Annotated in this window: 104 protein-coding genes, 2 pseudogenes and 1 other annotated feature (1 of these 107 only partly in view); of the genes and pseudogenes, 61 read left to right on the top strand and 45 right to left on the bottom strand. The window is 42.3% G+C overall.

What is annotated here, in order from left to right; translation table 11 throughout:
• Positions 1-886 carry the 3' portion of a general secretion pathway protein GspB gene (locus MSG37_RS02500; RefSeq protein WP_248468973.1) on the top strand. The gene continues 122 nt to the left of window position 1, outside the view, so the window shows 886 of its 1008 coding nt (coding positions 123-1008); the start codon falls outside the window, past its left edge; the stop codon is at positions 884-886.
• A gap of 85 nt (positions 887-971) precedes the next feature.
• Here MSG37_RS02500 and nhaD read toward each other — a convergent pair whose 3' ends face one another.
• The 3 genes from nhaD to MSG37_RS02485 form a co-directional block, all read right to left on the bottom strand.
• On the bottom strand, positions 972-2219 hold the full coding sequence (nhaD, locus tag MSG37_RS02495) for a sodium:proton antiporter NhaD (protein ID WP_248468972.1): 1248 nt from the start codon (positions 2217-2219) through the stop codon (positions 972-974).
• A 440-nt stretch (positions 2220-2659) separates the two neighbouring features.
• Entirely contained in the window at positions 2660-3949 is a 1290-nt protein-coding gene (gene hemL, locus MSG37_RS02490) for a glutamate-1-semialdehyde 2,1-aminomutase (protein ID WP_248468971.1), read from the bottom strand.
• Between the two features lie 26 nt (positions 3950-3975).
• Positions 3976-4995, bottom strand: a complete 1020-nt coding sequence (locus MSG37_RS02485) for an aspartate carbamoyltransferase (RefSeq protein ID WP_248468970.1) — start codon at positions 4993-4995, stop codon at positions 3976-3978.
• A 283-nt stretch (positions 4996-5278) separates the two neighbouring features.
• On the opposite strand from MSG37_RS02485, the gene lgt reads away from it, so the two are divergent.
• Positions 5279-6070, top strand: coding sequence for a prolipoprotein diacylglyceryl transferase (gene lgt, locus MSG37_RS02480; protein WP_248468969.1), 792 nt, complete (start codon positions 5279-5281; stop codon positions 6068-6070).
• Positions 6071-6159: 89 nt separating this feature from the next.
• Here the strand turns inward: lgt and MSG37_RS02475 are convergent, their stop codons facing one another.
• From MSG37_RS02475 to MSG37_RS02450, 6 genes are all read right to left on the bottom strand, one after another.
• Positions 6160-7251 carry a glucosaminidase domain-containing protein gene (locus MSG37_RS02475; RefSeq protein WP_248468968.1) on the bottom strand — a complete coding sequence of 364 codons (1092 nt, stop codon included), beginning with the start codon at positions 7249-7251 and terminating at the stop codon, positions 6160-6162.
• 195 nt (positions 7252-7446) lie between these two features.
• Complete coding sequence (locus tag MSG37_RS02470) at positions 7447-7857, bottom strand: cytochrome c (protein WP_248468967.1); 411 nt, start codon at positions 7855-7857, stop codon at positions 7447-7449.
• A gap of 1 nt (position 7858) precedes the next feature.
• Entirely contained in the window at positions 7859-8191 is a 333-nt protein-coding gene (locus tag MSG37_RS02465) for a cytochrome C (protein WP_248469141.1), read from the bottom strand.
• A gap of 56 nt (positions 8192-8247) precedes the next feature.
• On the bottom strand, positions 8248-9474 hold the full coding sequence (locus tag MSG37_RS02460) for a molybdopterin-dependent oxidoreductase (protein ID WP_248468966.1): 1227 nt from the start codon (positions 9472-9474) through the stop codon (positions 8248-8250).
• A complete protein-coding gene (locus tag MSG37_RS02455; RefSeq protein WP_248468965.1) occupies positions 9474-9794 on the bottom strand; it encodes a c-type cytochrome in 321 nt (106 codons plus the stop codon). The genes MSG37_RS02460 and MSG37_RS02455 overlap by 1 nt, the downstream gene beginning before the upstream one ends.
• A gap of 623 nt (positions 9795-10417) precedes the next feature.
• Positions 10418-12139 carry a chloride channel protein gene (locus MSG37_RS02450; RefSeq protein ID WP_248469140.1) on the bottom strand — a complete coding sequence of 574 codons (1722 nt, stop codon included), beginning with the start codon at positions 12137-12139 and terminating at the stop codon, positions 10418-10420.
• Between the two features lie 59 nt (positions 12140-12198).
• Here MSG37_RS02450 and MSG37_RS02445 point away from each other — a divergent pair, with 59 nt between their 5' ends.
• Complete coding sequence (locus tag MSG37_RS02445; protein WP_248468964.1) at positions 12199-13002, top strand: DUF6776 family protein; 804 nt, start codon at positions 12199-12201, stop codon at positions 13000-13002.
• Entirely contained in the window at positions 12995-13345 is a 351-nt protein-coding gene (gene erpA, locus MSG37_RS02440; RefSeq protein ID WP_202288449.1) for an iron-sulfur cluster insertion protein ErpA, read from the top strand. Before MSG37_RS02445 ends, erpA begins: the two co-directional genes overlap by 8 nt.
• 88 nt (positions 13346-13433) lie before the next feature.
• On the opposite strand, the gene MSG37_RS02435 is transcribed toward erpA, so the two are convergent.
• From MSG37_RS02435 to MSG37_RS02410, 6 genes are all read right to left on the bottom strand, one after another.
• Complete coding sequence (locus MSG37_RS02435) at positions 13434-13934, bottom strand: hypothetical protein (protein ID WP_248468963.1); 501 nt, start codon at positions 13932-13934, stop codon at positions 13434-13436.
• Between the two features lie 86 nt (positions 13935-14020).
• Positions 14021-14401: a DUF2750 domain-containing protein gene (locus MSG37_RS02430; protein ID WP_248468962.1), complete on the bottom strand. Its 381-nt coding sequence runs from the start codon at positions 14399-14401 to the stop codon at positions 14021-14023.
• 136 nt (positions 14402-14537) lie between these two features.
• Positions 14538-15233, bottom strand: a complete 696-nt coding sequence (gene aqpZ / locus MSG37_RS02425) for an aquaporin Z (RefSeq protein WP_248468961.1) — start codon at positions 15231-15233, stop codon at positions 14538-14540.
• A gap of 214 nt (positions 15234-15447) precedes the next feature.
• A complete protein-coding gene (locus MSG37_RS02420; RefSeq protein WP_248468960.1) occupies positions 15448-16929 on the bottom strand; it encodes an alkaline phosphatase in 1482 nt (493 codons plus the stop codon).
• A 159-nt stretch (positions 16930-17088) separates the two neighbouring features.
• Complete coding sequence (locus MSG37_RS02415; protein WP_248468959.1) at positions 17089-19596, bottom strand: prolyl oligopeptidase family serine peptidase; 2508 nt, start codon at positions 19594-19596, stop codon at positions 17089-17091.
• Positions 19597-19684: 88 nt separating this feature from the next.
• Complete coding sequence (locus tag MSG37_RS02410; RefSeq protein WP_248468958.1) at positions 19685-22456, bottom strand: TonB-dependent receptor; 2772 nt, start codon at positions 22454-22456, stop codon at positions 19685-19687.
• Positions 22457-22873: 417 nt separating this feature from the next.
• Between MSG37_RS02410 and MSG37_RS02405 the strand changes: the two genes are divergently transcribed.
• A complete protein-coding gene (locus tag MSG37_RS02405) occupies positions 22874-25024 on the top strand; it encodes a winged helix-turn-helix domain-containing protein (protein WP_248468957.1) in 2151 nt (716 codons plus the stop codon).
• 78 nt (positions 25025-25102) lie between these two features.
• Here the strand turns inward: MSG37_RS02405 and MSG37_RS02400 are convergent, their stop codons facing one another.
• Both MSG37_RS02400 and MSG37_RS02395 read right to left on the bottom strand, forming a co-directional pair.
• Positions 25103-26212: an anhydro-N-acetylmuramic acid kinase gene (locus tag MSG37_RS02400; protein WP_248468956.1), complete on the bottom strand. Its 1110-nt coding sequence runs from the start codon at positions 26210-26212 to the stop codon at positions 25103-25105.
• Between the two features lie 69 nt (positions 26213-26281).
• The gene (locus MSG37_RS02395) at positions 26282-27691 is read right to left on the bottom strand and encodes a peptidoglycan DD-metalloendopeptidase family protein (protein ID WP_248468955.1); all 1410 of its coding nucleotides are present in this window, start codon (positions 27689-27691) and stop codon (positions 26282-26284) included.
• A gap of 127 nt (positions 27692-27818) precedes the next feature.
• On the opposite strand from MSG37_RS02395, the gene tyrS reads away from it, so the two are divergent.
• Positions 27819-29015, top strand: coding sequence for a tyrosine--tRNA ligase (gene tyrS / locus MSG37_RS02390; protein ID WP_248468954.1), 1197 nt, complete (start codon positions 27819-27821; stop codon positions 29013-29015).
• A gap of 55 nt (positions 29016-29070) precedes the next feature.
• Here tyrS and MSG37_RS02385 read toward each other — a convergent pair whose 3' ends face one another.
• The 6 genes from MSG37_RS02385 to MSG37_RS02360 all read right to left on the bottom strand — a co-directional run bounded on the left by MSG37_RS02385 (position 29071) and on the right by MSG37_RS02360 (position 33103).
• Positions 29071-29481, bottom strand: coding sequence for a hypothetical protein (locus MSG37_RS02385; protein ID WP_248468953.1), 411 nt, complete (start codon positions 29479-29481; stop codon positions 29071-29073).
• Positions 29482-29601: 120 nt separating this feature from the next.
• A complete protein-coding gene (locus MSG37_RS02380; protein ID WP_248468952.1) occupies positions 29602-30081 on the bottom strand; it encodes an ester cyclase in 480 nt (159 codons plus the stop codon).
• Entirely contained in the window at positions 30081-30704 is a 624-nt protein-coding gene (locus MSG37_RS02375; RefSeq protein WP_248468951.1) for a trimeric intracellular cation channel family protein, read from the bottom strand. Before MSG37_RS02375 ends, MSG37_RS02380 begins: the two co-directional genes overlap by 1 nt.
• Positions 30701-31078: a DUF2721 domain-containing protein gene (locus MSG37_RS02370; protein ID WP_248469139.1), complete on the bottom strand. Its 378-nt coding sequence runs from the start codon at positions 31076-31078 to the stop codon at positions 30701-30703. Before MSG37_RS02370 ends, MSG37_RS02375 begins: the two co-directional genes overlap by 4 nt.
• Before the next feature lie 298 nt (positions 31079-31376).
• Positions 31377-32357 (bottom strand): cobalamin biosynthesis protein, encoded by a 981-nt coding sequence (locus tag MSG37_RS02365; RefSeq protein ID WP_248468950.1) that lies wholly within the window; start codon positions 32355-32357, stop codon positions 31377-31379.
• A 53-nt stretch (positions 32358-32410) separates the two neighbouring features.
• The gene (locus MSG37_RS02360; RefSeq protein ID WP_248468949.1) at positions 32411-33103 is read right to left on the bottom strand and encodes a 5'-methylthioadenosine/adenosylhomocysteine nucleosidase; all 693 of its coding nucleotides are present in this window, start codon (positions 33101-33103) and stop codon (positions 32411-32413) included.
• 308 nt (positions 33104-33411) lie between these two features.
• Between MSG37_RS02360 and MSG37_RS02355 the strand changes: the two genes are divergently transcribed.
• The 6 genes from MSG37_RS02355 to sodX all read left to right on the top strand — a co-directional run bounded on the left by MSG37_RS02355 (position 33412) and on the right by sodX (position 36287).
• Positions 33412-33813 carry a VOC family protein gene (locus MSG37_RS02355; RefSeq protein WP_248468948.1) on the top strand — a complete coding sequence of 134 codons (402 nt, stop codon included), beginning with the start codon at positions 33412-33414 and terminating at the stop codon, positions 33811-33813.
• Positions 33814-33847: 34 nt separating this feature from the next.
• A complete protein-coding gene (locus tag MSG37_RS02350) occupies positions 33848-34333 on the top strand; it encodes a GNAT family N-acetyltransferase (protein WP_248468947.1) in 486 nt (161 codons plus the stop codon).
• Between the two features lie 350 nt (positions 34334-34683).
• Positions 34684-35112: a DUF2753 family protein gene (locus tag MSG37_RS02345; protein ID WP_248468946.1), complete on the top strand. Its 429-nt coding sequence runs from the start codon at positions 34684-34686 to the stop codon at positions 35110-35112.
• Between the two features lie 108 nt (positions 35113-35220).
• Positions 35221-35478, top strand: coding sequence for a hypothetical protein (locus MSG37_RS02340; protein WP_248468945.1), 258 nt, complete (start codon positions 35221-35223; stop codon positions 35476-35478).
• 8 nt (positions 35479-35486) lie between these two features.
• Positions 35487-35990 carry a superoxide dismutase, Ni gene (sodN, locus tag MSG37_RS02335; RefSeq protein WP_248468944.1) on the top strand — a complete coding sequence of 168 codons (504 nt, stop codon included), beginning with the start codon at positions 35487-35489 and terminating at the stop codon, positions 35988-35990.
• A 9-nt stretch (positions 35991-35999) separates the two neighbouring features.
• A complete protein-coding gene (gene sodX / locus MSG37_RS02330) occupies positions 36000-36287 on the top strand; it encodes a nickel-type superoxide dismutase maturation protease (protein WP_282446544.1) in 288 nt (95 codons plus the stop codon).
• A gap of 317 nt (positions 36288-36604) precedes the next feature.
• Here the strand turns inward: sodX and MSG37_RS02325 are convergent, their stop codons facing one another.
• A complete protein-coding gene (locus MSG37_RS02325) occupies positions 36605-38014 on the bottom strand; it encodes an FAD-dependent oxidoreductase (protein WP_248468943.1) in 1410 nt (469 codons plus the stop codon).
• Positions 38015-38020: 6 nt separating this feature from the next.
• Entirely contained in the window at positions 38021-42469 is a 4449-nt protein-coding gene (gene gltB, locus MSG37_RS02320; RefSeq protein WP_248468942.1) for a glutamate synthase large subunit, read from the bottom strand.
• A 507-nt stretch (positions 42470-42976) separates the two neighbouring features.
• Here gltB and MSG37_RS02315 point away from each other — a divergent pair.
• The 3 genes from MSG37_RS02315 to oxyR all read left to right on the top strand — a co-directional run bounded on the left by MSG37_RS02315 (position 42977) and on the right by oxyR (position 45607).
• Entirely contained in the window at positions 42977-43894 is a 918-nt protein-coding gene (locus MSG37_RS02315; protein WP_248468941.1) for a TIGR01212 family radical SAM protein, read from the top strand.
• Between the two features lie 210 nt (positions 43895-44104).
• A complete protein-coding gene (locus tag MSG37_RS02310; RefSeq protein ID WP_248468940.1) occupies positions 44105-44470 on the top strand; it encodes an Hpt domain-containing protein in 366 nt (121 codons plus the stop codon).
• Between the two features lie 222 nt (positions 44471-44692).
• A complete protein-coding gene (gene oxyR / locus MSG37_RS02305) occupies positions 44693-45607 on the top strand; it encodes a hydrogen peroxide-inducible genes activator (protein WP_248468939.1) in 915 nt (304 codons plus the stop codon).
• A gap of 37 nt (positions 45608-45644) precedes the next feature.
• Here oxyR and MSG37_RS02300 read toward each other — a convergent pair whose 3' ends face one another.
• Together MSG37_RS02300 and mutH are read right to left on the bottom strand one after the other, a co-directional pair.
• Complete coding sequence (locus tag MSG37_RS02300) at positions 45645-46721, bottom strand: adenylate/guanylate cyclase domain-containing protein (RefSeq protein WP_248468938.1); 1077 nt, start codon at positions 46719-46721, stop codon at positions 45645-45647.
• Positions 46722-46846: 125 nt separating this feature from the next.
• Positions 46847-47518 carry a DNA mismatch repair endonuclease MutH gene (gene mutH, locus MSG37_RS02295; protein WP_248468937.1) on the bottom strand — a complete coding sequence of 224 codons (672 nt, stop codon included), beginning with the start codon at positions 47516-47518 and terminating at the stop codon, positions 46847-46849.
• A 703-nt stretch (positions 47519-48221) separates the two neighbouring features.
• Between mutH and rppH the strand changes: the two genes are divergently transcribed.
• The 8 genes and pseudogenes from rppH to MSG37_RS02255 all read left to right on the top strand — a co-directional run bounded on the left by rppH (position 48222) and on the right by MSG37_RS02255 (position 59136).
• Complete coding sequence (gene rppH, locus MSG37_RS02290) at positions 48222-48743, top strand: RNA pyrophosphohydrolase (RefSeq protein ID WP_248468936.1); 522 nt, start codon at positions 48222-48224, stop codon at positions 48741-48743.
• 18 nt (positions 48744-48761) lie between these two features.
• Positions 48762-50996, top strand: coding sequence for a phosphoenolpyruvate--protein phosphotransferase (gene ptsP, locus MSG37_RS02285; protein WP_248468935.1), 2235 nt, complete (start codon positions 48762-48764; stop codon positions 50994-50996).
• Positions 50997-51166: 170 nt separating this feature from the next.
• The gene (locus MSG37_RS02280; protein ID WP_248468934.1) at positions 51167-51967 is read left to right on the top strand and encodes a sulfite exporter TauE/SafE family protein; all 801 of its coding nucleotides are present in this window, start codon (positions 51167-51169) and stop codon (positions 51965-51967) included.
• A gap of 81 nt (positions 51968-52048) precedes the next feature.
• Positions 52049-52606 (top strand): annotated as a pseudogene (locus MSG37_RS02275) (thymidylate synthase); the annotation flags it as partial.
• Positions 52607-52752: 146 nt separating this feature from the next.
• The gene (locus MSG37_RS02270) at positions 52753-54009 is read left to right on the top strand and encodes a tyrosine-type recombinase/integrase (protein WP_248468933.1); all 1257 of its coding nucleotides are present in this window, start codon (positions 52753-52755) and stop codon (positions 54007-54009) included.
• Complete coding sequence (locus MSG37_RS02265) at positions 54006-56573, top strand: site-specific integrase (RefSeq protein ID WP_248468932.1); 2568 nt, start codon at positions 54006-54008, stop codon at positions 56571-56573. Before MSG37_RS02270 ends, MSG37_RS02265 begins: the two co-directional genes overlap by 4 nt.
• Positions 56574-56575: 2 nt before the next feature.
• The gene (locus MSG37_RS02260; protein ID WP_248468931.1) at positions 56576-58639 is read left to right on the top strand and encodes a hypothetical protein; all 2064 of its coding nucleotides are present in this window, start codon (positions 56576-56578) and stop codon (positions 58637-58639) included.
• Positions 58639-59136, top strand: coding sequence for a hypothetical protein (locus MSG37_RS02255; RefSeq protein WP_248468930.1), 498 nt, complete (start codon positions 58639-58641; stop codon positions 59134-59136). Before MSG37_RS02260 ends, MSG37_RS02255 begins: the two co-directional genes overlap by 1 nt.
• A 12-nt stretch (positions 59137-59148) precedes the next feature.
• Here MSG37_RS02255 and MSG37_RS02250 read toward each other — a convergent pair whose 3' ends face one another.
• The 7 genes from MSG37_RS02250 to MSG37_RS02220 form a co-directional block, all read right to left on the bottom strand.
• Complete coding sequence (locus MSG37_RS02250) at positions 59149-60009, bottom strand: thymidylate synthase (RefSeq protein ID WP_248468929.1); 861 nt, start codon at positions 60007-60009, stop codon at positions 59149-59151.
• Between the two features lie 283 nt (positions 60010-60292).
• On the bottom strand, positions 60293-60520 hold the full coding sequence (locus MSG37_RS02245) for a hypothetical protein (protein ID WP_248468928.1): 228 nt from the start codon (positions 60518-60520) through the stop codon (positions 60293-60295).
• Positions 60510-61529 (bottom strand): GAF domain-containing protein, encoded by a 1020-nt coding sequence (locus MSG37_RS02240; protein ID WP_248468927.1) that lies wholly within the window; start codon positions 61527-61529, stop codon positions 60510-60512. The genes MSG37_RS02245 and MSG37_RS02240 overlap by 11 nt, the downstream gene beginning before the upstream one ends.
• Before the next feature lie 372 nt (positions 61530-61901).
• Positions 61902-63332: a hypothetical protein gene (locus tag MSG37_RS02235; RefSeq protein ID WP_248468926.1), complete on the bottom strand. Its 1431-nt coding sequence runs from the start codon at positions 63330-63332 to the stop codon at positions 61902-61904.
• 199 nt (positions 63333-63531) lie between these two features.
• Positions 63532-63957 carry a hypothetical protein gene (locus MSG37_RS02230; RefSeq protein ID WP_248468925.1) on the bottom strand — a complete coding sequence of 142 codons (426 nt, stop codon included), beginning with the start codon at positions 63955-63957 and terminating at the stop codon, positions 63532-63534.
• A gap of 119 nt (positions 63958-64076) precedes the next feature.
• Entirely contained in the window at positions 64077-64250 is a 174-nt protein-coding gene (locus tag MSG37_RS02225; protein WP_169731095.1) for a hypothetical protein, read from the bottom strand.
• Positions 64251-64259: 9 nt separating this feature from the next.
• Positions 64260-64856: a tyrosine-type recombinase/integrase gene (locus MSG37_RS02220; RefSeq protein WP_220756972.1), complete on the bottom strand. Its 597-nt coding sequence runs from the start codon at positions 64854-64856 to the stop codon at positions 64260-64262.
• Between the two features lie 121 nt (positions 64857-64977).
• Here MSG37_RS02220 and MSG37_RS02215 point away from each other — a divergent pair, with 121 nt between their 5' ends.
• From MSG37_RS02215 to MSG37_RS02200, 4 genes are read left to right on the top strand one after another with little or no spacing between them, the layout of a single operon-like run.
• Positions 64978-66681, top strand: coding sequence for a class I SAM-dependent DNA methyltransferase (locus MSG37_RS02215; protein WP_248468924.1), 1704 nt, complete (start codon positions 64978-64980; stop codon positions 66679-66681).
• Entirely contained in the window at positions 66671-67999 is a 1329-nt protein-coding gene (locus tag MSG37_RS02210; RefSeq protein WP_248468923.1) for a restriction endonuclease subunit S, read from the top strand. The genes MSG37_RS02215 and MSG37_RS02210 overlap by 11 nt, the downstream gene beginning before the upstream one ends.
• 2 nt (positions 68000-68001) lie before the next feature.
• Positions 68002-69300 (top strand): FRG domain-containing protein, encoded by a 1299-nt coding sequence (locus MSG37_RS02205; protein ID WP_248468922.1) that lies wholly within the window; start codon positions 68002-68004, stop codon positions 69298-69300.
• Complete coding sequence (locus MSG37_RS02200) at positions 69297-72554, top strand: type I restriction endonuclease subunit R (protein ID WP_248468921.1); 3258 nt, start codon at positions 69297-69299, stop codon at positions 72552-72554. The genes MSG37_RS02205 and MSG37_RS02200 overlap by 4 nt, the downstream gene beginning before the upstream one ends.
• A gap of 47 nt (positions 72555-72601) precedes the next feature.
• On the opposite strand, the gene MSG37_RS02195 is transcribed toward MSG37_RS02200, so the two are convergent.
• Positions 72602-73828: a chromosome partitioning protein ParB gene (locus tag MSG37_RS02195; protein ID WP_248468920.1), complete on the bottom strand. Its 1227-nt coding sequence runs from the start codon at positions 73826-73828 to the stop codon at positions 72602-72604.
• A gap of 161 nt (positions 73829-73989) precedes the next feature.
• On the opposite strand from MSG37_RS02195, the gene MSG37_RS02190 reads away from it, so the two are divergent.
• The 7 genes and pseudogenes from MSG37_RS02190 (at position 73990) to MSG37_RS02160 (ending at position 79616) form a co-directional block, all read left to right on the top strand.
• Positions 73990-75168 (top strand): hypothetical protein, encoded by a 1179-nt coding sequence (locus MSG37_RS02190; RefSeq protein ID WP_248468919.1) that lies wholly within the window; start codon positions 73990-73992, stop codon positions 75166-75168.
• 294 nt (positions 75169-75462) lie between these two features.
• Positions 75463-75759 (top strand): annotated as a pseudogene (locus MSG37_RS02185) (thymidylate synthase); the annotation flags it as partial.
• 492 nt (positions 75760-76251) lie between these two features.
• Positions 76252-77427, top strand: a complete 1176-nt coding sequence (nhaA, locus tag MSG37_RS02180) for a Na+/H+ antiporter NhaA (RefSeq protein WP_248468918.1) — start codon at positions 76252-76254, stop codon at positions 77425-77427.
• A complete protein-coding gene (locus MSG37_RS02175) occupies positions 77424-77807 on the top strand; it encodes a hypothetical protein (protein ID WP_248468917.1) in 384 nt (127 codons plus the stop codon). The genes nhaA and MSG37_RS02175 overlap by 4 nt, the downstream gene beginning before the upstream one ends.
• 70 nt (positions 77808-77877) lie before the next feature.
• The gene (nhaR, locus tag MSG37_RS02170) at positions 77878-78786 is read left to right on the top strand and encodes a transcriptional activator NhaR (protein ID WP_248468916.1); all 909 of its coding nucleotides are present in this window, start codon (positions 77878-77880) and stop codon (positions 78784-78786) included.
• A gap of 187 nt (positions 78787-78973) precedes the next feature.
• Positions 78974-79213 carry a succinate dehydrogenase assembly factor 2 gene (locus MSG37_RS02165; protein WP_248469137.1) on the top strand — a complete coding sequence of 80 codons (240 nt, stop codon included), beginning with the start codon at positions 78974-78976 and terminating at the stop codon, positions 79211-79213.
• Complete coding sequence (locus tag MSG37_RS02160) at positions 79194-79616, top strand: protein YgfX (protein ID WP_248468915.1); 423 nt, start codon at positions 79194-79196, stop codon at positions 79614-79616. The genes MSG37_RS02165 and MSG37_RS02160 overlap by 20 nt, the downstream gene beginning before the upstream one ends.
• A 13-nt stretch (positions 79617-79629) precedes the next feature.
• On the opposite strand, the gene nadB is transcribed toward MSG37_RS02160, so the two are convergent.
• The gene (nadB, locus tag MSG37_RS02155) at positions 79630-81240 is read right to left on the bottom strand and encodes an L-aspartate oxidase (protein ID WP_248468914.1); all 1611 of its coding nucleotides are present in this window, start codon (positions 81238-81240) and stop codon (positions 79630-79632) included.
• A gap of 219 nt (positions 81241-81459) precedes the next feature.
• Here nadB and rpoE point away from each other — a divergent pair, with 219 nt between their 5' ends.
• From rpoE to acpS, 11 genes are all read left to right on the top strand, one after another.
• Entirely contained in the window at positions 81460-82038 is a 579-nt protein-coding gene (gene rpoE / locus MSG37_RS02150; protein ID WP_248468913.1) for an RNA polymerase sigma factor RpoE, read from the top strand.
• 25 nt (positions 82039-82063) lie between these two features.
• Positions 82064-82669 (top strand): RseA family anti-sigma factor, encoded by a 606-nt coding sequence (locus MSG37_RS02145; RefSeq protein WP_248468912.1) that lies wholly within the window; start codon positions 82064-82066, stop codon positions 82667-82669.
• Between the two features lie 12 nt (positions 82670-82681).
• Positions 82682-83614 (top strand): MucB/RseB C-terminal domain-containing protein, encoded by a 933-nt coding sequence (locus MSG37_RS02140; RefSeq protein ID WP_248468911.1) that lies wholly within the window; start codon positions 82682-82684, stop codon positions 83612-83614.
• A gap of 12 nt (positions 83615-83626) precedes the next feature.
• Positions 83627-84091, top strand: a complete 465-nt coding sequence (locus MSG37_RS02135; protein ID WP_248468910.1) for a SoxR reducing system RseC family protein — start codon at positions 83627-83629, stop codon at positions 84089-84091.
• Between the two features lie 130 nt (positions 84092-84221).
• Entirely contained in the window at positions 84222-86012 is a 1791-nt protein-coding gene (gene lepA, locus MSG37_RS02130) for a translation elongation factor 4 (protein WP_248468909.1), read from the top strand.
• Between the two features lie 138 nt (positions 86013-86150).
• Positions 86151-87068, top strand: coding sequence for a signal peptidase I (lepB, locus tag MSG37_RS02125; protein WP_248468908.1), 918 nt, complete (start codon positions 86151-86153; stop codon positions 87066-87068).
• 2 nt (positions 87069-87070) lie between these two features.
• Positions 87071-87748: a ribonuclease III gene (gene rnc / locus MSG37_RS02120; protein ID WP_248468907.1), complete on the top strand. Its 678-nt coding sequence runs from the start codon at positions 87071-87073 to the stop codon at positions 87746-87748.
• Positions 87745-88737 (top strand): GTPase Era, encoded by a 993-nt coding sequence (gene era / locus MSG37_RS02115; RefSeq protein ID WP_248468906.1) that lies wholly within the window; start codon positions 87745-87747, stop codon positions 88735-88737. The genes rnc and era overlap by 4 nt, the downstream gene beginning before the upstream one ends.
• A gap of 82 nt (positions 88738-88819) precedes the next feature.
• The gene (gene recO, locus MSG37_RS02110; RefSeq protein ID WP_248468905.1) at positions 88820-89509 is read left to right on the top strand and encodes a DNA repair protein RecO; all 690 of its coding nucleotides are present in this window, start codon (positions 88820-88822) and stop codon (positions 89507-89509) included.
• 111 nt (positions 89510-89620) lie between these two features.
• Entirely contained in the window at positions 89621-90358 is a 738-nt protein-coding gene (gene pdxJ / locus MSG37_RS02105; RefSeq protein ID WP_248468904.1) for a pyridoxine 5'-phosphate synthase, read from the top strand.
• Positions 90359-90443: 85 nt separating this feature from the next.
• Positions 90444-90839 carry a holo-ACP synthase gene (gene acpS, locus MSG37_RS02100; protein WP_248468903.1) on the top strand — a complete coding sequence of 132 codons (396 nt, stop codon included), beginning with the start codon at positions 90444-90446 and terminating at the stop codon, positions 90837-90839.
• A 112-nt stretch (positions 90840-90951) separates the two neighbouring features.
• Here acpS and MSG37_RS02095 read toward each other — a convergent pair whose 3' ends face one another.
• Together MSG37_RS02095 and MSG37_RS02090 are read right to left on the bottom strand one after the other, a co-directional pair.
• Entirely contained in the window at positions 90952-91476 is a 525-nt protein-coding gene (locus MSG37_RS02095) for a GNAT family N-acetyltransferase (protein WP_248468902.1), read from the bottom strand.
• A 132-nt stretch (positions 91477-91608) separates the two neighbouring features.
• Complete coding sequence (locus tag MSG37_RS02090; protein ID WP_248468901.1) at positions 91609-92550, bottom strand: Dyp-type peroxidase; 942 nt, start codon at positions 92548-92550, stop codon at positions 91609-91611.
• Positions 92551-92939: 389 nt separating this feature from the next.
• Here MSG37_RS02090 and MSG37_RS02085 point away from each other — a divergent pair, with 389 nt between their 5' ends.
• Together MSG37_RS02085 and MSG37_RS02080 are read left to right on the top strand one after the other, a co-directional pair.
• Entirely contained in the window at positions 92940-93998 is a 1059-nt protein-coding gene (locus MSG37_RS02085) for a hypothetical protein (RefSeq protein WP_248468900.1), read from the top strand.
• Positions 93999-94282: 284 nt separating this feature from the next.
• Complete coding sequence (locus MSG37_RS02080; RefSeq protein ID WP_248468899.1) at positions 94283-94822, top strand: Mpo1-like protein; 540 nt, start codon at positions 94283-94285, stop codon at positions 94820-94822.
• Between the two features lie 67 nt (positions 94823-94889).
• Here MSG37_RS02080 and MSG37_RS02075 read toward each other — a convergent pair whose 3' ends face one another.
• Entirely contained in the window at positions 94890-96170 is a 1281-nt protein-coding gene (locus tag MSG37_RS02075; protein ID WP_248468898.1) for a CNNM domain-containing protein, read from the bottom strand.
• A gap of 142 nt (positions 96171-96312) precedes the next feature.
• Positions 96313-97101 (bottom strand): cytochrome c biogenesis protein CcsA, encoded by a 789-nt coding sequence (ccsA, locus tag MSG37_RS02070; protein WP_248468897.1) that lies wholly within the window; start codon positions 97099-97101, stop codon positions 96313-96315.
• 386 nt (positions 97102-97487) lie between these two features.
• On the opposite strand from ccsA, the gene ffh reads away from it, so the two are divergent.
• The 11 genes from ffh (at position 97488) to MSG37_RS02015 (ending at position 108769) form a co-directional block, all read left to right on the top strand.
• A complete protein-coding gene (gene ffh, locus MSG37_RS02065; protein WP_248468896.1) occupies positions 97488-98861 on the top strand; it encodes a signal recognition particle protein in 1374 nt (457 codons plus the stop codon).
• Between the two features lie 217 nt (positions 98862-99078).
• On the top strand, positions 99079-99330 hold the full coding sequence (rpsP, locus tag MSG37_RS02060; protein WP_012154307.1) for a 30S ribosomal protein S16: 252 nt from the start codon (positions 99079-99081) through the stop codon (positions 99328-99330).
• 20 nt (positions 99331-99350) lie between these two features.
• Positions 99351-99881 carry a ribosome maturation factor RimM gene (gene rimM, locus MSG37_RS02055; protein WP_248468895.1) on the top strand — a complete coding sequence of 177 codons (531 nt, stop codon included), beginning with the start codon at positions 99351-99353 and terminating at the stop codon, positions 99879-99881.
• A gap of 15 nt (positions 99882-99896) precedes the next feature.
• A complete protein-coding gene (gene trmD / locus MSG37_RS02050) occupies positions 99897-100643 on the top strand; it encodes a tRNA (guanosine(37)-N1)-methyltransferase TrmD (RefSeq protein WP_248468894.1) in 747 nt (248 codons plus the stop codon).
• A gap of 36 nt (positions 100644-100679) precedes the next feature.
• Positions 100680-101033 carry a 50S ribosomal protein L19 gene (rplS, locus tag MSG37_RS02045; protein ID WP_012276214.1) on the top strand — a complete coding sequence of 118 codons (354 nt, stop codon included), beginning with the start codon at positions 100680-100682 and terminating at the stop codon, positions 101031-101033.
• 305 nt (positions 101034-101338) lie between these two features.
• Positions 101339-102430 (top strand): 3-deoxy-7-phosphoheptulonate synthase, encoded by a 1092-nt coding sequence (locus tag MSG37_RS02040; RefSeq protein ID WP_248468893.1) that lies wholly within the window; start codon positions 101339-101341, stop codon positions 102428-102430.
• 14 nt (positions 102431-102444) lie between these two features.
• Complete coding sequence (tyrA, locus tag MSG37_RS02035; protein WP_248468892.1) at positions 102445-103584, top strand: bifunctional chorismate mutase/prephenate dehydrogenase; 1140 nt, start codon at positions 102445-102447, stop codon at positions 103582-103584.
• Between the two features lie 394 nt (positions 103585-103978).
• On the top strand, positions 103979-105643 hold the full coding sequence (gene hcp, locus MSG37_RS02030) for a hydroxylamine reductase (RefSeq protein WP_248468891.1): 1665 nt from the start codon (positions 103979-103981) through the stop codon (positions 105641-105643).
• Positions 105644-105747: 104 nt separating this feature from the next.
• Positions 105748-106872: a hybrid-cluster NAD(P)-dependent oxidoreductase gene (locus MSG37_RS02025; protein ID WP_248468890.1), complete on the top strand. Its 1125-nt coding sequence runs from the start codon at positions 105748-105750 to the stop codon at positions 106870-106872.
• Between the two features lie 186 nt (positions 106873-107058).
• Positions 107059-107445 carry a hypothetical protein gene (locus MSG37_RS02020; protein ID WP_248468889.1) on the top strand — a complete coding sequence of 129 codons (387 nt, stop codon included), beginning with the start codon at positions 107059-107061 and terminating at the stop codon, positions 107443-107445.
• Between the two features lie 37 nt (positions 107446-107482).
• Positions 107483-108769 (top strand): sodium:proton antiporter, encoded by a 1287-nt coding sequence (locus tag MSG37_RS02015; RefSeq protein WP_248468888.1) that lies wholly within the window; start codon positions 107483-107485, stop codon positions 108767-108769.
• A 25-nt stretch (positions 108770-108794) separates the two neighbouring features.
• Here the strand turns inward: MSG37_RS02015 and MSG37_RS02010 are convergent, their stop codons facing one another.
• On the bottom strand, positions 108795-110768 hold the full coding sequence (locus tag MSG37_RS02010) for a chorismate mutase (RefSeq protein ID WP_248468887.1): 1974 nt from the start codon (positions 110766-110768) through the stop codon (positions 108795-108797).
• A gap of 151 nt (positions 110769-110919) precedes the next feature.
• Positions 110920-111038: a sequence feature (Phe leader region), on the bottom strand.
• Here MSG37_RS02010 and MSG37_RS02005 point away from each other — a divergent pair.
• A complete protein-coding gene (locus MSG37_RS02005; RefSeq protein ID WP_248468886.1) occupies positions 110936-111145 on the top strand; it encodes a hypothetical protein in 210 nt (69 codons plus the stop codon). It overlaps the preceding feature by 103 nt.
• 14 nt (positions 111146-111159) lie before the next feature.
• Here MSG37_RS02005 and raiA read toward each other — a convergent pair whose 3' ends face one another.
• Entirely contained in the window at positions 111160-111522 is a 363-nt protein-coding gene (gene raiA / locus MSG37_RS02000; protein WP_248468885.1) for a ribosome-associated translation inhibitor RaiA, read from the bottom strand.
• Positions 111523-111832: 310 nt separating this feature from the next.
• Between raiA and MSG37_RS01995 the strand changes: the two genes are divergently transcribed.
• Positions 111833-112525: a cytochrome b/b6 domain-containing protein gene (locus MSG37_RS01995; protein WP_248468884.1), complete on the top strand. Its 693-nt coding sequence runs from the start codon at positions 111833-111835 to the stop codon at positions 112523-112525.
• A 66-nt stretch (positions 112526-112591) separates the two neighbouring features.
• On the opposite strand, the gene MSG37_RS01990 is transcribed toward MSG37_RS01995, so the two are convergent.
• Positions 112592-113053, bottom strand: coding sequence for a cytochrome c (locus tag MSG37_RS01990; protein ID WP_248468883.1), 462 nt, complete (start codon positions 113051-113053; stop codon positions 112592-112594).
• Between the two features lie 227 nt (positions 113054-113280).
• On the opposite strand from MSG37_RS01990, the gene trpR reads away from it, so the two are divergent.
• A complete protein-coding gene (gene trpR / locus MSG37_RS01985; RefSeq protein WP_248468882.1) occupies positions 113281-113559 on the top strand; it encodes a trp operon repressor in 279 nt (92 codons plus the stop codon).
• 55 nt (positions 113560-113614) lie between these two features.
• Here trpR and MSG37_RS01980 read toward each other — a convergent pair whose 3' ends face one another.
• Both MSG37_RS01980 and slyD read right to left on the bottom strand, forming a co-directional pair.
• Entirely contained in the window at positions 113615-113992 is a 378-nt protein-coding gene (locus MSG37_RS01980; RefSeq protein ID WP_248468881.1) for a hypothetical protein, read from the bottom strand.
• A 189-nt stretch (positions 113993-114181) separates the two neighbouring features.
• Positions 114182-114844, bottom strand: coding sequence for a peptidylprolyl isomerase (gene slyD / locus MSG37_RS01975; protein WP_248468880.1), 663 nt, complete (start codon positions 114842-114844; stop codon positions 114182-114184).
• Positions 114845-115343: the final 499 nt, after the last annotated feature.

The raw sequence follows: 115343 nt of genomic DNA, 5'->3' as shown, positions 1-115343 counted from the left end.
GGCGCTGATTATTTATGGTCTGTCGTTGCTGTTTATGGTGTTAGCAGCTTGGTTATTAAGCCTTGCGCTTTATCCTAGCGATAAAAACACTACAAATAACAAGCAGACTCAAGCGTCGATAAGCACAGCGGCTGACAGTGCACAAAAGCGTGAGCAAACAATTAGCTCAGCGCAACCTACTGATGAAGTTCGTTTGGCTGGTAAAGTGGCATTGCCAATGGCGCAAACTCTAACGCCACAAGCCCATAATCAAAGGAGATTGATTGGGAATGATAACCAAGCACCAGTCAGCTCAAATGATTCATTGAGAAATGCTTTATTGGCTGCAGAAGCCTCGGTTACGAGTGCTGAAAATACAGATACCAACGGTAACGATAGTTCAGTGAGCAACTCAATGTCTGAGGATGGTGCAAGCGAGCCTATCATTCTTGGGGCAAACAGTAACAAACGAGGCGATGAGTTACTTGAGTCACTTAAATATCAAGTAGAGCATGCCGCTAATGATGTTGGGTTAAAGGCCACTGAGCCTAGTGACAATAATAATTTATTGGCAGCATTTGAAGCTGCACTAAAAGAAGTTGAGCGAGAGAAGGCGGTTGAAACTCCGGTAACAGAGGCAAAGCTTGACCCCATTCCTACAACGCCAAAGTCTGATGACATTCCTAAATATGGTCAATTGCCTGCCGGATTGCAGCTACAGGTGCCAGAGTTCAACATCAATGCTCATGTTTATTCAAGTGTGGCTGATAACCGTTGGTTAAATGTTGATGGCGCAGAGCTGCAAGAGGGCGATAGTATTCAAGGTAAACTGACTATTGTTGAAATAAGACCAAGAGATGTGGTGTTAGCGATTCAAGGTACTGAGTTTAAAGTGCCTGCAATCTAGACAGATACGTATAAGCGGTATGCAGCATTAACTAAAAGGCCTAACTCACGTTAGGCCTTTTGTGTTTTAGGGTTTTTAGTGTCGCTTAATTATATAAGTAATATGCTAAAAACAGGGTTAAGCCATAGCCAACGCTGTAGCAAAGGCTGAGCGCTGGTACATATTTAAGGTAACTGACAAAAGTTAGCTCTTTTACCTTACTCATAGCAATAATACCTGCAGCAGAACCAATCACTAATAAAGAACCGCCAACACCTACCGCATAAGTGAGCCCTAACCATTCAGGCGTGTTGAGTATAGGTTCAGCTTTTAACAATGCAGCAGTGAGCGGCACGTTATCTAATAGCGCAGAGCCAATACCTGCAACAAAGTTAGAGATATTTGGATCGTATTGGGCATAAACTTGAGCAAGCAAATCAAGGGTGCCAATTTCTTTCAGCATACCGACTAACAGTAAAATACCTAAGAAAAATAGTAATGTGTCGTACTCAACTTGGCGAATATACTCAAGAATTTGCAGCTCCTCTTTATCACTTCTAGTTGTGTGCCCGACTAAAAACATCACTGAAAGGCCGGTTAAAAAGGTTAAAACCGGTGGAATACCAAATAGGATATTGAGCGCCATTGTCATGACAATAGTGGTAAAGAAGATCACCGCAATGAGTATATCAACTGACCGTACTTGCTTAGTGATAGGGCTGGTACTGACTTCACCTTCTGCTTTAAGCGAAAATAATACTGCTAATAACATGACGCTGATGGCAGCTGGCACAAATAGCATGAGCAATTCTGACATACCGACATGACCGCCTAGGAAAATCATTAAGGTGGTCACATCACCGGTAATCAAAGCGACGCCGCCAGAGTTAACGGCAAAGATAATCAGTACGGCCATGCGCCTACGTATGTGCTTATCGAGTTTAAAGGTTGTGAGTAAGCCAAGAGAAACTAAGGTTGCAGTGACATTGTCACAAATGGCCGACAAGACCAGCGAAAACATCGCGACTTGTATCATCAACATACGTACAGATACGCGCTGGGGAAACAGCTTTTGCACCAAGATTTGAATCATGCCCTTGGCATTAAGATAGGCGACAAAGGTCATTGTCGACATTAAGAATAGCCAAAGAGTAGCAATTTCTAACAGGTTTTCATTAAGTTGATGTTCAACTATTTTCTCATGACTTGGATCGCCAGCTGCCATAAACAAGGCTATCCAAGAGATACAGCCAAAAAACAAGGTGGTTTTTGCTTTATTAAGGTGGGTGATCTCTTCAAACACAATACTTAACAGAGCCAGTACCGCGAGTGAAATTAAAAATGCGTACAACATAGGGCTACTCACATTGGTGATGTTATGACGTACCTAAACTTATGCTGGGTCGCCAATTTAAGTTTATTTTAAGGTTGAGCGGCGAGATCAAACCACAGTGATGCTGTGATAACAACTGTTAACTAAGTCTGGTTTTGTGATTAAGTGTGATCCAAGGCTGCTTCGGGGTGTGTTCTACGGAGTTTTAAACTTAAATAGTTCGCTTTGTTAGTTGTTAATTTCACCATGGTTAAGCTATTGCTAATTTTATAGCACTTACTAACGAAATGAGTATAAAACGGAAAATAATTAAGGGAGAAAGCTTCTGTTGCAGTTGTTTGGCGAAATTATACCGACAGGTGTAACGCTTTTGAGTGCAGCGGATATAAAAAAGGAACACTAATAAGTGTTCCTTTGATGTTTTTAGCTATTAGGTTTTTAAGCTATCAACCTCAACCTAATTAAGCTTTAGCAAGCTTAGCAAATACGCGATCAGCAGCTGCAAGTGTTGCTTCTAACTCTTCTTCACCGTGAGCAAGTGATAAGAAACCTGCTTCATAAGCGCTAGGAGCTAGGTAAACACCTTCATCTAGCATTAGGTGGTAGAACTCAGCAAATAGTGCAGTGTCACACTTAGTCACTTGAGCAAAGTTGGTTACAGTTTCTTCGCTGGTGAAGAAGAAACCGAACATGCCACCAACGTAGTTGATTGCCATTGGAATGCCGTGCTTGTTAGCAGCAGCTTTAAAGCCTTCAGCAATATACTGTGTCTTAGCTGCTAGTTGCTCGTAAACGCCTTCTTCACACAATGCTTCCATCTGTGCAAGACCAGCAGACATCGCAATTGGGTTACCTGATAGTGTACCAGCTTGGTAAACAGGGCCTGTTGGTGCGATAAACTGCATGACATCTTTACGACCACCGAAAGCACCGACTGGCATACCGCCACCGATAACTTTACCTAGGGTAGTTAGATCTGGTGTTACGCCGTAGTGACCTTGTGCACCGCTCTTAGATACGCGGAAACCTGTCATTACTTCGTCGATAATCATCAGTGCGCCATACTGATCACAGATAGCGCGTAGACCTTGTAAGAAACCGTCGATTGGCGGAATACAGTTCATGTTGCCTGCAACAGGCTCGATGATGATACAAGAGATCTCTTCTGGGTACTGCTCGAAGATAGTCTTAACAGATTCTAAATCGTTGTAAGTTGCAGTTAGCGTGTGCTTAGCAAAATCTTCAGGAATACCTGGAGAGCTTGGCTGACCAAGTGTTAGTGCACCAGAACCTGCTTTTACTAGTAAACAGTCAGCGTGGCCGTGGTAACAGCCTTCAAACTTAAGGATTTTGTCACGATTAGTGAAACCACGTGCTAGACGAATAGCACTCATTGTTGCTTCAGTACCTGAACTCACCATACGAACCTGCTCCATTGAAGGAACCATTTCGATAACTTTTTCAGCCATAGTGACTTCAAGTTCAGTTGGTGCGCCAAAAGATAGGCCATTTTCAACTGCTTTTAATACCGCTTCACGAATTTTAGGGTGGTTGTGACCTAAAATCATTGGGCCCCAAGAACCTACGTAGTCGATATACTTTTTGCCATCAGCGTCAAAAATATAAGCGCCATCTGCTTTTTCAATAAAGCGTGGCGATCCACCTACACCAGAAAATGCACGTACTGGAGAGTTAACGCCACCTGGGATGGTCTTTTTAGCTTGTTCAAATAGTTCGTCAGAACGAGTCATTTTTAATCCTTAAATTTGTAGCCGACTTAACAATCAGCTTTTCGAGAATACCAGTTAACAGGGCGTTCGTACTGCTCAAGTTGAGCATCAACGCCTAATGTTAGTGCAAACAGTGCCATGCGGATCAGCAAGCCGTTATCAGCCTGTCTAAAGATAGCTAGATTTGGATGATCGTTAAGATCATTATCCAATTCATTTGCTTGCTCACGAGAGTCTCGTGGCAGCGGGTGCATGATCACAGTGTTTGACTTGCAATGCTGTGTATAAATTCTTTGGTTTAAACGGAACTTACCACGGTATTTGTTCGCTTCTTCTTGAGAAGGGAAGCGTTCTTCTTGAATACGCGTCAGATAGAGTATATCAGCGCGATCTAAATTGCCTTCAAGTTGGTCTGTTATTGTGATCTTATGGCCAGCATTTTCAATGTCACTGATCACAGAGTCAGGCATTGCTAGCTCTTTTGGTGATACGAGTGTGAAGCTGACATCTTTATACATGCATAACAGACGCGAAAGAGAGTGAACTGTACGACCAAATTTCAAATCACCGACCATGGCGATGTTCATGCCGCTAATGTCACGACCGCCTGCAGCCAGCTCTTTTTGAATGGTAAACAGGTCTAAAAGTGCCTGAGTAGGATGCTCGTTAGCACCATCACCGCCATTGATAACCGGTACGCGGCTGCCTTTAGCAAACTCACTTACAGAGAAAGAATCAGGGTGGCGCATGGCGATTACGTCAGAGTAGCTAGAAAGTACGCGAGCGGTATCGTATAGCGATTCGCCTTTTGATAGCGACGAAGATGCCATACCTACAGTTTCATTTACTCTACCGCCAAGTAGATTAAATGCACTGGCAAAGCTGACGCGGGTACGGGTGCTAGGCTCGAAAAACAGGTTGCCTAAAACTGCGCCATCTAAAACTGTGGTGCGTTTTTGTCTTAAAGCATAAGGGGTCATGCGGGTAGCAACAGAAAAAACTTTTTCAACGGCTTCCAAATCTAATTGGTTTACCGAAAGGATATGCGAACCTTGAAACTGAGTCATCAGCCTATATTTCCAATTTCTGAGGGGCGTTAATAGCAAAGCTATTGCCCGAATTTATGTAGGGTGGCTGAGGCGGCACTATAGCAGAATCTAATGGGCAGATAAATAATACAAGCACAGAACATTGGATTAAATCATGCAGATTTTAGACTTATATGCGTAGGCAGAAACATTCTGTTGCTGCTAATTTTGCGAAAACCTTGCCAAAGAGTGTGTTGACGGGTAAAACTGCGCATGACTTATCATATTTTCGATACAGAACAATACATTTGGAAGGCTTAGTTTGGACCATTTTATTTGGAATATCGATCCCGTAGCGATTAGCGTTATGGGGTTAACTGTACACTGGTACGGGATCTTATTTGCGCTGGCAATCGCCTCTGGTTTTCAAGTAATGAAGCGCATTTATATTAAAGAAAGCTTACCGGTTGAATCATTAGACAACCTGTTAATGTATTGCGTTGTGGGTATTATTGTTGGCGCGCGTTTAGCCCATTGCTTGTTTTATGATCCAGCTTACTATCTAAGTAACCCAATAAAAATCTTAGCTATTTGGGAAGGCGGCTTAGCCAGTCACGGCGGTGGTTTGGGGGCGATTTTGGCGCTATATTATTATCAGCGTCAGGTGAAACTGCCTTTCTTGTTCTTACTGGATCGTTTAGCGATTGCCACGGCTATTTTTGGCTTCTTTGTGCGCATGGCTAATTTTGTCAATTCAGAAATTCTTGGCTTACCTAGCAATGTGCCTTGGGCGATTGTGTTTGAGCGTGTCGATATGCTGCCACGCCATCCTGCGCAGCTATATGAAGCCATTGCTTACTTGTCGATTTTTGCCTTGTTGTGGGCTATTTATAAACTCACAGATATGAAGCAAAAGCACGGCGCCATTTTTGGTTTATTCCTAGTGCTGGTGTTTAGTTCTCGCTTCTTAATTGAAATGGTGAAAGTGAAGCAAGCGGTTTACGCTGATACGTGGACGTTTAGCGCTGGCCAATTACTTAGCATTCCATTCTTAGTAGTGGGTGTGGTATTGCTTATTTTGCCTTATGTAAGAAAAGCCAAAGCCAAAGTTTAAGCTTAACTAAATTCAGCTGTGCTAAATAAAAGCCGTAAACTTAATGTTTACGGCTTTTTTGTTTTTAATGTGGCTGGTAAAACTAATTGTCAGTCAGGTCTAGGGATTAAATGCAGTGGCGCTGCATCACTTAAATAAGCTTCATCGACCTGATCTAGCTTGTTATAGCTAATCATCTGCCGTATGCCATCAATATAGGCTTGACCGCGTTCTGAGTATTTATCTAAGGTGCCCGCGAGCTCCATGCCTGTTATTGGTTTATTTTCTGCACGTAGTTTTGCGCGTAACTCTCGAAGTTTTTTATAGGCATTATTAGTATTAAGGTTAAGCATATAGCCCTCAACAGAGGCCAGCGGCGTGTCAAAACGGGCTAAACCATAGTTGCCTAACTCTTTGCGTTGCTGCTTGGGGATCATGCCTTTGCCGCTAAAGTCCCACTGACCAAAAAATGCATTGCCCTCAACGGTAAAGCGTGACGTTGCCCAACCACTTTCTTCAGCGGCTTGAGCCAGTACCAAAGATGGCGGCATGATATCAACTTCTTCTAATAGTGCTTGGCGTTGTTGCTCTGTTAGCGTTGTATTGTCGTCTTTGGTAATTTTGTATTTAAAGGCAATTTTTTGCAGAATAGCATCGTTTAATGGCGCTTCGGCGATAAGTTTACGCTCTAACAAAATGTTCTCATTGGCTACTAGAATGAGCGGCGCGAGTAAGCGGAAAAACACCATTTTCTTTTGCTGTACAGGGATTTGGTTTGAGGCCTTTTGCCAGCGTTCGCTCACCGATTCAAAGGTGAGGCGAGGCACTTCTCGGTTACCCTCTTGCCAGCTTTTAGTATTGTAATTGAGAGAATCAAATAGCGTCATTAGCTCGTCGAGAGAGTTGACGCGAATATCTTTGGCTGCTTTGGTTGGGCGCTCGTCCGACACCTTAGTAAAGCTGTTTTGTGTGGCATCTGAACCTGTTGGGGTCGCAAGATCTTTAGCTGCTACTTTTTCGTTATTACTATTACTGCTTTGTTTCGTTGTGGTTTTATCTTGTTCGCTATCAGACTGCTGTTGCTCATTGTAGACGACTCTATTACCGCCACTTTCTGGGTTAAATTGGGAATTAGCGGCATATAAGATGAGCGTTAAGCTAAGCGCTGCAAGGGCTATTAGCGTCTGGGGCTTTTTAAGCATAAACCGTCCTGAAATTTAGCGTATCTTGTTTAAACTTAGCTTAATTTATGCGGTTCTTCATTAACTGTTTGATTTAAGTGTGTTGGCTTTAGTGATGTAGAAAATAAAAAGCCCAAATGCATATTGGCATTTAGGCTTTTATGAATGGCTGAATAAACAAATGCTTTGCCTGTTTAATGGCTTATTACTTGTCTATTATTTGCTTAAATCTGACGCAGTTTGCGTTGAGTAGTAGTAAGCAACATCTTTCATTTCTTTCTCAGATAGCATTCCCGCTTGGGCTTGCATCAGTGGATCGCTGCGGTCACCACGCTTAAACTCAACCAACTGCTTGAATAGGTAAGCAGCTTTTTGGCCTTTAATATCAGGGTAAGTCTTCATCATGCCTAGCATGGCATCACCATGACAAGCGATACAGCGCTGGTTAGCCAGGGCTTCACCTTTACTCGCATCAGCTTGATAGTTTAGTGCGCTAGCTTCAAGTTTTAATCCTTGTACTGCGAGTGTATCTTTAAAAGATGTGTCTGCATTGGCAATACTTACGCTAACAGAAGTTGCCCAGATCAAGCTGACTGCTAAGACTTGTTTAATTAAACTATTAGGCATCTTAACCTTCCTCACCTGGTGTTGGCATTGGCGGCATTTGCTCGCTATCCAAAGGCTTACGTCTAAAGATCTTCATGTCGATACCGGTCTCATTATAATAAGTTGATAGGTAATCAAGCACTGGATCCCAAGTGTCAGACAAGTCCCACAGGCCTTGGGTGTCAACCATCCATTGAATCGTATCGCGCCAAACTTCGCGGTTACCCTTGTTTTGCGGAATAATCAATGAAGTATGACAAGCATTACATTGGTAGTTCACCATCTCCCAACCTGGTGCCATAATCAGGCCTGACTCAGGATCGACTGGGTAGCTCTTGGCTGCATCAGCAGCCATAACAGGTGAAAGGCAACTTAAGGCAAGCAAGCCTGCCGTAAATAGAGTCTTTGTCATTATACGACCCTTACTGCCACTCGGTGACAGCCATTAAATAGGTAACCTTTCGGGTTCCATTGTGGTTGAACCATTGGCTGGGTATCGCCTTTGGTGTCTGTGGCGCGCGCCCAAATCTCATAGTAACCAGCCTGTGGCAACTTAAGGTCGACTTTCCACTGCTGCCAAGCTGTTGGGTTTACAGGCTTAGTGAGTGACGCAGTTTGCCAAGTGGTACCGTAGTCGTAACTGACTTCAACTTTGGCTACATCGCGCATACCAGCCCATGCATGACCGCTTACTGAAAGCGTTTTGCCCAACTTCATTTCGCTACCGGTTTGTGGCGAAGTGATAAGTGACTTAACAATCATCTCTTCGATAATCTTAAAGTCTTTATTTGCGACTTTCTCACCAGGTGCCACAGGGAATTTTGGTACCTGGTAAGCTGGTGCTTCCATCTTCTTACCGTCATGTACGCGGTCACGAACGCCCATACCTGTTGCACATTTTTGTGACACAGAGCCAGGACGGCCACCAAATACGATACGCAGCGGGTAACCGTGCATGTATGGAATGTCTTCGCCGTTCATGCCCCAAGCAATCATGCCGTTTTCATTCATGGCTGCATCGATTGGCACACCGCGCGAAATTGCTGCGCCTTTACCACTAATGTGCTTATCTGCACCATAGTGAGCAGTGTAAACCGCATCGCTCTTCACGCCACAGTCAGCCAGTACGTCTTTAATCAATACGCCGGTCCATTCTGCGCAGAATACCGCAGTGTTACTCCACTGGTTACCCTTAGCATTTGGGTAGAAGTTTTCACGGCTGTTACCACCACATTCAAGCACTAGCTGCTGGGTGTGGGTTTTGAATTTCTTTTTCAGTTCAGCAATGGTGTAGGTTTTTGGGGTTTCAATTGACTCACCGTCAACAGTGAACTCCCAAGTGTCAGGATCGATTTTGTCGAACTCTGGCATTTGTCCGTTCCAACGGATAAAAGCGACATCTGCTGGGGTCTTAACTGGCGCAAGTAAATGCTCTGGTGGGAAGGCGTTCAGTGGGCTTGAGTTTAATACTTTAAAGTGACTTGGTAAGTCATCAACGTTTTTCCATTTAACTGCTGATACGTCCATTGGTTCAATACCGTCTGGGCGGTTTGATGCAAAGGCCCAGTTAAGCGGCAGCATGGCTGTTACAGAGGTCGCCGCAGCGCCCTTTAAAAATTTACGTCTATCGATAGCCATTAGTCTTGCTCCTTCCCAGTATTGAAATAAACAGCCATTGCTTGCATTTGCTCTTGTGTTAGCAATTTAGCAACTTTACTCATCGTTTGGTCTTGGCGTTTATCTGCTTTAAAGTTTTTTAGTTGTCCAACCATGTACTGCACGTTTTGCCCCTTCAAATTAGGGATTGAGTCGAATTCATTGCTCCCATCAACTCCATGACATGCGATACACATGTTGAGCAGCTTTTGATAGTCCTCTGCGAATGCTTGGTTGCTAAACCCAACCATTGATGCAGATATCACGACTAGTGCTGCTATTTTATTTTTTAATACACTCATTAGGTGCCCTTATCGGGTAATGTTATTTACGTTTGGCCAGTAGCGACTTCCAAAGAAATCGCCTTATCTGTGCATAGAGCTTGATAGTGCGTTTATCAAGTCACGACCCTGCAACGTTTTTTTATCAAGGCCAACAGATGCATCTTTTCGTTTTGTCGCAAAAGAAGGCGATTGAGTTCGTAAAACTACAGAAAAGTGTGACCGTTAGCCTGTAAAAAGTTCTAAAAAGTTGTGAAACATTCTAATTTTTAGGAGGGTTCTTGCGGTTCTAGCGGTTAATGAACTAATTATTGGTGTTGATGGATTTGTGGTGTGTTTGTTGTTTAATTATTGGGCTAGGGTATTGAATATGCTGGATTTACGTTGAGTTGATATGTTTAGCTGATAATTTAGGCGCTATGTTTATTTGTCAGCCACCTGTCTTGTTAAGCTTTTGCAGTGGTAAGCTGGTGGACTAAGTCACCTTGATTTTAATAATATGTTTAATCATGGCTTTTTTTAAAGTAAATACACTGAGTATTAACAACCAAAACCAGAAGTTAAATCATGCCTGAGCTGATCTTCATTTCAAAAATACTCGTGTCGATTTTTGCCGTGCTGGCTTATACCAATTAGCAATATTTTTATACTTGGCCTGAACGGATCTCTTTCTGCAGCGTCATCCAGTTAATCACTCCTACGATATTTTCAGGTGATTGCTGATAGATATACACCTCGCCGCGGCGTTCTTTGGCTAGCAATAGGTACACTTCGTTTAAGGTTGCCGTATCAGCTAGCCCTTGCACAGGGTGCCTTGTAAGTGTGCTGTCTTCATCGCGGGTTTGTAATTGCAGTTGCAACATTTCAATTTCACCACTACCGTTACGCACCAACACTGAACGTCCTTCTGCGCGTTTAAGTACTTCTAACAGTAGCTCGTCGTTATCATTAACAATTACAAAGCGCTTATCCATAAGGTGGCGAACACCGACCTTTTGTAGACCAAGATTCACAGGAGCGACTTTATAGCCTAAGCCCATAATTTCTAGTTGCTTGAAGAAAATCGACTTAGTTTTAAAACCTTGGTGGGAAATCAAAAATGCCGGGATGACCACAAACATTGAGGGCAGGATGATAGAGGCGTTATTGGTGAGTTCGATTAACGCCACAAGAGCCGCGAGAGGCGCACTTAAGCAAACACCCATCATCCCAGTCATGCCTATGATGGTATAAAGACCGATATAGGGCGCGATACTTGGAAAAAATATTGCGCTGATCAAAGCCAATATGGTGCCGAGTAATGCGCCAATGCCATATAGTGGGCCGATTAATCCGCCGGGGATCCCAAGGCCGATGGCTGCAATTGTGGCAATTACTTTGCCAATTAAGATGGCGAATAAAAATAAAATACTCGGATGCTGATTGATGGTTTCTGCAATGGCAAGCTCACCACTACCAATCGCTTGTGGCAACACTAAGCCGACTAAAGTTGTAACCGCTCCTGCTAATAGCAGCCGGTTAAGTAGAGGCCACTTTTGGCCAATTTCAGTCACTTTAAGCAAACTAGTGTTAAAGAAAGCGGCAACACAGCCCAGTATTACTCCAAAAATAGCCAGTAGCGGATATTGGCTTAGCGGAATGACTTCAGCGCCAATTTGCTCAAATTCGTGCACATCACCGAAGACCATCTGACTGGTTAAGGCACCGCAAATAGCGGAGAGCATAATAGGGAAGAAATAATGGATCTTGTATTCGCGTAGCACGACTTCAAAAACAAAGATAACAGCTGCAAGTGGAGCGTTAAAAATGGCTGCGATACCTGCAGCTATACCACTGGCACACATTACTCGCACGCTATTATCTGGCAAGCGAAATTTCTCGGCTAATACACTGGCGCTGACTGCGCCTAAATGAATCGCTGGACCTTCTCGACCTACGGAGAAGTTGGTCGCCAGAGCAAACAAGGCTTGAAAGAATTGACCGGGAGCAGATTGCAGTGGGATTTTGCCGTAATGCAGCTTCATTCTGTGGATCACATAAGCGATACCCATACGTTTATAGCGCTGAGATCCCATTTTTGCGACACCCCAGATTAAAAATGAACCTAAAAGCGGTAATAATACTCGCCAGTCATCGATGATATCCGTAAAATTCAGCTCTTGGGTTTTGGTGAAGGTGTCGCACCAAACCAGAAGTAGTCGGAAAAGAAGAATGACACCAGATGCAAATAGCGCAAACAGCAGCGCAAGCAAACACAACTGCACACTCACCTTAGACTGCGAAAGTATGTCTTTAAGGTCACTGTGAAAGTACTTTTGAAATTGCGCTCGCTTGTTAACAATTGCTTGGTGCACAGAAATTTCCAAAATTTTGTTTGTCACGTTGGTAGACAATGTGAGCTTTTTTATTAAGGGACTGTTACTTAATGTCAAATTATCATCGTTGGGTCGATCGCATGCAAGTGGTTGAACGACAAATTAGACCCTCAAGTGTGTATTTATTGTTTTTAGTCCTGGTAGCGTTTGTTTTAGGTGGTTTAAGTTACGATTTTGCAAAGCAACATTATTTACCGAAAGCGGCAGTTAAAGTTGATAAATCTGAACAATATATTGCGCAATTACAGGAACAAGCACAGACGTTAGCGGCGCGTAATATTGAACTTGCGGTTGAGCGTGAAGCTAACGACAACATGCAAGCTATGTTTGTTGAACAAAATGCTAAGAATAATGAGTTAGCACGAGAGCTGGCTTTTTATCGTAGTGTAATGGCACCAGAAAATAGTGCTGATGGTGTGGCGATTAATGGCCTAGAGCTTACACCAAGTATTGAGCCGCGCCAGTATCGCATCAAGTTAGTACTGACTCAGTTAGAGAAGCGTAAGCGGTCACTAGCAGGGCGCGGTGAAATTACATTAGTGGGTTTGCAAGACGGTAAAACCGTTAACCTTAAACTGGCAGATTTGACAGACGACTCGTTTAAATTCAAATTTAGGTATTTTCAGATCTTAGATGGCGAATTTACATTGCCAGAAGGCTTTAGCTTATCTAGAGTGAAGGCCAAAGTGATTGTTCCTGCCAGCCGTTGGACCAAAGGCTCACAAACCGAACAGGAATATAGCGCACAAGATTTACTTGTGGATGAAAAAGAGCAGGGCATATTACTTGAACAAAATGGTCAGGTATTAGATAATTCTGCACAGCAAACAGATGTAAGAGGTAGTAATGACTGAACAAGCTGAAGATGCTTTGCCAATCCGTTTTACTGATGCGGCGGCTTCAAAAGTAAAAACCTTGCTCGATGAGGAAGAAAATGACGCACTTAAGCTACGTGTATACGTAACAGGTGGCGGTTGCTCAGGTTTCCAATATGGCTTTACGTTCGATGAGAAAGTAAACGAAGGCGACTTCACGGTAGAGAAGCAAGGTGTTCAGTTGGTCGTTGACCCAATGAGCTTACAATACCTTGTTGGCGGTGAAGTTGATTATACGTCAGGCCTTGAAGGTTCGCGTTTCTTTGTTAAGAACCCTAATGCAACAACTACCTGTGGTTGTGGTGCAAGTTTCTCTGTTTAATTGATATTGATTAAACACTAAAAAAGCCGTCTTATGACGGCTTTTTTGTATCTGCAGTTTGGCTCGCCGTTACAGCAAGCATATTAAGTTAGCGCATGATATTAAGGTTTATTGCGCGGCTAAAGTAGCGGCTCACCTTTGGGGTAAAGGCTATCCAAACTTGCAGCAATGATATGATGATAAGTACACCGAACACAAACCAATCGGGTAGTTGCATGCTAAAACTGCCAATGGCATAACTAGATGGTTCAGAAGGCACCATGTTATCTGGATCTTGCAGCATTATAGGCAATGCACTGGCTATGGCTAACTGCAGTGAGGTATATACTCTTAGCATTAACAAGCCTGCTTTTTGTTTACCGATAATTGCTAGCACCATAAACAGGGTTAAGATACAAAATAGCACGCCTTGTTTAGCCATTAAGCCACTAATAGAAATCACCACTAAAAAGATGAGCAAGGCGATAAGGCGCTTGGGCATGTTAATTTTTTCAGTTGGGGTTTCTGCGGTGCTATTAGAGGTTTGAGTATCGTGGGAGCTATTGCTAGTTGCAGACTTTTCGGGGATTACAGGCTTTTCACTATCCACTTTTTTATTCTCTTTGTAGTTTTATTAGCAGATAAAAAGACCAAGATGGCAAGCGAATATGGCCTGCCATCAAAGGGTCTTAATAATTAGTGGCGCTTTTTAGGCGCTAGACGCTCTTCTAGCTCATAAGGTGGGATCACTACACCTAGATCATCTTGTACTGGGAATACTGCAACGAATAAATCGTCATCTTGCATGCCTGGAACCCAACGCTCTAACCATTCATCAACAGGAATCGCTAAAGTTTGGCAATCAGCCCAGTCGTCAACAGCCCATGAAGCAGCAGCCTCTTCAGTTGGCCACATTGGAATACAATCTTCCTCTTCAGTGGTCAACATAACACAACCGTCTAAATCCTGTAATGACCACAATGTTTTGTGTTCTTTCACTTGCTCAACTAGGTAGTCGTAACGAGCTTCTGGCGTCATTTCAGTAACTTGCTTAAGTGTTTTGCTTTTGTTGCTCATGGTTTACATCTCTTAATAGTAAATGAGGCGAGCCTTGAAACAAGCAAAGCGCGCCGATTGAGACGGATAATAACATCTAGGTGACTATTGAAAAAGAAAACAGAGCTTAATTAAGCTCTGTTATTTTGATTATGACTTATTCTTTAGCATCAAATATTTTGTAAATGCCGCCGGCGATAATGGCACCGATTATGGGCGCAACCCAAAATAGCCAGAGTTGCGAGGTTGCCCAATCTCCTACAAAAAGAGCTGGGCCTGTACTGCGGGCTGGATTGACCGATGTATTAGTCACTGGAATGCTAATTAAGTGGATAAGGGTTAAGCCAAGGCCAATAGCAATTGGCGCAAAACCTTTAGGTGCCCGTGAGTCGGTTGCACCAAGAATGATGATTAAGAAAAACATCGTCATTACGATTTCACAAATTAGCGCCGCAGTTAAGCTGTAGCCCCCTGGCGAGTGATCACCATAGCCGTTGGATGCAAACCCTGCTGATAAACTAAAGCCATCTTGGCCTGAGGCAATAAGGTATAAAATACCTGCACCAGCAATACCTCCCGCAACTTGAGCAATAATGTATGGCAATAACTCTGATGCCGGAAAACGTCCTCCGGCCCAGAGGCCAATAGACACGGCTGGATTTAAATGACAGCCGGAAATATGGCCAATAGCGAATGCCATCGTCAGTACAGTTAAACCAAATGCGAAAGCAACTCCGAGTAAGCCGATGCCGACTTCGGGAAATGCTGCAGCCAAGACGGCGCTACCACAACCACCTAATACTAGCCAAAGTGTGCCGATAAACTCGGCAGTCATTTTTTGCGTCATATTCATATAACAGTTCCTTGTGCTTTAAATTAGCGGCTTAGTTATTGTTGCGCGCTAACATTAAAATAAGACATTGTTACTTCTTTTGTAGCTAGATAAGTCGTTAGCTAAATATACTCCAAACTCAATGTATTGCTAAATAAGTAGCTGTTTAAGTTAATCGTTACTTGCACTGTTAGTAAAGTGAACTTTTAGTTTACTGCCTTTATCGTTACTCGGATTAGAACGATGAAGTTTGCTTATAGCGCTCGTCTTGTACCATCTGAATCAAGGTTGCCGCGATTTCGGTATTGTCTTTATGCCCTCTAAAGTACAGTGCACCTTTGCCGTAGGCGTAAACGGGTACGTCGATTGCGTCATGCCCTCCGGTTGTCCATCCAGTATAGGTCAATTTATCAATAGCTTGCTTTAGATCGTCGGTGATGTGTTGCTCTGCTTTATGCTGAGTGAGACGTGAATTTAATTTCCAACGCAAACTATCGAGTTTTTTATCTTCGATATCGATACTGATATGTGGGCGTAAAAAAGTGCTAAATGTATTTAAATCATTGAGTACATCAGGTGTGTTAATAATCAGTTTGGCGATGCTGCGAGGTAAGCTGTGTACCTGATGCAGTAATTGGCCTTGCCATTGATATGTGCCATCTCTGCCAAGGGTTAGACCGCCTGTTGAATGGTCGGCCGTTGCAACTAATAGCGTATCAGGGTGGGCATCGACATAACGCTTGGCGAGTTCAAGTGTTTTGGCAAAGTCGTGCATTTCGGTCATGGCGCAGGTGATATCGTTACTGTGGCCGCACCAATCAATTTGACTTGCTTCAACCAAAGCAATAAACGGCGCATCTTGTTTGCTTAATAGATCTAGCGCTTTAGCTGTCATTGTTGTCAGCCTTAAAGGATCATCGCTTCTTATGGCCGCAGGTAAGCCTTTAGGGGCAAATAAGCCCAAAGCAGGTAGGCTGCTGATACTATTTAGGTCTGTTAGTTGATCGACATACTGGTAACCAAACTCTTGGAACTCAAGGGTTAAATCTCTATCTTCTCTGACAAAGTATTGCGTACCGCCGCCTAACATCAGATCTGCTATGGGGCGTTGGTGTACTAGATTGCTTATATAGCTATCGGCAATTTGGTCGTAATTACGGCGGCTTTCATTGTGGGCTAAAAAGCTTGCAGGAGTGGCGTGGTTAATTTGTGATGTCACTACAATGGCAGTGGTTTTTCCTTGTGCTTTGGCTATTTCAAAAATCGTTGGCAGTGCGCCATGTTGATGATCAACCGCTATGGCGCCATTATAGCTTTTATAACTGGTCGCCAATGCCGTCGCCGCCGCGGCTGAATCGGTGACATAAGTGTCATCATCAGGGTAAGTGCTCGACATACCTACGAGCAGTTGATCGAAAATGGTTTTCTCTACTCTGTTAGTTTGTGGGTTATCACTGTAATAGCGGTATGCGGTAGTGTAGGCTGGCCCCATACCATCACCAATTAAATAGATGATATTTTTAGGCAAATACTCAGCAGCTATTACAGGAGAAAATGGGTCTGTAGCAGTTTGGATATGCACTTGTGAGTCGGTGAGCGAACTAACGTCTTGGTTTTTCGCGATGGCAATATTTGCCAATAAGCCTGAAATAAGGCCCCATGAAAATAGTGCTGAACAAACAGCCTTCATTGGAAAATAACTCGCTGAGTTTGTCATAGGTCTAGACTCCTATTTCTATTAATTGTTATTAGGCATTGCAATCGCCACTGTTTATTGAGCACTTTGATAAGTAGCTGTGGCCCCGGCTCTATGTGGGGTTTTCAAGTTGGTGAGGAAAAGTGGCGACTTGAATTAAGTCGCCACTTTTTAGTGCTATTAATGAAACGTCACTTGAGCTTCATTTAGACCAGGTTGGCCAAAGGCGCTATCGCTTTTACCCAATGTTGGCTGTTTAAGGTGTTGTTCAAGCCAGCTTTCTTGCTCCCAGAGCATATGCATAATCGACTCTTTAGCCTTGTAGCTGTGGCTTTCATAGGGGAATGTTACTAGGCGAGCTTGCCCACCTAAACCACGTATTGCTTTAAACAATCTAGCCGATTGCATTGGGTAGGTTCCTGAGTTCGAGTCCATTTCGCCGTGCATCAGCAGTAAAGGCTCGTCGATTTTATCAGCATGAGTAAATGGCGATATTTGCTGGTACAGACTTGGCGCCTCCCAGTAATTGCGTTTTTCATGCTGGAATCCAAAAGGAGTCAGTGAGCGGTTATAGGCGCCACTACGGGCAATGCCTGCAGCAAAAAGATCGGAATGCGCAAGTAGATTCGCCACCATAAATGCACCGTATGAGTGGCCGCCGATAGCAATTCGCTCTCTATCGGCAACGCCCATATCCACTAGGGTGTCGATGGCAGCACTGGCGTTGGCAACGAGTTGATCTCTAAAGCTATCATTAGGTTTTTCGTTACCCTCACCAACAATCGGCATCGCGACTTTATCAAAAATAGCGTAGCCGTTAGCCACAAATGGAACTGGGCCCTTAGTACTAATATTTTGATATTGGTTGGCTGAATAGTTTACTTGGCTAGCAACCTCTGCATTTTTGTATTCTCGTGGGTAAGCCCACATAAGAACAGGTAAACGGCCATCACTTTTTTTATAACCAGCAGGCAAATATAAGATCCCAGATAAAGGCAGGCCATCTTTACGGGTGTAGTTAACCAACTGCCTTGTCATCCCCTTGTAGGCATTGAGATTTTGTTTGTTCTCATACAAGTTACGCTCTTGGCCTGACTCGGTATTAACCATGACTAATTGAGGCGGCGTATCTGCGGTTTGTCTGCTGATAATTACGGTTAATGGCTTAAGATTAACTATGTACTTAATGCTTTCGAGCTGCTCGTTCGGTGATGACCATAATGTCTGACTCTTGTTAACCAAAGCGGTATTTTTACTAATAGGCAAGGCTTTTAGAAAAGGTTTGAGTCCTTGCGGTGATGCACCTAAGCCATAGTGTAAAAATGCATTGTTATGTTGCTTTACGACTCGCCCTAGCTGTTGGCCATTGACCTTGGCTGGTTGACGATATAAACGGCCCGGGTCTTTATAGGTGTCGCGAATTGCTTTTTGATACCAAAGTGAGAGTTGCTGGTTACTCTTTTCAGTTGTATCTAATAAGCTAACACGCATCTGTTTTTTATCAGATTGGCGTTCGGTTATCACTGCAGTATTCTGCTCTGCCCATTGAATGCTTCTTATCCGCCAAGGCGTTTTTGTCAGTGGCGTTGGCTGTTGATTAAAAGGGGCATTAAGTTGTAATAGCTGATCTCTGTAGGCAACTTTTAGGCGACTATCACCTTTATCTAGTGCTTGTACAAACGCTAAAGTGCTAGGTTTATCTGCGCGCCAGTGGATCATTCGCGGACCTTTTCTTACCGAGTCACTCCCAGGGGCGCGATACTCACTACTCTCAAGGCTGGCGAGGTTTTTTAGCTTAGTTCCATCGCTACTAAATAGCTCAACGCTTTGAGCAAAATCATAGTATTTAACCATGTAAGAAAATGGCGGATTTACGCGTTTGACTAATAAGTATTTATCATCTGGCGATAAGCTATAGCTGATATTAATGGCTGGTTGGCCAATAGCGCTAACATTACCATCTAAATTGATGAAGCTCAGTTGGCTGGTGGTAAGGGCGGAAAACTCAGCTTCATCTTGCGCGTTTTGTAACAGATCTTGGTAGGTGCGACGCGGCGCTTTTTTACCTGATGTTTGACTGATATTGGGACTAAAGATTAATTGAGTTTTTGGTTCGATATTTGTTGTTAGCGCGAGGTTGGTAAATATACCTTGGCTATCATTACTCCAGATATATTTAAGCCCTAATGTGGCGTTCAATCGGCTTGGGTTGAGCTTTGTAGTTTGATTCTTTTCGATGTCGTAAATATAAAGGTCAGCGCTATTTTTATTCAAGCCTATATAGCTCAAATAGCGGCTATTGGGCGAAAAGCTAACACTTGCAACCTGCATCCCTTTGCGTAGAGGTACATTGATATTTGCCGCAGCTGCGCCATGCAAATTAACTAACTCGATGCTTAAATAGGTATATTTAATTCGGCTTGGTGTGAGAGACTCAGTCGATACTCTAAGGCCGGCTAACTTACGCTCGTTGCTTGCTAAGTTCTCAATCGTTAAGTGGCTTCTGGGAGTTAGTACTGCGAGCCATTGCTTATCTTGTGATAAGCGAGTGCTAACATTTTTTGTTTGCTCAACGACATTTTGCAGTGGTTGGCTAGGTAATTGATAGGTGCTGCTTATTGCATTGCTAGTTAATAGCGGGCTGCAAATAGCTATCAGGGCAAACTTTAAGAGCGAGCTTCGAGACATTCTTATCTCCTGACATAGAGCTAACTGTAAAAAAAGCGCCCAGAGATGGGCGCTAAGCTTCTGGTGCTGATTGGAGGTTTACACCAGATTAGAACTTTTGTGAGTAGCCAATAAAGAAACTACGACCAGTATTTGAATAGCTACTGTTATCATCTTCATAGAAAGGCCAGTCATTGTGCTTGTCGTTACGAACGTCATATAAAGGTGGCATTTCATCGGTTAGGTTTTTAACACCTGCGGTGAATTTACCATCCCAAGGTGCATAATAGGCCAAGGTAATGTTGACTACTTGATATGCATCTAGTGTGTCGGTGTAATCATCTTCTTCATACTCGTCACCATTACTATCTATTAAAGTAAAGGTATCTGTGCCTTTTGCTTCTCCGGTGTAGAAGTAAGCTACAGTTGCGCGGAAATCTTGATAGCTCCAGCTTAGGCTGGCGTTACCTTTCCACTTGGGGAAGTAATCGGTTTCAGTCTGTTCTTCAATTTTGCTATCAACACGCTCTTGGTACTCTTTCTTGATTAAGTACGAAGCGGCAACTTTAAACTTAAAATCTCCTACTGCAGTTTCTGGGAACTGATAGTTAAAGCTAGTATCGATACCTTCAGAGGCTTCATAAGCGCTGTTGATAGGGCCTTTACGCATACAGGCAATATTTTCAATGTCATCATCATCAAGTTCAGTTAGGTAGCCGACAATGTCCATTTCATCGCAGTTATTGTAGTTGCCAGTTTGCTTGTACTTAGCTTCATCATCTAACATTTCGTCAGTAGAAATAGTTTTAACTGCACCTTCAAGTTCGATGTTCCACCAGTCAACAGAGATATCTGCATTATCAGTAATGTTTGCCACAAAACCTAAGTTCCAGAACTCGCCTTTTTCTTCCTCAAGGTTGATGTTGCCAGAGCTTATACTGCTGTAATTATCTTCATACACTTCATCAGGGATGGTTGGATGTGGATATGAAGTTGAACCGTATGCTCGAGTCAGGCCAGCATATAAGCGGTGCATATCTGGGGCTCTAAAGCTCTTTCCCCAGTTAGCTCTTATCATCACTTCTTCAATAGGGCGGTATGAAAGACCCACTTGTGGTGTAGTTGCACCATCAACATTTGAGTCATCTAAATACTGGTCGTAACGTAGTGCTGCAGATAAATCTAATGATTTAACGCCAGTCATATTGGCTAGAATAGGCACTTGGATTTCACCAGCAACGGCAACGCGGTCACGATCTCCTTTACCACCAGTGCCACCCATACCGATTAAACCACCACTCATTGTTACTTCATCTAAGGTGTCTTCATAGCTTTCACGCGCCCATTCGGCAGTAGTCGCGAAACCAGCAGTACCTGCTGGTAGTTCCATTAAATCACCGGTGAATACCGCTTGGAATTGATGCATACTCGAATCTGAATTCTTGGTTGAATCAGCGATAAGCATATCAGCTTGTTCTGCTGTCATTTGGCGATTTGGATACCACTTAGAAGGATCGGCATCATTTGGATCAAAGGTGACAATATCAAGTAGGGCATCAGCTTTAACCATGTGATGGTTTTGCTTCTCGTACTTGTTGTAGCTGCTTGACCAAGATAGATCTAATTCATAATCACCTATGGTGCCATCTGCGCCAAATGAGATAGCCGCTTTAGTATTTTGGGTATCATAAGTACGTGGTCCTGGATACTCTTCCATTCTGCGAGCCAGGTAGAAGCGGTTGTCATCTTCAAATTCGTATTTGTCGTAACTTAGTGCGCCGGTAGCTTCATCTTGGTAAATACTCCTACCAAAGCCTTTTTCATCTTTATATTTAGTCGACTCTTTGTAAGAAGCGTTGATCATACCGTAGATCTGCCAGTCATCATTCAAATCATAGGTTGAGTTAAGCACTAGGTTTACCCGGTCGTAAGCCGATTTTAGGCCACGGTCAGCATACTTATCATAGTAACAACCGTATTTATAATCTGGTCGATATATGCCTTTATCTCCAAATAGGTCGTTACATTGTTGCTCATCTAAGTTGACGTATTTTTCGTCGTGATAAACCTTGCTGTAATCGGTAATTCTTGAAGACCAACTTGAAGGCGAAGCATCACCATAAGGGCCCGCGCCCCAGGTAAGTTCTCCATCTTCATTTTCATAGTAAGAAGGGCTATACAGATCATCACGTTGGTAAGTTTGGATCGATTCAACTTTCTTGTATTCAAGCATTAATAAGGTTTGGCTTCGATCGGTATTAAAACCTTGTAGGTAAGACAGGTCTAGCTGCTCACCACCGCCTTGAGTTGGGTCGGTATACTTGGCAGCAACTTTAGCGCCATCATACCGCTGCTTTAAGATAATGTTGACTACACCACCAACAGCATCTGAACCGTAAATGGCTGAGGCGCCACCAGTAAGAATTTCAATGCGGTCTACAGCAGCTGTTGGAATATCTGATACGTCGACAAAGTTTGAAGTGCCGCCTGCTGCGCTAGGGAATGACGCTTGACGACGGCCGTTTATTAAAACCAAGGTGCGGTTAGCGCCCATACCACGTAGGTTTACTGAGCTGGCACTATCAGTGAAACCATCGCTCTCACCATTGAGTGAGCCACCGGTATTAGCAACTGATGACTGCAGTACTTCTGAAATAGAACTTAGGCCACTATTGGCAATATCATCGGCGGTAATAACGGTAACTGGTGCGACACCTTCAAAGTCGGCGCGCTTAATGCGTGAGCCGGTAACTTCGATTTTTTCTATTTCTTCTTTGGCATTTGATTTGTCTGCTGCTTCTGCCGCAAACAAAGTTGTGGGGGTCAGCGCCGCCATGCTGATGGCTAAGCTTATCGCTGAAAGGTTCATGTTAGGTTTCATTTGATTACTGTCCTTTTTTATAATTTTGTTTACGCTTAATCTTGTTTGCGCACGACATCTTCAGATTTAAGCGGATCATTCCAGGGGCAGAAACTGTCGATTTTCCAAATACAATGCAGCTGGTTGTCAACTGAGGTTAGTTGTAAGTAGTTTGTTATTTTCAAGCAGTGCGCGCAGGGTCGTTTATATGTTGTTTATTTGTCTATTTAATATCTATTGTTTTAATTATCATTCTGTTAGTGTATGTTTTTAACTGTTGAAAAAGCCTTTATCTATGTTGAATAGATGTAATTGTTGAGTGTTTTATAAGAGCGGATGACTAAGTTACAAAGAAATACTGGCGTAATTTAGCTAAGTAGTTGCTTGATGCATGACGCTAATTACTCAGTGAGCGTTGCTGTGAAAAGTGGAGTTTCAATGGTAGAAATTAGGAAAGAAGCGGTGTTTCGGCTAGGGCTTTGTGAAGTCAATCCGAGCGATAATAGCTTGAACTTTTATCAGGTTGACGATGAAAATTGTGCCGCCAAAAAGGTTTCTATTCAGCCTAAATTCATTGAGGTTCTCAGTTACCTAGCACGGCAATATCCAAATGTGGTGACTCGCGAAGAGTTGATAGAAAACATTTGGGAGGGCAATAGCTATGTAGGCAGCAAGGCGCTCACAAATGCAATATGGCACCTACGTAAACAGCTTAATAGAGGAAACGATAGCGAGCAGGCTATCGAGACCGTGCGGAAAATGGGTTATCGTTTGCTGATAGAGCCGCAATTCAATCAAGCTGATTTAGTTGATGATCTTGATCTGTTTCAACAGGCCGAACTTAAAATTTCAAGCTTAACTGCACTTAACCGCAAGCTGCAATTAGGTGGGGTAATTGCCTTACTTGTAGTGGTCGCTGCGTGGGGTTATCACTTATATCAAGACAGTATTCGTTATGTACCAACGCTGAAACAAAATCTAACAACGGCTGCGGGATCAGAGCTTTATCCGGCAGTTTCGCCTGATGGCCGTTGGTTAGTTTATGGCAGCCGTGGTAGTAACCGTTATTCAAGCCTTTACCTTAAAGATCTACAAAACCCTAGCGAAACACCTAAGCGTTTAACTTCAACCAAAAGCTCAGAAATAAGAGCTATTTGGAGCCCTGATGGTGGCAGTCTTTATTACGGCTCTGAGCATCGCAGTGAAAATAGATGCTATTTAACTAAGCTAAATTTAGCGAGTAATGAAGCCAGCCGTTTAGCTGAGTGTTATAGCTATAGCTCAGCAATTGATATCGCCCCTGATAGTAGTCGCTTAGTGTATATCTGGGACGGTTCAGAGGGCGCTGGTTCAGGTCTTTATGAGTTATCACTCGAGCAAGAAAATCCCACGCCTAAACGCCTTTCTTGCGTTGAGGGTTGTAGTTATCGCGATAGAGATGTCGCCTTTAGTCCCGATGGTGAGTGGCTCGCTATTGCACGGCGGTTCGGTAATATTTCTGAAGATATTTTCATTGTGCATGTGGATACTGGCGAAGAGAGACGTTTAACCTCCGGCCTTGAGGATATACGTGGTCTTAGTTGGCACCAAGATAGTGAGCGGCTGATATTTAGCACCGAAAACTCAGGTGTACGTAATGGCTATATTGTTGGTATCGATGATGTTCAAATAATGCCATTAGAAGTCGAGGGCATGAGTTATCCGCGCTCTATCCCTAATAGCGACGAGCTGGTTTACTCAAATTATATGCGCGATTACAGTGTCGCTTCATTTGCGCTTGAGCAGTCTATTCCTACTGCGACCTTTCCGTTATTACAAGTTGAGTACAGTTATCGAAACCCTGATTACTCTGAACAGACTCAGCGAATAGTTTATGTATCTAATGAAACGGGTTTTAATGAGATTTGGAGTAGTGATATAGAAGGCAAGCAGCGCCGCCAGCATACAGATTTAAAGCGCCGTGTGGCCTATCCTAGCTGGTCTCATGACGGTACCAAAGTCGCTTTTCTCGCTCCAGACGATAAAAATGAAGGCAATAAGATTCATGTGCTGGATATGAAAACGGCCAATATAAGTATTTTGGCGACGCCTTATTTAGACCATAACCGTCCAAGCTGGGGTTGGAACGATGAAATGGTTTTAGCGCGCAGCCAAGACGGTATAACTGAGTTTTACCTTGATAACCGTTTACCTAAAGTGATTAGCCCAATTAATATGCGCTTAGGTAAGATGATTAGCCAAGATAAGTTAGTGTTTACTCAGCTTGGAAGAGGTGGCTTATGGGTATTGTCGTTATCTCAGCCAGAGCAGGTGAAAGAGCTGATAAGTGATAGCCACTTTGGCGAAGGGTACAATTGGGCGACTAACGATAAGGGCGTGTATTTTAGGCAAAATCGCCAAGGTTATCAGTTGATTAATTTTTGGCGTTTTAATACCGGCTTGATTACGCCTATTTTGAAACTTCCTTCAGGCAGTATTCCGCGTTCTGGCGCAATGACCTATATTGCTAATCGCAACAGTTTGCTGATGACTTTATCGCAAAACTATAAACGTGATGTGATAAAGCTCCAACACAAGCTGCTGTATTAGAATGCTTGTGCTAGAGCTTTGGTGCTCGAGCTTCTGTACTCGAACTACTGTTTTAGTGTTGACACAGCATAAGCTGCTTTAGTTAGCCGGGTAGAATGAGCCGAGCACTGCTTCTCTAGATGCTCCGGTTACTGCTGGTAGGTTGCCAGGCAAGCCTAAGTGATGACGCATTGCTAGCCAAGCAAATGCAATGCCTTCAACCCATTGTGGATCCATGCCAAGCTCAGAGGTGGTCACCACTTTATAATTTGGCAGCAGCTTGCGTAGTCTATGCATGAGTTCTTTGTTGTATGCGCCACCGCCACAAACGTACATTTCGCCATTGTCTGCTAGCTTAAGTGCATCATTGGCAATACTATAGCAAGTCAAATCCAACAAAGTTGACTGAATATCCGCTTCATTGAGGTAACCGTATTCTGATAATTGCTGCTCAGCCCAAGCTTGGTTAAATAGTTCTCGGCCAGTGCTTTTAGGCGCTGCGAGGACAAAGTATGGGTGTGATAATAAGTGCCTAAGCATTTTTTGATCTGTTGTGCCCGATTTTGCCCATTCACCATCTTTATCAAACGCTTGCCCTAGTTGATGCTGGATCCATGCATCACTTAAGCCGTTACCGGGTCCTGTATCAAAACCGGTTACTGCGTCACTGTTGCCCGGTAGATAAGTGATATTGGCTATTCCGCCAATGTTTAAGATGATCCGTTGATGGTTTGGGTTGGCAAAAACATGTTGATGAAACGCGGGTACCAAAGGTGCACCTTGGCCGCCAAGAGCAACATCTTTGCGTCTAAAGTCGGCAATTACGTTGATCCCGGTTTCTACCGCTATGGTATTCGGGTCACCAATTTGCAGAGTAAAGCCCATCTCAAGGTTTGGCATATGACGCACTGTTTGGCCGTGGCTGCCAATAGCGATGACCTGAGATTTATCGACATTAGCCTTAGCAAGTAATGCATTAGTCGCCTTACCAAATAATATGCCCATGCTTCTATCTAAATGACCTAGGCGATTAATTTCATCGTTACCCGGCAGACAAAGCTTTTGTAGGCTTGAAAGTAATGCTTTAGGTAATGCCTCTGTATGAGATCCAATAAGTGTAGGTGTATCACCGTCAAAGCTGACTAATACGGCATCAACACCATCCATGCTGGTGCCAGACATCAAGCCAACGTAATAACTGTTTTGCATAGTATCAGACCTATTAAGTGAGTCTTGTCATGGATAAAAGATGAGTCAGATTAGCCAAAGCTAGCAGCGCTAATGCGCTGCAATTTGTACCTGCTTGTGGTGTGCTAATTCAGCCATCATGGTCTTACTGAGCTGAGCGAACTGTGCTTTCTCTTTCTTCGCAATAGGATCCGACTTTGGCAGTTTAATGGTGCGAGGGTTTCTGTGAACACCATTTACAATGAACTCATAGTGTAAGTGCGGCCCTGTTACACGGCCCGTTGAGCCTAATGTACCAATAATTTGTCCCTGCTTAACCGACTGACCGGTTTTGACGTTACGTTTGGTTAGGTGTAAATATTTGGTTGTATAGGTGTCGTTGTGCTTAATAAACACATAATTACCGTTATATTGGTTATAGCTAGATTTTATGACTCGGCCATTACCAGCGGCTTTAATTGGCGTACCAACAGCTGCCACATAGTCTACACCTCTATGGGCTCTAACTTGGCCTGTAACTGGGTGTAAACGGCGTGGATTGAAGCTTGAGCTGACATATTTAAAGTCGACTGGCGAGCGTAAAAAGGCTTTACGCATGCTGTGACCATCTTCTGAATAATAAGTGCCGTCTTTATAGCGTACAGCAGTATAACGATCGCCTTGGTTAATAAACTCAGCTGCGAGAATATTACCGTTTTTCAAAAACTCACCATCGGCAAACTCTTCTTCAAAGATCATTGAGAATTGGTCGCCTTTACGCAGATCTAAAGCAAAATCCACATCCCAGCCAAAAATGGTGGCCAGTTGCATGATTTGATTTGGCGTAAGCCCTGCATTTACACCAGCATTCCAAAAGTTGTTTTCAATGGTTGCGCTGGCAAATTTTGAACGTGCCTCAACGGTTTTCTTAACGATTGATTCTTTATAGCCATCAGCGCCGTTATCAACAATAAGCGTGGTGATTTTATCGAGGTGGTACCTTAACTGCACAAGTTTACCGTGTTCATTTTTGGCGATAACTAAGTTATCCCCAGGCATAATTTTAAGTAGGTTCTTTTTCGCTTTAGGTAGCTGAGTGACCTCATAAACATCTTTTGCTGTTAATCCAGCACGCTCAAATAGTGCCGCTAGCGTATCGCCGCTTTTTACTTGAAAACGTTTTTCGTTAAGCTTGGGGGCTGGTGGCAGAGCTTCAACCTTTTCCTCTGCGGCTGTAACACTCTTTTTAGTGCTACTTGGTACGAGTGCCTGCTTACGATTGTGCTGTTCGGGTGTTGATTCACTTAATGTCGCTGATGGGGGAGTTGGCTCTCTAAAAGCTAACGGCACACTGTAACGTGTATTAACGTCATATTCGCCATTTGATGATGGGGTTTGTTTCGATGCCTGTACATCTTCCGATGGCATAAAGATAATAATTAACGTGACAAAAACTAAACCGCATAAGAGCATTTGATGTAATTTTGGCAGTAATTTAAATAAAGTTATAACCTTTCCCATTGACCTTGATACCAAATTAACTCTTTCTTAGTGATCCCTTTAGTGTACACACTTTCATTTGTGCTTGCTAACAAGTAACATGAGTGCCCATATTTTTTTGATTAGGCTCCCAGGAGTAAGCGCCAATATGGCTGATTTAGAGCAAGCATTAGCAGAAATAAAACGTGGCACCGACGAGATATTACTCGAGTCGGACTTGCTGGAGAAGTTGAAAGAAGGTCGCCCGTTAAAAATTAAACTCGGCGCTGACCCAACCGCTCCTGATATTCACCTTGGTCATACTGTGATTTTGAACAAGATGCGTACCTTCCAAGAGCTAGGTCATGAAGTGATCTTCTTGATTGGTGACTTCACTGGTATGGTCGGTGACCCAAGTGGTAAAAACAGCACGCGTCCACCATTGACTCGCGAGCAAGTTTTAGCAAACGCTGAAACTTATAAAGAGCAGGTGTTTAAAATTTTAGACCCAGCTAAAACGCGTATCGAGTTTAACTCTACTTGGTTAGAGCCATTAGGCGCTGCAGGTATGATCCGTCTTGCATCACAGCAAACGGTTGCGCGTATGATGGAGCGTGACGACTTTAAAAAGCGTTATGGTTCAGGTCAGGCAATTGCTATCCATGAATTTATGTACCCTTTACTGCAAGGTTATGACTCAGTAGCACTGGAGTCTGACGTTGAGTTAGGTGGTACCGATCAGAAGTTCAACCTGCTTATGGGGCGTGAATTACAAAAGTCTGCTGGCCAAAAACCACAAACAGTAATCATGATGCCATTGCTTGAAGGCTTAGATGGCGTTAAGAAGATGTCTAAGTCTGCACACAACTATATTGGTGTGAGCGAGCCTGCCGGTGAAATGTTCGGTAAAATCATGTCTATCTCAGACGTGTTGATGTGGCGCTACTTTGAGCTACTATCTTTCCGTCCATTGAGCGAAATTGAACAGTTTAAAGCTGACGTTGAAGCGGGTGCTAACCCACGTGATGTTAAAATTGCACTAGCAAAAGAGATCATTGCACGCTTCCACGATGAAGCTGCAGCAGAAGCTGCGCATCAAGAGTTTATTAGTCGCTTCCAGAAAGGCAATATCCCTGACGATATTCAAGAGTTAGAGATTGCTGCTGGCGAAGGTATTGCGATTGCAAACTTGCTAAAAGAAGCAGGACTTGTGAGCTCGACATCTGATGCAATGCGTATGATTAAACAAGGCGCGGCTAAGATTGATGGCGATAAGATTGAAGATACTCGCCTACAATTGACTGTGGGTACCTCAGCAGTATTCCAAGTGGGTAAGCGTAAGTTCGCAAAAATCACTTTGATTTAGTTTGCCTAAGAGCTAGTAATAGTTGCTAGCTTTGCCATTGACTACAACATGCGAGTTAATGGCTAATTGAACAACGGTCAGTACTAAAATGCTGGCCGTTTTTGCATTTCCAAGCCAATCTAGCCCCATCTAACTTCCAGTTATTTTGTTGCTTTTGCAGCGAAAGTATCAATAACATCTTTGGATGCTCAGCATCAGCAGCACTTACATTATAAGTTAGTACCTTACCTTGATATTGTTTTACCTTAGCGACCCTAAAGTTGGCGCCGGCATAATGGGCTGAAATGGTTTCTGGTTGTTTGCTCCAGCCTCTATGCTGCAGCTGAGCCTGTTTCAGTTGTTGATTAAAGGTATTGATGGGTTGATCAGCAAAAGACACCACAATAGGCTGCTCAATTGCAAATACTGAGTTACAAACTAGCGGGGATAACAGCAAAATAGCGCGGATAACATTGAGCACTCTCATAACAACCTACAGCTTCCAAAGTTCCTATTACTTTGACAGATGAATACTAAAAAGTTTCCTGCGCTGAGGTTAAAATGTGATCTATTGCTACTTACTATTTACTACTTAAACTTGGCGAGACTATTGAACAGCCAGCTGATCAGCCATGGTTTGATAGTCCATCAAGTCTTGATGTTCTTTGATACGCTCATGGGTCATATCTAACTTAAGTGTTGTCACGCCGGGGATTGCTATATCAATAATGCGTCCGGGTTTGCCAAACAGTTCACCTGGGCCTTTGTAACGATAATTCCCGATTAGTACCACTAGTGAGCCTGAGTTAAACATGTGCTCAATATTAAAGTTGTATTCCAGTACACCACGGTGAGCACGCTTTAAAAACTGTAGGATATGGCGTTTGCCAATATATTTACGTCCAGCAGTTCTATCGTTAAAAATACTTTCACGATTATAAAAGCGGCTCAAGCCTGAGTAATCTTGATGAGTGAGCGCTTGAATGTATTTGATCGCAAGTTGTTGCTCTTTTGGCATATCGCCAATGTTAGCAAAAGCCGAAAAGCTGAAAAGCCAAAACAGTAAACTAAAAAGTCCTAATCTCATTATCGCGGTGTCTTTAAATCAAATGCTGGTAAGGAAAGGTGCCAACGAATCGCAGCTAATCTAATCACGAGAGCGGTAGTCATTGCAAATAATAAGGCAAACATATCGGCAGCGCCCCAATAGAGGCTAATGGTGTAGGATATTCCACCCACAATGGATGCGGTTGCATAGATCTCAGTGCGAAGCACCATAGGTACTTGCTGGCAAAGCAGATCTCGAATAATGCCACCGCCAACGCCGGTGATTAATCCCATCACAACGGCAGTCATACCATCTAAACCGACGTTTAAGGCTTTTTCTGCGCCGATAACGGTAAAAAGTGCCAAACCTAAGGCATCTGCAACAGGTAGAATATAACGCGGCACACGCTTAGGTTTACGCACAAAAATAAAGGTCACTATAACGGTGGCCAAAATTACCGTTATATAGTTGGGATCTTGGATCCAAAAAACCGGAGTTGTACCGAGTAACGCATCGCGAATACTGCCGCCGCCAATTGCGGTAACTGAAGCCAGTACCAATACACCAAATGGATCCATTTTATGACGACCAGCGGCAAGCGCCCCTGAAAGTGCGAATACGGCTGTACCACATAAGTCAAAAAAATAGATCCAGTCGATCATTTATCCATCTCTTCAAGGTGGATGTTTAGCGCATCAACTGAAATACGAATTTCGATAACAGAAAGCAGCAGTGAATAAAGCAGCAACAGTAAGCTACAACCAAAAATGAACGAACCGGTTTTATTAAAACCGATATAGATAAAAATCATACATAGTACGCATAACGCAAAGCTTAATACGCCAGATTCTTGCATGCGCCTAATGATGCTGATGCGTTGGCGAAGGTTTTTTAATTGGTCGGTATGGATTGGTTTGCCATCAGCGCTAAGATTGCGAATGAGCGCAGCTAACGAAAAGAAACGATTGGTATAGGCTAATAGCAACAATGAAATTGCTGGGAAGAGTAACGCAGGTGTTGTTAGCGAAACATGAATATTATCGAACAAAGGAATCAGCCTTAAAACGAGATAACATAGTGTGTAAGGAATGATACCAATGCCAACAATTTATACAAGATGGTGACATTCTACTGAGCAAATAAGCATCGGGAATTAAGCAAACTTAAGTAATATTCACAATAATGATAAGCAAAGCACCGGATTAGCCGATAGTCTTCACAACATGGCTCCGCTTTTAATCACTGTAGTTTTTAACTTGGTTCTAGTTTAAAGGGATTGGTTTTAACTAAATTAGATATAAAGCAAATAGGTGTAAAGCTATTCGTTTTGATTGTTAGCCTTGCAGAATGCGTAGCGCAGCCCAAATTCCCGGTAAAACGATAATTGCGAGCGCCCATAGGCTAAAAGCAATTGAATTAAGCTTTACCGCACTTTTAACATCATCTTCGTTAGGGTGACGACCATAGCTGACCTTGGGCATATCGACTTTAACACTGTTAAATTTTACCGGCCCGCCAAGTTCAATGTTAAGCGCACATGCTACCACTTCAGATGTTTGGTACTCATTCATTGGTACGCCATTAACTTTAGGGTTAAATAAGGCTGCCAAGCTTTGCGGCCCCCCTTGAATGGCTAGGCTGAGTGTCCACAGTTTTGCAGGAATAAAGTGAAGCAGGGTACTTAGGGCGTAAACAGGCATGCCAAAGTAACGGTACTGCGGATTATAGATTGGCCAGCAAAACTCAAGTTGTTTTAGCATCCTCGCCACAATGAGCAAAGGCACACCGCCAATGGCGTAAAACAAAATTGCAGAAACAGTGCCGTAAATTGAGGTAGTTGATAGTCGCTCAATAGTGGCTTTACATAAGCCAACATTTGAGAGCGATTGGGTACTGCGGTTAAGCCAAGGCTCTAATAAACTGCGAGCGCGCACTTTGTTATCACGTTTAATTAATATCACCACTTCATTGGCAATATATCGAAAGTGATCATCTTGCAGGCAAAGGTAAATCGTGACCGCTTCAAAAAACCACGGAAACTCCGCAAGTTCGATAAAAAAACTAATCACAGCCCAAAAAGGAACAATTAACAGCAACATAGCTAATGTACCAGCAATTAACTGCTGTGAATTAGCGCGGCCATTATGATTGACTTTTAAACTTAGATTTTTGGCCACTTGAGATAGCCACTCAAGTGGTTGCAGACTGCGTGGCAATGGCGCAATACGTGCCAGTAAAATGGACACTAAAAGCACTAAGGCTCCAGTGTAAAGCTGACTATCTTGAGAGAAGATTTTAGTAAACTCTGGAACCATATTGCCGCGCTATCCTTGTACTATCTACTTTTTAACGACTAAAGCGGTATTGCTTAAAGCTGTTCAAGTAGAGCGATAACCATCAATGCCGAGTGATGACCCGCTTTAACAATGTACTCGTCGAAATCGACAGGCGAGTCGTTGTTAGCATTGTCAGACAGTGAACGGATAACCACAAATGGTACGTTAAACTGGTGACATACTTGCGCAATTGCAGCGCCTTCCATTTCACAAGCTGCCATAGTTGGGAAGTTTTCAAGCATGGTCTTAGTGCGTACAGGATCGCAAATAAAACTATCGCCAGTACAGATAAGGCCTTCAATGGTTTTTACTTCACCAAGGCTAGCAACCGCTTTTTGCGCCGCAGCAACTAATTTGGCATCAGGAATAAACGCCGCAGGTTGTTGCGCCATTTGGCCAATTTCATAACCAAAAGCTGTCACGTCAACATCGTGGTGACGTACTTCAGATGAAATAACGATATCGCCAATAGCTAGGTCGTCAACAAACCCGCCTGCAGAGCCAGTGTTAATGATGGCATCTGGAGCATACTTTTCGATAAGTAGTGTAGTAGCGATACTCGCTGTCACTTTACCGATACCAGAACGTGTCACAATGACGTCTTTACCTGCTAATTGACCAGCAACAAACTCGATACCCGCGATGGTAGTAGAGCTTGGGTTTGTCATTGACGCAACTAAGTGCGCAACTTCTGGCTCCATTGCGCCAATAATACCGATTTTCATGAAATGACCTTTTTAACTAGCTAAATGAATATGGGCGCTAATATACCACGGCATTTAACGTTAGTGAAAAAGCCTTGTAGATAAGATGAGAAGTCGGGTGTTTGTATCTTATTCTAAAGAAATTAAACAAGCTGAGTATTAAAGGGAGTAATACCAATGCCATTTATTGAGCGAAAGCAAAAACTGTTACTCGGTCTACTCAGCAAGTTTACCGATAAGGCTTAGCTTTTTGTAACGAGTTTACTTTCGGAGCTGTTATTCTCAACACTTAGTCTTCTGGATAAATAGCTTTTAATAAAGAGTCATCAATGCAAAATCAAATCAAACAGAAAATTGGTAGTATTGCTTTAGTTGTTGAAAATTATGACGACGCAATCGCTTTTTATACTCAAAAACTGCGTTTTGAATTGGTCGAAGATACCGACTTAGGTGATGGTAAGCGTTGGGTACTGATCTCTCCACCTAATGGCAATGGCACAAACTTACTGTTGGCGCAGGCAAGTAGTGCAGAACAAACACTTGCTGTTGGTAATCAAACCGGTGGCAGGGTGTTTTTATTTTTACACACCAATGACTTTTGGCGTGACTATGAAGATATGCAGTTGCGAGGTGTTGAGTTTGCTGAAAAGCCAAGAGTAGAGGAGTACGGCACAGTTGCAGTCTTTAGCGATCTCTATGGTACTAAATGGGATTTACTGCAGTTAAACTAATGCTAAATTAAGGATGATTTTAATAAGGAAAGATATGCAGATTAAATTGGGTGAGCTTGAACATCCGCAGATATTGTCATTGCTTGCTGAGCACCATCAAGACATGGCACTTCACTCCCCCGCGGAAAGTGTACATGCGTTAGACGTATCTGGTCTTGCGGCCGATGACGTCACTTTTTGGAGCTTGTGGATTGAAGAACTGCATCAAGAAAATGCGCAAGCTATGCAACTTGCTGGGTGTGGAGCATTAAAGCAGCTCGATTTGACTCATGGTGAAATAAAATCGATGCGCACCGCTAGCCTCTATTTGCGTCAAGGCGTAGCACAAGCATTGTTAGCTCATATTATTGCCGAGGCGAAGCAACGCGGTTACACAAAGCTAAGTTTGGAAACTGGCTCGATGGCTGCATTTTTACCTGCTAAAAAACTATACCAGCGATTTGGTTTTAAGGAGTGTGCTCCTTTTGCGGATTATCAACTTGATCCATACAGTGCCTTTATGACGTTAGATTTATTCTAGTTTATTGGCAGTTATCAATCATTTATTGATAACTGCTAAGCCAGTATTTTGATCGCCGACCTTTGAGCTAATTCCCTGCCAGCTTCAGGCTTCCTCTTCTTTACATACGTAAATTTTTACTTTGCTGTTTGAGCAAAATTATCACCCGTGATAACTTGATTGAGAATTATTCTCATTTGAGTTTTATTCGTATTGATATGAGCCTTTGAATAGGCATTGTTAATAGCATTGAGCTGTCGCGATTACGCTAGTCGTTATCTTGGCTCAATTAAGTATATTGCTCCTTATGATTTAACTGGCGCTATTAGCATGTCTTTTAACTCGCACTCTTAATTTAATTTGGTGATGAAATGGAAAACTGGCAACAACTTATGACTACAGGTAATCAACACTTTAAAGAAGCATCTTGGATGGATGCTCAAAATTGTTATCAGCAAGCTGTCGCTATGATTGAAAACCAATGGTCGCATCAAGTAAGCGACAGAGAGTTGTTATTTGCTTGGGTTGCGGGGATGCATAATTTGGCACATTTAAATGAGTGCCAGGATAAAACGGAAGTTGCACTGCATTATTTAAAAAATGCTCACCAAGAGGTGCAAAGCTTATCGAACAATGACTCAGTAACAGATGAGGTGCGAAGCTGTGCGTTTCAAAGTTTGAGTTTGACCATCCCGCCATTGCTGGAGTTTGCCAAACGTCATCCTATTTGTGATGACTGCATTTCGGCGCTTGAGCAAACTGCGGAGCAAATAGGAATGAAGCAAACTCCGCTGCATTAGCGCTTGGCTTAAAACCGCTCGGTTGATGGTTAGAAGATTTAGCTAAGCCAAAAGCCTCTATGTTAGAGCGGCTTTGATAAAGGATTATTTTCGATTAAAGGAATAGGTATGTTTAAACAATTAATGTTAACCGCGGGTGCTAGTGCTGCGTATGTCACTTCAACAGCCGCTATGGCGCATCCCGGGCATGACCACAGTGCCGAGTCGGCAAATTTAATCCATATACTCTGGGCTGCGCCTATTGTTATTGTTGCTGTTATGGTTGTTAAGTTACTCAAAGCCAAGCAAGCTAAAACTCAGCTGGCTAAAACTCAGTTGGACAACAGCAAAGCCAATGAAGCTCACTCGACATTCAATCAGCACTAGGAGTCATTATGTTAGCTAAAATCCTCAGTCAAGTTGACCGTCGAGCGCCATTTGCAACAGTGGCTGCTCATTGTGATATTCCATGTAAGATTTACGATCCGATTACCGCACAGCTTGCAGTGTTGACTATGATACGAATGGTGGACTTATTGGAAGAACTGCCAGCTTTTGAAAGCATGAGTAGTAATCAGCAAGCACAGTTTATTCGACTTATTGCTGAAAAAGAGCAGCATGGCCGTAAAGTAAAAGACGAGATACGAGTCATTTGGGGCGATTATATAAAGCAACCGCAACTTGATAGCTATCCAGAGCTACATGAATTGGTGCATAGCATCATGTTATTGGCCTCAAAAGCGAAACAGCATATTGATAGGGCTGTAACGATAGAGCTATTAGAAAAAGTGAATCGATTTGCTGAGATTTTTTGGCTTAGCAAAGGTATAGCGGTTTACGTAGCAACTAGCCCTTATCCACCAACTGAAAAGTTGGTTTACCCAAAACTTGAGTCATAAGAGCTTTATATGTTTGGGATCAGTTTTAATAAAGTCACAGGGGACAGCATGTTCCCTCGACTTAAAAGCGGGAATTTTGTGTTGCTTACTGAGCATTTTGACAGGCAAAGCCTAAAGGCTGGTGACATGTTGAAGTTATTACATCCACGCTATGGCTACATGGTAAAAACTTTAGTTGGCATTGACCATGGTGGCTGGTTTTGGTTTAAGGGGGAAAGTAAGCAAAGCGTGTCGATTAATGATATTGGTCCAATCGCTCCACAACAGATTAAGAGTAAAGTGATTTTTGTATGTTAATGGCACGAGGGATAAAGTAATTGTTAGAAACGATGTAAGCTTTGGATACCTTGACTAGTGATATTGTTGGTTAAAATACTACCTGGTAAAAGTGTAGCTCGGTAAAAATATGGCTCAATAAGAATACTATTAGGTAAAATGGTAGGGCAAAAAAAAGCGCCTCTTTCGAAGCGCAATTCACAAGCAACTTTTTACAACCGCTACAAGCTAAAGTTTTATAACCAAACCGTAATCCATAGGATTGCTAAGCGAATGGGCGTTGATTGGACCTTTTCTTAGCCGGTCTTCTAAGTAACCGTTAGTCTTCTAATTAATTATTAGTCTTCTAAGTAATTTAGAATACCCATTGCCGCATCACGCCCTTCGGCAATCGCGGTTACAACCAAATCTGAACCACGTACCATATCGCCACCGGCAAACACTTTAGGGTTAGTAGTTTGGAATGGGTTATCAGCTACTTTGGGTGCGTTAACTAAACCCCAATCATTCAGTTCGATATTGTAGTCACCGAGCCATTTAGCTGGGCTAGGCTGGAAACCAAAAGCAATAATAATCGCGTCAGCATCTAATACTTGCTCACTACCCGCAATCGGTTGCGGGCGACGACGACCACTTTCGTCAGCTTCGCCTAGTTGAGTCTCGATGCACTCAATACCAACAACTTTACCGTCTTGAGTTTTAATCTCACTTGGCTGACGATTAAATAGAAATTCAACGCCTTCTTCACGAGCATTTTGTACTTCACGGCGTGAACCCGGCATGTTTTCTTCATCACGTCGATAAACACAGCTTACTTGAGTTGCGCCTTGACGCACTGCTGTGCGAACACAATCCATTGCCGTGTCGCCACCGCCAAGCACCACAACGCGCTTACCTTCAAGACTCAGGTATGGGTTTTCACTACACTGAGTACCCATAACATTATGAGTATTGCCGATCAGGTAAGGCAGAGCTTGATGAACGCCAGTTGCCTCTTCACCGGGCAAGTTAGCCTTCATTGCGGTGTAGGTACCCATCCCCAAGAACACGGCATCATACTGTTCAATCAAATCTTTAAAGTCGATATCTTTACCTACGGTGACACCTAACTTAAATTCAATGCCCATGCCTTCAAGCACGTTACGGCGAATTTGCATCACTTCTTTGTCGAGTTTGAATGACGGAATACCGTAAGTAAGCAGGCCACCTATCTGTACGTTTTTATCAAACACTACAGCATTGACACCGTTACGGGCTAAAATGTCGGCACAGCCAAGACCCGCAGGGCCTGCACCTACAATTGCTACTCGCTCTTTACGTGGCGTGACCTTTGACATATCAGGGCGCCAACCTTGAGAGATTGCTGTATCAGTAATGTACTTTTCAACATTACCAATGGTGACAGCACCGAACTCTTCGTTAAGCGTACAGGCGCCTTCGCACAATCTGTCTTGTGGACAAACACGGCCGCAGATCTCTGGCAGGGTATTGGTTTCATGTACCAAATCAGCCGCTTCCATAATACGACCCTGCTTGGCTAATTGAAGCCAGTTAGGAATGTAATTATGCAGTGGGCATTTCCATTCACAATATGGGTTACCGCAGTCTAAGCAGCGGTCTGCTTGTTCTTTTACCTGTGGCTGGGCAAAAGGCTGGTAAATCTCAATAAACTGAGTTGCACGTTGTTTAGCTGCATGCTTAGTTGGGTCTTTGCGCCCAACTTCTATAAACTGAAAATCATTGCTCATCTTTAATTACCCCGCTCTGACTGCTAGTGCAGGTTCTGATTGTTCTAATTTTAATAGGTCGCTAAGCTCAACATTTTTTGGCTTAACCAGTACAAAGCAATCTATCCAGTTTTCAAAATCGCTTAAGATCATCTTGCCGTGTTCGCTGTTGGTTTCCTTTACGTGTTGCTCGATGAGTCCGCGTAAATGCTGTTGCTGAATAGGCGACTGCACTTTATGAGTGTCGACCATTTCGGTATTGACCCGGCGGTTAAAGCGGCTGTATTGATCAAACACATAGGCAAAGCCACCAGTCATACCGGCGCCAAAGTTAACTCCGGTTTTACCCAGTACCACGACTATGCCGCCAGTCATGTATTCACAACCGTTATCACCTAAGCCTTCAACGACCGCGATTGCGCCAGAGTTACGTACTGCAAAACGCTCACCGGCTTGCCCGGAAGCGAATAGTTTGCCGCCAGAGGCACCATATAAACAGGTATTACCTAAAATGGTTGAGCGCTCTGACTTAAATGGGCTGCCAAGTTGCGGATAAACGCAGATCTTACCGCCAGACATGCCTTTACCTACGTAGTCGTTGGCATCACCGCATAACATAAGCTCAAGACCGGGAGCGTTCCAAACACCAAAGCTTTGACCTGCACTACCGTTAAACTTAAGGGTGATTGGCGCTTTAGCACCGTCTCGACCAACATGGGTTGCAATAAAGCCTGATAAGCTTGCTCCAACAGAGCGGTCGGTATTGTTGATGCTGAACATTTCACAAATCGGTACACCAGCAAGTACTGCTTCTTGGCAATCAGCAACCAGACGTTGGTTTAATTGGCCAAGATCTGATGGCGGATTGGTTTCACGCCAAGTGACGGCAGAGGTTGCTGGCACTGTTGGGCGATATAGAATCGGTGCTAAATCCAATGCTTGCTGCTTAGCTGTTTCACCTTCAATAGCCGCTAACCAATCGCTTCGACCCACTAGTTGCTCAAATTCAGTAACACCTAGGTCGGCCATATATTCGCGGATCTCTTGAGCGACAAACTCAAAGTAAGTCATTACACGCTCTGGCAGACCATGATAATGCTCGTTACGCAGTTTCTGGTTTTGGGTTGCAACACCTGTTGCACAGTTATTTAAGTGGCAAATACGTAGGTACTTACAGCCCAGTGCAATCATAGGCACAGTACCAAAACCAAAGCTTTCAGCGCCCAGTAATGCCGCTTTAATGACGTCTTTACCGGTTTTTAGCCCGCCATCAACTTGCAAACGGATTTTATGACGTAGTCCATTTTCAACGAGTGATTGGTGGACTTCAGCAAGGCCGAGTTCCCATGGGCTACCTGCGTACTTAACTGAAGTGATAGGGCTTGCACCGGTACCACCATCATAACCAGATATGGTGATCATATCGGCATAGGCTTTAGCCACACCAGTGGCAATCGTGCCAACACCTGGTTCTGATACGAGCTTAACTGATACCAGTGCCTTAGGATTAATCTGTTTTAAATCGAAAATTAGCTGAGCTAAATCTTCAATTGAATAGATATCGTGATGCGGTGGCGGCGAAATTAGGGTGACACCTGGGCGCGCATTACGTAGTGCTGCAATTTCAACACTGACTTTATCCCCCGGCAGCTGACCACCTTCGCCAGGTTTTGCACCCTGAGCAACTTTAATCTGCAGCACTTCAGCATTGACTAAGTAATGTGCGGTAACACCAAAGCGGCCCGATGCAATTTGTTTAATCGCAGAGTTGCCTTCGCTATTAAAGCGGCGTGGATCTTCTCCGCCTTCACCCGAATTTGAGCGGCCACCTAAGCGGTTCATCGCAACGGCTAAAGCTTCATGTGCTTCAGGGCTTAGTGCACCAATACTCATTGCGGCGCTGTCAAAACGTGGATACAAGGTCTTTGCTGTTTCTACTTTGTTTAGGTCAACAGGAGCGAGCTCGCCTTTAACTTCAATTAAGTCACGAAGCGTTGCCACGGGACGATTATCCACAAGCTCAGTAAAGCGCTTATAACTTGGATAATCTTGGTCACGTAAACTGGCTTGTAGCGTATTAACTACATCAGGGTTAAAGCAGTGGTATTCACCGCCTTCAACATACTTTAATAGACCACCTTGTGATAATGGCTGGTGAGCTCTAAAGGCATGTTTATGCAGTATCTGCTGATCTTGCTCAATAAGTTCAAAAGTTGCGCCTTGAATACGGCTAATAACACCGTTAAAGCATAACTCGACCACTTCATCAGCTAAACCTACAGCTTCAAACTGCTGGCTGCAACGATAAGAAGCGACAGTGCTAATGCCCATTTTAGACATGATCTTGCGTAGACCTTTATCGATCCCTTGGCGGAAGTTCAGCATCAAATCACGAGTGTTGCTTACGCCGTTGCGCTCAGCAAGATCTGAAATGCATTCATAAACCAAGTAAGGATAAATCGCTGTGGCACCAAACCCTAATAGCACTGCAAAATGGTGTGGATCACGAGCTGAAGCTGTTTCGACAATGATGTTAGTGTCGCAGCGTAGGCTATTATTCACTAGCACTTGCTGTACAGCGCCTACCGCCATAGCGGCTGGAATCACTTGCTTAGACTTTGCAGTTGCACGGTCTGATAACACAAGCAATGTTGTTCCAGAGCGAGCTAGACGTTCTGCTTCATCGCAAATACGTTTAACTGCAGCCTCTAACCCTTCATTTAGGTCATAGTTTAAGTCAACAGTATTAGCTCGATAGTAAGTGCTATCGAGCGCCATTAGCTGGTTAAAGTCGCTAAATAGTAACACTGGAGAGTTAAACATTACTCGGTAGGCATGACCGGTAGTTTCATTAAATAAGTTTTGCTCACGACCAGCACAAGTGGTAAGTGACATTACGTGTTTTTCACGTAATGGGTCGATAGGCGGGTTAGTTACCTGAGCAAACTTTTGACGGAAATAGTCGTAAATTGTGCGCGACTTTTTCGACAATACTGCCATTGGCGTATCATCACCCATAGAGCCTGTGGCTTCCTCGCCTTTTTGCGCTAGCACCCAAATAACTTGCTCTAGTTCTTCGCGGGAATAGCCAAAGTGCTTTTGATATTGCAGCAGCTGTGCACTATCAAATTCACGCTTGCCTTGCTCATTTGGACCAAACTCTTCAGCTGGTGTCAGTACTTTACTGTGTTTTGCCATCCACTGCTTATAAGGGTGGCGACGTTTTAAATCGTTATCAATCTCAAATGATGAATATAACTGACCATTTAAAGTATCAAGAACTAAAAGCTCACCGGGACCGACACGGCCTTTTTCTATAACTTCATCGGCAGCGTAATCCCAAATACCAACCTCAGAAGCCAAGGTTAAGATGCGGTCTTTAGTGATGATATAACGTGATGGGCGTAAACCATTACGGTCAACGGCGCAGGCTGCGTGGCGACCATTGGTCATTACAATACCGGCAGGACCATCCCACGGCTCCATATGCATGGAGTTAAAGTCGTAAAATGCTTTTAGTTCAGGATCCATTTCTGGATTACTTTGCCATGCTGGTGGAATAAGCAAACGCATAGCACGATAGAGATCCATACCGCCAGCGAGTAGCATTTCTAACATGTTATCTAACGATGATGAATCTGAGCCTGTTTCATTCACAAAAGGCGCTGCTTGCTGTAAGTCCGGCAGCAATGGAGCGTGGAATTTATAGGCACGGGCTCTTGCCCACTGACGGTTACAGGTAATGGTATTGATTTCACCGTTATGGGCCAAATATCTAAACGGTTGTGCCAGCGGCCATTTAGGTGATGTATTAGTTGAAAAGCGCTGGTGGAATAAACAGATGGCGCTTTGCAAACGGATATCGGCTAAATCACTGTAAAATGCAGGCAGATCAGCCGGCATCATTAAGCCTTTGTAAACGATGACCTGACCAGAGAGACTCGCCACATAAAAATCTTTGTCGTGAGTCAGTTGTTGCTCAACACGGCGTCTTGCCATATATAGGCGACGCTCAAGATCTTTTTCACGCCAACCAATAGGGGCGTTAATGAGGACCTGAACTATTTGTGGCTGACTTGCCTTACCGATTTCCCCGAGTACATCATTATTAACTGGGACATCACGCCAACCTGCAACACTTAAGGTCTCTTTTTGCAGTTCTTGTTCTAATAGTTGCTTTGTTTGGGCTGCTAAGATGGCGTCTTGGCTAAGAAAAAGCATTCCCACTGCAAAACGACGACTTAAATGCCAGTCATTTTCTTCAGCGATTGCTTTAAAGAAATTAATCGGTAATTGCATTAACAGTCCGCAGCCATCACCAGTGCGTCCATCTGCTGCAATTCCCCCACGATGCTTCATTCGGTCTAGGCCGTGAATCGCGGTACGTACAATACGGTGGCTAGGCTCACCGTCCATCTGGGCTATTAAGCCAAACCCACAATTGTCCCGCTCGAAACTTGGATGATATAAGCTCATTACTACACTCCCTAACCTCAACTGATACAACTCGGGAGATAAAGCAAAAAATCTCTATAGATATGCACCCGAATCAATCAAATTAACCCTAAGCTGATTAAAGGTCAAACCAAATTATTGCATAAAAAATAACTAAGAAGTGCCGTTTCATACACTTACAAATATCGCTTTACCTTAACGTAAACTGTAAATTGTTGTGTATAACCTTATGAATAAAAAGAATTTTAAAAATTACATTTAATTGAGTTTGTGATTTTGTAACAAAAATGTTGATTATATCGGTTTTGCGTAAAGTGATTTTTATTGCATATACAGTGAAATGATAATCACTTTTCATAATGACTAGTTATGCATAAGCAGATCTTAATGTAGATATAATGCAAGCAGATGACAGTAAAATCTTCACCTTGGTATAACGAGTTTTGCGGTTATTTGAGCTAGCGCTAATTAATGTATTTAGGAACTGGTTAAAATAGCGCAAATTTTTAAGCTGGGTAGATAGAAGAGTTGGGACTGGATAGTTACGTTAATACCTTTGGTAGTGTATGCAAACAAAAGTACGGTGAACGGATCCGTAAGTTGACCATTGATGCTAAATTCACTTGTCCAAATCGTGATGGCACATTAGGTAAGGGCGGTTGTACATATTGCAATGTTGCCTCATTTAGCCATGAGCATAGAACTGAACTGTCTATCCAAGAGCAACTCGCTCAAGGTCGCGAACGTTTATCATCTAAATCATCTAAGTACATTGCTTACTTTCAAGCTTATACCAGCACTTATGATGAGTACTTAGTGCTTAAGCAAAAGTACGATGAAGCTATTCAAGATAGTGACATTGTTGGCCTTTGTGTTGGCACTCGTCCTGACTGTGTACCTGATGAAGTGCTTGAATTGCTTGTCGGTTATCAAAATGATGGCGTAGATGTGTGGCTTGAACTTGGGTTACAGTCTGCCAATGATAATACCCTTAAAAAGATCAACCGAGGTCATACGTTTGCTGCGTATGAAGATACGGTAAAACGTGCTCGCCGCTTGGGGATTAAAGTATGTACTCATTTAATTCTAGGTTTGCCTGGTGAAGAGCACGCCGATTACCTTGAAACCTTGAATAAGGTACTAGCAGTTGGGGTTGACGGCCTCAAGGTGCACCCTTTACACATCGTTGACGGTAGCACCATGGCTAAAGCTTGGCGTAATGGCAAAATGACCTTACTAGAACTTGATGCCTATGCTTATAGTGTTGGTGAAATCATTCGTTATACTCCGAAAGAAATTATTTTTCATAGAGTTACCGCTTACGCTAAAAAGCCAATGCTCTTGGGACCAGACTGGTGTGCCTATCGCTGGAACGGCCTAGTGGCGATTGTTGATGATCTTAAAGAGAAAGGTGGTCAGGGCGAGTATTTGAAAGATACCCTTTGATTTGATAGGGGTAATAGCTTGAATAGTAAGATAATATCGCAAATGAAGCTTTATATAGGTAACCTTGGTTGCGTTAAGGTTGTTAAATGGTTAAATTTACGCGATTTTTAACCTCATGTGACACTAGTTGTTGCACCTAAGAATTTAGCGGGTATTATGTGGTAAAATCATCTTTTGTATACACTCGGCAATATTTTGAGAGGTGCCTAAATGGCAACAGCTGAATTAGAATCAATTTTGGATCTTAATACACTGGAGCAATACTGCAGTGCAATTGGTGCTGGCACGCTACTTAAAAGCGTTGTCTTATTTGAACAGTTAATGCCTGAATATATTGGCAACTTAGTTAGCGCTCATGAAGCAAATGATAAAGATACTCTTTGTAGTGAAGCGCACAAGTTCAAAGGTGCAGCAGGTTCAGTTGGTTTAAAACGCATTCAGCAGTTTGCTCAATTATTGCAACACGGCGAAGAAGCTGCTTGGGAACAAGAGCACGGCGTGTGGTTGAACGAAATTGTTGAATACGGTTCAAAAGACCTACAACAGTTGAAAGAATACCTAGAGTCTAAAGCTTAATATAAGCCGACTTTAGAAATAGCGCAGTTTGGATTTATCCACTGCGCTATTTTTTTATCTACTGTTCCCTGAAATTGTGGATAGAAATTAATAACAATCAATATAAACATGCAATTTTGATTCAGTTCACAAACTATCAGTGGTAAGTCGCAGTTATGTTAGTGAACTATGATAGAGTTAGATAGAACGATTAGATAAATTCTGTCATTGGTAATCTATTTTATGAAACATCTACCTAGTCTAAAAAATCTGTTTTATCTGGTGAACCTGCACCAAGAGCAGAACTTCAACAGAGCGGCAAAGATCTGTCATGTTAGCCAGTCAACTTTATCAAGCGGCATTCAAAACCTTGAAGAGCAGCTAGGGCATCAGTTAATTGAGCGCGATCATAAGTCGTTCATCTTCACCGCGATTGGCGAAGAAGTGGTTATGCGCTCGCGCAAGCTGCTAACGGATGTTGATGACTTGGTTGAGTTGGTTAAACATCAGGGAGAGCCGATGACGGGGGAGATCCGTTTAGGTTGTATTCCAACGATTGCACCGTTTTTATTGAGTAATGTGGTGCAGCATTGTAAGCAGGTATACCCCGATTTAACTTTGTTCTTAAAAGAGGACACCACTGACCGTTTAATCGATGCGCTAGGTAAGGGAGAGTTGGATCTATTATTACTAGCGCTTCCGGTTGATACCAGTGGCTTTCATAGCATGAAAGTAGGTATTGACCCATTCAAGATGGTAGTCCATAAAGATCTGACTGATGAGATCCATGAGCCTATTGATTATCAAGATCTGCCTGATGAAAGTATATTTTTGCTACAGGCTGAGCATTGCATTACTGGTCATGCAATCACGGCATGTCAGTTAGGTGAAAGCGAAAAGATTAACCCATTTGCTGCGACCAGTTTGCATACACTTGTACAAATGGTTAATTGTAAATTGGGTACCACTTTTTTACCGCAAATGGCAATTGATGCCGGCATTTTGAATAATACCGATTTAACCACAATGGCACCGCCAGGCGATACGCCTTATCGTGATATTGGTTTGGTTTGGCGTCAAACATCTAGCCGTATTCTAACTTTTAGAACCTTAGGCTTAGAGATCCAGAAGTTGCTTGATCAAGAAGATGAGCGTTAAGCGTTAAAATGCAGTAAAGCCGATAGCTGTTATCGGCTTACTGTGAACCTTTTGGTGATACACCAAATACTTCAATTGAATGTTGCTTACCCTTTAACTTAATTGGGCCTAAGCTATTAAGTTGATATTGCGAGTCACTATACTCAAGACGTGACTGCAATGAGCCCGAGATCAACATACGTTGGCCAAGCGGGTTACACTGATCTTGCAATCTAGCTAGTGTGTTTAGCACATCACTGAAGAAACTAATCTCTTGTTTTTGCACACCAACGACAGCCGCTACGACTTGGCCGCAATGGGCTGCAGCTTTAAATTTAGGTACAAAGCCGTACTGCTCTTCAAAATACTGTCTTTGCCAGCTTAGTTGCTGACTAAACTCATGGTAGATATTAAAGCAACGATCTTCTTTAATACCATCCTTTAGCGGCCAGTGGATAAGCACAGCATCACCCATATAGCGGTAAATTTCCGCTTCGTTGTTGGTTACTGTATCTGCCAATAAGCTAAAGCTATCTTGAATTAAGCGGCTAAAACGGTAATCACCTAAGGATTCAGCATGGGTTGTAGAAGCAACCATATCTAAATATAGGAATAAGCGTTGTTCATATCTTGGCTTGTGATATTTACCTAACCCTATGTTAAGTAGCACTCTTGGGCCAACAAGTAACGCCATCTGCTCGATGAATGCTAGCCCGACACGCACGACAACTAAGTAAACAATCAATGCTTGGAATGAAGGACTATAAAGAATGTGTGCGGTTAGCATTTGGCGCAAGGTGGTCATATGGTTCTCAATAGCCCACATATTGAGGTATTGAGTAATATAGGCCAGCGTGGTTGCGCCAAGTAATAGGAATAGACCTTTAAAAACAACTGAGAAAACATAAGGTAAACGATTGATTGCACTAAAGTCTGCAATCAAGTTCGACATCCAATGTAGGCTGCCGAAAATAATTCCCATATAAATTGAAAGCGTCGCTAAATCAGCGGAACCAATGGCCCACTGTGGAAGTTCCGGAGTTTGCGCGTATCGAAAGAATACGAAAGCCGCCATGGCCGAAGTCCAAGCGAATATAGCAAAGGTTAATTTCTTCGCCTGTATACGTGCTTTCACTATTAAAGGGGTATCCAAATGCTACTTGTTTTTAGGAGGCGCTAGTTTATAGAAAATCCCCCTACTTTTACCAGTAGTATTTGTGATCTAAGTCAAATGAGTGTGACTTTTGGTACAAAAATAACTCAAAGTAGCTGAGAAAGTATTCTTTGGGTAAATTGTGTCTTCAAATAGAAGCCTCTTGGGTTAGTTTGAGTCAGCTGACCATCTTTGCCAATACTGTCGGTGAGCACCTGACTATTGGCAGCTTTTGGCCTAAGTTGTAAAACTTCGCCATGACGAGCTGTGACTTTGTTTACTTGCCCCATAGAGATAAATTCCATGATCTCCTCCCAGTCTTGTTGCAGTAAGTAACTTTCTTCTGCTGACGGACGCCATAAGATTGGTGAGCCAATTTGGCGATGAGCTAACGGTATATCTCTGTCGCCTTGCACAGGGATCCAAAGTACTTGTTGTAACTTATGGCAAACTACGCTGTTTTGCCAAGTAAGACCTTGAATATCTGTTAGTGGAGCCACTGTTACATACGTCGTTTCAAGCACTTTACCTGTACGACTCACAGGGATTGTTTTTAGCTCTACACCTAAATGGACAAAATCTTGCTCTGGTTTTGAGCCTGCAAGCGCCCCAAGTTCAAGCTCAATTAATTGTCCGGCCCAGCCTTTATGTCGTTTAAGGTCTTTGGGCATTTCAATTTCGTGGTAATTGGCTAATTGGCCTAAAGTTAAGCCCGCCATTGCTTCTGCGCGTAGCATTAATTCGTCAATGCTAGCAGGGGAGTTAAATGCTTTTTTCATATCCTTGATTTTACCCATATAAACACTGATATCAAATGTGTTTAAAAAATGAACTTGCAATTAGTGCCTTGGTGATAACTTTTATTATAGTGGCTAAGTTTATGAATTAAGGAGTGATCTTTTTATAGGGTTTTGAATCAGTAGCAACTATTTGTTAGTTACACCTGTGCTTTCCCTATTTTTCCAACATAGTTATCCACAGATTTATTGGATAAGTCTAAGTAACAAGCCTGCTACTGTAATAAATGTGATCTGTCAATGCAATTAGAGACGGATTATTTGCTTTTTTTCACAGCTAAATAGTTGCAGTTGTGAATAACCCCTTTTGGCAATTAGCTAATGTATGGCTTTTAAATTTACTGGTTAAAAAATAGGCTTTTAGGTCGTGCTGTTGAAGTTGGTTTCTTTTGTGTGTGCCTATCTAATTGTAAATTAAGTTTTTTATGTGTTTATTGGCACTAAGGTAAATTTAATAAACCAATACTAAAACGCTAAGTTATTAGACTTTAACTGAGTTTCTAACAGAGATATCCACAGTTTTTGTGGATATCATTGCAAGTTGTCTTTATGTGCTGTTGATAAGGTTGGGCGTAATGGCTCAATTAGCTAATTTTATCCAAAGCCTGCCGTGTAACAGATATTTGCCGCCAGACACGCTTTGTGAAACAATCAAAAGATTAATAGTTAATAGTTCGGAGTCCATGTGATTGATAGTGACGGCTTTCGTGCAAATGTGGGCATCATTATCTGTAATCGCTTTGGGCAGGTTATGTGGGCAAGACGATTTGGCCAACATTCCTGGCAATTTCCTCAAGGTGGCGTTGACGATGGAGAGTCAGCAGAAGAAGCCATGTATCGTGAGTTATACGAAGAAGTAGGATTAAAGCCAGAACATGTGCAAATTCTAACATCGACGCGATCATGGTTACGCTATAGGCTACCTAAGCGGTTAATCAGACAAGATAGTAAACCCGTGTGTATCGGGCAAAAACAAAAATGGTTTTTGCTACAATTGAAAAGTCCCGAAAATGCCATAGATCTTAATGCAAGTGGTCATCCTGAATTTGATGATTGGCGTTGGGTGAGTTATTGGTATCCAGTAAGACAGGTTGTTTCTTTTAAAAGAGATGTTTACCGTAAAGTCATGAAAGAGTTCGCATCGACAACTTTACCTTTGCAAGTTAAAGAGTCGAATACAAAAAGACGAGGTATGCGTAGAAACTAAGTAGAGAGGTTTGCGTTAGTGCTTAAAACACTGAGAGATATCACCCAGGCAGTCGCTCAGGCGCGTGATCTTAACTCCGCCTTAGCACTTCTTGTTACGCAAACCAAACAAGCTATGGCAACTGAGTGTTGCTCTATCTATATAATAGAAGAGCAACAACTTATTCTTTCTGCTACTGATGGTCTGGCGCTGTCAGCCGTTAATTCAACAAGTTTACCTATTACTCAAGGTTTAGTTGGCCTTGTGGCTCAACGTGAAGAAGCAATTAACCTTGCTGACGCACCGTCTCATCCTAGATTTAAACTTTTACCTGAAGTGGCTGAAGAAGCTTATAACGCATTTTTGGCTGTCCCCATTGTTTACCAAAAAACCGTAATTGGTGTTTTAGTGGTTCAGCAAGTTCAGGCCCGTCAGTTTAGTGAGGGTGAAGAAGCCTTTTTGATGACGCTAGCTGCGCAGCTTGCAGTGGCGATTAAAGGTCTAACCCATAAAGCACGTTTAATTGGTGGTATACAGCAGCGTTACTATTTAGGTAAGCAAGCCTCAAAAGGTATCGCAATTGCCAAGGCCTTAGTGCTAGGTGGTCAGTTATCCTTTGACTTGCTTGAACTAAAGGCCAAATCGATAAGTGATGAAGAGCTGCGATTACAAGATGCTATGAGTCGCTGTAAAGATACACTTATTAGTGTGTCGCAGCGTTTTGATCGTGAAAAAGATGAAGAAGCGGCATCGATATTTAAAGCGTTGTTACTATTACTCGATAAAGCCAGCTTAGGCGGCGAGTATATAAAAGAAGTTCGGTCAGGCTGGTGTGCTGAAACGGCAGTGTGTCGGGTGTCTAAGCAGTACATTGAACATTTTTGTGCTATGACTGACCTGTACTTAAAAGAGCGTGCTAGCGACATTCGAGATCTTGGTCAACGTGTACTTAGACAGCTAATTGAACCTAATAAAATATTTCTTGAGCCAGAAACCCCTGTCATTCTTATCGCAAAAGAAGCCAATACCACGTTATTGGCTGAATTTCCGAGACAAAAGCTTGCCGGTATAGTCACCGAGTTTGGTGGGGTAAACTCTCATGCTGCTATTCTTGCTCGAGCCATGGGCGTACCAGCCATAATTGGTGTAGAGGGTATTCTTGGCGCCAATATAGAAAACTCGCAGATCATTATTAATGCTAATCGCGGTCAAGTGATCATAGAGCCCTCTGCGTTAGTCCTGTCTGAATATCAAAGTTTATTGGCGGCGCAAGAGGAGCAGCAAAGGCAATATGCCGCCGAGCTTGCACTGCAAACCATTACTCTAGATCAAAAACGTATCTACCTTTATATCAATAGTGGTTTATTAAGTAGTGTTGACTCTGAAACTGGCAGTGACTCAGATGGTATTGGCCTTTATCGCACTGAGATCTTGTTTATGCTTAAACAGTGTTTCCCAGGCGAAATTGAGCAGTTAGAAATTTATCGTAAAGTATTAAAAGCTGCGGGTAATAAACCTGTAGTGATGCGTACTCTCGATGTGGGCGGTGATAAGCCGCTAGATTACTTCCCAATTGTTGAAGATAACCCTTTTCTCGGTTGGCGCGGAATTAGACTGTCTTTAGATCATCCTGAGTTATTCTTGATCCAATTAAGAGCCATGCTGCAGGCTGCTATTGATACAGAGCAGTTACATATTTTGTTGCCTATGGTAAGTAATCTAGAAGAAATTGACTTATCGTTGATTTATCTAGAACAAGCCTGTCAGGAACTAACCTCTGAGCTCGGCAAAATTGTGACTATGCCAAAAGTTGGCATTATGCTCGAGGTACCAGTCTTATTGTATCAGCTAGATGAAGTGGCTCAGCGGGTTGATTTTGTGTCCGTGGGCTCAAACGATTTAACTCAGTATCTTTTAGCGGTAGATCGCAACAACCCAAGTGTTAGTTCACTATTTGATAGTTTGCACCCGGGTGTATTAAGAGCCTTAAAGTTTGCAGTAGAACGCTGCGGTGAACATGACTTACCGATTAGTGTTTGCGGTGAGCTGGCTGGCGAGCCGATTGGAGCCATCTTATTGATTGCCATGGGATACGACCAACTTAGTATGAACCAAGCAAGTCTTGCGCGGATTAACTATCTATTAAGGCGCGTATCACAAAAAGAGTTACAACAACTGCTCCAGCAGGTACTTAAGCTAAGTTGTGGTGAAGAGGTGCGCTCATTTGTTACTGATTATTGTGAGCAAAAAGGCTTGCTGAGCGTAATTAGCTAATACTTACATGGCTAACACCTAAACCTTTTACTCACTATCATAGGTGCGAATAGCCAATCTTAAAGCCATATATTCTAGCCGCATATTTTGTTAAGCAATGAACTTCCCCTGTTATCTAGCGCTGGAGTCCTTTAAACTAATACGATAATAAAGACTATAAGGTAGTGCTTGTGGAAAGCTGGCTATATATTTTGTGTATCTGCTTGATATTAGGCGCTGCTATCGGTTTTATGGCGGGATTATTAGGAATTGGTGGAGGCTTGATTGCCGTTCCTGCACTGCTGCATATTTTGCCTCAGGTTGGCGTGTCGGCCGAAAAAATCCCCCATGTCGCAATTGCAACCTCACTTGCAGCGATTATTTTAACTTCGCTATCTTCTGCTAGAGCCCATCATAAAAGAGCAAATATCCCTTGGCCTTTATTTAAGTCCATGCTGCCAGGTTTTGTGCTTGGCGCACTATGCTCTGGTTACATTTCTGAAATGATTGGCGCTAAATCGCTACAGCAAATCTTTGCGGTTTTTGTTATTTTAATGGCCGTGCAAATGGCCTTTCCTTTTAAGGCTAAATCTAACCGAGACATGCCTTCTGCTACCCATTTATTTATTGCAGCGACTGTTATTGCAATTATTGCTGCATTAATGGGAATTGGTGGTGGTGTGTTGTTGGTGCCGTTTTTAACTTGGTGCGGCTTACAAATGCGTTTTGCGGTGGGTTTTTCTGCTGCCACGGGTCTGTTGATCGCACTGTTTGGTAGTATTGGTTATACCCTTGCTGGTTGGGATGCCGCCGGGCTGCCAGATTGGACTTTAGGTTATATATATTTGCCAGCGTTAGTCGGTATTGTATCAACATCAATGTTGATGGCGCCGATAGGAGCTAAGGCCGCGACGACATTACCGACTGCTAAGCTTAAAAAAATCTTTGCTCTATTTCTTACGCTTGTGGGCTTGAAGCTGGTATTTGCATAATGTTTTGCCAACTATGATTGGTATAGCGCATTCATTTTTTACTGGGCGCGGCTCAGTGACACTTTTTATAGGTAGATAATCATGAAACAGTATTTAGATCTTTGTCAGCGAATTATTGATGAAGGAACTTGGGTGGAAAATAGCCGCACAGGTAAGCGTTGTCTTACCGTTATCAATGCTGATCTGGTTTATCATGTCGATAAAAATCAATTCCCACTAATTACTACCCGTAAGAGCTTTTATAAAGCCGCCATTGCTGAGTTGCTAGGTTACATTCGCGGCTATGACAACGCAGCTGATTTTAGAAAGATTGGTTGTAATACTTGGAATGCAAATGCAAACGACAACGAAGCTTGGCTGAACAACCCGCATCGTAAAGGTGAGGATGATATGGGCCGTGTCTATGGCGTTCAGGGGCGAGCATGGAGCAAACCAGACGGTGGCTGCATTGATCAGCTACGTAAAATTGTTGATGACTTATCGAAAGGCATTGATGATCGCGGTGAGATTTTAAGTTTTTATAATCCAGGTGAGTTTCACATGGGCTGTCTACGACCATGTATGCATACCCACAACTTCTCACTAGTAGGTGACACGTTACACCTAACCAGCTTCCAACGTTCTTGTGATGTACCCCTTTTATAACCTATATAGTAAAGTGCACAACTCGCAATAAGGCGAGCTTTTTTTTACTTGTACCATGCTTTTATTGTGCTATATTTTTTATGCATAGTTCATTTATTTTTCAATACTTGCATTTGGATTAGTGCACATCTCGAGGGGTTATGGATAAATCGGTTGTAATATCTACTGGTGAGAAGCTTGATACAAGACGTTCTTTAGTTCATGAAGATTCTATAGAGTACCCACATACGCTCTTTCTTGAAGACGGTGTTGCTGTTTTTAATGAACAAATGGAATTGTTGCCACTAATATCTGATTTTCTGAGTCATTACAGAAAGGGTCATAGTGACCTCTCCGTAAAAACCTACGCAAACAATCTGCTCTATTTAGTTAAATTTCTTACTACATATGATGAGAATCACATTGGTTCTCTGCGAGATAATTGTTTGTTGACGGTACATGCAACCGAGATTCAGAGGTATTTTGATTATTGCAAAAAAGATAAGTGCAAGGATGGAAAACCCAAAAGAGCAATTTCTGGAAAGACAATACAAAACAGAGATGCCGCATATAGCCGATTTTTCTCGGAGTTCCTATGTAACCCTCCAGCTGGATATAGAACTATTAGATATGAGGAAGACCCATATGAGCGTGGTCGGCTAGCTGGTGCGGCTAAAGAGTCACTGATTAAGCCTGCACTGTTTTTAGATGTTGAAGCTCTGATTCTTGTTGCCAATCATGAAAGAGAGAAATGTTTAATTCAATTCATGTTCGATTCAGGTGTTCGTAGGGCTGAGGTGAAAGACATTCTTCAAGATAGCATCTTACAGTTATCTAGAGGCCTTAGAAGGAGTGTAATCGTAGATGACGAAACCTTTCAAATAGCTAGCGAATACGTCTCAATGGAAATAAGGGGTAACAAGGCACGAGGAAGGGAAGCCAAACATCGCAATACTGTTGTTTCAAAAGCTACGATTAATAGAGTTCAAAGGTATCACTCCAGCATTGAATATAAGAAACATAAAAGACAGTGGGGAGATAGGCCTCTTCCCGCTTTTTTGAATCAAGAGGGGAACGCTTATACAGCAAGGTCTGTCAGTAAATTAATCAAAAAGCTGTCTAAAAGAGCGTTAAAACTTGGGCTGATCAAAGTTGAGCTATCACCGCATAAACTGCGTCATGGCTTTGGCGCTATGCTGCTAAATTCCGAGGACTTGGGGAAAACACAGTTGGATAGACTCCTGCTGCTACAGCAGTGTCTGGGACATAAATCATTAGATACTACACAAATGTACACAAAAATACCTGTTGGAGTTTGGGAGAGGTTTTTAGATCGCAATGGTATCGCATTGAAAAGGCATCAGTTGATGAAAAAGCTACAAGATAGAACCAGAGCAAAGAAGGGAATTGCTAAATGAATCTTAAGGAATGCCAAGAACGTTTGAATAATTGGTGGCTGTCGTTATCTGATGAACAAAAAAAGATAGTCCCGACTAGTAAAAATACAGTTGAGTTACGTTTTTTGTTTAGTGAAGAACCTATCAGCTATCAACGGGTTCGCTCTATGTTAAAACTAGATATAAGTAAAATAGAGCACGAACTTAGGCTGTTGGGAGTCTTGCCCAATGTTGACGATGACGTGATTGCATCATTGATGCGTGACTACATCTCTGAATGTAAATCTAATCCAAACCTATTATGGGATGTAGAATTATCAATCAGTGGGTTAGCAAACTCAAAGCTCATAGCTGAAGCCCCTGATTTTTTCTTTGAACAATATGGTGTTGTTTCGAAAACATTCTTGGCAAAAAAACTGTCATGTAACGCAAAGAAGTTAGATAAACCTGTTTTACTCGAACTAAGAAAACAGCTTAATCAACTGCTGTTGGAGCACAAAGTTTCTCTTCCTTATAGTCAAATTAAAGATAGTAGTCATTCAGTTGGTCATGATCTTAATAATCGTAGACTTTTCCTTAAGTGGGAAAATAGCTTATCAGAACAGCAGAAATTATTATTGCCAACTTTTGGAACCGTAATTGACAAAAAAGCATTCAATCACCTAATTCCAACCGAACGTGTAGCAACGGCATTGCCATTGCTCAAAGCTGAATATAAGCGGTTCTCTAGTGAGGTTTTCAAACTCAAAGGTATCAATTACAAAACAGTTAAAGAGCGTGAAGAAGTACGTAAAGAAAAGGCTATAGATAAGGAAGAAGGGCGGTTGCTGGCATTTCTTAGATTACGAAATAAAAAACTTGTTTCGATAGATGATTTTACTTCAGAAAAAGGGCGTTATGAGGATGTGCTGCATGCCTTCGCAGTTAGCTCTCTAAAAGTGAACTCAAAGTCAGGTATGTCTAATTACTATATAGGGTATAAGCATTATAGTGATTTCTTAGAAAGCACAGGAGTCTCCCTAAACAGTAGTTTTAGAGAGTGCTTTTATTCATGGTCTCTGAGAGATTTTAAAGAGTATTTAGGCGCTAAAATTGGCGAAGCGGCATTATCGACTGCATCGGCCTCAACAATTTTATCTGCACTGAGAATGACTTTGGATAGGCTAAAAACAATTCGTAATTTTGATTTCAATTACCTACCTGCTGACGGATTTGAGATTGTTAGAGAGTCGATTCAATATAAGCCCTATTCAGTCAACGAGCGAAAACAGATACACAAAATGCTAGAACAGGAAATGGCTCTAGCTAAAAAGAAACTACAGCCCTATGAAAGGTTAGATAGAGAAGGTTCGAATCTCGATGATCCAAAGATCCAAGCCCGAATTATTTTTGAAGATGATTGTAACTGTACTCCTACTTATATGGGCGAATGGGCTGTTAAAGGGCGTACTAAGGGACAGAATAAGCTCGCGAACTTTATTACAACTAGGCGACTATCTCTCCATGAACTTTATAGTGAGTGGGGAGTGTTGACTCGAAGAGTCATGACTCGAGAGGTCGGTGTGTATGTTTTAAAAATGGCGCAAGTATTAGGGATGAACCTAAATCCCATTTTAGAACTTGAAATAGATGATTACCAAGAACATCACCCATTAACTAATAAGCCCTGTTTGACCTATTGGAAAGAGCGTTCAACGGGGGAGAAGATGATTCATTTAGATTTATTTCATGCGGATTTGCAATGGTTAACAATTAGCCAGAAAAACTTCGTTGAAACAGTGTTTAAGGAGGTTGAACAGCTAACCTTCAAAGCAAGAAAATATGTTGCAGAAGAACTATCCCAAAGGCTTTTTATAAATTGTGAAAAAGTTGCCAAAGCGGTCAATATTTCGGCTATGAACAAGGTCTACTCTGAACTAATCGAGGTGTATCAGTTAAAAGCTGATGATGGTAAACCGTTGGTGCTAACAACAACCAGATTCAGGCCAACACTAGTTAGTGAGTTAATTGAGGCGGGGGTTTCGCTCAGAGAAATCCAATATCTGCTGGGGCACTCTTCTATTTATACGACAATGAATTACATAGAAAAACTAGAGTTCGATAGAGTAATAAGAGATAAAGCAAGAGAGGCAATTGAAGACATTTATAGCGGCACTGTTCACTCAAGTGCTCAGAAATTAACCCAGAAAAAACAGCGTAGATATGGTGATAATCAAATCATTATGAAAACTCCGCTTGGTGGCTGTAAGAATATCTTTGATCCACCTAATTTTATCAAAAACTCTTCTTTGTACGTTAAGGGTAAACCTTGTTCTCAGTACAATAAGTGTATTTCTTGCGACAATGTTATGCTTACAGAGAAACATCTTCCAGAACTTTTTGCGATGCAGCGAGACTATTTAGCATCACTAGAAAGTAGCACTGTAGTTAACACCCCTTATCATGTTGTTGTACTAGAAAACCTTTCACTGCTTGACGATATCTTGAACTTTGAAACCTCTGAGTTTGAAGTTGATATTTTGACGCAAGCGAAAGAAGACTCGATATTTATTGAAACCACAATACTAGAAAGCTGGAGCTGTTAAAAATGAAACAGGAACATTTAGAACATTTACAGCAAATAAATCTGTATTGGAAAGAAATACTGTCTAATGTCTTGATTTTAAATGATGTTGCTCGTAAGGATATTAATGGTGATATTAATCCGTATATAGCTCAATTAGCTCAACTTCCAGTGGCTAAAAAGAGTTTGTTTAGCAACATGCTGTGGAATTTTGAAGAAGAAACTTCAAATCGAGCAGCCTCAGTTAGCGCATCAAAGATTCAGTTAGATTTTAGTGTTTATACGCATATTCCGCTAGGAGTCATTACAGAGATAAAATGCTTATTTTTGTCTATTTACGCTTCACCAAAAGAATTTGGTAATAAAAAGAACGAAATAAAAGTAAATACATTGATTGCTCCATTCAAAAATGGATTGAGATTTTTGGATTTTGTTTTCTCTGAAGTGGAGAGGCGGCTCGGCAGAGAGTATGTGCAAGAACAGTGCTGTAATCTGTCAGATGTCACGTTGATGGATTTTGAAGAGGCAGCCAAAAAAACCACGTTGAAAATTTCATCTGAAAAAAGTAAACGAACTGGCTATAAAATATTTTTTGACTATCTTAATAGCCATAAAGCAAAAGAAGACATAGGGATCAAGTGTAACGCTGATTTTAGTGTAATAAAATCAGCGTATGAGGAAGATCTTAAAGTAAGTGATGACTTGAAAAAAGAGCTATTGCCTTATCTTGAAACTAAAGTGTTTAATTTAGCTCTCAAGAAGGCTTCATTTAATGTCGTAAGCTTTTTAAAAAGTGTTGGTGAAGATGTGAGCGATTCAGTTATGTTGAAGCATTACGATATTTTAGCTACAACGTACGAAGAATTCTCATATTCACAAGAAGATTTTGAGGATTATGGTGCCTATCGCTTGAGTAGGAAAGGATACTCATTTGATGCTATAAACCGTATTTTCCCTAATAATCGAGTTGCAAAATTAGATTGCTGTAGTGCTCCTACCAATTCAATGGTTATCACAAGGTTGCAGAAAAAATTTGAATCGACCGAACCTCTTCGAGTTGCCATTAATAAAGTGTTTTATTCAGCGCTGTGGGTTTTAGGCTCGCTGATGGGAGCACGGCCAAATGTATATTCAGATTTAAAAGTTAATGGTTGTTTGGATATTGAAGATAAGGTAATCGTCGCTGAAGAGCATAAGGGGAGAGATAATCGTTGGAACTTGTTTAATGATCGTTGGGTAGCAATACCAATTATGATTGACGCAATAAAAGCGATTGAGCTAATCGGCGGAAAGGTTTTTCAAAACACATATGTGTTTGGCAATGTTGATACATTGAAGCCGGATGAAATCAACAAATCTATGGTAAATATTTCTCTTATTATCCAACAAAGCTTCTTGTCTTTAACAGGTATACCGATTAAAGAAATTAACAGCAAACTCAATGGATATACATTCAGACATAGTTTAGCTCATCAAATGTACAGAGCTGATTCAGGCTTGCCAGTTATTTCTTATCAACTCAAGCACATGGTATCTGCAACGGATGCCCTATCACGCAAAGGAAGAGTGAGCGAAATGACTTTGGGCTATGGAGGCATAGCTAATCAATTAACCAGTGGTGATAGCCGAGACAAGTCTTTGGATTTAAAACATATCGCTGAGTTAGAAGCTGTTAAAGCCAACTTTGATCCGAATGGGAAATATATGGGGGGAAAAGCAGAGGAACACCTTTCGAAAATAAAAAAATTCTTCAATGGTTGTATGGAAGCTGGCTATGAAGAAGAAGAGATCTACGAAGCAATGGTTGAGCAAGGTTTAGCTATTATCAATGTAGGTACTGGTTACTGTTTTGGTGGTGTAGAAGATTTTGATGAAAACTTGCCTTGCATCGGTGGTTTAAGATGCAACCCTGTGCGTTGTCGTAATGCCATCGTATCTAAAGCTAATGCACCAAAATGGCGGGAAATATACATTTCTAATTTAAAATTGGTTGGCGCTGAGGGATACGAAGATAGGCAAGATCAGATTGCTGAGGCGATAGAAGAAACTAAAAGGGTTTTGCAGTACTTGGGAGAGGATTTGGTCTGATGGCTGAATATTACGATGAGAAGAATCAAGAATCGTTTGATGAAAACACTAATAAGATATCTGATGCATTGGATGCCATTAGAAAAGATAGGAAACTAAAAGCAACTAAAGCTCAATTAGTGGCGTTAACAGGGCTTCACCGGAATACTTTTGACCCTAAAGGGTCGAGATCTTGGGCTGGTATTGAGCTTGAGATAATTAAAAAGCAGAGAGCTAAAGAATCAAAGCAAAGTAAAGTAACCAAAAAGCAAGAAAGCCAAAACCTGAATGCTTTATTAGATCAATCTAAGTTGGAAATTCTTCACTGGTTTACTAAATACTCAGAATCAGAAAGAGACCTAGATAAACTAAGAATACGCTCAAAGCGTGATCATGAGAGCCTTGAATGGCATAAAGCCGAAATAAAAAAAGAGCGAGAAGCTAAAAATGCGCTTGAGAAAAGGATTGAGCTATTGGAGAGCTTGCTTAACGACAAACTAGGAGAAAATGGGGCATAAGCCCCATTGTTTTTATACCGAGAATGGGTATTTGATAGGTTCGTGATGTTGGTAATCTACCACTTCAAAATCATCAACGGTGACCCATGTTTCCAAGTCCTCTAATGACTTAATATTAGGGTTAATGAGAAGCTTTGGCGGTGTGTAAGGCGTCCTCTTTAGCTGCTCTTTCATTAGATCTAGTTGGTCTTCATAGATATGGCCATTAACGATCTTATGAAATGCTTTTCCAGCCTTTAATCCAGAAATTTGAGCTGTAATCTGGAGTAGCCAAAATACTTGAATTTGATTGAAGACCAATCCTAGCGGAATGTCAGAAGAGCGCTGTATGCTATTTAAATATAAAGTATTTCCTAATAAGCTGAACTGGTGCAAAAACATGCATGGGCGTAAACAACCCATATGGAACTCACCGACATTATAAAACGACAGAATTTCACCTCTGTCATCTATTCCTTGGCTTAGGTTGTTGATGATTTTCTTATACTGATCAATAAAACCGCCATCAGTTTTTGCCCATGAGCGACCTTGAACTCCATAGACTCGGCCCATATCATCTTCACCTTTGCGGTGTGGATTATTCAGCCATGCTTCATTTTGGTTTGCGTTAGCGTCCCAAGTTTTAGTACCTAACTTTCGGAAGTCGGCTGCGTTGTCATACCCACGCAAGTAGCCTAACATTTCTGCAATAGCACTCTTCCAATAGGCTTTTCGTGTTGTTACTAATGGAAATTCATTCGCGGCAACATCATATTCTAGATCTGCATTAATAACAGTTAAGCAGCGTTTTCCTGTTCTCTCATTTTCGACCCAGACGCCTTCATCGATAACTCGTTTACACAAGTTCTCATATTGGCTGTATCTATTGTTCATTCTATCTACCATGATTCGTTTTCGATAATGATACCAAATTTTTCTGTTACTTTTTATATTAAAACTCGCACTTCTTCGTCATCTTATGAACTACATACGCAGTTAATAAAAGTGCGCCTTTCTTATCACCTGCACAGACTGAGTTTGGTATGCTTTCATCGCTAATAGTGTTACAGACCTTGGGGTTGAAGTAATTTTGTAAGGGGTCTATAAAATGTTTTTAGTAACGTTTACCACATAAAAAAACCGCCGAAAGGCGGTTTTTTTATGTGGTATGGGCATCCTAGCGTTTTGCTTCTTCTAACTTGTTTGACAAGCGATGAGTTCTAGCATTAATCAGCCTATTAACTCGCTCCAAATCACTTTGTAAATCGGCTAGCATTTCTGTAGCTAAAGGCATATAAGCAACGTTACTATTAGATTGGTATCTTTTAATCTCGATAGTGTAGCCATCTTTTGTAGAGCCTTTAACTTCCTGCCCCATGATGACATGTGGGTTATTACGACTCATGAGTAACTCCCTCCTCGTTGTCTAAGCTTGAAGTGCTTTGCACATCAGGGTTGGTACTATGTTCCGAGTATGTTCTGTATTTTTCAATTAGTATAGCAACCAAATTTGCGTGAGTCTGTAAGAACATAGCATCTCTGTCTAAGTTGAATTGTTTAACTCTATCGCTTGTGAGGACAAGAACTCCCACTGGACGGTGTTCCTCATCACTGGATTTGTCTTCACATGGAATGATAGGGATCGCTATGATGCTTTTATATGATTCGATGTCTGACTGCTTCGTAACTGAAAATGATTGGTCTTCCATATCGCCACTGAAATACTTAACTTTCTTATGGAGGTATGACAACCCAACTACCCCAAAACCTGGTGCCCAAGGACGGTTTTGAACTGGTATACGATTGTCATTCATGCGCCATTTCGGAACGAGGGTCCCATCAGAGTTAGGAACATATAATGCAATGCTCCAAAGAGCACCTTGCCTGAGGTCAAATAATTGTTCACGAAGTACGACTATTGGCCAAAGTAAACTACTTATCATCTCATCCATAGCGTCATCAGTCACTGTTTGTTGCATTGCTTCTTTATTTCTAATGCTTCCAATAGCATAACTCAGAGCTTCGCTAGTGACTTTCATTGCATGGCTTTGGCTTTTAAATGTTTGTGAGTCAATTTTGTATTGCTTATCTAGCTTCTCAAACTCATTTTCGATCTCTTTGAGCTGCTTAAGTGTTTGGGTGTACTCAGGTAGTAGAGTATCTGTAGCTGAGGAACGAACCATTATTATCGATACAACTATATGAACACTGACTACTACCAGTCCTGAAATGATAATTAGTACCCAATTTATTGGCTTTAGAGAGCTAAAGTCTTTTACTCCTAGTAAATAGGTGACAAAAACAGCTATTAATATTGGAAGTATAAGTGCGTTCCAAAATGATGCTGCGGATTGAACGATACGATATGTTGAATTAATAGATGAAAGTACTGTATGGGTTTTTGACTCAGGCATAGTGATTCAGTATGAAACATAGTGTTCTTGTCACGATACTAGATTAGCATAATGTCAGTCACTAATTTCGTAACATATTTTTTATCTAAATCATGAAGTAAACAGTTCTAGGGGCTTACCAACGCTTCATGCTTAACACAACCCATTACACCATGATTTCTTGCAATGGTTGTCTACCTGATGATGTTATAAGCCCATTTATAGCTGCTGTAGAGGAATGTTCTACTGCCTTCCTTCTCTGTTTCAACAACTGAAAGTTTAATTTTGCCACCTCGCGGCAGAGAGCGAATAGCTTTGGGACATAAGCGACTTAAAGTTTTGACTCAAGTTCTTACTACAATCATATTTGGCTGCTGGTAGTTTTCGTACAGTCTAAGCTGCTAACTCTGCAACAATGATTTTGGTTGCGTCCAATAAGTTTTCGTCAGTTGGAAGCTTAATTAATTGCCTTTTGCTGATAACGTCATCCATCAATGGTGTTAACAAGCGTCTCGCAAACGATGAATGGTCTTTAGATGCATACATTTCACGCATTTTTTTTGCCAGGTCAAGCGATTTAATTTTCTTGATAATGAGGTCTGCTTCTTGTTTGTTTAAGAGGTATTCGAAAGCCATATCACCAAATTCCTTATTAACAATATCAAGCATTTCCTCTGCATCATCTTTGATAAATGTATCTAAAGCTGACTTTGTTCCTTTTTGGAGTGCCGTTCCACCGCCAAATGCCCCTACTAAACCACCAATTACTCCTCCTGCTGTTGTACCAATAATGGGGAAAGCACTGCCTATAGTCGCTCCTAGTGCTGCGCCTCCCATCCAACCAGCGGTTCCCCCCGCAACACTGCCAGCTGTCACGGCTACATTCTTAAAAAGCTGAACGCCGGATACTTCATCTTGAAAGTACCTGTATGCATCAACAGAAGAAAGCACAGTTGTTGTGACGATTCCAGTAACTATATTACCTCTTAACAATTTACTTAAATGCTTTGCCGCAGCAGCCCCATATATTTCAGAACCAGAACGCATAGCATTGGCTAGGCAATGCGTTAAATCCTTACCTAATTTACTAACTATCCAATCAGTTGTGCTTCGTAAACTTTGTTCAACACCTGTGCGGCCGATTTGTGCAGTTAGAATACTTGATACCCAAGTGACGCCAAACGTTTGAATTCCAGAGTAAGCAGCGTTTTGTAAAGCAACATCCCATTCATCACCATTCCAAATGGATACAGCAAAAGTTATGGCAGCTGAAATTCCCATTGCTGATGTTGAAATAATTACTCCATTTTTCGCATCGTAAATAAGAGAATCGATGTTACCTGCTTTTGCTATGTTTTTTGCTTGGTCATATGTATAACTGCCTTTGCGAACGATTTCTTCAGCCAAATCAGGGTCGGAAACTCCTTTAATTTGCCCTTTCTTGATTCTTTCGCGCATTGCTTTAAGAGCATCATCATATTTGTCTTTTGGAACCTCTATTTGCATAGGTTTTCCAAACCTATCGAAGTATCGAAATTCACTATTTTCGAAACACTCTGAAACGCATTTGGAGCCAGATTTGCAGTACTTAGTTTGTATCTCTTGCCCATTAACTAGTCTATCGGCACCATTTTTGACATTGTCATCACCAACTATTTTGGCGTTTTTCCCTGAAAGCACATCATCTAAGTGGTTGGCATCTTCCGCAGCAAAGCCATGTCCTTTAGCACCGTGATACTTTACCTTTCTGGCATATTCTTGAGCGTTATCCATTGCACCAGCATAGATACCATTTTTTTCTTTTCTATTTTTATAATTAGTCATTTGTAATTCTTATGAATTATATGTATTGCGATTGGGGAAAAGCGATTTAGTCACTCTAAAACGGTTTGACTGGAACTGACACAAAAAATGTAGTGGCCTGTTTTACTTGACCACTACAGAATGTTTAATCGATTACTTGAACCAAGATCATTAACAGAATTTATGTCAGGGTCGTAAATATCAAAACACTTATAACTTTCTATAACTCTGGAATTAATGAGCCGTTTGGTAACTCTCTTAAGAAAGTAGTTACAAAATAAGGTTCATCAGGGAAAGTTAACGGCTCATGTCGTTTAGGGTTACCATTTTGGTCTAGCCCATAGTTCAAAGTTTCAGCAAATACGCGCTCGTAATCCTTTAGAGTATCTTCAATAATGCTATACATTTCCTCATTAAACCCTGAAAGGGTTATCGCTCCTGCAATTGTTTTATTTTCATAGGTTAATGAGTATTTTTTGGGGATAACACAAGCTTCAGCAGTTCTATAATCTGAACGTGCAAGGGTCGTAAGAACTAAGCTGATCTCATCGTCTGAGGCGGATAAAGCGTAAGCCCTAAATAGGAAACGTTGAATAATGCCTGTTTGCTGGTCAACTATCGGCCAAATATTTGCTACTAATTCCATATTCACTCCATTTATTATTAATAGTTGTTGACTAAACGAATTGGTAATTATTGCTCTCGTATGTGATTTTTTGTTAAAAATACAAATGCGGTAAGCTCAGATACTAGTGATATTTAATATTAATCATCCACCACTTCAACGGTTTTATGCTGAGCGCCGTAATAGGTGCCTTCATCGATGGTGTAACGCAGCATCACCCCACAACTTGGGCATTCAAAGGTTTCATTTGGCTCGATGCATTCATCTTCAATCCAATCCCAACCAAAATGATTCTCACATTCAGGGCATTGCATAGCGGTTCCTTATGTCTCACAACTCTCTGAAATCCTTAGTGCATCTTCGATCTCGACGCCAAGGTATTCAATCGTGCTTTCGAGCTTAGCATGACCCAGAAGTAACTGAATAGCTCTAAGATTCTTGGTTTTGGCATAGATCAAAGAAGCTTTGGTGCGCCGCAGTGAATGTGTGCCATATTGGGTCTTATCTAAGCCAATATCAGTAACCCAACGATTAACTAACGTGGTGTAGTAGTGGTACGAAATGGGTTGCCCCACAAGGCGCGGACTTGGGAATAAGTAATCCGTTGGCGCTAGTGAGTTTTGAATGATCCACTGTGATAGCGTTTGTTGTGTTTTTGGCGTGATTTCAAAGTGAACTTCTTGCTGGGTCTTTTGCTGTTTAACGATGGTTCTGGACATTACGCAGCCACTGCGGCTGACATCTTGCACCTTGAGGTTTCGAAGATCACATGAGCGCAATTTACTATCAATAGCCAAATTAAACAGTGCCAGCTCAAACAGTCGCTCTTCAAGCTCTAGCCTAATTCGGATGCGCCAAATATCCTCAAGTTTGAATGCTTTCTTTTGACCAATACGCTTGCCTTTATTCCAAGCTTCCATTTCATGCTCCTTACTTCAAAAATCCACTATTAAGTAAGGCATAAATCAAAGACTTTTGAGCATTGAGTGATATGATGCAGGCAATTCTTTTAATACAAGAAAATTTATTTAAGAAACCATTATGAATCAAACAGAACAGCAATACTTGAAAGAGCTTGAAGCTAAGCTTTGGAATGCGGCAGACAAGCTGCGCTCAACGCTAGACGCGGCACAATACAAACACGCTGTACTTGGCTTAATCTTCGTTAAATACGTATCAGATGCGTTTAAGTTACGTCAGGAAGAGATCAAAGCAGACCTTGCTAACCCAGATCACGAATACTACCTAGACCCTGCTGACTTCTCAGTAGAAGAGTTGGCAGCCGAGATCGCTGTTGAACTTGAGCAACGCGATTTTTATACCGAGAAGAATGTGTTCTGGTTACCAACAGAATCTCGCTGGCAGTTCCTACAAGATAACGGCCCTCGTGTGATTGGTGGTGCTGAACTTGAAATTGACGGTAAAGAAAAGAAGATCACCTCTGTAGGTCACCTAATTGATAACGCACTTGAGGGCATTGAGCGTGATAACCCAAAACTGAAAGGTGTACTAAACAAGTCTTACTCTGCTTTGAAGATCGACCAAGCGAAGCTGAACGAGCTTATCAACCTGATCGCTACCATTCCGTTTGTTCATGCCGACCTAAACAGTAAAGACATCCTTGGTCATGTGTATGAATATATGCTTGGTCAGTTTGCACTGGCTGAGGGTAAAAAAGGTGGTCAGTTCTATACACCAGCGTCTATCGTATCGCTGATTGTTGAGATGATTGAACCATTTGAAGGTCGTGTGTATGACCCTGCAATGGGCAGCGGCGGTTTCTTTGTGCAATCAGAGAAGTTCATTGAGCGTAGAGCGAATCAAAAAGACATCGACCCGCTAACGCAAAAGCAGAAGATCTCTATCTATGGTCAAGAATACAACCACACCACATGGCAGCTAGCTGCGATGAACATGGCGATCCGTGGTTTGGATTACGACTTCGGTAAAGAGCCTGCGAGTACCTACACCAATGTGCAGCACCCTGATTTACGTGCTGACTTCATCATGGCCAACCCACCGTTTAACATGAAAGAGTGGAATACGGGTGTGGATGATAACGATCCTCGCTTTAAATACGGTCAACCGCCATCGGGTAACGCCAACTTTGCGTGGATGCAGCACATGCTTCATCACCTGTCTGCTGATGGCTCTCAAGCGCTGTTATTAGCCAACGGTTCAATGAGTTCAACCACTAACAACGAAGGCACTATTCGTCAGGCATTAATCGAGAATGATTTGATTGAGTGTATGGTGGCGCTGCCGGGGCAACTGTTTACCAACACTCAGATCCCAGCATGTATTTGGTTCCTAACCAAGAACAAAACGGCTCGTACTGATAAAGCAAGTCGGAAGTTACGTGATCGTCAGGACGAAGTGCTGTTCATTGATGCGCGTAACCTTGGCTACATGAAAGATCGCGTGCTGCGTGATTTCACCCGTGATGATATTCAGAAAGTCGCTGATCTTTACCATGCTTGGAAAACAGGCGCAGAGGTAAACGGTATCGCTTATGAAGACCAAGCTGGTTTCTGTAAATCAGCAACGTTAGCAGAAATCACCAAGCACGATTTTGTACTGACACCGGGGCGTTACGTTGGCGCGACTGAAGAGCTAGATGACGGCATTCCATTTGGCGAGAAGATGGCAACGCTAACCGCCAAGTTGAGCGAGCAGTTTGCTGAGTCAGCGACGCTAGAAGCAGAGATCAAGAACAACCTAGCGGGGTTGGGTTATGAGCTTTAAAACTCCCTTAGGTAAGACTATTTTCGAAACAAAACCGATAAGTGCTGGATGCGAATTTGTTTCGGGTTACGCGTTCAAAAGTAAAGATTTCGCTGAATTTGGCTTTCCTGTCATAAAAATTAAAAACATCCAAAATAAGCAAGTTACTTTGAATGGTGACAATCAGTTTATACCTAACAGCGTCATCACCGAAAAATTGAACAAATTCAAATTGACGCATGGTGATATCCTAATTGCAATGACAGGGCAAGGTAGTGTTGGTCGTGTCGGAAAACTAGTTTTAAATGACAAACAAGTAACCCCTTATTTGAATCAACGGGTGGGTAAATTTGTTCCGCATCCAAACGTGTTGGACAAGGACTACTTGTATTACTGTATTAGCACTTCAGCATATGAAAGCCTACTCTTTGCTGCTGGTTCTGGAAGTGGTCAGCCAAACTTGAGTCCTTCGATCATCAAAGGGGTTGAAATTCCATTTCCCCCTATCAAAGTTCAAGAAAGTATTTCGAAAATACTCAGAGATCTAGATGAAAAAATAGTTACCAATGTTCAAATGAACCAGACCCTAGAAGAAATGGCACAAGCCATCTTCAAGTCATGGTTTGTTGATTTCGAGCCAGTTAAAGCCAAGATGAATGGTGAGCTACCAGATGGTATGGATGCAGCTACTGCCTCGCTATTCCCAGAAAAGCTCGTTGAGTCTGAGCTTGGTTTGATTCCTGAAGGGTGGGAAATTCAGAACACTGGAGACTTATTCGATGTTAAAGATGGTACTCATGATTCTCCAAAGAAAGCCGAAGAGGGACATTATCTAGTCACTTCAAAGCACATTACTGGCGGAAAAATAGATACATCTTCAGCTTACCTAATTAGTGATGCCGATTTCGAAAAGGTAAATCAACGTAGTAAGGTCGATACATTCGATATTTTGCTAACAATGATAGGAACGGTTGGCGAGGTTGTCGTTGTCTACGATAACCCTGTTGAATTTGCTATCAAAAATGTTGGTTTATTCAAAACGTCCCAAAGACCAGAATTGGTTTGGTTATTCTATTGGCATCTTCAAAGCTTCAAAATGAAGAATTATCTAGAAGTAAGAATGGCAGGCACTACTCAGCAGTATCTAACTCTTAAGACGTTGAGAACAATTCCTGTGATACTTCCATCAGAAGATCTTTTGAAAAGATTTAACGAAATGATGTCGCCTTTGATGGAAAAGATTTCTGACAACCATAAACAAAATCATACGTTGGCGAGTCTCCGCGACACCTTGCTTCCTAAATTGCTTTCGGGCGAAATCGAGTTAGGTAAGGATTAAGTATGTCTGGTTCTGTCGAGAAGAAATATTATCTTAACCTGCCTATGTGGCCAGAGTTTGATATTTTTGATAAAACGGTTGACGGTCTTATACCTTCTGCCCGAATTGAGTCGTGGGAAGACTATGATCGTGTTGTCCGTTTTTATTGCGATAACGACCATGAAGGTAATTATGTATTCCGCGGGCAGAAGCACTACAAGTGGCAACTAGAGCCTACATTAGATCGACTGGTGCAAGGAGCAGTAACAGAAGATATTGCCACAAAGCAACTGAGAAATTTTAAGCTTTCGACACGTGGTCGACTACAAGATAAAAGTGTTTTAAACAGCGACACGGAGCTTTGGGCACTCGGGCAGCATCATGGATTGGCAACTCCGCTTTTAGACTGGAGTTTGTCCCCGTATGTTGCATTGTTTTTTGCTTTTGAAGGCGCAGATGATCCTACATGGCTCGATGGTGACACTGGGGAACTTAACAATTATAGCCGAACCGTATTCATTTTAAACAAGTCATTCATTCAAGATCTGATAGATGGCGAAGACGTTACCCAAGCTGGCGAGCAATTGCAAATTGTCGAACCTTCCATTGATGACCATGGGCGCTTAGTTAACCAAGCTGGCTTATTTAGTTTTGCGCCTTATGGTGAGATTTTGGAGTCATCGCTTGAGAAGCATTTAGCTGACTCTGGTGTGGATATAGATGATGTTACGGAAGTAGCAAAATATATTTGCAGAATACACATTCCAAATAAGCCAGACACTAGACAGGCTTGTTTGAAAAAACTTCGAAAAATGAATATTCATCATGCCAGTTTATTTCCTGACCTAATTGGCGCATCAGGCTATTGTAATGACTTAATTCGAGACGCCATATTGGGAGCCTCGAAGCATTTATTGTACTCAGAACCTGCAAATTCGCTTATATCTACTGAATCTGAAGAACAACCAGCTGAAAAATCAGAAAGCAATAAAAAACATCGCTTGGATAAGGCAAATGTAAAAGGTGCTTTGCTGGATGCACTAATTATTCATGAGTCTATTGATAAAAGTGTTATTCCAAAGGATTTAATGTATGTCGTTGATGAATTACTCTCCTTTATAAATGAAAAGGCGGGTGTTGATTGGTATAAAAAAGAATCAATTTTAGCTCGACTCAGAAATGTTGTACGTAGGGCTTTGAGAAAACAGAAATTCCCAGATGACTATTTAAATGATGCGGCAGAGAACTTGATCAAAATGGCTGCTGATAAAAGTGAAGAGGTTGATAGGGAAGCCTGTAAGAGCGATGAGGGCGGAGAATGATTACTGAAGACCAACTAGAACAACAATGCCTTGATTGGTTTACTAGTCAAGGCTACCTTTATAAAAACGGTTATGACATCGCCCCTGATGGTGATTCTCCTGAGCGTGATGATTACCATCAGGTGGTGTTGAAACAGCGTTTACTTGAACGCTTGGAAGTGTTGAACCCTGAACTGCCACAAGAGAGTTTGAACGTGGTGGTGAATACAGTGAGTACACCTGATACACCTGTACTGATTAAGAGCAATCGAGCCTTCCATAAGCACTTAATTGAAGGCGTACCCGTTGAATATAGTGTGTATGAAGATGGGGAAACTAAAACCAAGCACACTCATGCTCGCTTGATGGATTTTACTAATCCAGATAATAACGAGTTTCTTGTTGTTAATCAGTTCACCATTACAGGTAAAAAGGGCAACCGTCGCCCTGATGTGGTGGTGTTTATCAATGGCTTGCCGATTGCAGTTATCGAACTAAAAAATCCCGCCGATGATCATGCCGATATCTGGAATGCGTACAACCAACTGCAAACCTATAAAGATGAAATCTCTGATCTATTTGTTTTCAATGAAGCATTGATTGTAAGCGACGGTTGGACTGCCCGTGTTGGCTCATTGACGGCGAATAAAGAGCGTTTCCTACCATGGAAAACAGTAACTGGCGAAGACGACAAACCCTTACTGGAGTTTCAACTAGAAACCATGGTGCGTGGTTTCTTCAAACCAGATTTGCTACTTGATTATATTCGTTACTTTATTCTCTTTGAGATTGATAATGACAACATCATTAAGAAGATAGCTGGCTATCACCAGTTTCATGCTGTACGTGCTGCGGTAGAAGCGACCGTTAAAGCTAAACAAGCAGATAGCGATTTACCTATGGTTGCTGAGAGTATAGGCAAATATCAGGTACAAGCGACAAAAGGCTTAGATAAGATTAAAGCGGGTAGCGGAAAGGCTGGAGTGGTTTGGCATACTCAAGGCAGTGGTAAGAGTATCTCGATGGTGTGCTACGCCAGTAAGCTGCTGCAACAGCCTGCAATGAATAATCCAACTATTGTGGTGGTGACAGACCGTAATGATCTTGATGGTCAGCTTTACAATACTTTTGGTATGGCGCAAGAGACTTTAAAGCAGATCCCACAACAGGCAGATGGTCGAGATTTGTTGCGTCAATTACTGTTAAATCGTCAATCGGGTGGGATCATTTTTACCACCATTCAAAAGTTTGCATTATTAGACGATGAAATTGAGCATCCTATCCTGTCAACGCGTGCCAACATTGTAGTGGTGTCTGACGAAGCGCACCGGAGCCAATATGGTAATAAATCGAAGTTAGTTGAGGTTAAGGATGCCAACGGCAATGTGACAGGCTCTAAGTATGTATTTGGTTACTCAAAATACATGCGCGATGCTTTACCTAATGCTTCATTCATTGGCTTCACAGGCACCCCAATTGCCATGGATGATAAAGATACACGTGGCGTTTTTGGCGAGTATGTCTCTGTCTATGATATTCAAGATGCGGTAGATGATGGTGCCACAGTACCAATCTACTATGAATCTCGTTTAGCTAAGCTTGATATCAATCAAGCTGAGATTGAGGAGCTTAACGACCAAGTCGAAGATGAAATCGGTGAGGACGAAGAGACAGCTAGCCGTGAACAAATCAAATCACAATGGGCAACACTAGAAAAGCTCGTTGGTGCTGAGCCTCGTATTCAGCAAGTCGCTCTCGATTTGGTGAACCATTTTTGCACTCGCAGCGAGACGTTTCCCGGCAAAGCCATGATTGTAGCGATGAGCCGTGAGATCTGTGTCGATCTTTACAATGCTATTGTCGCAATAAAGCCTGAATGGCATCACCCCGATCCCGATAAAGGCGCAATCAAAATTGTGATGACGGGCAGCGCCTCTGACAAAGAGAAGATGCAGCCTCATATTCATGATAAGAAGACCAAAAAGCTGTTTGAAAAACGCTATAAAGATACCCAAGACGAACTTCAATTGGTGATTGTGCGTGATATGTGGCTAACAGGCTTCGATGCGCCATGTTGTCATACCATGTATATCGATAAGCCGATGAAGGGGCACAATTTGATGCAGGCTATTGCACGCGTAAATCGTGTGTTTAAAGATAAGCCGGGCGGTTTAGTGGTTGATTATATCGGTATTGCCAATGAGCTAAAAAATGCTCTTAAAACCTATACCAATAGCCAAGGTAAAGGGCAACCAACTGTCGATACTGCTGAAGCATTCTCCGTATTAATGGAAAAAATTGATATTGTGAGAGGTATGTTTGCCACGCCAGTTGATGGTGCCGTATTTAACTACCGACCTGAGTTTGAAACGAATGCATTGCGTCTGTTGCCTGGGGCAGTAAACCATTTATCAGGTTTATCTCATCGCAATAGTAAAGGTGAAGAGGTACGAGATGGTAAACGGCGCTTCTTGGATGTAATGGCGGCGATGACTAAAGCGTTTTCTCTATGCAATACCATGGATGAGACCCAAGGTTATAAAAACGAAATAGCCTTCTACTCTGCGATTAAAACCGCTTTTATTAAACACTCAACAGTTGATAAAAAACGCAGTGATGAAGAACGTAACACAGCATTAAAGCAGATATTAGATAACGCAATTATTGCTGATGGTGTTGATGACATCTTTAATATGGTGGGGTTAGATAAACCTAATATTGGTTTACTCTCTGAGGAGTTCTTGGAAGATGTGAAGAACATGAAAGAGAAGAACCTTGCCGTTGAGTTACTAGAGAAGTTGCTGCGTGATGAGGTGAAAGCGCGGATGAAGAATGATGTGGTGCAGGAGAAGAAGTATTCTGAGCGCATCATGACAACACTGCAAAAGTATCATAATCGCAGTATTGAAACTGCTCAGGTTATTGAAGAGCTAATTAAATGGGCGAAAGAGATGGCTGCTGATGCTGAGATGGCTGAAGGTCTAAATCTATCTCCTGATGAAATTGCTTTTTATCGAGCATTGGTTATGAACGAAGCTTCAGTGCGAGAACTGGGTGATGATAGTTTGCGTGGTTTAGCTATCGAGTTAACTCAACAACTGCGTAAGTCAGCTACGGTAGACTGGCAAAAGCGTGATAGCGTTCGAGCACGCATGCGTAATTTAGTTCGTCGTCTGCTGCGCCGCTGGAAGTATCCACCTGACGCCGCAGAAGCTGCGATTAAGTTAGTGCTTGAACAAGCAGAAGTTCTGGCCGATGGTTGGTATGCAGCTTAAATAGAGTGAAAGGCAAGGTTTGATACCTTGCCTTTTTATATGATTTATTAGTTTTTTATCAGGATATTACTTTGCTTGAGAATGCGTTTAGGCGTTAATCCTTTTGGCACGCAAGGTACTGTAAACGCCTCGTTAATATTACCAGCTGAAGGTAATGGAAGTTTGTTGCCCTCAGCGTCTTTTTTGTATTGAGCTACTCGTTTCACGCTAACTTTATTGCCAGTAACAGGAATATTTAAGTGAATATTCCAGCCTTTGAAGATAGCTGATAACTTGCACAGTAAAGCGTAAGATGTTGATTCGCGTACAAGTGATTGTAAATAGTTTCGAACTTGATATTCAACATCGTCTTCAGAGTTTAAGCCTAAGCCAGATATTACTCTGGTTAGATACGTTTCTGGTGTTATTGGAAGTTCGTTAAATGTGCACTCTTTTAACTTTTGCGTTATCAAATAATGAGCAAACGCGTAAATAGGCTCAGATATTTGGCTTTCTAATTTATGTCGCTTAACAATAGTGGTCGCGAAATCTACTGATAACGCTAATTCCTTATGATCTTCGACATAACTTAAAATCTCTGCTGGTTGGAAAGCTGTTCCCTGAGTCGCTCTAAAATCGAATTTATTTTTTGTCATATCAAAGGCTTTCGCCAACATAGCGACACGAGAAAGAATTGGAGCGCTAACCTTTACACCTGACATTTCCAATACTTGTGCTCTAGAGCGCATGTTGCCCACATCGATATGTGCAAAAGATAAATCATCTGTGACGCCATATGTTATGGTTGCAATGAATCCTGCCCATGCCTCTAGGCACGCTTGTAATCTATGATGCCCGTTGAGGATCTCTCCATCATCCGAGATGATTATTGGCTCTCCTGTTAGGCACCATTTGCCATTTTTCATGGCTTCTGCATATTTATTGACTTTGATTCTACTTAGTTTTCTGTTTTTGTTGTTCTTATTTACTGCCCCGCGCTGTGAAAACTGCAACATATCTCTTGCTAATTCAGGTCTAATAAAAACCTCTATATGTTTGAGGCTCGTACTTACTAGTTTAATGCCTGCGTAATACTTAGATTTTTCCTTAAATATTTCATAAACCTTTTGTGCTGAAAGAATTTCACTCGACGTATCAACAAGTGTTTTAGAGCTGGCTAAATAACTAGAGCATTCATTGTTTTCATATTTCTCAACTAAACAACTACTTACTGAGTTAGCTAAAGAGTTATTGCCAATTTCATCTTGTTGTTTACGTTCATCTGCATCGTTCATCTGAGTTACCAAAGCAATCTGTATTAATATCTGAATAGTCTTATCTTAGAGTGCGATTTGCGCATTCATGCCTTAATGATTGATCAGACGCAATGTCTGATCAAGTTGTTTTTTTCAATTAGACTATGGGAAAAGATGGTGTAATTGATGCGAGATAGAGTTTGTCCAAGTTAAATTTAGCAGGTCGATTGATTACTAGTACTGGTAAAACTGTAAAGGGTTTAGTGACTTGCCTACCTACCGTTGAGCTTGAAAATTATTTTTTTTCTGATCGTATATATCCTCAATTGGAGGTCGTATTTGATGCAGCAAAAAATAAAACTAATTTAAGAAGAGTGTGCGAGATACAAAATGACTTGGAGGCTGAGCTGTCTCATGGTGTAGTCGGTGCGCCGATTGCGTTAACAGTTGTTTTGGAGGGGCGGCCTGCACTTTCTATAAATGGTGATACAGCGATGGTAACGTATGAACGGTCATCGAGTTTTATTCTCGGAGAGATCCTAATTCTTACTGCGGTTTTAAAATCCCTAGGGTTGAGGACTCCACTTTTTTCATCTAGATTGAATTCTGTTGATGTGAAAAAAAGCAGTGCGTTCCGGCAGATGTTAGCAGTGCAAAATGTCGTACTAACTATCATTTTTGATGATGAGAGCGGTATAAATGAGGAACAAGTTAGAGAGTTATTCTTTAAGTTCAATCGACAGCATTCTGGTATGCATCTGACTCAATTCTCCAAATCTAACGATTCATTCCCATTGAAGCCCTCAGTAATAAGAGTTTCAAAAAGTTTACGACTAGAAGACTTTGGTGGTTTATCTAATAAATCTAAGCATGTAAAAGTGTCAGAAAGCTACCTGACTACAGAGTACATATTGTTTAAGTTCCTTGTTGGGGCTGTTGCTGGCGCGCATATTCAAGAAACTTGTAAGATGTCTGATGACGTCACTGTAGCATCGGGAAAAAATGTATCGGAAGTACTTTCTGAGGGCTACTTTGATTTTGTTGAGTCTTTTCTCACCGCATGGCTTATGCCACTTAGGCAAGATAATAAGCATGCTAGAACTGGTTTCCGGTTATCCGCCCAAATTTGGCAAGCTATAGCCCTAGTTGTGAATCGATTAGTTGCCGATGGCGCTACTATCGAAGATGTTACCAGTGCTGGTTTGATCCTCGGAAAGCTAGACTATAGTAAGAAAGCTGTTCATTGGTATAATTGTGAAGTTATGGCACTAGACTCAAATGGTCGATTATTTAAGAATGCTGCCAATTCAACGCGTGAGTTCCGTATTGGGCTAGCAAATTATTTTTATAGTTTCGTGGGGGAGTTTAATAAACGCTAACGAGCACTGCGCTAGTTAAAAGAGATGAGCTTTAATGTCTTTCGCAAACTAACTATTTTAAAAGGCACCACACTCGATAAGTACAGCTCTATAGATCGCTTCTACTTTTTGTTTGTAGGCTAATTGCTGTTTTGAGGAGTAACTCCTCTCTTCTGTTCCCCTCCCTAAAATATATGCAGCGATCTTCTTAAGTTTTATTCATCACTATGCATACTTAATTTTGCATAGTGGGTGATATGTTTTGTGAGTAAGTAATATAGGTGGGTTGTGCATTAAGTTGGGGGTTTAAAGCTATTAGGGCTTAACTTTAATCAGGTTCAGGTATTTACCTTACTGGCATTGATGGCGCAGATCACAGGTTTGAAAGCGGGTACTGCTTTTCATAAAATTGTGAATGCACACATTTATGAAGATCAGCTGGAGCTGATGCAGAACGTTCAGTTAACGAGAGAACCATTTGCATCACCAAAATTAGTCATCAATCCAAATATTAAGTCTCTTGAAGACCTAGAAACTTGGGTCACGATGGATGACTTTGAAGTGGTCGGTTATGAGCATCATGACGCGATTAGTTATCCATTTTCGGTGTAGTTTTCCTAGCTGAACACTCTGATAAACTCGCTTAACGGCGAGTTTTTCACTTTAACAAATCATTAACGCGATTTTGAGTGATTTGTCACGCCATTTTTATTCCAAGCAAACCTTCCTGCTGAAAATTAGTCTATATCTTAGTGGTTTAAGCTTGGGTTAAGGCTGCTTTAAGTTTTTGTGTGCTGCAATTTTGAGCAATTGCTCGATATTTTCGAGTCGTCAAAAGATTGTTTTATGAATTGATATTTTGTGTGAAAAGCAGGCGAATAATATAGACCACCGTTTTACTTCCCAAAAAAGTGTGATCTCCAACACTTTATTGCTATTGTGGATTTATAAAGCGTGATTATTCTACCGATGTTTGATATTTATTCATACTAGGACTAAATTCAATACTTCGGTTATTCCGAGGTTTATAGCTGACGCAAACGATTATTCAGGTTAATTGTATTCAGCTACACTCGAAGTATTGAGATTTTATGGAGTGTATTAATGGAACGGGCAATTAGAAACTTTCTAAGCCAAGAATCGGCAGGTGGCATCTTATTGATGGTATCTGTCGTGATCGCAATGATTTTTGCAAACTCACCTTTATCGGGTATGTACCAAGGGTTTCTTGAAACAGAAATGCAAGTACGTGTCGGTAGCTTAGATATTGATAAAACCTTAATCCATTGGATTAACGACGGCTTGATGGCAATCTTCTTTATGCTCATTGGCCTAGAAGTTAAGCGTGAATTGTTAGAAGGTGCATTATCGAGCCGTGCTCAGGCATCTTTACCAACATTTGCTGCAATTGGCGGTATGGTTTTCCCTGCTGCGGTTTATTTGGCGTTTAACTATTCAGACCCTATTACCCAAGTCGGCTGGGCTATTCCAGCAGCTACTGATATTGCGTTTGCGCTCGGTATTATGGCGTTGTTGGGTAGCCGAGTACCGGTTGCACTAAAAGTATTTTTGTTAGCGTTGGCAATTATCGATGACCTTGGTGTTGTTGTGATTATTGCACTTTTCTACAGTACCGATCTTTCGACAATTAGTTTAATTGTTGCAGCCGTTGCTATTTTAGGTTTGATAGGGCTGAACTTAAAAGGAGTGACCGCGTTAGGACCATACGGTGTAGTGGGTCTTATCTTGTGGATAGCTGTACTTAAGTCTGGTGTGCATGCAACGTTAGCCGGTGTGATTATCGCATTCTGTATTCCACTTAGGGCAAAAGATGGTTCGTCGCCATCGGAGAGCTTAGAGCATAGCTTACACCCGTGGAGCACATTTATTATTCTGCCAATCTTTGCTTTTGCAAACGCAGGTGTAGATTTAAGTGGCATGAGTCTGAGCTCACTATTATCGCCAGTACCTATGGGTATTGCATTAGGACTACTGCTAGGTAAGCCACTTGGTATTATGTTGTTTAGCTTCATTGCTGTGAAACTAAAGCTCGCTGTATTGCCTGATGGCATGGGCTGGAGACATATCACCCCAGTCGCAGTGATGTGTGGTATTGGTTTTACTATGTCAATGTTCATCTCGTCACTTGCCTTTACTGGTGAAAGCCAGATGTATGGTGATTACGCAAGATTAGGGATTTTATTAGGATCACTAGCATCAGCAACCATAGGTTATTTCTGGTTGTCTAAGGTGCTACCTGAGAAAGGAGAGAAAGCATGAGAATAGGATTATTAGCATTAGTTGTAGGTCTAGGCTTTACCTCTATGGCCTCAGCAAAGCAAATTGAACTCTGTAATCAAGACATCAACAGTGTCGAATGCCAAAACTATCTCGAAGGTGTTGTTGATGGTGCGCTAATGTATAAAGGTGCTGCTGTAGGCCAACGACTAGAAAGCGATGGCTATGAGTCACGCGCTCTTAAGTATCGCGGCGGTAAGCGTTTTCAAGAAGCCAACAGAACTTTTTGCCAAGATAACTTACCAAACAGAGATGCATTAGTATCTGGGTTATCAGAAGCGTTTTCTGCTAACGAAATCAAAACTACAGATGACTTAACTACAGCGATGTCGGGTTTATTAGACTGTCAGCGTCTTAAGTAAGATTAAGTAGATTAATGAGGCAACTATTTAAGTTGCCTCTTTTTTTGTTTATAAAACAGTAGTGTTTACCATGGCTAACCTTAATTATAACCACCTTTATTACTTTTGGATGATCCAAAAGAAAGGCACTGTTGCTAAAGCAGCTGAAGCTCTGTGTTTGACTCCGCAAACAGTAACCGGGCAGATCCGTGTACTCGAATCGAGTTTAAAAGGCAGCTTGTTTAAGCGTGTAGGTCGTTCACTAGAGCCAACCGAGCTTGGTGAGCTGGTATTTCGTTATGCTGACAAGATGTTTAGCCTAAGCTATGAAATGCTCGACTTACTTAACTATCAAAAAGATGAAAACATCTTATTTGAGGTTGGAATTGCTGCGGCCTTATCAAAAGCCTTAACCAGTCGAGTGTTACTCACGGTCGTGCCTAGTGATGGCTCAATGCACCTTGCCTGTTATGAGTCGACTCACGAAGACTTAATGACTCGATTACGTGAGCATAAACTGGATATGATTTTGTCTGACTGTGCTGGTGAGAGTCTTAAGTATCCGGAGATTTTGTCAAAACAGTTAGGTGAATCGGGAATTGCGTTCTTCTCGGCTGAAACCTATTCAAAGCCATTTCCACAATGTTTAGAGCAGGGTAAGTTGTTGATCCCTGGCAGACGTAGTTCTTTAGGGCAGCAATTAGCTCGCTGGTTTGATGAAAAAGCGCTGAATGTGAGTATTCTTGGTGAGTTTGACGATGCGGCGATGATGAAGTCTTTTGGTTTCTTCAAACAAGGTATTTTTGTTGCACCATCAATCTATAAGCAAGATATTTTGGCTCACGGCATGACACTGCTAGGAGAAACCTCAGAGGTGAAAGAGGTTTATCATGTGATGTTTGCTGAAAGAATGATCCAGCATCCAGCTGTTAAACGACTACTAGAGACTGACTTTAGCGAGCTTTTTGCTGGAAATGATTTAACGGTGCAGCAGCTTTAAGCTTAAACTTCAGCATTAAGTCTTAACAAGCTTTAGATAGATTGTAGCAAGCTAATTTTAAGCGCTGAGCTTATCAATATCGACATAAAGACTGAGCAGCTGATACACTAAGCCGACTATAATAAAGTATAAATTTGGAGCGTTCGCAGTGTCCCAATCAACAGTGTCTGAATCAAGCCAAGAACCGATGAAGTTACCAAGAGTTAAGTGGGCGTGCCGCCGAGGTATGCTTGAGTTAGACGTATTGTTTCAACCTTTTGTTGAAGAGCAATATGAGTCGATGTCGATAAAAGATAAAGCAACATTTGTGAGCTTACTTGAGTGCGAAGATCCTGAATTATTTGCTTGGTTTATGGGCCACGAAGTTTGTGAAAACCCTGACTTTGCTGAAATGATTATCCGAGTTCGTGGACGTCCAGCAGCATAGTTTCGCTCTCCAGTCCTCCCATGGTCAGCGATTATCGCTGGCCATCATTAGTGCGATATGTTTAAGCTCCATCGCTGTTTGGCCCTACCTAGAAAACCCTGTTTACCTTACGATTAAATACCTACTTATTGGCGCTTGTGTTTGCTTTTTTATTTGGCAATTTCTACGCCTAAAAACTTGGCACTGCAGGTTTGTAATGTGCAGTGACGGAACCGGTAAGCTTGAGTCGCAGGGTAATTTTGTTGTTATTAACAAGCCGTTTATAACGCCTTTAGCGGTTGTGTTTGATATTCAGTTGCAGAATGAAACGAAGAGATTAGTGATTTGGGCGGATATGTTAGACGACACAAATTATCGTAATTTATGTCGTCTATTACAGCTCGGTGTTCAAGCGCGAAGCTGACTAATTAGAAAGATTAATCTGGCTGTAAGATAGTTGGCTTTGGCGATTCATCTTTATGCGGGTGATCAATATTGTAGTGCAAGCCGCGGCTTTCTTTACGCTCCATTGCACAACGTATGATGAGTTCTGCCACTTGTACTAAGTTACGTAACTCAAGTAAGTTATTACTCACTCTAAAGTTACTGTAATACTCTTGGATCTCTTGCTGTAGCATCGCGCAGCGGCGAAGGGCACGTTCAAGACGCTTATCAGAACGAACAATACCTACATAATCCCACATAAAGAGGCGCAGTTCATGCCAGTTATGGGCAATGACAACTTCTTCATCTGAGTTCGACACTTGGCTTTCATCCCAAGCAGGTAATGTGCCTGGCATTGGAATTTTATTCAGCTGACTTTCAATATCTTCCGCTGCAGCGCGAGCAAACACTAAACACTCTAGCAGCGAGTTGCTGGCTAAGCGATTTGCACCATGCAGACCTGTATAGGCAACTTCACCAATAGCATATAAGCCATTAAGGTCAGTTTGGCCGTGCAGATCTGTCATCACACCGCCACAGGTATAATGAGCCGCTGGCACCACTGGAATTGGGTCAGTAGTGATATCAATACCTAGCTCTAAACAACGCTTATGAATAGTAGGGAAGTGTTTAATAATGAAGTCAGCTGGCTTATGAGTAATATCTAAATAGACACAGTCAGAGCCTAGGCGCTTCATTTCATAATCGATTGCGCGAGCAACGATATCACGTGGGGCAAGTTCGGCACGTTCGTCAAATTCAGGCATAAAGCGAGTGCCATCAGGGCGACGTAAATAAGCGCCTTCACCTCTGAGTGCTTCAGTGAGCAGGAAGTTACGTGCATCAGCATGATACAAGCAAGTTGGGTGGAATTGATTAAACTCCATATTGGCCACACGGCAACCTGAACGCCACGCCATTGCAATACCATCACCAGAGGCAATATCAGGGTTAGATGTATACTGGTAAACCTTAGAGCTGCCGCCAGTGGCTAATGCAACAAAACGGGCTTTAACGGTTTCAACATGCTCTGCGTCGCGGTTCCAAATATAAGCCCCTTGAACGCGGTTACCAGGTCTGTTTAATTTACGAGTGGTAATTAAATCAATAGCGTTATAGCGCTCAAGCACAGTAATGTTAGGATGATTTCTCGCTCGGTCTTGCAAAGTCACTTGTACTTCTTTGCCTGTTGCATCAGCAGCGTGCAAAATACGGCGGTGACTATGTCCCCCTTCACGGGTTAAGTGATAAGGTGCTTCAGCAGTGCTACCCGCGGGAATTTCTTCTTTATCAAAAGCAACGCCACAGGTGATAAGCCATTGCATTGCGGCTTTAGCATTTTCTGCGGTAAATTTAACCACTGGCTCATCACACAGCCCTGCGCCAGCAACTAAGGTGTCGGCAACATGAGACTCAATAGTGTCTTCTTCATCAAAGACAGAGGCAATTCCGCCTTGAGCATAATAGGTAGAGCCTTCGCTAAGAGGCCCTTTTGAAAGCAGAATAACTTTTGATTTTTCAGCAAGATGCAAAGCTAAAGTGAGACCGGCAGCACCACTGCCGATAACCAAAACATCAGATTGGTGTTCAACTACTTGTTTCATCAGGTATCATAGAGTTATCAGGGAGTCCGACTATGTTAAACCATGACGCTGATTATGGATACTTTCATAGGTCGCATATAAATAAATCAAAGCCTAGGTAAAAGAATTTACGATCTTTGCAAATTTTTTAGAACTTTTTTGAAACTCGCTAGTCTACATAAGTGAATATGATTCGAGCGGCTGAGAAATCAGTATTAGATTTAGGAGTAGTCGGCTCGGATGAGTGGACAAATAAGTGATCAACAGTTAGTTGAGCGCGTACAGCGTGGAGACAAAAACGCTTTTAACCTTTTGGTACAGAAATATCAAAACAAGGTCGCCAGTCTGATATCTCGTTACGTACGAAATCAGGCAGACGTTGCAGATGTTGCTCAGGAAGCATTTATTAAGGCTTACCGAGCGCTACCAAACTTCAGAGGTGAAAGTGCGTTTTATACTTGGCTGTACCGAATAGCAGTCAATACTGCAAAGAACCATCTGGTTGCTCAGGGCCGCCGTGCCCCAGCGAATGATGTCGATGCTGAAGAAGCTGAATATTATGATGGCAGTGATGCGCTAAAGGAGTTTGCCTCCCCAGAGCGTTTAGTACTGTCTGATGAAATTCAAAAGGTTGTTTTTGACACCTTAGACACGTTGCCAGAAGAATTGAAGATGGCTATCTCGCTTCGCGAACTTGATGGTATGAGTTATGAAGAGATTGCCAATGTCATGGATTGCCCCGTCGGTACGGTTAGATCACGCATCTTCCGCGCTCGAGAAGCAATCGATAAAAAGCTTAAGCCGTTGCTAGAACGTTAGCATCTTAAATAAAGATAGGTGAATAATGGATAAGTTAGGTCAGGAATGGGTATCTGCTGCCGTCGATGGTGAAATTGATGAGCACACGTTAGCTGAATTAGCGGCTGACGCAGATTCACATGAGCAGTGGCGTGATTATCATATGATTGGTGATGCCATGCGCGGTGAGTTACCAAAGACAATGTCTTTGGACCTTAGTGCCAGCATTATGGCTGCGATTGAAGACGAACCTGCAATTGTAGCGCCTCAGCCTGCGGCAGATGTGAGTCAACCTGTTCGCAAATCAAGTGGTAAGGTTATTCCACTGTTTAAGCAATTCGGCCAATACGCAATTGCTGCATCAGTCGCTTTAGTTGCTGTAGTCGGTGTGCAAAACTACAATCAAGAAACCTTGGTTGAAAGTTCACCTTTACCAGTACTAAATACTCGACCATTAATTGGTAGTGCCTCACCTGTTAGCCTGCAAACTGGCGCAGTACAGCAAAACCAAAGTTATACAAATGATCAAGTCGCTGACCAACGTCGCCGTATAAATGCTTATATTCAAGATCATATGTTGCAACAAAGATTGAATAATGGAGTGAATATCGACGACAATAGCGAGGTCGATACTACACCTGTTGCTCAATAATGAGGAGTTAGCTTGCGTCTAATCCTGTTGGCTATTTTAGCCATGAGTTTTCCCGCGATGGCGCGGGAAGACATGCCCGCCAAAGCTTGGCTAGAAAATATGAGCCAAGCCCTGCGAGAACAAGAATTTAAAATTTCCCTAATCCAACTGCAATCTGATCATATTCGCCCATTGGTTTATATCCACGGTAAAGTGAATGATCAAGAGGTTGCGTTTTTAGAGCACCTTAATGGTCCGCCTAAAAATGCAGTAAGAGTTGGCAATACAGTGACTTTTATCGAACATGATCAACCCGCTTATAGCGTTCATTCTAGCCGCATTCAAGGAGTTATCCCTGCTGCGTTAGCTGATGATGTGTCTAAGCTGGAAGAAGGCTATCAGTTTGTACTTGGTGGCCGCAGTCGTATTGCAGGTCGTCCAGGGCAACTTGTTCGCATTATTCCAACTGACACCAATCGTTATGGTTACCAAGTGTGGTTGGATATGGATACATACTTGCCACTGCGTTTCGATATGATAAGTGTCGACAAGCAGTTGCTTGAGCAGTTGTTGGTGGTTGAATTGCTGGTACTTGATGAAGTCCCTGCTATTTTAAAAGAAGCCTATAAGCAAGAATGGCCAGCGGTAATGTCACAATCAGACCGAGATAGTGGTGAAGATTGGCAATTTAGCTGGCTGCCTGCAGGCTTTAAAGTACTCATTAAAGATCAGCATAGGCTGATAGGCAGTAAAGAAGCGGTTGAATATATTGCTATTAGTGATGGCTTAGCTAATATTTCTGTTTATGTTGCAAAGGCTGGGGAAGCACCGCTTCCTGAAGAGCTAGTGACCAGAAATGGCTTATCTTTAGCAACAGAGCGCGTTGGCAATGCTGAGGTGGTTGCTGTGGGTAAAGTGCCAGCAGAAACACTAAGCCGCATCGCTAAGAGCATCATGTTGCAATAATAGGGTTTTATCATGATGGAAGAAGTCGCTAGAGTTGTCGCTAATGGCAACTCTGGTTGGGTTGTCGTTGAAGTTGAAATGAAAAGTGCCTGTAATCACTGTGAAACTAGTGAGTCTTGCGGTACTTCTGCTGTATCAAAAGCGTTTTCGCCAAAGGTGCAGCGTTTTTCAATTCAAAGTGAGCAACAATACGCTAAGGGTGAGCGGCTAAAATTAGGTTTGCCTGAAAGCGTTATCTTAAAAGCGGCAACCTTGGTGTATATCTTGCCGTTATTTGGTTTTTTTATTGGTGCCTTTATCGGTAATTTAACCGCCAAGTTAGCAGAAGTTCATCCTGATTTATTTGCTATATCAGCAGGCGTACTCGGTGGATTTTTGTTTTGGACCATGGGAAAAAAAGCGGCTAAAAAATTAGAAGAACATGCCCAACCAATCATTATTAAATCTTTAGGGAAGCCAATCGAAATCGCTCATTAACGATAATGGCGACGTTATCGTGATTATTTCCCTGCTATTCACATTATAAAAATTGGTATTAAAGCTGCAATCGGGTACAATTCTGCACTTTAAAATTTTTATCAACTTCGAGTTAAGTCATCCCAGCATAATGAAGCATATTAGAAACTTTTCAATTATTGCCCATATTGACCACGGCAAATCAACACTATCAGATCGCCTTATTCAAGAATGCGGTGGCTTAACCGATCGTGAAATGGCTGCGCAAGTTCTTGACTCAATGGATATTGAGCGTGAGCGCGGCATTACGATTAAAGCACAAAGCGTAACACTGGACTATCTAGCAAATGATGGTGAAACTTATCAGTTAAACTTCATTGATACTCCAGGCCATGTTGACTTCTCATACGAAGTATCACGCTCGCTAGCAGCTTGTGAAGGTGCATTGTTGGTAGTTGATGCGGGTCAAGGCGTAGAAGCGCAAACACTTGCTAACTGTTATACAGCACTTGAAATGGATATGGACGTAGTTCCAGTTCTAAACAAGATCGATTTACCACAGGCTGACCCTGATCGTGTGGCTGAAGAGATTGAAGACATCGTAGGTATCGAAGCAACTGACGCTGTGCGCTGTTCTGCTAAAACCGGTATCGGCATTAAAGATGTGCTAGAAGTGATTGTGGATCAAATTCCACCACCAGAAGGCGATACAGAAGGCCCGCTACAGGCGCTAATTATCGATTCTTGGTTCGACAGCTACTTAGGCGTTGTGTCTTTAGTACGTATTAAAAATGGCGTACTGAAAAAAGGCGACAAGTTTAAGGTTATGTCTACTGGACAAACCCATAATGCTGACCGCGTAGGTATTTTCACACCTAAGCAAACCGATACTGCAGAGCTAAAAACCGGTGAGGTAGGCTTTGTTATTGCGGGTATTAAAGAGATCCACGGTGCACCGGTTGGTGACACCTTAACTCACGCTAAGCATGGTGCACTTGAGCCATTACCTGGCTTTAAGCGCGTGAAACCACAGGTTTATGCGGGTGTATTCCCAATCTCTACCGATGATTACGAAAACTTCCGTGATGCACTAAACAAACTAAGCTTGAATGATGCTTCTTTGTTTTTCGAGCCAGAAACTTCGTCTGCACTAGGCTTTGGTTTCCGTATTGGTTTCTTGGGTCTGCTGCACATGGAGATCATTCAAGAGCGTCTAGAGCGTGAATATAACCTTGAGCTGATCACTACTGCGCCAACCGTAGTGTATGAAATTGTTCAGACTAATGGTGACATTATCTATGTAGATAACCCATCAGATCTGCCTGCGGTGAATAACATTGCAGAGATGCGTGAGCCTATCGTTGAAACTAATATTCTGGTTCCAAAAGAATATTTAGGTAACGTGATCACCTTATGTATCGAAAAACGTGGTGTGCAAACTAATTTGGTTTACCATGGTAACCAAGTTGCATTGACTTACGAACTGCCTATGGCTGAAGTCGTTATGGACTTCTTTGACCGTCTAAAGTCAACCAGTCGTGGTTATGCATCACTAGAATATAACTTTATCCGTTTTGAGCCAGCTGACATGGTGCGTTTGGATATCTTGATTAACGGCGACAGAGTTGACGCGTTAGCTATGATTATCCATAAAGGTTTGATCCGTACTAAAGGTCTAGCGCTAGTGAATAAGATGAAAGAGCTTATTCCACGCCAGATGTTTGATATTGCGGTACAAGCAGCCGTTGGTAGCCAGATTATTGCGCGTTCATCGATTAAAGCTATGCGTAAAGACGTAACCGCCAAGTGTTATGGTGGTGACGTTTCACGTAAGAAGAAGCTACTGAACAAGCAGAAAGAAGGTAAGAAACGCATGAAGCAAGTTGGTAACGTTGAAGTACCACAAGAAGCCTTCTTAGCGGTACTAAAGCTTAACGATTAAGCAAGTCGATTAAGAATTGTTAATAAATCGCTAGACTAAGCGCCGCAGTTTGCGGCGCTTTCATTACTGGCGTATAACCTTAAAGACAATGGCATTTTCGCCATGCTACAGACAATGTTTGGCAGGAGTTAATTAATAATGGCAGCCCATTTTTCTCTAATTTTGGTATTGGTGACCTTAGGCAGCGGTTTAGTTTGGTTGGTTGATGCATTAGTTTTTGCACCGAATCGCCGCGAGAAGTTGGCAAGTGCGCAGGCAGCTCACTCTGATTTGAGTGATGAGGCTGCAGAAGAAATTATGCGCGAGTCTGCAATTGTTGAAACATCGAAGTCTATCTTCCCTGTTATTGCGTTCGTACTTATTTTGCGTTCTTTTATTTACGAACCATTTCAAATTCCATCGGGTTCAATGAAACCAACTTTGTTAGTTGGCGATTTTATTTTGGTTGAGAAATTCAGCTACGGTATTAAAGATCCTGTGTGGCGCTCAACATTACTTGAAACAGGTAAGCCTGAGCGTGGTGATGTTGCCGTCTTTAAATACCCAATGAACCCGCAAATTGATTACATTAAGCGTATTGTAGGCTTGCCTGGTGATCGCGTAATTTATCGTAATAAAGAGCTTTATATTCAACCAGCCTGTGCAGAAGGCCAAAGCCCTTGCCCTGAGCTAAAAATCGTTGATAGAGCTGAAGTTAATCGCGGTGAGTTTTCACAAAGTGGTATGCCACTTATTCGTTATAAAGAACAGTTAGGTGACATCACCCATGATACTTTGGTGAATCCTGCTATTCCTGATCGTATAAACCATTTCTTCCGCCAAGAAAATGTACCGTTAACTGAGTTTATCGTACCTGAAGGTCAATACTTTGCGATGGGCGATAACCGTGACAACAGTACTGACAGCCGTTTCTGGGGCTTTGTGCCTGAAGAGAATTTAGTGGGTAAAGCTGTGGCTATTTGGATCAGTTTTGAATTCGATAGAAGACCATCAGACTTTTTACCGACTTGGATCCCAACAGGGGTTCGTTTTAACCGTGTAGGCGGAATTGTGTAATTATGGAACCAATTAAAAACATTCCACGTTTGTGTCGTACTTTAGGGTACGAGTTCAGCGAAAAAGGATTTTTAGATCAAGCGTTAACGCATCGTAGTGCTTCTAATAAGCATAATGAAAGGTTGGAGTTTTTAGGTGACTCCATTCTTTCTATTGTGATTTCTGATGCCTTATATCATCAGTTTCCAGCGGCGACAGAAGGCGATTTAAGCCGTATGCGTGCTACATTAGTATGCGGTAAAATGCTTGCTGAAATTGCATTAGAATTTAAGTTAGGTGATTACCTAAAGCTTGGTCCAGGTGAGCTTAAAAGCGGTGGTTTTAGACGAGAGTCGATTCTTGCTGATGCCGTTGAGGCCATTATTGGTGCTATCTACCTTGATTCTGATATTGAGAAATGCCGCACATTAGTGCTTAGTTGGTATGAATCACGTTTGAAAGTGATTGAGCCTATCAACCAAAAAGATCCTAAAACTTTACTGCAAGAATATTTGCAGAAGTTTAGAAAACCACTGCCAGTTTATAAAGTGGTCCATACTGAAGGTGATGCTCATGAGCAGACTTTCACTGTTGAATGTATTGTAGAAGACTTGAGCCAGGCCGTAATCGGAGTAGCCAGTTCTCGCAGAAAAGCGGAACAAAGCGCTGCTGCTCAAGTATTGGAGTTAATTAAGAAATGAGTGACAACAAAGATTTACCTGAAAGCCACGAGCCAAGTTTAGACGAGCTATTGGCGAACATGAACAACCCGTCGTCAGCTGTTAAGTATGCAGTCACTTATTGCGGCATGGTGGCGATTGTTGGTCGTCCAAATGTGGGTAAATCAACACTACTGAATAAGCTTTTAGGGCAAAAGATCAGTATTACTTCGAAGAAGCCACAAACCACGCGTCACCGTATTATGGGTATTCATACCGATGGTCCGCGTCAGGTGGTATTTATCGATACACCAGGTTTGCACATCGAAGAAAAGCGCGCCATTAACCGTTTAATGAACCGTGCAGCTGCCAGCTCGTTAGCTGAAGTAAGCCTAGTTGTGTTTGTTGTTGACGGCATGAATTGGACGCCAGATGATGAAATGGTACTGCGTAAACTGCAAAGCCGTGACGATGGCCGTAAGACGATTCTAGCCATTAACAAAGTCGATAACATTAAAGATAAAGAAGCGCTTTTCCCGCATCTTGAAGAGTTATCGAAGAAGTTTCCGTTTGATGAGATTTTGCCGATTTCAGCAACCCAAGGTACGAACGTACAGCGTATCTTAGATATGTCAGTAGCCTCTGTGCCAGAGTCGCCTCATTACTTCCCTGAAGACTATGTGACTGACCGTTCGCAAAAGTTTATGGCATCAGAAATCGTACGTGAAAAGCTTATGCGCTTTTTGGGTGACGAACTGCCATACGATTGTACGGTTGAGATCGAACAGTTTAAGATGATGGAAAACGGCGTATACCAGATCAACGCACTGGTGCTGGTTGAGCGTGAAACTCAAAAGCGTATGGTTATTGGTAACAAAGGCGAACGGATCAAGAAGATCAGCTCTGCAGCTCGTGTGGATATGGAAGTTTTGTTTGATAACAAAGTTTTCTTAGAAATGTGGGTTAAAGTTAAATCAGGCTGGGCTGATGACGAACGCGCATTGCGTAGTTTAGGTTACGGTGACGAATAGTCATCTGTTAACTTAACAGCAGAATATGCCTCTTTTTAGTGATAAGAAGGGGCATTTTTATTACTGAATTGGAATAATAAATATGGAGCGTGGCTACGTTCTTCATAGTAGGCATTTTCGTGACGGCAGTGTTATCGTTAACTTACTGGTTGATGGTAAGGGACGCGTCGATGCTGTTGCTCGTTTGGGTGGCGCAAAAAATTCCATTCGCAGTATTATTCAGCCCTTTCAGCCCATCATATTCCAGCTGCATGGCAAATCAGACCTAAAAAATCTTAAACAGGTTGAAGCTGCAAGTCCTCCTGTACCATTAACTGGAGATTGTTTGTATTCCGGGCTTTATCTTAATGAGCTGCTTATTCGTTGTCTAAGTGTGCAACATAGTGCTGAGGATCTATTTTTTGATTATCACCGCACTTTGATAGCGATGGCGACAGAGTTTGAGCAAAGCCAATTGAGATACTTTGAACATGCATTGCTTAAAGAATTGGGGACTATGCCGTCGCTGGACTTTGACCCAAGCGATGCACCTATTACTGCAAGTGGTTTTTACCGTTTAGAGCCAGATCATGGCTTTACACCAGTTATAGCAACTGCTTACAATCAGCATCGATTTTTTACTGGAGAGATGCTCGTAGCCCTAAATGAACGGACTTTGACGGCTGCACATTTTGTGGAAGCCAAGAAATTGATGCGACAATTGCTTGCCCCTATCCTAGGTGATAAACCGCTATACTCGCGAACCTTGTTTGCAAAAAAGCCTCAAGCATAGCTAGGTTAAGCTGCAATTAATTCGTGATTGTTTGGCCAGCTATACTGGCTAAACAGCAACCCTATCAGTACAATGGCGTTTTTATTTCTGCTTATTTTTTAAGGAACAAACATGGGCCGGATCTTATTGGGCGTTAACATCGATCACATTGCGACTTTACGTCAGGCACGCGGTACAAATTATCCCGATCCAGTTCATGCGGCAGCTGTTGCAGAGCACGCTGGTGCAGAAGGTATCACCATTCATTTACGTGAAGACCGCCGTCATATTATCGATCGCGATGTTTATACCTTAGCGAAAACCTTAAAAACGCGCATGAATTTAGAAATTGCCGTTACCGAAGAAATGCTTAATATTGCCTGCGAAGTTAAGCCAGCTTATGTGTGTTTAGTGCCAGAAAAGCGTGAAGAGCTAACCACAGAAGGTGGCCTTGATGTTGCGGGTCAGCAAGATAAAATTGCTGCCGCAGTTGCGCGTTTAAGCAAAGAAGGCATTAAAGTGTCTTTATTTATCGATGCTGATAGCACGCAAATTGATGCCGCTGTAGCGGTTGGAGCACCAGTTATTGAAATTCATACCGGTTGCTACGCAGATGCTGAAACCGATAGCGAGCAAGCCGCAGAACTTAAGCGTATTAGCGAAATGGCTACTTACGCCCATGCAAAAGGCCTAGTGGTAAATGCAGGTCATGGTTTGCATTATCATAACGTAAAAGCCATTGCTGCAATTCCAGAGCTTTATGAGCTTAATATTGGCCACGCTATTATCGCTCGTGCGGCAATTGATGGTTTAGATCTTGCTGTGCGTGATATCAAGCAGTTGATGCTAGAAGGTCGCCGCGGCGAGTAAACCACAATAGCTTTGATGTGACTAAGCCGAAACATTCGTTTCGGCTTTTATTTATCTCTAAATTGAGGCGCGATAGAGAGTTATTATGATTGTAGGTTTAGGCACTGATATTGTAGAAATCGCTCGAATTGAAGAACGTATTCCAGCGGCAGGTGATGAAGCACTATTGAGTTGCCGTCTAGCAAAGCGTGTATTAACCGAAGCAGAGTTCGAATTTTTTGTAGGCTCTACGCAGCCTGGTCGCTACTTGGCTAAACGCTTTGCTGCTAAAGAGGCTGCGGCTAAAGCATTAGGGACCGGCATTGGTCGCGGGGTGTCCTTTCAACATATTGAGATCAGTAATAATGAGCTAGGTGCACCTTTAGTTCAGTTTACTGCCGGCGCACAACTAAGGCTTGAAGAGCTTGGTGGCAGTCGGGCGCATATCTCAATTGCTGATGAAAAGCATTACGCCACGGCAACGGTTATTTTGGAGTCTTAAGTCGCTGCGTATACAGCTACTTTGTTGATTCTATATTAGTTGCCATAGGGAGGTTGCACTAGCTTGAGCATACTAGAGCAGGGAATTTAGTTTGACTGCTACAACGCGTATTTTAATTGGTAAACTTCTCAAGTTTACAGCACATGACTCGCTCACCATCACAAACTAACTCGCCAGTAAATTCAAAACCAAGCTGTTGATAGAGGCTAATAGCACTAAGGTTATTGGGATACACACTTAGGTATATTTGCTGGCAATTAAAATGCTCAAATAAATAGCTCAGCAGTAATTTGGCAAAGCCTTTACCTAAACCTAGCCCTTGAAAACGTTTATCAATTAAAAAACGGTCAAACCACACTCTATTTTGCTGGCCGTCTTGAGTTTGCTTTGCGGGCTCTAAATGTGTTGATGGCGTTAATTGCTCACAATCGTTAAATTGGCCATACATGGCAAAACCCGCCATATCCTCACCATAATAAAGTGCTACTGGTTTGTAGCGTGGGTCCTCTTTAGCTTCTTGTAAGCAATCGGCTATAGGTTCGATAAACCCTGTTTGCGCTGTGTTGAGCTTTAAATTGAGTAACGCTTGTAGATTTGATTGGGTGATCTCTTGAATGCTTAATGTAGGGCGAGTCATAAGGTGTTATTGAAAGTGTATTTATGCGCTGATTTTAACACTGATTGTATGCAAGCTCTTTTGCTATTTTTATGCTCTGGTTATTCGCGCGCACTTTAAGTGTTTAAATCCTAAAGTGCGCTATGGGTTTGTTTATTCGTCGTCAAATTGCTCTAAAAACATTTTTGATGGCATAAAGAACAAGCAGCCTGTTTTGGCTTCAACAAAGTCGAGTAGGCGATCGTAATGTCCATTATCGTCAGCATTGATCATTTGGCTCAAAGAGGTTTCGATAATAGATGGTGTGGCGGCAAAGCCGACAAACATAGTACCGTGCTCCATTGCATTACCATAAGGGCGATTTTGTCGAAGCATTTTTATCTCTTCGCCATCAATTTCAACCTTACTCTTGGCATTGTGCGCCCATGCAGGTTTTTCTGCATCACTTAGCTCAACGTTGTCCATCTTAGTACGACCAACGACTTGCTCTTGATATTCAGTTGTCTGCTTGTCCCACAAGCCTTGGCGGTCAATATAGCGCTGTACATGTAAATAACTACCGCCTTGATGCTGTTCGATATCATCCTTAACTAAGACCGCCTCGACTCTCTCATCACCGTCAGGATTTTCAGTGCCATCGACAAAATCAATCATGTCGCGGTTATCTAGGTACTTATATCCTTGTATGTCTTCAATTAAACAAGCAATGACGCTAAAGCTATTGCGAATGTATTTAGCAGCTTGGAAGTTTAAATCAATTCGTTCTGACTTGATCATCACGAAGATATCGCCGCTGGTTGACGGGAAGTGGCGGTCACCATTTTGCATTTCAGGGAATATGTGCAGCTCAGCAGGCATGGGATGCTCGGGGAACAATTGTGGCCACGCATTTGCTGAAAAGCCGATAGAGACATTAAGATCTGCGCTGAGATCTTTGTGGTTAATAGACTTTTCTATGCCAGCAATGGCAGCAATAGCATCGCCAATGACCTCTGGTAGTTGAGCCGTCGGGATCAAGGAAAAAGTGAGGTACTCTACATGAGAGCTTGGGTTAGATAATACGCCTGGTTGAGCAAGTGAGCAAAGCGTTGTCATTAAAATTTCCCCATCAAAAAGGTTAGCTGTCGACGTTCTGTCATCTAAATCAATCTCTTGTTATCAAAGAGTCAAACAGAACTTATTGGAGTCGTTAAAAACTATACGCCTTTAATTATAGATGTGAAATTAACTAGCGTTAATCATTGCTTTGGAACTGTTAGGGAAAAGATATTTAGCCGATATTTAATTGAATACAGTGACATGAGTTAAGAAATTACCAACAAAATCAGTGTTGATAGCAAGGTCATTTGAGAAGGCTGCTAACTCTGTGTATGGTGCAGCTATTCTAAGCAGATGTTTATCAGCGTGTTTTAACTTAGCTTTAAGTCATAGACTTTCCATTTGCCATCGACTTACTAGTTAAATATCTCTAATCAGGTTGAGTAATGATGATGTTTTACCCTCACAGACTTAAGCAATTTCCCCCTATATTGATGCTACTGATAAGCACGTGGTTAGTATCGGCATGTGGTAATGATATACAGCTTCCTATTAGTGAGGATGACTTAGAACAAATCTCGTGTGAACAGCAGTACCAAAGTGATTGTCCTGAGACTTATCGCGGCAAGCTGTTTACTGGTATTGCGACCAATTATGCTTATGGTAAAGCGTTTTATAGAGCAACACAGTATCAGGATGGACTTGAGCACGGTTATAGTTTCTCGGCGCTAAATAATCAACTCAATGAAACCGCTTGGTATAAGGCGGGTAAGTTAGATGGTAAGCAGATTAGTTATCACTTTTCGACCACTGGAAAGCCGCAATGGGTGAGGCTTTACCAGGCTGGCGTAAAAATGGAGCAGTGGCTTTATGATGAGCAGGGCGTAATTCTCAGCTATAAGCGGTTTGAAGGCGATAAAGAAGTCGAGAGCATCAGTTATGAAAAAGGCCGAGAATGGCGTCTGTACTATTTTGTTGATGGCGAAAAGCGCCAACGTCACAAGGACTATTATGCAGATGGGCAACTTGAGAGCGAGAGTGAATTTATTTATGCCGATTATAAAAAGCTCAATGAGAAAACTTACTATCGTAATGGTCGCTTAAAAACTAAATTTAACTTCGATAGGGCAACCAATAGCGGCATATTAGAAACTTATGGCTCAAATGGCAAAAGACGCTCAGAGCAACATTACGGCTATAATCCGCTCAATACCCTCCATGGGATGCAGTTAACTTTTTGTGATGAAAATGGTCAGGTTGATTCTCGCAAGCATTACAATATGGGCGTGAAAGATGGTGAGTTTGCTAAATATCACTGTAATGGCCAACTAATATCCAAGCGTACTTATGTAAACGGTGTGGTCACAGATAAGCAGATTAAAATCTATGATGAGAATGGCTTGGCAGTAGTGATAAAAAATCTTGATGGCAAAGGTAAGATCATCCAAGAAAGCTACTTTGATGACGACTTATCTAAATGGGTGACTTATTCAACAACAGATTAGTTACTAGTGGGTGATCCCTTTGCGAAGCGGGCGGTGATTCAGCATAAGTTACTTTATTGAAGAGCAATCTAGCCTAAAAAGCTATTTTGAACTTTTACTCTATTAAAATGTGACGAGATCCATTAGGTTAATATTTAGTTAAAATTGGGCACTGTCGAAACAAAGCTAAGAGCAGGTTGCCTCGAAGCAAGCGTGGTTTATCGATGCAGCGCCAAATAATAGTCATGTTAGATATAAGCGTGAACTTGCTATCTAGCTAGGCATAGCTTAATGGAGAAGAGCTGATGAAATCCGCCGAAGAACAGTTATCAACCTATAAAAGTGTACACTTGAACCCTAAAAATATTCGGACTCATTTTGTAGGGGTGCCTTTAATTATTTGGTCATTATTTCTATTGTTGAATAGCATTCCACTTAATTTTACTGTCGCTAACGACCCTGTCATCAGCTTTAATCTTGCTACGATTTTTACTGTTGGTGTGCTTATTTACTATTTCTTGCTGCACGCCAGACTGGCAATTGGCTTAACGTTATTTATCATCCCAGTGCTTTATACATCGAGCATAGTTGCGCAAATGCCTAATGCGATATGGATTGCAGTTGCCGTTTTTTTCGTTGGTTGGGTGATTCAATTTATTGGCCATCACTACGAGAAAGCCAAGCCTGCATTTGTCGATGACTTAAATCAATTGTTAATTGGCCCTTTCTTTTTAATGGCTGAAGTCTACTTTATGCTGGGGATGGAAAAGCAGCTGTTAGCTGATATAACACCTCTAGCTCGAGATAAACGTAGAGCGTTAGAGGCTGCGAGAAAAGCTGCTTAAGTGGTATTAGAGATTGGTATAAAAAGGCGCGACAGCGCCTTTTTGTTCTGAGTAAAGTCTGGCTCGGTTAATCTGCAGTCTTAGGTGCAAGGTAATGCTGCGGCATCACTCTTACAGTTTTAATCATATTGTCTGCGACATCTATCACCTCGAGCGGATAACCATATAAGCGCATTGAGGTATTAGGCTCAGGGATGTCTTCAAGATATTCGAGCACTAAACCGTTGATGGTTTTAGGCCCATCAATCGGAAAGTGCCACGCCATCTCTTTGTTGAGATCGCGAATGTTAATACTTGCTTCAATGAGGAAACTACCGTCTTGTTGCGGGGTAATGTCTTCACTTGGAGTAGTCACCATCGAAGTGGTGAAGTCGCCTACAATCTCTTCCAAAATATCTTCAAGAGTCACTAAGCCCTGAATATCACCGTACTCATCAACCACTAAGCCAATGCGTTCTTTATTGTGCTGAAAATTCGATAACTGCACATTGAGCGGGGTTGCTTCAGGAATGAAGTACAACTCTTTTACAGCTCGAAGTAATGATGACTTACTAAATTGCCCTTTAGATTGCAGCCGCAGGGCATCGCGTAAATGCACAAAACCAACGGCATCATCAATAGTGTCTCTGTATAGCAATACGCGGGTATGTGGACTTTGAATGACCTGCTTATTAATGCTTTTAAAGTCATCGTTAATGTTAATTGCGTAAAGCTCATTACGTGGGATCATGATGTCATCAACGGTGACTTTCTCAAGATCCATAATTGAAAGTAGCATCTCTTGGTGACGTTGCGGGATCAATGCGCCAGCTTCGTTAACGACTGTGCGCAGCTCCTCTTGGCTTAGAGCATCATCAGTTTTAACTGAATGAATACCTAATAAATGCAGGAAACCAGAGGTGATGAAATTGACGATTTTGACTAAGGGGGACAGGGCAACTAACAACACGCGCAGAACAATACTAGAAGGAAAGGCGATACGTTCGGGGTGCAGGGCAGCGACAGTTTTCGGGGTAACTTCGGCAAACACTAACACAACCAAAGTTAACACACCGGTCGAGATGGCGACCCCCACGTCACCAAATAAACGTATACCAATAATGGTTGCGATTGCAGAAGCTAAAATATTGACTAAGTTGTTGCCGATTAAGATAAGCCCAATTAAGCGGTCTGGACGTTCTAACATTTTTATCGCGCGAGTAGCACCTGTGTGGCCGCTGTTAGCTAAGTGGCGGAGACGATAGCGGTTGAGCGACATCATGGCGGTTTCTGAGCCTGAGAAGTAGGCTGAGAGTAAAATTAAGACGAACAGAATAGATAAAAGTACGCCAGTGGATATATCGTCCAAGAGTTGGAACTCCGCTGTTGTTTAAAGAAAGGGCGAATAATAAAGCTGAGTGAAGCCTGTAAAAATAATTAATTACAGAACTTTCTAAAGAGTGTCAAGTTTGACCCACCAATCAGGGTGGGTCAATTGACGAAGATAGAGCTTATTGCAGGATGATCTCTTTAACAATACGCGCGCCAAAGTAGGCTAGCGACAATAACACACCACCGGTTAAGGTGTAGGCTACTGCGGTTCTAATACGGCAACCAACCCAGTATTGCTGGGCCAGCATGGCGATATAAACGCACCAAGCCATAATAGAAAGAATCGCTTTGTGGCCTTTACCTTCCTCAAACATATCGTCTAAGAAAATAAAGCCAGTTGCCAAAGATAAACTCAATAAAATAACCCCAACAATCACCAAGTGATAAAGCTGTTTTTCAACAGTCATTAATGGTGGCATTGCTGATGTCATTACAATTTTCTTGTTTTTCAGGCGGTTTTGAATAATCGCTAGCTGAATCGCGTAAAGTGCGGCAATCATCAAGGCACTATAAGCCATCAGTGAAAGCACTACGTGCACTAATACATCTGGGTGAATTTCAAAATGAATGATGTATTCAGGTGGCACTAGCCAAAGCAGGGCAACAGAAATAACCGAACAAGCATAAACGACAGGCAACACCACAATGACTTTTAGTCTGAATAGCAAAATAGTGAAGCTGAAAGTGATGATCCAGTTAACCATCGAAATAACGTTGGTTAGACTGAAGTTTTGTCCATCACTTGTCATAATCGTTTGTGATAGCGCCGCAGCATGCAAAACTACGCCGATGGCAGCAATGCCGGCAACGAGTTTTCTATTGGGTCCGTCAACATGAAACAGGCGACTTGCGACGAGAACCAAAGCAATACTATAAAATAACATGGCAGTAGCTGAAAAAATGACCATTGAGTATTAACCTATTGTGTTATGAACCTGATGCTTTAACGAAAGCCGACTAACCGAGTTGCATACTAACGTGATTTAAACGGGAGTTAAATCGCTGAATGAGCTAACGTATCGCGTTGTCTCTTTTCATTAAAGTCATTTCGATTTTAATCATTGTGCTCTCATGTAACCTTATTGGTAGAATAACATGAGCTATGGCCTTTTGGGCAGTGACCTTGATTGCAAAAATGGGTCGATTCTTTGTTCTAGAACCTATTTTTGGTAAATATTTTATAATTGGGTGTGTCCGTTATAAAAGTAACTTGCGTCATTCTGTAGCATAATATCTGGGCATCGCTATAATACAGCCCCATCAATAGCAAATTTAAACGGTAAAGAACTGGATAATGTTTGAGAACTTAACTGACAGATTGTCACGGACTCTGAAAAATATCAGTGGCCGTGGTCGCTTAACGGAAGAAAACGTTAAGGAAACCTTACGCGAAGTCCGCATGGCTCTTCTTGAGGCCGATGTTGCCTTGCCTGTGGTTCGTGAATTCGTAAATAGCGTTAAAGAACGCGCTGTTGGGCAAGAGGTTTCAAAGAGTCTAAGTCCAGGCCAAGCCTTTATTAAGATCGTTCAAAGCGAACTTGAAAACGCCATGGGCGAAGCAAATGAAGCTTTAGACCTATCGGCGCAGCCTCCTGCTGTAATCATGATGGCGGGTTTGCAAGGTGCGGGTAAAACAACCAGCGTTGCAAAACTGTCTAAGTTCTTACGTGAGCGTGAGAAAAAATCTGTGCTTGTGGTTTCTGCTGACGTATACCGTCCAGCAGCAATTAAGCAGCTAGAAACGCTAGCGACTGAAGTTGATGTGCAATTCTTCCCATCGGATGTTAGCCAAAAGCCGATAGACATTGCTAATGCGGCTATCGCGCACGCTAAGCTTAAGTTCATTGATGTTGTTATTGTCGATACTGCAGGTCGCTTGCACGTTGATGAAGCCATGATGGACGAAATTAAAGAGCTGCATGCTGCGGTTAAGCCTGTTGAGACACTGTTTGTGGTTGATGCCATGACAGGTCAGGATGCGGCAAACACAGCTAAAGCCTTTAATGAAGCGCTACCACTTACCGGTGTGGTTTTAACTAAGGTTGACGGTGATGCACGTGGTGGTGCAGCGTTATCGATTCGCCATATTACTGGTAAGCCGATTAAATTCTTAGGTGTCGGTGAAAAAACTGACGCATTAGAAGCGTTCCACCCAGATCGCGTAGCTTCGCGTATTCTTGGTATGGGCGATGTGCTTTCTCTTATTGAAGAGGTTGAGCGCGGCGTTGACCAAGAAAAAGCCATGAAGCTTGCAGCTAAAGTTAAGCAAGGCGGAAGTTTTGACTTAGAAGATTTCCGTGAGCAGCTACAGCAGATGAAAAACATGGGCGGCATGATGAACATGATTGAAAAGTTACCAGGTGTAGGGCAACTGCCTCCTGAAGCTTTAGCTCAAGTTCAAGACGGCAAAATGACAGGGCAGATGGAAGCGATTATTAATTCTATGACGCCAGCTGAACGCCAACGTCCTGATATCATCAAAGGTTCGCGTAAGCGGAGAATCGCGATGGGCAGCGGCACACAAATTCAAGATGTGAACCGCTTACTTAAGCAGTTCACACAAATGCAGAAAATGATGAAGAAAATGTCGTCAAAAGGCGGCATGAAAAAGATGATGCGCGGCATGAGTGGTATGTTACCACCAGGCATGAAAATGCCGGGCCGCTAAGCATTAATTATATTCTGCAAAGCTAAATTTACAGACCAGAGTAAAACTTGCTCTGGTCTGTTTATCGTTTTAGGCGTAAAAAACGCCGATTACGGTTGCATTCGTCGGTCAGTCAGGTAAAATCTGCCGGCTTTCTATCTGGGGCTCTCCGCGAACACGGAGTTTCAGTTTTTATTTTTGCTTGATAAAAAGCAAATCATTAGAGGATACCAAACGCATGGTTACCATTCGTTTAGCTCGTGGCGGCGCAAAAAAGCGTCCATTTTATAACATCGTTGTAGCTGACAGCCGTAACGCCCGTGACGGTCGTTTCATCGAGCGCGTTGGCTTTTTTAACCCAGTAGCACGTGGCCAAGAAGAAGCTCTACGCTTAGATCTTGACCGTGTTGAGCATTGGGTTGCTAACGGTGCTGCTACTACTGATCGTGTAGCAAAATTGATCAAAGACGCTCGTAAAGCTGCTGCTTAATAGCGTTAGGGTATAGATTGATGAGTAGTAAACAAGAACCCGTCATCCTTGGCAAAATCGGTTCAAGTTATGGCATTAAAGGTTGGTTGAAGATCACTACCTATACCGACTCTGTTGAAGGTATTTTTGACTATTCACCTTGGCTTATTAAAGAACAAGGCGAATGGCGCGAGGTTAAAGTCGTTCAGTGGCGTTTCCAAGGTAAAGCAGTTGTTGCTTGTCTTGAAGGCGTATCAACACGAGACGAAGCACAAGCACTGACTAATTGTGAGATTGCTGTGTCAGCTGAGCAGATGCAAGAGCTTCCAGAAGATGAATTCTACTGGCGAGACCTTATAGGCTGTGAAGTGGTTAATACCAAAGGCTACAACATGGGTACAGTTCAAGAGATCGTGGAAACAGGATCAAATGACGTACTTTTAGTTAAAGCTAACGCGAAAGATGGCTTTGGCAAAGCGGAACGTATGATTCCCTTTGTTACTGACCAGTTCATCCAAAAGGTGGACTTGGCAGCAAAACAGATTTTAGTGGATTGGGATCCGGACTTTTAAGTCGAGGTACAACATATGTGGTTAGGGGTAGTAACCCTGTTTCCCGAGATGTTTCGTGCCGTAACAGACTTTGGTGTAACGGGTCGTGCAGTTAGTAAAGGGTTACTAGAGTTGCAAACGTGGAATCCTCGCGATTTCACCCATGATAAGCATAAAACCGTGGATGACCGCCCTTATGGTGGTGGCCCGGGAATGTTAATGATGGTGCAGCCTCTACGTGATGCCATCCATGCAGCAAAAGCTGCAGCTGGAAAAGATGCAAAGGTGATTTACCTGTCTCCTCAGGGCCGTAAGCTGACACAGCAAGGCGTTGAAGAGTTAGCAAAGTCATCCAGTTTGGTTTTAGTGTGTGGTCGATACGAAGGTGTTGATGAGCGCATTATTCAAACTGAAGTGGACGAAGAGTGGTCAATAGGAGATTACGTGCTTTCGGGCGGTGAACTTCCAGCGATGACTCTGATTGATTCAGTTTCAAGATTGGTTCCTGGCGTGCTAGGAAAGCAAGCTTCTGCAGAGCAAGACTCTTTCTCTGACGGATTACTGGATTGCCCCCACTATACGCGTCCTGAAAGTTTGGATGGACTGGATGTTCCAGCCGTATTACTAAGTGGCAACCACGAACATATTAGACGCTGGCGTCTACAGCAAAGCCTAGGTAGGACTTTGTTGAGACGACCAGAATTACTTGAAAATCTAGCTCTGACTGGCGAACAAGAGAAGCTTTTAGCCGAATTTGTTGACAGCATCAAACAAGATGATTAGTCGAAGCGCAGTTATTACTAGTATGGAGTTTATTTAATGAATAACATCATCAAAATGCTCAACGAAGAGCAAATGAAAACCGACGTACCACAATTTGGTGCCGGTGATACAGTAGTTGTTAAAGTACGTGTTGTAGAAGGCGGTAAAGAGCGTCTACAGGCGTTTGAAGGCGTTGTAATCGCTAAGCGTAACCGCGGCGTTCACTCTGCATTCACAGTACGTAAAATCTCTAATGGTGAAGGTGTTGAGCGTGCGTTCCAGACTCACAGCCCAATCATCTCTAGCATCGAAGTTAAGCGTCGCGGCCGTGTTCGTCGTGCTAAGCTTTACTACCTACGTGATCGTTCAGGCAAGTCTGCACGTATCCGTGAGAAGCTTGCTACTAAGTAATTTAGTACTCGCTAAAAAAAAGATGCAGTGTTCGCACGAGAAACCGCCTATATGGCGGTTTTTTGTTGGCTAAAATTTAGTAAGCCTTCTTCACTTACCTTACCGCTAAATTTTTCATTATTTAAAATCAGTGCTTGATCTCAACAGCACGAATAGGCATAGTGTTCTCAAGGTGTAATGGTGTACCGTTACAATATTACTTGTGGTTTGATTGATAACAATCACAAGGACAGCAATTGAGACGTTTTTCAGTGAAATAGAAACTGGCAGCGAAATACAGTAAGCGATAAATACAGGTGATAAACATGCAACAAGACACAATCAACAATGTTCATATTAGTTCCGAGCAAGTGCTGGTAACCCCGGAAGAACTAAAACGCGATCTGCCTTTGTCTAAGCATGCTTATCAATACGTACTTAATGCCCGCAAAACGGTTGCAGACATAGTGCATAAACGTGACAACCGCGTATTGGTGATTTCAGGTCCTTGCTCTATCCATGATATTGATGCAGCTAAAGAGTACGCGCTTAAGCTTAAAAAACTGCATGACGAATTAGGCGATGAGTTCTTTGTTCTGATGCGGGTTTACTTTGAAAAGCCGCGTACCACAGTTGGCTGGAAGGGCATGATTAATGATCCTGATATGGATGAATCCTTTGATGTCGATAAAGGTCTTAGAAAAGCCCGTGAGTTGATGATTTGGCTTGCTGAACTTGAGTTGCCTGTCGCCACTGAAGCGTTAGACCCTATTAGCCCACAGTACATGTCAGAGCTTATCACTTGGTCTGCAATTGGCGCGCGCACGACTGAGTCGCAAACGCACCGCGAAATGGCATCGGGTCTTTCTATGCCTGTTGGCTTTAAAAATGGCACTGACGGCAAGCTAGGTGTTGCCATTAACGCGCTAGAATCTGCTGCTAGTGGTCATCGCTTTATGGGGATTAACCAGCAAGGGCAGGTAGCGCTATTACAAACTGCAGGAAATCCAGACGGTCATGTGATTCTGCGTGGCGGTAAAACGCCGAATTACGATGCCGCGAGTGTGGCAGAGTGTGAGCAGCAGCTACATGCTGCAAATTTAAGTGCACGCTTAATCGTTGATTGCAGCCATGGCAATTCATCAAAAGATCACAATAAGCAAAAACCAGTGTGTGAAGACGTATTTAACCAAATCGCTTTAGGTAATAAATCCATTATTGGGGTGATGCTCGAAAGCCACTTAAATGCGGGTAAACAAAGCAGCGACCTGCCACTTGATCAATTAGCTTATGGTGTATCAGTTACCGACGCCTGTATTGATTGGCAGACCACTGAAGCGTTACTTCGCCAAGGTGCAAGTGATTTAGCATCGGTATTACCGACAAGATTTGATATGCTCAAAGTAGCAAATGGCTGATGGAAGAAAGATTAATGAATGAGAAGACGACAGCAGAGCTTGAAAACCTAAGAGGCTTAATTGATGGTGTTGATCAGCAGCTTCTACACTTACTTAGAAAGCGTCTCGATTTAGTCGCTCAAGTTGGCGCGGTAAAGCATGGTGCTGGTTTACCGATTTATGCGCCGCAGCGTGAAGCCAACATGCTGGCTAAACGCCGTGCTGAAGCCAAAGCCATGAATGTTGCGCCGCAATTGATTGAAGATATCCTGCGCCGACTGATGCGTGAGTCTTACCTCAACGAGAAAGATGTTGGTTTTAAGCAAGTAAAACAAGATTTAGGCCATGTGGTGATCGTGGGCGGTGAAGGTAAGCTTGGCGGGTTATTCTCGCAGATGCTAACGCTGTCAGGTTACCAAGTTAAAAGCTTGGATAAAGATGACTGGGTCAATAGCGAAAGCATTTTTGATGGTGCAGGCTTAGTGATCGTGACTGTGCCAATCAATATTACCTGTGAGTTGATTGCCGACAAACTCACTAATCTACCTAAAGACTGTATTCTTGCAGATCTCACATCGATTAAAGGCGCGCCGGTAGAGGCAATGCTTGCTGCACACTCAGGCCCGGTACTGGGGTTGCACCCAATGTTCGGTCCGGATGTGGGCAGCCTTGCTAAACAAGTTGTGGTGGTGTGTCATGGTCGTGATGCTGATGCGTATCAATGGCTGATTGAACAGATTGAAATTTGGGGCGCACGCATTGTTGAAGCTGAGCCGAGTAAGCATGATAAAGCTATGCAACTTGTACAGGCGATGCGACACTTCTCCTCATTTGTATACGGCTTAAACCTATACAAAGAAGAAGCCGATATCGAGTCATTACTGCAATTTAGCTCGCCAATTTACCGCTTAGAGCTGGCGATGGTAGGTCGCTTGTTTGCCCAGAGCCCAGAGTTATACGCCGACATTATTTTCGCTCAAGAAGAAAGTTTAGTGGCGATTGGTGATTACTTAGATAACTATTCCCAAGCATTATCTATTTTAAAGTCCGGTAACCGTGACGCCTTTGTCGAGCAGTTTGCTGAAGTCTCGCGTTGGTTTGGCGACTTCGCGCCGCAGTTTCAACGTGAAAGCCGGGCAATGTTGCAGTCAGTTAACGATATGAAAACCGGCTAACGCAAAGTGCTAAGTCTGATCATTTTGATCCGTTTTTAGCATGAATGAGTACACTTTATAAAAGGCGCTTAGGCGCCTTTTTTCGTTTTTAGCTGCAGAAATAAGGCAGTTGTTGATAATGGTAATCAGTACCCTATTAACTCATCTCTGACAGGATGTTTTTAATCCTCCTTCGATTAAGTTTTTTTAAAAAGTTACCTTAGTATTTGAAAGTAGGGACTTTACCCTATAGATGTGTTGGCATTTTTAGTCTTTATTAGTGAAATCTAAAAGTGATCTCTTTCATAGTTTCAGCCTTTGATCATAGAAAGTCCTTTTGCAAATTTTCAAGAAGCGTAGACTAATCTTAAAACATGTAAATAAAATGCATGATTAAATTATAGGAGTTAGTGTCGTGTTTTGTATTCAATGTGAGCAAACAATTAGAACACCTGCGGGTAATGGCTGTAGTTACACGCAAGGTATGTGCGGTAAGTCTTCAGATACTTCAGACTTACAAGATCTTCTTATTTATATCTTACAAGGCGTATCTTCATACGCAGCCCTTGCTCGTGAAGTAGGTATTGTTGATCATGAGATTGATACCTTCGTGCCTAAAGCATTCTTTGCGACACTAACCAATGTGAATTTTGATGATGAGCGTATTATCGCTTACACCACTCAAGCTGAAACCTTCCGTAATCGCTTAAAAGCGGCTTATGAAGCTAAGTGCAGCGAGCTCAATATCCAAGCTAAACCAATGAATGCGCCTATGCAATTGGTACTAGGTGCGACTAAGCCTGAAATGCTATCTCAAGCTCTACAAGCTGTGCCTAATCGCGGCAAAGATGAGGTCCATGAAGATATCATGGGTTTACGTTTGCTTTGTTTATACGGCCTTAAAGGCGCTGCAGCTTATATGGAGCACGCTCGTGTGCTTGAGCAAACTAGCGATGAAGTGGCTGGTGAATTCCACCAGATCATGGCGTTTCTTGGCGAAGACTCAGTTGATGCAGACAAGCTATTTAACACTGCTATGCAGATTGGTCAGCTTAACTACCGCGTAATGGCCATGCTTGATGAAGGTGAGACTCATGCATTTGGTCACCCAGAACCTACTCAAGTTAATACTAAGTCTGTTAAAGGTAAGGCGATTTTAGTGTCGGGTCACGACATGAAAGATTTAGAGCTGATCCTTGAGCAAACCCAAGGTAAAGACATCAACGTCTTCACTCACGGTGAGATGCTGCCTGCACTGGCTTACCCTGAACTTAAAAAGTACCCACACTTAGTGGGTAACTACGGCAGCGCTTGGCAAAACCAGCAAAAAGAATTTGCCACATTCCCTGGCGCGGTAGTGATGACATCTAACTGTATCATCGACCCAAATGTTGGTGACTATTCAGACCGTATCTTTACTCGTAGCATTGTTGGCTGGCCTGGTGTGACTCATATTATTGGTGATGATTTTAGCGAAGTGATTGCTAAAGCTGAGTCTTTAGAAGGCTTTATCTATGATGAGATCCCCCATCTAATCACCATAGGTTTTGCTCGTAATGCGCTAATGGCAGCGGCTCCTACCGTAATTGAAAATGTGAAGAGTGGTGCAATCAAGCATTTCTTCTTGGTAGGCGGTTGTGACGGTGATAAGCAAGAGCGTGGCTATTTCACTGATATCGCGACTCAAGCACCGGCTGACTCAGTTATTCTAACCCTAGGTTGTGGTAAGTATAAGTTCAACAAGCTTGAGTTTGGTGACATTAATGGTATTCCACGTCTATTGGATATTGGTCAGTGTAACGATGCTTACTCGGCTATTCAGCTTGCGATTGCGCTTTCTGAAGCGTTCGAGTGTGACATCAATGAATTGCCACTTACGTTAGTCCTTTCTTGGTTTGAGCAAAAAGCGATTGTGGTACTGCTAACGCTATTGTCTCTGGGTGTGAAAGACATCATGACAGGCCCAACAGCGCCAGCATTCTTAACGCCTAATCTAGCTAAAGTGCTAGAAGAGAAGTTTGGTCTGCGTAACACCACCACAGTTGAAGCTGATTTAAACCGCGTGCTTAACGTCGCGTAGCGTTAACTAATTGGGTGAAAGTTAAGTCAAGAATGGTCACCAGAGTGTGGCCATTTTTTAGTTTTAAAGTTTGTTCGCTTTAATGTGTGATAGGTAGGTGTCGTATGAATGTAGCAATCAGTAGTCAGGTTTCTATGCCAGATCCATTTTCTGCCCAGCAGTGGCAATCGGGTGAGCATCAGTTAGTTTGTGTTGAAAAGTGGAATGAAACTCATGACGTGATGAGCTTTCGCTTCCAAGGCACACAACCTGTTAAGTTTCATTTTAAACCGGGGCAGTTCTTGACGCTGTTACTTGAAATTAACGGCGAGAAAATTGGCCGCAGTTATACCATTAGCTCTTCACCTTCACGTCCTTATTCGATTGTATTAACGGTGAAGCGAATTGCTGGCGGCAAGGTATCTAACTACCTGGCTGATCACCTTGAAGTCGGGCATGTTGTGCGCGCTTTGGGGCCTGATGGCGCGTTTAACTTGGTGGATATTACTGCCCAGAAATACCTGTTTTTGAGCGCGGGCTGCGGCATTACACCTATGTACTCAATGTCACGCTGGTTAACTGATACCGAAATGGGACCAGATATCAGCTTTTTACACAGCGCAAAGTCCAACAAAGATCTGATTTTTGAATCCGCTATCGCGCAGATGGCTGAGCGTAGTGCTGATTTTAAGCTCAACTATATTTTGGAAGAGCTTGGCATATTCGCTAATGTTGGAGCGAGCGCTAAGTTTACCGACAAACAAGCCGGGCGTTTGAACGCTGAAAACCTTGCGCGTTTAGTGCCAGATTTTAAAACCCGTACTGTATTTGTCTGCGGTCCAGAGCCTTATATGAAAGCTGTTAAGGCATTACTTGAGTCATTAGACTTTGATATGAGCAAGTTTCATCAAGAGAGCTTTGGTAGCTTTAAAGGCGATAGTGCAGAACTCAATGCAGCTCAAGTACAGACTCAAAATAATAGTGTAGAAACGAATGGCTTTATGCTGAGTGTTGCTGACAGAAATCGCCCCTTATCTGCTGAGCAAACACTGCTGGACGGCATTGAAGCTGAAGGCTTACCGATTATTGCCGCCTGTCGCTCAGGCGTGTGCGGCGCCTGCAAGTGCAAAGTGTTAGAGGGCGAAGTTGAATCTTCAAGCCAAATGACATTAACAGCTGATCAAATTGCTGCCGGTTACGTATTGGCTTGTTCAACTAAGTTAAAGTCAGATGTAAGCCTCGAGCTATAGTTAACAACTGAAGCTAATAGCTGCTGCTAACAACTTGAGCTATCTGAGTCGATTAAAAGAAACCTTTAATAAATCAGCTTGTAAAGTTGCGTAACTTAGATTGAGAAAGTAAGGTTAAAGACAGGCCTTGAAGGATTTGCGCCTGTCTTTAATCGTCTTAGATAATGTGTCTCTATGGAGTGGCGTATGGCATCGACATTACATTCTCAACCGCTAGCATTGGAAGATAAAAGCCTAGCTCACTTGCTGTATGGCATGATGGCTTGTTTCCCGCTTTTTCTCGTTCCCGCAGCGCTTAGTCTGCTTATCAATATTTATCAGCCTCAATCCCAGTGGCTGTCTTTATCAAGTACACAGTCAAAGTCTGAATCAGCACCGCAGCCAAATAGCCTTATTGCATCACATTTACGTTGGCAGCGCTGGTCGCTGATTGGCATGTTTGCTGTGATGTTTGTTGCCTACCTAATTAACACACAATGGCTTAGTACAACTTTGTATGTGGCGGCAGCAGTGTGGTTTAGTGGCCGAGTATTCAAAGGCTGGCTTAGCCTGATTGAAGGTCGAACTATTTAACTTTTCCTTAGCTGTTTTATTTGACTGAGAGCTGCCTGTGACAAGCTACGAAATCCTTTGCCTTTTATCTGCGCTTTCTTTAGTGATCTCGTTAATTTCTTCACGGCTACATCGTTGGCAGCAGACCATCACCATTACCGCATTGGCGCTTGGTTTAAGTTTAATTATCCTCGCAGCAGGTAAAATCTTTGGTGTGTCAGTTTACTCAACCTTAGTTACCGATCTTGAACAACTTGATTTTAAAGCCCTTCTGCTAAATGGCATGTTGGGCTTTTTACTTTTTGCTGGTGCTTTGCAAATTAAGCTTAATGTATTGAAGCAACAAAGGTGGGAGATTTTTGTGCTTGCCTTTATCGGTACATTAGTATCAACAGCCATTATCGGCGCTTTATTATATCTGCTATCAGGTTTTTTAGGTTTGCAGCTTAACTTTAGTTATTGCCTGCTGTTTGGGGCGCTTATCTCACCGACAGATCCGATTGCGGTACTTGCGATAATTAAGCAGTTGGGCGCGCCAGAAGATATTGCTATTCAAGTTGAAGGCGAATCATTATTTAATGACGGTATCGGCCTGGTGATTTTTGTCGCTATTTCGCAAGTGGCATTTTCAACAGAGCCGTTAACTGTTGCTGGTGTCAGTGGCTTGTTTATTAGAGAAGCGCTAGGCGGATTACTTTATGGCGGAATATTAGCAGCCATACTTCATGGCATGCTGCACTTTTCAGAAGAGCGAACCCAATACCTATTAATGACTTTATTGATCCCTAGCGCAGGTTATGTCGGGGCCGATATGCTTGGCGTATCAGGCCCATTAGCCATGGTGGCATCAGGTATTATCATTGGTAATGTCAGTGTGCCCAAATTGTTAGCAGAGTCTGAATGGGGGCATTTGGAAAGCTTTTGGTTGTTGATTGAGTCGTTCTTTAATTCCTTATTGTTCTTGTTACTTGGTCTACTGTTGCTGTTGATACATTTTGATGCCGAGCTATGGTGGTTTATGTTGCTGGCTGTGCCAATTGTGCTTATTGGTCGCACGCTAAGTATTTACCTACCGTATATTGGGTTTCGACGCTTTAGACACTACAACTCATACGCAGAGAAAATATTAGTTTGGGGCGGGCTGCGCGGCGGTTTGGCTCTGGCTATGGCGATGAGTTTGCCCGCAGGAGTGATGATTATATCGGGGAGTAATATTGATTTACGTGAGCTGCTGATGGTGATGACGTACGCTGTGGTGGTGTTTTCAATCTTAGTGCAAGGCACCACAATCCCGAGTTTAATAGATAAAAGTAACGCTGAGCATGAAGCCCAGCGTAAACCTTAAGACTATTTGCTTTTTGTCAGTTTAGTTAGTGATACAAGTTACTCAGAACCGTTTTGACGAGTTCATCAGATTGCCCCAGGCTACCTGATTCGATAGCATTTAGGTTCATCATTACTCCATCACCTTTTAGCTGTTTAATCGCTTTGGCAAATGTTGGCAATTGTTCTGCATCAATGGCGTAACTAGGATTTACCACAACCGGTAAGTGGCTTAAGGCTTTTAGCTCAACTAAGGCGGCTAAGTCTAATGATGGCTTACCTGAGTTATTTAAAGTGGTTACACCTGACTCACACAAAGCCAGTTGCTGATTGCCTTGGCTTAGCACTTCTTCTGCAGCATTAAGTAAGTCATCAACACTTGCCATAGCATTACGCTCTAGAATGACCGGGATAAGTAACGAGCCCAATTGAGTCAGTATGGCTTGGTTATACATTAAGTTGCCTGACAGCATGACCATGTCGGCAAACTGCGTTGCAATGGTTAAGTCTGTTTCGTGCTCAATGGCTAAAATACACACTAAGTCAAACTGGACGAGGGCATTTTTAAAGTTGTCAATTGAGCTTATCAGATCACTTTGTTGACTGAGCCCTTGAATTACAACAGCCTGAAAACCTGATTCTTTAAGCTCTTTCGCCATCTGTTCAAACTGTGGTAGCTCTATGGGTAGCTGAACCTGAGCTAGCGCGCCAATATGACCATTTCCAAGGCTGAGTTGCCCACATAGTACTTGGCTTGGCTGTGCTTTATATTGCTTACTAACGCGTTGCTCTTTTGTTTGAGTAGTTGCCTGTACGATAGTGGCTTTTGAAGTATTAGGCTCAATCATTAATTGGCTACTGCTTAGTTGAGTCGGCTTAACCGTCTCACAAGGGTAGCAACCTAGCACTTTAATGAAGCGGGTGGTTTTTTCTAACTCTTTAAGCGCGGCTTGCATTGGTTCACTAGCAAGATTCGCGTCAATATCAAGGTAGAACATCTCTTCCCATGGCGTGCCTGGGATCGGCCGAGATTCAAGCTTACTCATGTTTAGATTACGTGCTTTTAGTACTAACAAAGCTTCAACTAGTGCGCCGGGTTTTTGCCCTGTTGCCATAATAAGGGTGCATTTGGCTGGTAGTTGTGATGGCACTTCAACAGCTTTTCTAGCAACCACAATAAAACGGCTTTGGTTAATTTTTTGATTGGCAAGCCCTGACTCAACTGCTTCTAGTTGATAAAGTGCACCGCCCTCCGCGCTTCCAATTGCAGCAACGCTATTGTCATTGGCGTTACACACCTTTTCCATTGCCTCAGCGCTACTAGAGCAATACTCTAATTTAAACTCACCATGCTGGCTTAAATAACGGCTACATTGGCTAATTGGTTGCGGGTGAGCATATACGGTTTTGATGTCGTTGATTGTGCTGCCGCTATTGGCGAGTAGACAGTGACCTACCTCAATGGTGGTTTCACCGACAATGGCTAGGCTGGTGTGTTGTAACACGTCATAGACTTCATTGATTGAGCCTGAAGAGGTGTTTTCTATAGGTAAAAAACCATAATCGGCATGGCCTGACTCAACGGCGCTCACGATTTCATCAAAGCTTTGACAACCTAAATCTTGCATTTCCACTTGGCGTCTATCGCAGTAACGGCTGGCCGCTAGATAAGAATATGAGCCTCTGGCACCTAAATAGGCGATGCAATATTGCTGCTTCTGGGTTTCAGGATTGGCGCGCCCATGTAAGTAAGCTTGCTGGTTAAGTACCGAGTCTTCAATAATGCTTTGATAAAGCGAGATCACATAGTGGGCATCGAGTCCTTGTTCGCGACCTTGTTTAACTAACCTAGACAGCAACTCTTTTTCGCGAGTGGTATCGCGAATAGGACGGACATCGACTTCTTTACTACGAGCGACATCTAGGCTTAACTCTCTTCTTCTTGCGAGTAGCGCCAGTAATTCATTATCGAGACTGGTGATCTGTTCACGTGTGTGATTTAAAGGTTGTGGTTTGTTCATCTTGGCCTCTGTCTCTGCGCGCTAATTCAAAAATAGGTCTTAAAATCGATAGTGATTATCGTTAGTCTTTGAGCTTTTACACAACTGTTCATTTTATGCCGAATAACAAGAACTCATATATAAGTTCCATAAGGTTTTATTGCTTTTTCTGCATAAAAAAGCCTCCCATGTGGGAGGCTTTGGAATTTTCACTTTCGTTTTTACACCGAAATTCCGCCTCCGTGGGTGGGGGGCATAAAAAAGAAAATAAAAAATACAGTATGGATTTTGTTCATGGGATTAAAACTAAAGGTGAGGGCGTTGAGTGTCAATCAAAACTTGGGCTAATTGAGTTTTTTGCATTAAAAAGCGCACCCGAGGGTGCGCTTTGCGTGTAAATTTAACAATGATATCAAGCTGCGTATTCCTCCTCTAAGTTATCATCGAAGTCGTCATCAATTGCTTCATCTTCTATTTTAAGTGTTGCGTGACGTTGACTTTCAGGTTTATGAGTCAGGCGATTTAGCTGTTTCTCCAGCTTTTGTCCCATTGCATTAATTGCTGCGTAAAGGTCGTCGTGTTTCGCCTGGGCAAATAGTTTGGCACTTGGGATGCCGACAGAAGCTTCAATCTTAAAACCTTGCTTCTCCTGTTCAAGAATAATGTGTGGATTAATTAGCTGCACATCGTGTCTAGCTAATTTGCCAAGTCTGGCTTCAATGCGTTCGCGGATAGATTCAGTAACTTCAAAGTGCTTGCTAGTAATCTTTATCATATGTCGAACCTTTTGTTGTTTCCTTGAATTCAGACTACCAATCTCAGGATCAAAAGTCGTGATCTAAATCACGTTTTGTTGGCTCTTTTAAACTGTTCGCTTTTTATTTGATCACTTAGACAAATATAGACAATAACCGCCCAAATTTCCTTGAAAACCCATAAAAATCGAGTCATATTGGATTAGATAAGTTGCTTCTACTTTATTGTTATCTTCAAAAATATCTGTGTAAATAACCCCATAGCTCTTCCTTATTTCCCGCTTTATAATGTAGCCGCAAACCAAAATTAATTACTAAGAGTGGCTGAACATGGAACAAAATCTAGTCAAAGTTAAAGTGTGGGATATCCCAACACGCGTTTTCCATTGGGGGATGCTGTGCTTGCTGGCAGGATTGTGGTGGACCGCAGATGCCGGTGAAATGGAATGGCATCAGATTCTAGCTTACGGGTTAATGGTGCTGATTGGCGTCAGACTGATTTGGGGATTTATTGGCAGTGATACTGCAAAGTTTAGCCACTTTGTTCGTTCGCCAAAAACGGTTTTGAACTACCTTGGCAAAACGAAGCGCGAAGGGATTTCAACATCGCTTGGTCACAACCCTGTTGGTGGCTATATGGTTGTGACTTTAATTACCCTTATTTGTGTGCAATTAGGCACGGGGTTATTTGCTACAGATGAGATCTTTACTGAAGGCCCACTTTATGGATTGGTTAGCTCTGATACCGCAAGTTGGCTTACATGGTTACATAAAAAGAATTTTGATTTGATATTAATCTTAGCGGCAGTACACGTATTAGCGGTTGGGGTGCATATGATTAAAGGTGATAAAATTCTTGGGGCTATGTTTAGCGGTTATAAGAAGCTACCTGAGTCAAAGGTTGCTGGAGTAAACGCTGATGACCTTGCCTTTGCTTCTGTTATTAAAGCTGTTGTTATTGCGGCTGTGATTGGCGCTCTTGTTGTGAATTACTTAATGCTACCTGTGATTGATATGCTTTAGGTAAGGTATAACATTTACAAAAAAAGCCTGTTTATTTAAACAGGCTTTTTTTGGCAGAAAGACTAGTTAGTCTTTCTTATATACGTCGTGACAGCCTTTACAGCTTTTACCTGTATTGCCAAAAGCTTTTTTAAGTTCTCTTTTATCGCCTTTAGCTGCAACTTGCGCCAGCACTGCCGCATTTTCTTGGAAGGTTTTCATCTTGGCGTCAAAATCAGCTTTGTCTGTCCAAACTTTAGCAAGTGCTTCTGTGTCGCCTTTATCAGAACCAGCGATAAAGCCCTCTAGTGGCAGCTTAGATAGCGCAGCGACATTGTCTGCACGCATAGCAAATACTTCAGCGTTAAATTCTTTCTTACCTTTTAACATGGCACCCATATCACCAAAGTTATAGGCAATCATGCTAAAAGCTGATTGACGGTAATGCACGGCGTCTTCAGCTTCTTTAAAGTTATTTGCGTAAACACTGGTTGCGAATGTTGCAGTTGCTGCTAGTGCGATAAGGCTCATCTTTGCAATTTTTTTCATGGTTATTTCTCACGTTTTTATTGTGTTATGTGATCCGTTCTGGTGCCATTGTATATAGTTTTATCCTATCTGCACCAATCGTTTTTCATAATAGTTACTCTTAGTTACAAATGAGTGATATTTAGCAAAGCCTAATGATTTATCTAAAGTGTATTGGCACGTTATTCTTGCTACAATCATGTTGTAATGACGCACTAGTACGTGATTATTTGTCAATAGGAGATAAGATGCGCGCAGAGTGGGATTCAGTATTAGAGAAGGTGTTAATGCAACCGGATCAGCAAAGCTTGATCGTGTTATTTGAGCTACTGCTTACCGAGGAGGAGCGTAGCGCTGTTGCTGGCAGGTTGAAGGTATTTCAAATGCTATTACAAGGTGAAATGAGTCAGCGCCAGATTGCGCAGGAGTTTCAAATTAGTATTGCGACTATTACTCGCTGCTCCAATTATTTAAAGCACATGCCTGAAAGTCAAAGAGCTGAAATTAAGCAATTAATCATGACTTAGTAAATATGTTTGCTTTGAAAGGCGCTAGCAATGATTTAGGGTCTGATGACTCTTGCTAGGAAGCTATCTCTACTTTTACAATTTTATGCTTACGGTATTGGCTGCGCCTAAGTGCCAAATAGGCTGCATAGCTTACCAGTACTAAGCTAATAACTGGGCTATGAGTGGATTCAATCTTTAAAATTAGCAGTGCGCCGAGTAAATACAGCGCTGGCATATGCTCGTAGATAAAACGCGGCATAATGCCCTTTTTACGACGGCTTTTAAGATCTGTGCGGCGATTGTTTGAGCGTAGAGAATAGATTTTACTGCCAGTTAGAAAAAGCACAATCCCGGCACTTTGCGCTACAGCTGAATCGAGTAAGCTGATTGCTAGACCACCAAGTAGCAAATAGCCATAGGGTAACGCTTCATATATAGGTTTTGATAACATTTGCAGTTCCTTTGCAAAAAGTGTCTAAAACAAATCTTGTCGTATACTGATTGGTATAATCCAGCTCATATAGCAAGCTAGTTTAGAGCATAAAAAAGCCCGTTTCATTGCAAGCAATGAAACGGGCTAAAATTCATTCTAAAGCACTAGTAACAAAGTTAAGCGTTATTAAGTGCTATAGGGTTAGACTTAGTGTCTGCAACCGCAGCCGCCGTTACCGTCACAGCCTTCTTTAGCTTCTTTAGCTTCTTTAGTCTCGTCTTCGCTGCAGCATCCGCCTTCGTGCTTATGCTCGCCACTACAGCAACCACCTTCATGGCCGTGATCGTGTCCGCCGCCACAACATCCGCCTTCATGACCGTGGTCATGGCCGCCACATCCGCCGCCGTGTGCGTGAATATGACCATGTGCGATCTCTTCTTCAGTTGCTGCACGTACTTCAAGTACTTCAACATTGAATACTAAAGATTGACCCGCTAATGGGTGGTTACCGTCAACAACGACAACGTCATCTTTAACTTCAGTGACTTGAACTGGACGCTGGCCCATCTCTGTTTCAGCGATAAAACGCATACCAGGAACGATGTCTTCAATGTCGCCAAACGCAGATAGAGGAACTTCTTGACGAAGACCATCATGGTAAGCACCGTAGCCTTGCTCTGCATCTACAGTCACATCAAGGGTGTCACCTTGTACTTTACCTTCTAGAGCAGCTTCTAAGCCAGGGATCATGTTTTCTGCACCATGCAGATAGATCATTGGTTCGCCTTCAAAAGAACTTTCTACAAGCTGACCTTTTGCATCTGATAATCGGTAATGGATGCTAACAGCACATTTTTCGGTGATTTTCATATTCGCTCCAATCGGAAATTTGCGCGCATTCTAGCCTGCTTTAACACTATTGGCGATAGGATGAGTGCACTTATGCTACCTAAGCCACATCTTTATTGGTTGTAAATATGCTTTAGTCGTACAAGTTTTATTCGTTATAGATCTTATCTTTATATTTTGTGCATTTTTATTTGGATAAAGGTTTCTTAACAGCTTGTTAATTAGCTTTATGGCAAATTGTTGAGAATATGCTGTTGGAAGGTTTTGCAGCTTAATATTATGCTTTAGCTATCGATGCTACTTATCTAATATTTTTACTCTATATAAGCTTTTGTTTTATATTGGTTTTAATGTTGAGTTGGTTTTAGTTTACGTTAACGTAAATCAATAATCATTGATATAATTAGTCAGTAAAAGCTTATAAACAAGCGTTTATGACACTTTTGCTACTTTTTTTTCTAATAGCCTCAATAATAACAATTTAGTTAAATTTAGGGGTTGACAGCGCCCCAGTAAAAGG

The organism is Shewanella sp. 1CM18E (assembly GCF_023161665.1).
GTDB lineage: Bacteria > Pseudomonadota > Gammaproteobacteria > Enterobacterales > Shewanellaceae > Shewanella.
The sequence above is the reverse complement of the archived record's forward strand: the minus strand, read 5'-3'. Positions and strand labels throughout refer to the sequence as shown.

Excerpts from the sequence above, each read along its gene's own strand:
- MSG37_RS02385 (WP_248468953.1), bottom strand. The coding sequence starts at position 29,481 with ATGAGAGTGCTCAATGTTATCCGCGCTATTTTGCTGTTATCCCCGCTA.
- lepA (WP_248468909.1), top strand. The coding sequence starts at position 84,222 with ATGAAGCATATTAGAAACTTTTCAATTATTGCCCATATTGACCACGGC.
- MSG37_RS02215 (WP_248468924.1), top strand. The coding sequence starts at position 64,978 with ATGAATCAAACAGAACAGCAATACTTGAAAGAGCTTGAAGCTAAGCTT.
- MSG37_RS02085 (WP_248468900.1), top strand. The coding sequence starts at position 92,940 with ATGATGATGTTTTACCCTCACAGACTTAAGCAATTTCCCCCTATATTG.
- MSG37_RS02220 (WP_220756972.1), bottom strand. The coding sequence starts at position 64,856 with ATGGAAGCTTGGAATAAAGGCAAGCGTATTGGTCAAAAGAAAGCATTC.
- recO (WP_248468905.1), top strand. The coding sequence starts at position 88,820 with ATGGAGCGTGGCTACGTTCTTCATAGTAGGCATTTTCGTGACGGCAGT.
- rnc (WP_248468907.1), top strand. The coding sequence starts at position 87,071 with ATGGAACCAATTAAAAACATTCCACGTTTGTGTCGTACTTTAGGGTAC.
- nadB (WP_248468914.1), bottom strand. The coding sequence starts at position 81,240 with ATGAAACAAGTAGTTGAACACCAATCTGATGTTTTGGTTATCGGCAGT.
- nhaA (WP_248468918.1), top strand. The coding sequence starts at position 76,252 with ATGGAACGGGCAATTAGAAACTTTCTAAGCCAAGAATCGGCAGGTGGC.
- MSG37_RS02350 (WP_248468947.1), top strand. The coding sequence starts at position 33,848 with ATGCAGATTAAATTGGGTGAGCTTGAACATCCGCAGATATTGTCATTG.
- MSG37_RS02470 (WP_248468967.1), bottom strand. The coding sequence starts at position 7,857 with ATGCCTAATAGTTTAATTAAACAAGTCTTAGCAGTCAGCTTGATCTGG.
- sodX (WP_282446544.1), top strand. The coding sequence starts at position 36,000 with ATGTTTGGGATCAGTTTTAATAAAGTCACAGGGGACAGCATGTTCCCT.
- hemL (WP_248468971.1), bottom strand. The coding sequence starts at position 3,949 with ATGACTCGTTCTGACGAACTATTTGAACAAGCTAAAAAGACCATCCCA.
- MSG37_RS02040 (WP_248468893.1), top strand. The coding sequence starts at position 101,339 with ATGCAACAAGACACAATCAACAATGTTCATATTAGTTCCGAGCAAGTG.
- trpR (WP_248468882.1), top strand. The coding sequence starts at position 113,281 with ATGCGCGCAGAGTGGGATTCAGTATTAGAGAAGGTGTTAATGCAACCG.
- MSG37_RS02225 (WP_169731095.1), bottom strand. The coding sequence starts at position 64,250 with ATGCAATGCCCTGAATGTGAGAATCATTTTGGTTGGGATTGGATTGAA.
- MSG37_RS02410 (WP_248468958.1), bottom strand. The coding sequence starts at position 22,456 with ATGAAACCTAACATGAACCTTTCAGCGATAAGCTTAGCCATCAGCATG.
- MSG37_RS02365 (WP_248468950.1), bottom strand. The coding sequence starts at position 32,357 with ATGGTTCCAGAGTTTACTAAAATCTTCTCTCAAGATAGTCAGCTTTAC.
- MSG37_RS02240 (WP_248468927.1), bottom strand. The coding sequence starts at position 61,529 with ATGCCTGAGTCAAAAACCCATACAGTACTTTCATCTATTAATTCAACA.
- MSG37_RS02345 (WP_248468946.1), top strand. The coding sequence starts at position 34,684 with ATGGAAAACTGGCAACAACTTATGACTACAGGTAATCAACACTTTAAA.
- MSG37_RS02355 (WP_248468948.1), top strand. The coding sequence starts at position 33,412 with ATGCAAAATCAAATCAAACAGAAAATTGGTAGTATTGCTTTAGTTGTT.
- MSG37_RS02310 (WP_248468940.1), top strand. The coding sequence starts at position 44,105 with ATGGCAACAGCTGAATTAGAATCAATTTTGGATCTTAATACACTGGAG.
- gltB (WP_248468942.1), bottom strand. The coding sequence starts at position 42,469 with ATGAGCTTATATCATCCAAGTTTCGAGCGGGACAATTGTGGGTTTGGC.
- MSG37_RS02025 (WP_248468890.1), top strand. The coding sequence starts at position 105,748 with ATGAATGTAGCAATCAGTAGTCAGGTTTCTATGCCAGATCCATTTTCT.
- oxyR (WP_248468939.1), top strand. The coding sequence starts at position 44,693 with ATGAAACATCTACCTAGTCTAAAAAATCTGTTTTATCTGGTGAACCTG.
- MSG37_RS02420 (WP_248468960.1), bottom strand. The coding sequence starts at position 16,929 with ATGACAAACTCAGCGAGTTATTTTCCAATGAAGGCTGTTTGTTCAGCA.
- MSG37_RS02430 (WP_248468962.1), bottom strand. The coding sequence starts at position 14,401 with ATGAGCAACAAAAGCAAAACACTTAAGCAAGTTACTGAAATGACGCCA.
- mutH (WP_248468937.1), bottom strand. The coding sequence starts at position 47,518 with ATGAAAAAAGCATTTAACTCCCCTGCTAGCATTGACGAATTAATGCTA.
- MSG37_RS02210 (WP_248468923.1), top strand. The coding sequence starts at position 66,671 with ATGAGCTTTAAAACTCCCTTAGGTAAGACTATTTTCGAAACAAAACCG.
- MSG37_RS02265 (WP_248468932.1), top strand. The coding sequence starts at position 54,006 with ATGAATCTTAAGGAATGCCAAGAACGTTTGAATAATTGGTGGCTGTCG.
- MSG37_RS01980 (WP_248468881.1), bottom strand. The coding sequence starts at position 113,992 with ATGTTATCAAAACCTATATATGAAGCGTTACCCTATGGCTATTTGCTA.
- MSG37_RS02200 (WP_248468921.1), top strand. The coding sequence starts at position 69,297 with ATGATTACTGAAGACCAACTAGAACAACAATGCCTTGATTGGTTTACT.
- MSG37_RS02010 (WP_248468887.1), bottom strand. The coding sequence starts at position 110,768 with ATGAACAAACCACAACCTTTAAATCACACACGTGAACAGATCACCAGT.
- MSG37_RS02325 (WP_248468943.1), bottom strand. The coding sequence starts at position 38,014 with ATGAGCAATGATTTTCAGTTTATAGAAGTTGGGCGCAAAGACCCAACT.
- MSG37_RS02380 (WP_248468952.1), bottom strand. The coding sequence starts at position 30,081 with ATGAGATTAGGACTTTTTAGTTTACTGTTTTGGCTTTTCAGCTTTTCG.
- erpA (WP_202288449.1), top strand. The coding sequence starts at position 12,995 with ATGACTGAACAAGCTGAAGATGCTTTGCCAATCCGTTTTACTGATGCG.
- MSG37_RS02455 (WP_248468965.1), bottom strand. The coding sequence starts at position 9,794 with ATGAGTGTATTAAAAAATAAAATAGCAGCACTAGTCGTGATATCTGCA.
- MSG37_RS02195 (WP_248468920.1), bottom strand. The coding sequence starts at position 73,828 with ATGAACGATGCAGATGAACGTAAACAACAAGATGAAATTGGCAATAAC.
- MSG37_RS02135 (WP_248468910.1), top strand. The coding sequence starts at position 83,627 with ATGATGGAAGAAGTCGCTAGAGTTGTCGCTAATGGCAACTCTGGTTGG.
- MSG37_RS02475 (WP_248468968.1), bottom strand. The coding sequence starts at position 7,251 with ATGCTTAAAAAGCCCCAGACGCTAATAGCCCTTGCAGCGCTTAGCTTA.
- MSG37_RS02375 (WP_248468951.1), bottom strand. The coding sequence starts at position 30,704 with ATGATCGACTGGATCTATTTTTTTGACTTATGTGGTACAGCCGTATTC.
- MSG37_RS02360 (WP_248468949.1), bottom strand. The coding sequence starts at position 33,103 with ATGAAAATCGGTATTATTGGCGCAATGGAGCCAGAAGTTGCGCACTTA.
- acpS (WP_248468903.1), top strand. The coding sequence starts at position 90,444 with ATGATTGTAGGTTTAGGCACTGATATTGTAGAAATCGCTCGAATTGAA.
- MSG37_RS02095 (WP_248468902.1), bottom strand. The coding sequence starts at position 91,476 with ATGACTCGCCCTACATTAAGCATTCAAGAGATCACCCAATCAAATCTA.
- MSG37_RS02485 (WP_248468970.1), bottom strand. The coding sequence starts at position 4,995 with ATGACTCAGTTTCAAGGTTCGCATATCCTTTCGGTAAACCAATTAGAT.
- tyrA (WP_248468892.1), top strand. The coding sequence starts at position 102,445 with ATGAATGAGAAGACGACAGCAGAGCTTGAAAACCTAAGAGGCTTAATT.
- MSG37_RS02145 (WP_248468912.1), top strand. The coding sequence starts at position 82,064 with ATGGATAAGTTAGGTCAGGAATGGGTATCTGCTGCCGTCGATGGTGAA.
- rpsP (WP_012154307.1), top strand. The coding sequence starts at position 99,079 with ATGGTTACCATTCGTTTAGCTCGTGGCGGCGCAAAAAAGCGTCCATTT.
- MSG37_RS02395 (WP_248468955.1), bottom strand. The coding sequence starts at position 27,691 with ATGGGAAAGGTTATAACTTTATTTAAATTACTGCCAAAATTACATCAA.
- aqpZ (WP_248468961.1), bottom strand. The coding sequence starts at position 15,233 with ATGAATATGACGCAAAAAATGACTGCCGAGTTTATCGGCACACTTTGG.
- MSG37_RS02250 (WP_248468929.1), bottom strand. The coding sequence starts at position 60,009 with ATGAACAATAGATACAGCCAATATGAGAACTTGTGTAAACGAGTTATC.
- MSG37_RS02090 (WP_248468901.1), bottom strand. The coding sequence starts at position 92,550 with ATGACAACGCTTTGCTCACTTGCTCAACCAGGCGTATTATCTAACCCA.
- MSG37_RS02175 (WP_248468917.1), top strand. The coding sequence starts at position 77,424 with ATGAGAATAGGATTATTAGCATTAGTTGTAGGTCTAGGCTTTACCTCT.
- nhaD (WP_248468972.1), bottom strand. The coding sequence starts at position 2,219 with ATGTTGTACGCATTTTTAATTTCACTCGCGGTACTGGCTCTGTTAAGT.
- MSG37_RS02405 (WP_248468957.1), top strand. The coding sequence starts at position 22,874 with ATGGTAGAAATTAGGAAAGAAGCGGTGTTTCGGCTAGGGCTTTGTGAA.
- MSG37_RS02465 (WP_248469141.1), bottom strand. The coding sequence starts at position 8,191 with ATGGCTGCTGATGCAGCCAAGAGCTACCCAGTCGATCCTGAGTCAGGC.
- tyrS (WP_248468954.1), top strand. The coding sequence starts at position 27,819 with ATGGCTGATTTAGAGCAAGCATTAGCAGAAATAAAACGTGGCACCGAC.
- rimM (WP_248468895.1), top strand. The coding sequence starts at position 99,351 with ATGAGTAGTAAACAAGAACCCGTCATCCTTGGCAAAATCGGTTCAAGT.
- pdxJ (WP_248468904.1), top strand. The coding sequence starts at position 89,621 with ATGGGCCGGATCTTATTGGGCGTTAACATCGATCACATTGCGACTTTA.
- MSG37_RS02255 (WP_248468930.1), top strand. The coding sequence starts at position 58,639 with ATGGCTGAATATTACGATGAGAAGAATCAAGAATCGTTTGATGAAAAC.
- raiA (WP_248468885.1), bottom strand. The coding sequence starts at position 111,522 with ATGATAAAGATTACTAGCAAGCACTTTGAAGTTACTGAATCTATCCGC.
- MSG37_RS02205 (WP_248468922.1), top strand. The coding sequence starts at position 68,002 with ATGTCTGGTTCTGTCGAGAAGAAATATTATCTTAACCTGCCTATGTGG.
- ffh (WP_248468896.1), top strand. The coding sequence starts at position 97,488 with ATGTTTGAGAACTTAACTGACAGATTGTCACGGACTCTGAAAAATATC.
- MSG37_RS02020 (WP_248468889.1), top strand. The coding sequence starts at position 107,059 with ATGGCATCGACATTACATTCTCAACCGCTAGCATTGGAAGATAAAAGC.
- MSG37_RS02460 (WP_248468966.1), bottom strand. The coding sequence starts at position 9,474 with ATGGCTATCGATAGACGTAAATTTTTAAAGGGCGCTGCGGCGACCTCT.
- MSG37_RS02165 (WP_248469137.1), top strand. The coding sequence starts at position 78,974 with ATGAAGTTACCAAGAGTTAAGTGGGCGTGCCGCCGAGGTATGCTTGAG.
- MSG37_RS02230 (WP_248468925.1), bottom strand. The coding sequence starts at position 63,957 with ATGGAATTAGTAGCAAATATTTGGCCGATAGTTGACCAGCAAACAGGC.
- MSG37_RS02080 (WP_248468899.1), top strand. The coding sequence starts at position 94,283 with ATGAAATCCGCCGAAGAACAGTTATCAACCTATAAAAGTGTACACTTG.
- ccsA (WP_248468897.1), bottom strand. The coding sequence starts at position 97,101 with ATGGTCATTTTTTCAGCTACTGCCATGTTATTTTATAGTATTGCTTTG.
- rplS (WP_012276214.1), top strand. The coding sequence starts at position 100,680 with ATGAATAACATCATCAAAATGCTCAACGAAGAGCAAATGAAAACCGAC.
- era (WP_248468906.1), top strand. The coding sequence starts at position 87,745 with ATGAGTGACAACAAAGATTTACCTGAAAGCCACGAGCCAAGTTTAGAC.
- MSG37_RS01995 (WP_248468884.1), top strand. The coding sequence starts at position 111,833 with ATGGAACAAAATCTAGTCAAAGTTAAAGTGTGGGATATCCCAACACGC.
- MSG37_RS02245 (WP_248468928.1), bottom strand. The coding sequence starts at position 60,520 with ATGAGTCGTAATAACCCACATGTCATCATGGGGCAGGAAGTTAAAGGC.
- MSG37_RS02400 (WP_248468956.1), bottom strand. The coding sequence starts at position 26,212 with ATGCAAAACAGTTATTACGTTGGCTTGATGTCTGGCACCAGCATGGAT.
- MSG37_RS02235 (WP_248468926.1), bottom strand. The coding sequence starts at position 63,332 with ATGACTAATTATAAAAATAGAAAAGAAAAAAATGGTATCTATGCTGGT.
- sodN (WP_248468944.1), top strand. The coding sequence starts at position 35,487 with ATGTTAGCTAAAATCCTCAGTCAAGTTGACCGTCGAGCGCCATTTGCA.
- MSG37_RS02445 (WP_248468964.1), top strand. The coding sequence starts at position 12,199 with ATGTCAAATTATCATCGTTGGGTCGATCGCATGCAAGTGGTTGAACGA.
- MSG37_RS02005 (WP_248468886.1), top strand. The coding sequence starts at position 110,936 with ATGTGGGAGGCTTTGGAATTTTCACTTTCGTTTTTACACCGAAATTCC.
- trmD (WP_248468894.1), top strand. The coding sequence starts at position 99,897 with ATGTGGTTAGGGGTAGTAACCCTGTTTCCCGAGATGTTTCGTGCCGTA.
- MSG37_RS02415 (WP_248468959.1), bottom strand. The coding sequence starts at position 19,596 with ATGTCTCGAAGCTCGCTCTTAAAGTTTGCCCTGATAGCTATTTGCAGC.
- slyD (WP_248468880.1), bottom strand. The coding sequence starts at position 114,844 with ATGAAAATCACCGAAAAATGTGCTGTTAGCATCCATTACCGATTATCA.
- rpoE (WP_248468913.1), top strand. The coding sequence starts at position 81,460 with ATGAGTGGACAAATAAGTGATCAACAGTTAGTTGAGCGCGTACAGCGT.
- MSG37_RS01990 (WP_248468883.1), bottom strand. The coding sequence starts at position 113,053 with ATGAAAAAAATTGCAAAGATGAGCCTTATCGCACTAGCAGCAACTGCA.
- MSG37_RS02270 (WP_248468933.1), top strand. The coding sequence starts at position 52,753 with ATGGATAAATCGGTTGTAATATCTACTGGTGAGAAGCTTGATACAAGA.
- MSG37_RS02340 (WP_248468945.1), top strand. The coding sequence starts at position 35,221 with ATGTTTAAACAATTAATGTTAACCGCGGGTGCTAGTGCTGCGTATGTC.
- MSG37_RS02260 (WP_248468931.1), top strand. The coding sequence starts at position 56,576 with ATGAAACAGGAACATTTAGAACATTTACAGCAAATAAATCTGTATTGG.
- nhaR (WP_248468916.1), top strand. The coding sequence starts at position 77,878 with ATGGCTAACCTTAATTATAACCACCTTTATTACTTTTGGATGATCCAA.
- lepB (WP_248468908.1), top strand. The coding sequence starts at position 86,151 with ATGGCAGCCCATTTTTCTCTAATTTTGGTATTGGTGACCTTAGGCAGC.